The sequence below is a fragment of the Gordonia sp. NPDC127522 genome (genome assembly GCF_042672305.1).
In the GTDB taxonomy this organism is placed as follows: Bacteria; Actinomycetota; Actinomycetes; order Mycobacteriales; family Mycobacteriaceae; genus Gordonia; species Gordonia hongkongensis.
On the sequence record NZ_JBHXVK010000001.1, the window covers coordinates 835,839 to 949,384 of the forward strand.

At 68.2% G+C, this 113,546-nt stretch carries 94 protein-coding genes and 1 tRNA gene; 51 read left to right on the forward strand and 44 right to left on the reverse strand.

The window, feature by feature from the left end; translation table 11 throughout:
* Positions 1-113 precede the first annotated feature (113 nt).
* From ACFVHY_RS03855 to ACFVHY_RS03870, 4 genes are all read left to right on the forward strand, one after another.
* The gene (locus ACFVHY_RS03855) at positions 114-1,064 is read left to right on the forward strand and encodes a carbohydrate kinase (RefSeq protein ID WP_390268548.1); all 951 of its coding nucleotides are present in this window, start codon (positions 114-116) and stop codon (positions 1,062-1,064) included.
* A gap of 61 nt (positions 1,065-1,125) precedes the next feature.
* Entirely contained in the window at positions 1,126-2,448 is a 1,323-nt protein-coding gene (locus tag ACFVHY_RS03860; protein WP_078113443.1) for a citrate synthase, read from the forward strand.
* A 56-nt stretch (positions 2,449-2,504) separates the two neighbouring features.
* On the forward strand, positions 2,505-2,873 hold the full coding sequence (locus ACFVHY_RS03865) for an FKBP-type peptidyl-prolyl cis-trans isomerase (protein WP_058251588.1): 369 nt from the start codon (positions 2,505-2,507) through the stop codon (positions 2,871-2,873).
* 14 nt (positions 2,874-2,887) lie between these two features.
* The gene (locus tag ACFVHY_RS03870) at positions 2,888-4,177 is read left to right on the forward strand and encodes a cryptochrome/photolyase family protein (RefSeq protein ID WP_390268837.1); all 1,290 of its coding nucleotides are present in this window, start codon (positions 2,888-2,890) and stop codon (positions 4,175-4,177) included.
* A 22-nt stretch (positions 4,178-4,199) separates the two neighbouring features.
* Here the strand turns inward: ACFVHY_RS03870 and ACFVHY_RS03875 are convergent, their stop codons facing one another.
* The 6 genes from ACFVHY_RS03875 to ACFVHY_RS03900 all read right to left on the reverse strand — a co-directional run bounded on the left by ACFVHY_RS03875 (position 4,200) and on the right by ACFVHY_RS03900 (position 10,648).
* A complete protein-coding gene (locus tag ACFVHY_RS03875; RefSeq protein ID WP_390268840.1) occupies positions 4,200-5,915 on the reverse strand; it encodes a DUF222 domain-containing protein in 1,716 nt (571 codons plus the stop codon).
* Positions 5,916-6,378: 463 nt separating this feature from the next.
* Positions 6,379-7,608, reverse strand: a complete 1,230-nt coding sequence (locus ACFVHY_RS03880) for an ABC transporter permease (protein ID WP_265968817.1) — start codon at positions 7,606-7,608, stop codon at positions 6,379-6,381.
* The gene (locus tag ACFVHY_RS03885; RefSeq protein ID WP_390268552.1) at positions 7,605-8,501 is read right to left on the reverse strand and encodes an ABC transporter ATP-binding protein; all 897 of its coding nucleotides are present in this window, start codon (positions 8,499-8,501) and stop codon (positions 7,605-7,607) included. The genes ACFVHY_RS03880 and ACFVHY_RS03885 overlap by 4 nt, the downstream gene beginning before the upstream one ends.
* Complete coding sequence (locus ACFVHY_RS03890; RefSeq protein WP_065630774.1) at positions 8,498-9,112, reverse strand: hypothetical protein; 615 nt, start codon at positions 9,110-9,112, stop codon at positions 8,498-8,500. The genes ACFVHY_RS03885 and ACFVHY_RS03890 overlap by 4 nt, the downstream gene beginning before the upstream one ends.
* Positions 9,109-9,432 carry a helix-turn-helix transcriptional regulator gene (locus ACFVHY_RS03895; protein ID WP_065630775.1) on the reverse strand — a complete coding sequence of 108 codons (324 nt, stop codon included), beginning with the start codon at positions 9,430-9,432 and terminating at the stop codon, positions 9,109-9,111. The genes ACFVHY_RS03890 and ACFVHY_RS03895 overlap by 4 nt, the downstream gene beginning before the upstream one ends.
* Before the next feature lie 46 nt (positions 9,433-9,478).
* Positions 9,479-10,648 (reverse strand): NAD(P)-binding domain-containing protein, encoded by a 1,170-nt coding sequence (locus ACFVHY_RS03900; protein WP_390268556.1) that lies wholly within the window; start codon positions 10,646-10,648, stop codon positions 9,479-9,481.
* A gap of 53 nt (positions 10,649-10,701) precedes the next feature.
* Between ACFVHY_RS03900 and ACFVHY_RS03905 the strand changes: the two genes are divergently transcribed.
* The gene (locus ACFVHY_RS03905) at positions 10,702-11,433 is read left to right on the forward strand and encodes an enoyl-CoA hydratase (RefSeq protein ID WP_390268559.1); all 732 of its coding nucleotides are present in this window, start codon (positions 10,702-10,704) and stop codon (positions 11,431-11,433) included.
* Between the two features lie 14 nt (positions 11,434-11,447).
* Here ACFVHY_RS03905 and ACFVHY_RS03910 read toward each other — a convergent pair whose 3' ends face one another.
* The 10 genes from ACFVHY_RS03910 to ACFVHY_RS03955 all read right to left on the reverse strand — a co-directional run bounded on the left by ACFVHY_RS03910 (position 11,448) and on the right by ACFVHY_RS03955 (position 24,311).
* Positions 11,448-12,542: an XdhC family protein gene (locus tag ACFVHY_RS03910; protein WP_390268562.1), complete on the reverse strand. Its 1,095-nt coding sequence runs from the start codon at positions 12,540-12,542 to the stop codon at positions 11,448-11,450.
* A gap of 58 nt (positions 12,543-12,600) precedes the next feature.
* A complete protein-coding gene (locus ACFVHY_RS03915) occupies positions 12,601-13,416 on the reverse strand; it encodes an IclR family transcriptional regulator (RefSeq protein ID WP_068972052.1) in 816 nt (271 codons plus the stop codon).
* Positions 13,417-13,523: 107 nt separating this feature from the next.
* The gene (locus ACFVHY_RS03920; protein ID WP_390268566.1) at positions 13,524-15,980 is read right to left on the reverse strand and encodes an FAD-dependent oxidoreductase; all 2,457 of its coding nucleotides are present in this window, start codon (positions 15,978-15,980) and stop codon (positions 13,524-13,526) included.
* A 41-nt stretch (positions 15,981-16,021) separates the two neighbouring features.
* Positions 16,022-16,870 (reverse strand): formyltetrahydrofolate deformylase, encoded by an 849-nt coding sequence (purU, locus tag ACFVHY_RS03925; RefSeq protein ID WP_390268569.1) that lies wholly within the window; start codon positions 16,868-16,870, stop codon positions 16,022-16,024.
* 9 nt (positions 16,871-16,879) lie between these two features.
* Positions 16,880-17,479, reverse strand: a complete 600-nt coding sequence (locus ACFVHY_RS03930; RefSeq protein ID WP_390268572.1) for a sarcosine oxidase subunit gamma — start codon at positions 17,477-17,479, stop codon at positions 16,880-16,882.
* Positions 17,472-20,309, reverse strand: a complete 2,838-nt coding sequence (locus ACFVHY_RS03935) for an FAD-dependent oxidoreductase (RefSeq protein WP_390268575.1) — start codon at positions 20,307-20,309, stop codon at positions 17,472-17,474. The genes ACFVHY_RS03930 and ACFVHY_RS03935 overlap by 8 nt, the downstream gene beginning before the upstream one ends.
* Positions 20,306-20,614 (reverse strand): sarcosine oxidase subunit delta, encoded by a 309-nt coding sequence (locus tag ACFVHY_RS03940; protein WP_390268578.1) that lies wholly within the window; start codon positions 20,612-20,614, stop codon positions 20,306-20,308. The genes ACFVHY_RS03935 and ACFVHY_RS03940 overlap by 4 nt, the downstream gene beginning before the upstream one ends.
* A gap of 25 nt (positions 20,615-20,639) precedes the next feature.
* Positions 20,640-21,899, reverse strand: coding sequence for a sarcosine oxidase subunit beta family protein (locus tag ACFVHY_RS03945; protein WP_226512729.1), 1,260 nt, complete (start codon positions 21,897-21,899; stop codon positions 20,640-20,642).
* Positions 21,900-21,912: 13 nt separating this feature from the next.
* Complete coding sequence (locus tag ACFVHY_RS03950; RefSeq protein WP_390268581.1) at positions 21,913-22,986, reverse strand: FAD-binding oxidoreductase; 1,074 nt, start codon at positions 22,984-22,986, stop codon at positions 21,913-21,915.
* Positions 22,987-22,994: 8 nt separating this feature from the next.
* A complete protein-coding gene (locus tag ACFVHY_RS03955) occupies positions 22,995-24,311 on the reverse strand; it encodes an aromatic ring-hydroxylating dioxygenase subunit alpha (RefSeq protein ID WP_390268584.1) in 1,317 nt (438 codons plus the stop codon).
* Positions 24,312-24,612: 301 nt separating this feature from the next.
* Between ACFVHY_RS03955 and ACFVHY_RS03960 the strand changes: the two genes are divergently transcribed.
* Entirely contained in the window at positions 24,613-25,995 is a 1,383-nt protein-coding gene (locus tag ACFVHY_RS03960; protein ID WP_390268587.1) for an L-serine ammonia-lyase, read from the forward strand.
* A 9-nt stretch (positions 25,996-26,004) separates the two neighbouring features.
* On the opposite strand, the gene ACFVHY_RS03965 is transcribed toward ACFVHY_RS03960, so the two are convergent.
* From ACFVHY_RS03965 to ACFVHY_RS03975, 3 genes are read right to left on the reverse strand one after another with little or no spacing between them, the layout of a single operon-like run.
* On the reverse strand, positions 26,005-27,336 hold the full coding sequence (locus ACFVHY_RS03965) for a D-arabinono-1,4-lactone oxidase (protein ID WP_390268590.1): 1,332 nt from the start codon (positions 27,334-27,336) through the stop codon (positions 26,005-26,007).
* Positions 27,324-28,610, reverse strand: coding sequence for an alanine racemase (locus tag ACFVHY_RS03970; RefSeq protein WP_390268593.1), 1,287 nt, complete (start codon positions 28,608-28,610; stop codon positions 27,324-27,326). The genes ACFVHY_RS03965 and ACFVHY_RS03970 overlap by 13 nt, the downstream gene beginning before the upstream one ends.
* Positions 28,594-29,217, reverse strand: a complete 624-nt coding sequence (locus ACFVHY_RS03975) for a TetR/AcrR family transcriptional regulator (protein ID WP_065630789.1) — start codon at positions 29,215-29,217, stop codon at positions 28,594-28,596. The genes ACFVHY_RS03970 and ACFVHY_RS03975 overlap by 17 nt, the downstream gene beginning before the upstream one ends.
* Before the next feature lie 195 nt (positions 29,218-29,412).
* On the opposite strand from ACFVHY_RS03975, the gene ACFVHY_RS03980 reads away from it, so the two are divergent.
* Genes ACFVHY_RS03980 through ACFVHY_RS03990 form a run of 3 tightly spaced genes read left to right on the forward strand, consistent with a single transcriptional unit; the run spans position 29,413 to position 33,457 of the window.
* Positions 29,413-30,597 carry an MBL fold metallo-hydrolase gene (locus ACFVHY_RS03980; protein ID WP_390268596.1) on the forward strand — a complete coding sequence of 395 codons (1,185 nt, stop codon included), beginning with the start codon at positions 29,413-29,415 and terminating at the stop codon, positions 30,595-30,597.
* The gene (locus ACFVHY_RS03985; RefSeq protein ID WP_390268599.1) at positions 30,594-33,107 is read left to right on the forward strand and encodes an HAD-IC family P-type ATPase; all 2,514 of its coding nucleotides are present in this window, start codon (positions 30,594-30,596) and stop codon (positions 33,105-33,107) included. Before ACFVHY_RS03980 ends, ACFVHY_RS03985 begins: the two co-directional genes overlap by 4 nt.
* Positions 33,108-33,160: 53 nt before the next feature.
* Positions 33,161-33,457: an antitoxin gene (locus ACFVHY_RS03990; RefSeq protein WP_058251574.1), complete on the forward strand. Its 297-nt coding sequence runs from the start codon at positions 33,161-33,163 to the stop codon at positions 33,455-33,457.
* 12 nt (positions 33,458-33,469) lie between these two features.
* Here ACFVHY_RS03990 and ACFVHY_RS03995 read toward each other — a convergent pair whose 3' ends face one another.
* The gene (locus ACFVHY_RS03995; RefSeq protein ID WP_068972049.1) at positions 33,470-34,090 is read right to left on the reverse strand and encodes a DNA-3-methyladenine glycosylase; all 621 of its coding nucleotides are present in this window, start codon (positions 34,088-34,090) and stop codon (positions 33,470-33,472) included.
* On the opposite strand from ACFVHY_RS03995, the gene ACFVHY_RS04000 reads away from it, so the two are divergent.
* The 6 genes from ACFVHY_RS04000 to ACFVHY_RS04025 all read left to right on the forward strand — a co-directional run bounded on the left by ACFVHY_RS04000 (position 34,068) and on the right by ACFVHY_RS04025 (position 40,015).
* On the forward strand, positions 34,068-34,505 hold the full coding sequence (locus tag ACFVHY_RS04000) for an SRPBCC family protein (protein WP_058251681.1): 438 nt from the start codon (positions 34,068-34,070) through the stop codon (positions 34,503-34,505). The two genes, ACFVHY_RS03995 and ACFVHY_RS04000, sit on opposite strands and share 23 nt — an antisense overlap.
* Positions 34,506-34,618: 113 nt before the next feature.
* A complete protein-coding gene (locus tag ACFVHY_RS04005; protein ID WP_390268603.1) occupies positions 34,619-36,370 on the forward strand; it encodes a substrate-binding domain-containing protein in 1,752 nt (583 codons plus the stop codon).
* A gap of 65 nt (positions 36,371-36,435) precedes the next feature.
* On the forward strand, positions 36,436-37,002 hold the full coding sequence (locus ACFVHY_RS04010; protein WP_390268606.1) for an FMN-binding protein: 567 nt from the start codon (positions 36,436-36,438) through the stop codon (positions 37,000-37,002).
* Positions 37,003-37,040: 38 nt separating this feature from the next.
* Positions 37,041-37,886 (forward strand): FAD:protein FMN transferase, encoded by an 846-nt coding sequence (locus ACFVHY_RS04015; protein ID WP_390268843.1) that lies wholly within the window; start codon positions 37,041-37,043, stop codon positions 37,884-37,886.
* Positions 37,883-39,457 carry a ferredoxin--NADP reductase gene (locus tag ACFVHY_RS04020; RefSeq protein ID WP_390268609.1) on the forward strand — a complete coding sequence of 525 codons (1,575 nt, stop codon included), beginning with the start codon at positions 37,883-37,885 and terminating at the stop codon, positions 39,455-39,457. The genes ACFVHY_RS04015 and ACFVHY_RS04020 overlap by 4 nt, the downstream gene beginning before the upstream one ends.
* 9 nt (positions 39,458-39,466) lie before the next feature.
* Positions 39,467-40,015, forward strand: a complete 549-nt coding sequence (locus ACFVHY_RS04025; RefSeq protein ID WP_390268612.1) for a molybdenum cofactor biosysynthesis protein — start codon at positions 39,467-39,469, stop codon at positions 40,013-40,015.
* 201 nt (positions 40,016-40,216) lie between these two features.
* Here ACFVHY_RS04025 and ACFVHY_RS04030 read toward each other — a convergent pair whose 3' ends face one another.
* The 5 genes from ACFVHY_RS04030 to pruA form a co-directional block, all read right to left on the reverse strand.
* The gene (locus tag ACFVHY_RS04030; RefSeq protein ID WP_390268615.1) at positions 40,217-41,476 is read right to left on the reverse strand and encodes a DUF222 domain-containing protein; all 1,260 of its coding nucleotides are present in this window, start codon (positions 41,474-41,476) and stop codon (positions 40,217-40,219) included.
* Positions 41,477-41,890: 414 nt separating this feature from the next.
* Complete coding sequence (locus ACFVHY_RS04035; RefSeq protein ID WP_390268618.1) at positions 41,891-42,784, reverse strand: IS3 family transposase; 894 nt, start codon at positions 42,782-42,784, stop codon at positions 41,891-41,893.
* Entirely contained in the window at positions 42,781-43,095 is a 315-nt protein-coding gene (locus ACFVHY_RS04040; RefSeq protein WP_390268621.1) for a transposase, read from the reverse strand. The genes ACFVHY_RS04035 and ACFVHY_RS04040 overlap by 4 nt, the downstream gene beginning before the upstream one ends.
* 209 nt (positions 43,096-43,304) lie before the next feature.
* Entirely contained in the window at positions 43,305-44,255 is a 951-nt protein-coding gene (locus ACFVHY_RS04045) for a proline dehydrogenase family protein (RefSeq protein ID WP_390268624.1), read from the reverse strand.
* Positions 44,255-45,901 (reverse strand): L-glutamate gamma-semialdehyde dehydrogenase, encoded by a 1,647-nt coding sequence (gene pruA / locus ACFVHY_RS04050; protein ID WP_390268627.1) that lies wholly within the window; start codon positions 45,899-45,901, stop codon positions 44,255-44,257. The genes ACFVHY_RS04045 and pruA overlap by 1 nt, the downstream gene beginning before the upstream one ends.
* 74 nt (positions 45,902-45,975) lie before the next feature.
* Here pruA and ACFVHY_RS04055 point away from each other — a divergent pair, with 74 nt between their 5' ends.
* Positions 45,976-47,574, forward strand: a complete 1,599-nt coding sequence (locus ACFVHY_RS04055; RefSeq protein ID WP_390268630.1) for a PucR family transcriptional regulator — start codon at positions 45,976-45,978, stop codon at positions 47,572-47,574.
* A gap of 75 nt (positions 47,575-47,649) precedes the next feature.
* Positions 47,650-48,528, forward strand: coding sequence for an SDR family NAD(P)-dependent oxidoreductase (locus ACFVHY_RS04060; RefSeq protein WP_175401126.1), 879 nt, complete (start codon positions 47,650-47,652; stop codon positions 48,526-48,528).
* Between the two features lie 20 nt (positions 48,529-48,548).
* On the opposite strand, the gene ACFVHY_RS04065 is transcribed toward ACFVHY_RS04060, so the two are convergent.
* The 4 genes from ACFVHY_RS04065 to ACFVHY_RS04080 all read right to left on the reverse strand — a co-directional run bounded on the left by ACFVHY_RS04065 (position 48,549) and on the right by ACFVHY_RS04080 (position 55,053).
* The gene (locus ACFVHY_RS04065) at positions 48,549-48,962 is read right to left on the reverse strand and encodes a MerR family transcriptional regulator (protein ID WP_159370312.1); all 414 of its coding nucleotides are present in this window, start codon (positions 48,960-48,962) and stop codon (positions 48,549-48,551) included.
* Between the two features lie 20 nt (positions 48,963-48,982).
* Complete coding sequence (locus tag ACFVHY_RS04070) at positions 48,983-50,482, reverse strand: SulP family inorganic anion transporter (protein ID WP_390268846.1); 1,500 nt, start codon at positions 50,480-50,482, stop codon at positions 48,983-48,985.
* A gap of 236 nt (positions 50,483-50,718) precedes the next feature.
* On the reverse strand, positions 50,719-52,890 hold the full coding sequence (locus tag ACFVHY_RS04075) for a glutamine synthetase III (protein WP_390268633.1): 2,172 nt from the start codon (positions 52,888-52,890) through the stop codon (positions 50,719-50,721).
* Positions 52,891-53,091: 201 nt separating this feature from the next.
* Positions 53,092-55,053: a gamma-glutamyltransferase family protein gene (locus tag ACFVHY_RS04080; protein ID WP_390268636.1), complete on the reverse strand. Its 1,962-nt coding sequence runs from the start codon at positions 55,051-55,053 to the stop codon at positions 53,092-53,094.
* A 137-nt stretch (positions 55,054-55,190) separates the two neighbouring features.
* Here ACFVHY_RS04080 and ACFVHY_RS04085 point away from each other — a divergent pair, with 137 nt between their 5' ends.
* The gene (locus ACFVHY_RS04085; protein ID WP_269552545.1) at positions 55,191-55,628 is read left to right on the forward strand and encodes an SRPBCC family protein; all 438 of its coding nucleotides are present in this window, start codon (positions 55,191-55,193) and stop codon (positions 55,626-55,628) included.
* Here ACFVHY_RS04085 and ACFVHY_RS04090 read toward each other — a convergent pair.
* Positions 55,625-57,271, reverse strand: coding sequence for an MFS transporter (locus tag ACFVHY_RS04090; protein ID WP_390268639.1), 1,647 nt, complete (start codon positions 57,269-57,271; stop codon positions 55,625-55,627). The two genes, ACFVHY_RS04085 and ACFVHY_RS04090, sit on opposite strands and share 4 nt — an antisense overlap.
* A 52-nt stretch (positions 57,272-57,323) precedes the next feature.
* Positions 57,324-57,989 (reverse strand): TetR/AcrR family transcriptional regulator, encoded by a 666-nt coding sequence (locus ACFVHY_RS04095; protein WP_068972455.1) that lies wholly within the window; start codon positions 57,987-57,989, stop codon positions 57,324-57,326.
* Positions 57,990-58,140: 151 nt separating this feature from the next.
* Here ACFVHY_RS04095 and ACFVHY_RS04100 point away from each other — a divergent pair, with 151 nt between their 5' ends.
* A complete protein-coding gene (locus tag ACFVHY_RS04100) occupies positions 58,141-59,364 on the forward strand; it encodes an oxygenase MpaB family protein (RefSeq protein WP_058251559.1) in 1,224 nt (407 codons plus the stop codon).
* On the opposite strand, the gene ACFVHY_RS04105 is transcribed toward ACFVHY_RS04100, so the two are convergent.
* Both ACFVHY_RS04105 and ACFVHY_RS04110 read right to left on the reverse strand, forming a co-directional pair.
* Positions 59,361-60,698: an acyltransferase gene (locus ACFVHY_RS04105; protein ID WP_390268642.1), complete on the reverse strand. Its 1,338-nt coding sequence runs from the start codon at positions 60,696-60,698 to the stop codon at positions 59,361-59,363. The genes ACFVHY_RS04100 and ACFVHY_RS04105 overlap by 4 nt on opposite strands.
* 177 nt (positions 60,699-60,875) lie before the next feature.
* Positions 60,876-63,371: a LuxR C-terminal-related transcriptional regulator gene (locus ACFVHY_RS04110; protein WP_390268645.1), complete on the reverse strand. Its 2,496-nt coding sequence runs from the start codon at positions 63,369-63,371 to the stop codon at positions 60,876-60,878.
* 97 nt (positions 63,372-63,468) lie between these two features.
* On the opposite strand from ACFVHY_RS04110, the gene ACFVHY_RS04115 reads away from it, so the two are divergent.
* The gene (locus ACFVHY_RS04115) at positions 63,469-63,684 is read left to right on the forward strand and encodes a hypothetical protein (RefSeq protein ID WP_288812978.1); all 216 of its coding nucleotides are present in this window, start codon (positions 63,469-63,471) and stop codon (positions 63,682-63,684) included.
* 82 nt (positions 63,685-63,766) lie between these two features.
* A tRNA-Arg gene (locus ACFVHY_RS04120) sits at positions 63,767-63,842 on the forward strand.
* Between the two features lie 45 nt (positions 63,843-63,887).
* Here ACFVHY_RS04120 and ACFVHY_RS04125 read toward each other — a convergent pair.
* Entirely contained in the window at positions 63,888-64,850 is a 963-nt protein-coding gene (locus ACFVHY_RS04125) for a GlxA family transcriptional regulator (protein ID WP_390268649.1), read from the reverse strand.
* Positions 64,851-64,932: 82 nt separating this feature from the next.
* On the opposite strand from ACFVHY_RS04125, the gene ACFVHY_RS04130 reads away from it, so the two are divergent.
* The 3 genes from ACFVHY_RS04130 to cobF are packed head-to-tail and all read left to right on the forward strand — an operon-like array spanning position 64,933 to position 66,761.
* The gene (locus ACFVHY_RS04130; RefSeq protein ID WP_078113410.1) at positions 64,933-65,157 is read left to right on the forward strand and encodes a hypothetical protein; all 225 of its coding nucleotides are present in this window, start codon (positions 64,933-64,935) and stop codon (positions 65,155-65,157) included.
* 30 nt (positions 65,158-65,187) lie between these two features.
* Entirely contained in the window at positions 65,188-65,997 is an 810-nt protein-coding gene (locus ACFVHY_RS04135) for an SDR family oxidoreductase (protein ID WP_068972458.1), read from the forward strand.
* A gap of 2 nt (positions 65,998-65,999) precedes the next feature.
* Positions 66,000-66,761, forward strand: coding sequence for a precorrin-6A synthase (deacetylating) (gene cobF, locus ACFVHY_RS04140; RefSeq protein ID WP_390268653.1), 762 nt, complete (start codon positions 66,000-66,002; stop codon positions 66,759-66,761).
* A gap of 91 nt (positions 66,762-66,852) precedes the next feature.
* On the opposite strand, the gene ACFVHY_RS04145 is transcribed toward cobF, so the two are convergent.
* Both ACFVHY_RS04145 and ACFVHY_RS04150 read right to left on the reverse strand, forming a co-directional pair.
* Positions 66,853-67,602: an ABC transporter permease gene (locus ACFVHY_RS04145; RefSeq protein ID WP_390268656.1), complete on the reverse strand. Its 750-nt coding sequence runs from the start codon at positions 67,600-67,602 to the stop codon at positions 66,853-66,855.
* A gap of 9 nt (positions 67,603-67,611) precedes the next feature.
* The gene (locus tag ACFVHY_RS04150) at positions 67,612-68,352 is read right to left on the reverse strand and encodes a 3'(2'),5'-bisphosphate nucleotidase CysQ (protein ID WP_058251552.1); all 741 of its coding nucleotides are present in this window, start codon (positions 68,350-68,352) and stop codon (positions 67,612-67,614) included.
* A 25-nt stretch (positions 68,353-68,377) separates the two neighbouring features.
* On the opposite strand from ACFVHY_RS04150, the gene ACFVHY_RS04155 reads away from it, so the two are divergent.
* The 4 genes from ACFVHY_RS04155 (at position 68,378) to ACFVHY_RS04170 (ending at position 71,221) form a co-directional block, all read left to right on the forward strand.
* A complete protein-coding gene (locus ACFVHY_RS04155; protein WP_058251551.1) occupies positions 68,378-69,268 on the forward strand; it encodes a DNA-formamidopyrimidine glycosylase family protein in 891 nt (296 codons plus the stop codon).
* Between the two features lie 53 nt (positions 69,269-69,321).
* Positions 69,322-70,065, forward strand: coding sequence for an SDR family oxidoreductase (locus tag ACFVHY_RS04160; protein WP_390268660.1), 744 nt, complete (start codon positions 69,322-69,324; stop codon positions 70,063-70,065).
* A gap of 66 nt (positions 70,066-70,131) precedes the next feature.
* Positions 70,132-70,668 (forward strand): hypothetical protein, encoded by a 537-nt coding sequence (locus ACFVHY_RS04165; protein ID WP_390268664.1) that lies wholly within the window; start codon positions 70,132-70,134, stop codon positions 70,666-70,668.
* 19 nt (positions 70,669-70,687) lie between these two features.
* Complete coding sequence (locus ACFVHY_RS04170) at positions 70,688-71,221, forward strand: hypothetical protein (protein ID WP_390268667.1); 534 nt, start codon at positions 70,688-70,690, stop codon at positions 71,219-71,221.
* Between the two features lie 108 nt (positions 71,222-71,329).
* Here the strand turns inward: ACFVHY_RS04170 and pgi are convergent, their stop codons facing one another.
* Together pgi and ACFVHY_RS04180 are read right to left on the reverse strand one after the other, a co-directional pair.
* The gene (pgi, locus tag ACFVHY_RS04175) at positions 71,330-73,027 is read right to left on the reverse strand and encodes a glucose-6-phosphate isomerase (protein ID WP_390268670.1); all 1,698 of its coding nucleotides are present in this window, start codon (positions 73,025-73,027) and stop codon (positions 71,330-71,332) included.
* Between the two features lie 105 nt (positions 73,028-73,132).
* Positions 73,133-73,492: a chorismate mutase gene (locus tag ACFVHY_RS04180; protein ID WP_033203695.1), complete on the reverse strand. Its 360-nt coding sequence runs from the start codon at positions 73,490-73,492 to the stop codon at positions 73,133-73,135.
* A 98-nt stretch (positions 73,493-73,590) separates the two neighbouring features.
* On the opposite strand from ACFVHY_RS04180, the gene ACFVHY_RS04185 reads away from it, so the two are divergent.
* Positions 73,591-75,432 carry a hypothetical protein gene (locus ACFVHY_RS04185; protein ID WP_390268673.1) on the forward strand — a complete coding sequence of 614 codons (1,842 nt, stop codon included), beginning with the start codon at positions 73,591-73,593 and terminating at the stop codon, positions 75,430-75,432.
* 3 nt (positions 75,433-75,435) lie between these two features.
* On the opposite strand, the gene ACFVHY_RS04190 is transcribed toward ACFVHY_RS04185, so the two are convergent.
* Complete coding sequence (locus ACFVHY_RS04190; protein ID WP_390268676.1) at positions 75,436-76,992, reverse strand: hypothetical protein; 1,557 nt, start codon at positions 76,990-76,992, stop codon at positions 75,436-75,438.
* 217 nt (positions 76,993-77,209) lie between these two features.
* On the opposite strand from ACFVHY_RS04190, the gene ACFVHY_RS04195 reads away from it, so the two are divergent.
* Positions 77,210-79,711, forward strand: a complete 2,502-nt coding sequence (locus ACFVHY_RS04195; protein WP_390268679.1) for a UvrD-helicase domain-containing protein — start codon at positions 77,210-77,212, stop codon at positions 79,709-79,711.
* A 149-nt stretch (positions 79,712-79,860) separates the two neighbouring features.
* Here the strand turns inward: ACFVHY_RS04195 and ACFVHY_RS04200 are convergent, their stop codons facing one another.
* Positions 79,861-81,030, reverse strand: coding sequence for a M23 family metallopeptidase (locus tag ACFVHY_RS04200; RefSeq protein WP_390268682.1), 1,170 nt, complete (start codon positions 81,028-81,030; stop codon positions 79,861-79,863).
* 438 nt (positions 81,031-81,468) lie between these two features.
* Between ACFVHY_RS04200 and sucC the strand changes: the two genes are divergently transcribed.
* From sucC to ACFVHY_RS04220, 4 genes are all read left to right on the forward strand, one after another.
* Positions 81,469-82,632, forward strand: coding sequence for an ADP-forming succinate--CoA ligase subunit beta (sucC, locus tag ACFVHY_RS04205; protein WP_010843609.1), 1,164 nt, complete (start codon positions 81,469-81,471; stop codon positions 82,630-82,632).
* Between the two features lie 14 nt (positions 82,633-82,646).
* On the forward strand, positions 82,647-83,549 hold the full coding sequence (sucD, locus tag ACFVHY_RS04210) for a succinate--CoA ligase subunit alpha (protein WP_058251543.1): 903 nt from the start codon (positions 82,647-82,649) through the stop codon (positions 83,547-83,549).
* 93 nt (positions 83,550-83,642) lie between these two features.
* Complete coding sequence (locus ACFVHY_RS04215; RefSeq protein WP_390268686.1) at positions 83,643-84,353, forward strand: hypothetical protein; 711 nt, start codon at positions 83,643-83,645, stop codon at positions 84,351-84,353.
* The gene (locus ACFVHY_RS04220) at positions 84,350-84,862 is read left to right on the forward strand and encodes an RDD family protein (RefSeq protein ID WP_058251542.1); all 513 of its coding nucleotides are present in this window, start codon (positions 84,350-84,352) and stop codon (positions 84,860-84,862) included. The genes ACFVHY_RS04215 and ACFVHY_RS04220 overlap by 4 nt, the downstream gene beginning before the upstream one ends.
* Here ACFVHY_RS04220 and ACFVHY_RS04225 read toward each other — a convergent pair.
* Positions 84,846-85,310, reverse strand: a complete 465-nt coding sequence (locus tag ACFVHY_RS04225) for an SRPBCC family protein (RefSeq protein ID WP_390268689.1) — start codon at positions 85,308-85,310, stop codon at positions 84,846-84,848. The genes ACFVHY_RS04220 and ACFVHY_RS04225 overlap by 17 nt on opposite strands.
* Positions 85,311-85,468: 158 nt before the next feature.
* Between ACFVHY_RS04225 and ACFVHY_RS04230 the strand changes: the two genes are divergently transcribed.
* From ACFVHY_RS04230 to ACFVHY_RS04240, 3 genes are all read left to right on the forward strand, one after another.
* Complete coding sequence (locus tag ACFVHY_RS04230; protein WP_390268692.1) at positions 85,469-86,941, forward strand: carboxyl transferase domain-containing protein; 1,473 nt, start codon at positions 85,469-85,471, stop codon at positions 86,939-86,941.
* On the forward strand, positions 86,938-87,348 hold the full coding sequence (locus ACFVHY_RS04235) for an NUDIX hydrolase (RefSeq protein ID WP_390268695.1): 411 nt from the start codon (positions 86,938-86,940) through the stop codon (positions 87,346-87,348). Before ACFVHY_RS04230 ends, ACFVHY_RS04235 begins: the two co-directional genes overlap by 4 nt.
* A 73-nt stretch (positions 87,349-87,421) precedes the next feature.
* On the forward strand, positions 87,422-88,042 hold the full coding sequence (locus ACFVHY_RS04240; protein WP_137808939.1) for a nitroreductase family protein: 621 nt from the start codon (positions 87,422-87,424) through the stop codon (positions 88,040-88,042).
* Between the two features lie 15 nt (positions 88,043-88,057).
* On the opposite strand, the gene ACFVHY_RS04245 is transcribed toward ACFVHY_RS04240, so the two are convergent.
* On the reverse strand, positions 88,058-88,711 hold the full coding sequence (locus ACFVHY_RS04245) for a TetR/AcrR family transcriptional regulator (RefSeq protein ID WP_390268698.1): 654 nt from the start codon (positions 88,709-88,711) through the stop codon (positions 88,058-88,060).
* A gap of 227 nt (positions 88,712-88,938) precedes the next feature.
* Here ACFVHY_RS04245 and ACFVHY_RS04250 point away from each other — a divergent pair, with 227 nt between their 5' ends.
* Together ACFVHY_RS04250 and ACFVHY_RS04255 are read left to right on the forward strand one after the other, a co-directional pair.
* Positions 88,939-89,601 (forward strand): DUF5336 domain-containing protein, encoded by a 663-nt coding sequence (locus tag ACFVHY_RS04250; RefSeq protein WP_390268701.1) that lies wholly within the window; start codon positions 88,939-88,941, stop codon positions 89,599-89,601.
* Entirely contained in the window at positions 89,579-90,379 is an 801-nt protein-coding gene (locus tag ACFVHY_RS04255; RefSeq protein WP_390268705.1) for an SAM-dependent methyltransferase, read from the forward strand. The genes ACFVHY_RS04250 and ACFVHY_RS04255 overlap by 23 nt, the downstream gene beginning before the upstream one ends.
* 273 nt (positions 90,380-90,652) lie before the next feature.
* Here the strand turns inward: ACFVHY_RS04255 and ACFVHY_RS04260 are convergent, their stop codons facing one another.
* Positions 90,653-94,225 carry an indolepyruvate ferredoxin oxidoreductase family protein gene (locus ACFVHY_RS04260; RefSeq protein ID WP_390268708.1) on the reverse strand — a complete coding sequence of 1,191 codons (3,573 nt, stop codon included), beginning with the start codon at positions 94,223-94,225 and terminating at the stop codon, positions 90,653-90,655.
* 224 nt (positions 94,226-94,449) lie between these two features.
* Between ACFVHY_RS04260 and ACFVHY_RS04265 the strand changes: the two genes are divergently transcribed.
* The 12 genes from ACFVHY_RS04265 to ACFVHY_RS04320 all read left to right on the forward strand — a co-directional run bounded on the left by ACFVHY_RS04265 (position 94,450) and on the right by ACFVHY_RS04320 (position 110,710).
* Positions 94,450-96,027, forward strand: a complete 1,578-nt coding sequence (locus tag ACFVHY_RS04265; RefSeq protein WP_390268711.1) for a carboxyl transferase domain-containing protein — start codon at positions 94,450-94,452, stop codon at positions 96,025-96,027.
* Between the two features lie 74 nt (positions 96,028-96,101).
* Positions 96,102-98,174 (forward strand): acetyl/propionyl/methylcrotonyl-CoA carboxylase subunit alpha, encoded by a 2,073-nt coding sequence (locus ACFVHY_RS04270; RefSeq protein WP_390268714.1) that lies wholly within the window; start codon positions 96,102-96,104, stop codon positions 98,172-98,174.
* Between the two features lie 117 nt (positions 98,175-98,291).
* On the forward strand, positions 98,292-99,437 hold the full coding sequence (locus ACFVHY_RS04275; RefSeq protein WP_390268717.1) for an acyl-CoA dehydrogenase family protein: 1,146 nt from the start codon (positions 98,292-98,294) through the stop codon (positions 99,435-99,437).
* Positions 99,434-99,928: a MaoC family dehydratase gene (locus ACFVHY_RS04280; RefSeq protein ID WP_390268720.1), complete on the forward strand. Its 495-nt coding sequence runs from the start codon at positions 99,434-99,436 to the stop codon at positions 99,926-99,928. Before ACFVHY_RS04275 ends, ACFVHY_RS04280 begins: the two co-directional genes overlap by 4 nt.
* 5 nt (positions 99,929-99,933) lie before the next feature.
* A complete protein-coding gene (locus tag ACFVHY_RS04285; RefSeq protein ID WP_058251675.1) occupies positions 99,934-100,848 on the forward strand; it encodes a CoA ester lyase in 915 nt (304 codons plus the stop codon).
* Between the two features lie 54 nt (positions 100,849-100,902).
* Positions 100,903-102,546 (forward strand): AMP-binding protein, encoded by a 1,644-nt coding sequence (locus ACFVHY_RS04290; protein ID WP_390268723.1) that lies wholly within the window; start codon positions 100,903-100,905, stop codon positions 102,544-102,546.
* On the forward strand, positions 102,543-104,522 hold the full coding sequence (locus ACFVHY_RS04295) for an acetoacetate--CoA ligase (protein ID WP_390268726.1): 1,980 nt from the start codon (positions 102,543-102,545) through the stop codon (positions 104,520-104,522). Before ACFVHY_RS04290 ends, ACFVHY_RS04295 begins: the two co-directional genes overlap by 4 nt.
* A 171-nt stretch (positions 104,523-104,693) precedes the next feature.
* Positions 104,694-105,893, forward strand: coding sequence for a DUF5336 domain-containing protein (locus ACFVHY_RS04300; protein WP_390268729.1), 1,200 nt, complete (start codon positions 104,694-104,696; stop codon positions 105,891-105,893).
* Positions 105,894-106,085: 192 nt separating this feature from the next.
* Entirely contained in the window at positions 106,086-107,708 is a 1,623-nt protein-coding gene (locus ACFVHY_RS04305) for a DUF6350 family protein (protein ID WP_390268731.1), read from the forward strand.
* Between the two features lie 77 nt (positions 107,709-107,785).
* A complete protein-coding gene (purN, locus tag ACFVHY_RS04310) occupies positions 107,786-108,409 on the forward strand; it encodes a phosphoribosylglycinamide formyltransferase (RefSeq protein ID WP_390268734.1) in 624 nt (207 codons plus the stop codon).
* On the forward strand, positions 108,406-109,980 hold the full coding sequence (gene purH / locus ACFVHY_RS04315; protein WP_390268737.1) for a bifunctional phosphoribosylaminoimidazolecarboxamide formyltransferase/IMP cyclohydrolase: 1,575 nt from the start codon (positions 108,406-108,408) through the stop codon (positions 109,978-109,980). Before purN ends, purH begins: the two co-directional genes overlap by 4 nt.
* Positions 109,967-110,710, forward strand: coding sequence for a sulfite exporter TauE/SafE family protein (locus tag ACFVHY_RS04320; protein ID WP_083229517.1), 744 nt, complete (start codon positions 109,967-109,969; stop codon positions 110,708-110,710). Before purH ends, ACFVHY_RS04320 begins: the two co-directional genes overlap by 14 nt.
* Positions 110,711-111,731: 1,021 nt before the next feature.
* Here ACFVHY_RS04320 and ACFVHY_RS04325 read toward each other — a convergent pair.
* Positions 111,732-112,991: a DUF222 domain-containing protein gene (locus ACFVHY_RS04325; protein WP_390268739.1), complete on the reverse strand. Its 1,260-nt coding sequence runs from the start codon at positions 112,989-112,991 to the stop codon at positions 111,732-111,734.
* Positions 112,992-113,546: the final 555 nt, after the last annotated feature.

The following is a 113,546-nucleotide window of genomic DNA, read 5'->3' on the forward strand; positions in this document are numbered from 1 at the left end:
TACCCCGCGCGACACGGTGTCCCACCGATTGAACTCGGGCGGAGGGGCCTGCGTTCGGTGGCAGACTCGGAGAGGACGGGCGCGGGATGGCCGACGGAACGTGAGGAGAGACAGTGAGAGAGATCGTCGTCTGCGGTGAGGCGCTCGTCGATGTCGTACAGCAGGGCGGTGGCCGGCACGACGCGACCGCCGGCGGTCTCGCGCCGCTCCAGCCGGCACTGGGTGGTGGCCCGTTCAACGTCGCAATCACGCTGGGACGGTTGGGGAGTGCGGTCTCGCTGCTGTCCGCGGTGTCCACCGACACCTACGGCGATGCGGTCCTCGACGCACTCCGGGCCGCCGGCGTGGGAACCACGTTGGTCCAGCGTCGTGACGAGCCCACCTCGTTGGCCCTGGCGACCATCGCCGACGACGGTTCGGCGCACTACTCCTTCTACGTGGAGGGCACTGCAGATCGCGCAGTCGGCGATCCCGGCGCACTGCCGCCGACGGTCGCGGCGGTGACCTTCGGAACCCTCTCGCTGGTCCTGGAACCCGGTGCCACGGTGTACGAGAACCTGATGCGCAGATGCCGGGCCGAGGGCCGAGTCGTGGTGTTGGACCCGAACATCCGGCCCGCGGTCATCGCCGACCCCGAGGCCTATCGACGGCGCTTCCGGAGCTGGATGTCGTCGGTGGACGTGGTCAAACTGTCCGACGAGGACGCGGCCTGGCTCAACAAGGGGTCCGCGGGAAGTTCGACGACAGACTGGCTGGCCGACGGCGTCGCCGCGGTGGTCACCACGGCGGGAGCCTCGGGCATCACCGTCCGGACCGCGGCCGGTGAGGTGAATTCGCCGGCGCCGGCCGTCGACGTCGTCGACACGATCGGTGCCGGGGACAGCGTGCTCGGGGGCCTTGTCAATCACCTGGACCGGCGTGGTCGGCTCACGCCCGGAGCAGTGCGTTCCCTGACCCTCCAGCAGTGGCGGGAAGCGGCTGAATTCGCAGCTCACGTGGCTGCGGTGACGGTGTCGAGGCCCGGCGCCGACCCTCCGTGGGCGGGCGAGCTGAGAAGCGACTAGGTTGTACCTGTGTGTCCTACCCGGTCACTGTAAAAATCTCTGATCTGAATAAGGGGTTCGTGTGTCTGCTGAAACAGTCCCAGCCGACCAGGCGTCCGACACGGCCTCAGCGACCTTCACCTACCCCGGTGGACAGCTGGAGCTCCCGATCCTGAAGGCCACCGAGGGCACCGACTCGGTCGCGCTCGGCAAGTTCCTGGCCGAGACCAATCTGACCACCTTCGACGGTGGCTTCGTGAACACCGCGTCGACCAAATCGGCCATCACCTACATCGACGGTGACGCCGGCATCCTGCGCTACCGCGGAATCCCGATCGACCAGCTGGCCGAGAAGTCGACCTTCATCGAGGTGAGCTACCTGCTCATCTACGGGGAGCTCCCGACACCGTCTCAGCTCGAGGACTTCACCACCAAGATCCAGCGCCACACCCTCCTGCACGAGGATCTCAAGCGCTTCTTCGACGGATTCCCCCGCAACGCGCACCCGATGCCGGTGCTGTCGAGTGCGGTCAACGCGCTGTCGGCCTACTACCAGGACTCGCTCGATCCCAAGGACGACGAGCAGGTCGAGCTGTCGACGATCCGGCTCCTCGCGAAGCTGCCGACCATCGCGGCGTACGCGTACAAGAAGTCGGCGGGACAGCCGTTCCTGTATCCCGACAACTCGTTGAGCCTCGTCGAGAACTTCCTGCGGATGACCTTCGGCTTCCCCGCGGAGCCCTACGAGGTCAACCCCGAGGTCGCCAAGGCCCTCGACATGCTGTTCATCCTGCACGCCGATCACGAGCAGAACTGTTCCACCTCGACCGTCCGCCTCGTGGGTTCGTCGCAGGCCAACCTGTTCACCTCGATCTCCGGCGGCATCAACGCACTCTGGGGCCCGCTGCACGGCGGCGCCAACCAGGCCGTGCTCGAGATGCTCGACGACATCCGCGCCGACGGTGGCGACACCAAGGACTTCATGAAGCGGGTGAAGAACAAGGAAGCCGGCGTCAAGCTCATGGGCTTCGGTCACCGCGTCTACAAGAACTACGACCCGCGCGCCGCCATCGTGAAGAAGACCGCCGACACGATCCTGGAATCGCTTGGCGTGCAGGACGACCTGCTCGACATCGCCAAGGGTCTCGAAGAGGTCGCCCTCAACGACGACTACTTCATCGAGCGCAAGCTGTACCCGAACGTGGATTTCTACACCGGTGTCATCTACCGTGCGATGGGCTTCCCGACGCGCATGTTCACCGTGCTGTTCGCGCTGGGACGCCTGCCGGGATGGATCGCGCACTGGCGCGAGATGCACGAGGACCCGACCACCAAGATCGGCCGTCCGCGTCAGCTCTACACCGGCTACACCGAACGCGACTACGTGCAGATGGGCGATCGCTGAGCGACCGTTCCGACGCACCGCCTGACCGCCGAACACCCGACTCAAAGGAGAGTCCAGTGACCAGCACCGAGAAGCCAGTGGTCGAGTTCCAGGCGGGACCCCCGCCGGCCGACCTCACCATCTCCGACCTCATCGTCGGCGAGGGCGAGGAAGCCGCTCGCGGCGGCATCGTCGACGTCCACTACGTCGGGGTCGACTACGAGACGGGCGAAGAGTTCGATTCGTCGTGGGATCGCGGCCAATCGGCGAACTTCCCGCTGGACCGGTTGATCCCGGGTTGGCAGGAGGGCATCCCCGGGATGAAGGTCGGCGGACGCCGCCAGCTGACGGTTCCGCCCGAGCTCGCCTACGGCTCCGCCGGTGCCGGACACCGTCTCTCGGGACGGACCCTCGTGTTCGTCATCGACCTGCTCGGAGTGGGCTGACGTCCGCCACCGAACTGGTCTGGCTCAGGCGCGATCTACGCCTGAGTGACCTCCCGCCGCTCGCCGCGGCCGCCTCGAGGACCGATTCGTCGGTCCTCGTGTGCTTTGTGGTCGACCCGCGGCTGAAGAAGTCCGCGGGCGAGCGTCGACTCGCGTTCCTGTTCGACTCCCTGCGGGAACTGGACGACAAGCTCGGCGGCAAGCTGCTCGTCGTGCGGGGCCGGCCCGAGGTCGAGATCCCGAAGCTGGCCCGGGCGGTCGACGCCGAACGTGTGCACATCTCCGAGGACTTCGCCCCGTTCGGCCGCCGACGCGACGAGGCCGTCGCCGACGCGCTCGGCAACATCGAGCTCGTGGCGACCGGGTCGCCGTACCTCGTCTCACCCGGTCGCGTCACCAAAGACGACGGCGAGCCGTACAAGGTCTTCACCCCGTACTTCAAGCGGTGGCGTGACCACGGATGGCGTGCACCGGCCGATTCGACGGTGCCTGCGAAGAAGATCGTCGACCCGTCCGAGCTGACGAAGACCGGGCGCATCAAGATACCGAAGTCGCCGACCGGGTTGTCGTTGCCCGCCGGTGAGGACGCGGCGCTCGAGCGGTGGGCCGAGTACGTCGACGACGGTCTCGCCGACTACGACTCCGGCCGCAACGATCCCGCGGGTGACAGCACCAGCCGGATGTCGGCGTATCTCAAGTACGGCAACATCCATCCCCGGACGATGGCCGCCGATCTCGGCAGGGGTAAGGGGCCGCAGGCGTATCTACGCGAACTCGCCTTCCGCGACTTCTACGCCGACGTGCTGTTCCACTGGCCACACAGCTTGTGGCACAACTGGAATCGACAGTTCGACGGCATCGACCTCGACACCGACAAGAAGGCCTACGAGCGTTTCGACGCATGGAAGGCCGGGCGTACCGGTTTTCCGCTCGTCGACGCCGGGATGCGTCAGCTCGCGGAGACCGGGTACATGCACAATCGGGTGCGCATGGTGACCGCGTCCTTCCTCGTCAAGGACCTGCACCTGCCGTGGTGGTGGGGAGCGGAATGGTTCCTCGAGCAGCTCATCGACGGTGACATGGCGTCGAACAACCACGGCTGGCAGTGGGCCGCCGGTACGGGAACCGATGCGGCGCCGTACTTCCGGGTGTTCAACCCCGAGGCGCAGGCAAAGAAGTTCGATCCCGACGGCGAGTACGTCCGACGCTGGGTCGGTGACGTCGACGCCGACGACTATCCCGAGCCGATGGTCGACCACAAAGCCGAGCGTGAGGAAGCGCTCCGCCGTTTCGGCCAGATCTAGCTGACCTCCGAGGACGAGTCCGTCAGAATGGTGGCGGATTCTCGAGGAAGTCGCGACGGTCGGCTTCGAGTTCGGCCTCGCGTCGTTTCTTGTTGCGGGCGCGTTCTTGTCTCCGGCGGGCCAGTTTGGCGTCCAGTCGGCTGTGTGTGCGCTCCGGGTTGTCGACCGGGGCGATGACGCGTGGGGTGGGTGGGGCTTGGGCGGCTTGTTCGAACCGGATGCGCCGCAGGTTGGGGAAGGTGTCTTCGAGCGTTTCGGCGTCGCCGGGCAGGGTGACCCCTTCGGGGGTCTCGTATTCGGTGATCAGGCGGCCGTCGTCGTCGCGGTACTGCACATCGATCCAGTCCCCGTGGGTTTTCAACAAGTGACCGGGACGGCATTTGGCGTTGAGGTTCTCACTCGACGTCGCTCCACCCCGGGCGGGGTCGGTGTGGTCGTATTCGGTGACGTGGTCGAGATCGCAGGCGAACGCTGAACGGGTGCAGCCGGGTTCGGTGCAGTAGCCGTCCCGGACTCGCACGAAATCGGCGCACGACGTGGTGGGCCGGTACCCGTTGCCGGGATGGGTCGCCGGATACACCACCGCTACGCCCGAGGCGAGGCCACCGGTCTCGCCGATATCACCTGGTTGGGCTGCGTCGACATCAGTGCCGTCGTGGACAGTCGACTCGACTGTGTCAGCCGGTGCGGGGCGATGGGCAGTTCGCGGTGCTGCATCGTCGGCGGTATCGGCGGTGTCGGCGACGTAGGTGGGTTGGGTGCGGGCGGGGGTGACCGGGGTGAGGGTGGCGTCGGGGCGGGCGGCGAGGTCACGGACGTGTTCGTCGCTGATGATGCCGTGCTCGTCGAGGAACCCCACCCCGGGCGCCCCGGCCAGGGTCGCGGCATCGGTGACGACATGAATCACGACTTCGGCGCGGACCGCGTCGAGCACGCTCTGTGGGTCGGGGATGTCGGCGGTGCACGGCTGTTCATCGTCGCACTGGCACTCGAATGCCGTGCGGGTCAACAGCGCGAACATCGCATCGGATCGTCGTATCCCCTGGGTGCGGCCATCCCGCTTACAGGCGGAGTCGGCGAGGATGGCGACGGCTTTGGCCGAGATCCGCACGTTCTCCGCCGACATCACGGCGGTGAGTTCGGCGGTGCCGTCGGGCAGTTCGTGGGTCCACACCCCACGCTGGTCCATGGCGTCTTTGCGGCGTTGCCGTACCGCGTCGGGGTCGTGGCGAAAGACGAGGCGGTCGACCATGTCCCGCAGGCGCGCCCGATCCCACACACCCTTACGGCGGCGCACCGTGTCGGCGATCTCGGCATCCAACGCGGGGGTGATGGGGTCGTCGGTGGGGATCAGTTCGGTGCGGGAGATGACCAACCGGATCTGCCACTGCGACAGGACCCCGTCACGCAGCGTGTCCGCTACCTCGGGGAGCCGATCCCGTAGTGCGAGGGCCTCGTCGATGAGGGTTTCGGCGTGCCGGCGGGACACCCCGGCTTGGCGGGCGATGCGGGCGGCGCAGTCGGCGTGGCCGTCCATCACGAACCCCGATGCGCTGGTGGTGATCAGGCGGTCGGTCATCGCCGCGATCGTCTGATAGCGGTGCCAGGCGAGGTAGGACTCGCCGCGTCGGGTGGCGTCGAGGCCGGCCATCAACATCACCATGTCGGTCTCGGCGGCGTGGGCAGGATCGACCCCGGCGACGTACTCGCCCGGTAGATCGGTCCACGCCTTCACCACGCCCCCCGACGCCTGTTCGACCCACCCCTTCTCCGGGGTGTGTTCTGTTACCAACCAATCTAAACCCGACCACCGACAAAACCTGGATGAGTCTCCACAGCAGATGACGTCGTCGTCGACGAAATCGTCTCTGGACGTTGCGGTATGAATCCGTCCGGGTTGGCGGCGGATGAGACCGTCGGGTCGCGAGGTGGTTTCGACACGGCGACTCGCCTAGCGGCTCGTTGCCGGCTCAACCAGCGGAGGGGGGGTGTCGGTTCAACCAGCGGAGGGGGGTGCCGGCTCAACCAGCGGAGGGGGTATCGGCTCAACCAGCGGAGGGCGCGGCGAAGGGTCCTGCCACGCATCGCAACAGGACCCTTCGTGACGCTCACAAGCTCGCTCCTCAGGGATCGGAGGGTGACGCTCACAAGCTCGCTCCTCAGGGATCGGAGGGTGACGCTCGCAAGCTCGCTCCTCAGGCTTAGCGGGCGAGTTTGAGCACCTCGCCCCAGCCGATCCGCGAGCCGGTGCGCAGGATGGACCGCTGGTAGATCCGCGCGGCGATCCAGGTGGCGGCCGCGCACGCGGCGCCCATCAGGCCGAAGGTGACGATGATCTGGACGGCATCGGTGTCGCCGGTCGCGATGCGCATCGGCATGAGTGCCGCGCTGAAAGGTGGTATCCAGCTGAGCACCTCGATCAGCGTCGAATCCATCGCCTGCACACCGAAGATGCCGGAGTACAGCACCGCCACCGCGAGGAATGTCAGCGGCGCGGACGACGAGTTCAGCTCCTCCTGCCGGGAGACGATGGCCCCGGTTGCTGCATAGAGCGAGGAGAAGAACAGGAAGCCGAGGAGGAACCAGGCGATCACCGCCGCGAACATCCCGATGGCGGCGCCCGGAAGGGTGAGGATTCCGGTCGCGGTGCCCGCGATCAGCGCGGTGGCACCGAGTAGTACCACCTGCCCGAGTGCGACCACACCGATGCCGATGATCTTGCCCCACAGCAGATGCAGCGGCTTGATGGTCGCCAGGAGCAGTTCTACGACGCGCGACGTCTTCTCCTCGACGACGCCGACGGCGACCATCGTGCCGCCCATCATGATCGCGGTGACGAGCAGCACCACGCCGACCATCGCGATGAGCAGGCGCTGTCCCTCGTCGGGGTTGTCCGGTTCGGTCTGCGAGACCGAGATGTCCACGGTCGGCAGGGTGGCGGCGTCGACACCGCGTTCGGCCAGTGCCGCAGAGAGATTCGCCTGCGACACCGCGGTGCGGATCGGGCCCTCCACAGCTGGTTCGAGGCTGTCCTTGGTGATGATCACATACGATCCCGGCGTCTCTCCGGGCACCAGCGCGGCCTTCACGTCGCCGCTGTTGACCCGATCGCGTGCCTGTTCGACGGTGTCGGCCGGCTCGGTGGCGATCGTCGTGCCGGAGGCCTCACCGACGGAGACGATGGATTCGGTGACGGCGGCCGGCTGACCCACGACGGCGACCTTCTCGACGTCGTCGCCGCCGGAGAACAGGTTGATGATGATGGAACCGGCGACGATCACGATCATGAGCAGCGCGGTACTGACGACGAAGGACTTCGTCTTGGCGCGCGTGGTGATCTCACGGCCAGCGACGAGCCGGATCGCCTGTGCGGCAGATGCTCTCGGATCAGAACCGGTGGTGGACACCGGGGTGTCGGGTAGCGTGGTCATGCGGAAACCACCTCTCGGAACAGGTCGGTCAGGGACGGGGTCGAGGTCGCGAACCGGTGCACCGGCCCGTTCTGGAGGGCGGTCGCCAGGATCAGCTGATCGTCGGCGATCTCAGGGTCGATCAGCAGGCGGGTCGTCTCGCCGTAGTCGACGCCGCGGACACCGGGCAGGGAGTCGGCCCACGCGACATCGGCACGCGGACCGGTGATCTCGAGGGTGATGCCCTCGCGCGCACGCAGGTCGTCGACCGTGCCGAGGGCGCGCATCTCACCGCGCGCGATGATGCCGACACGGTTGCAGAGTCGCTGCACGAGGTCGAGTTGGTGCGAGGAGAAGATCACCGGGATGCCCTCGGCTGCCTTCTCTTTGAGCACATCGCTCATCACGTCGACGGCGACGGGGTCCAGGCCCGAGAACGGCTCGTCGAGCACCAGGACGCTGGGGTCGTGGACCAGGGCGGCGGCGAGCTGGACCCGCTGCTGGTTGCCGAGGCTCAGGTCGGCGACGTTGTCGTCGTAGCGGGCGCCCACACCGAGGCGGTCGGTCCAGCGTTGTACGGAGTCCTGCGCCTCGGCCGCCGACATTCCATGCAGCCGTGCGAGAAAGGTCAGCTGTTCGCCGACTTTCATCTTGGGGTACAGGCCTCGCTCCTCGGGCATGTACCCGATCCGCCGACGCAGGTCGAGGTCGATCGGCTGGGTGCCGAGGCGAACCTCTCCGGAATCGGCGGCCAGCACGCCGAGGATGATGCGCATGGTGGTGGACTTGCCGGCGCCGTTGCTGCCGACGAACCCGAAGATCTCGCCGGGGTCGACGGCAAAGGTCATGTCGCGCAGCGCGATGAGGTCTCCATAGCGTTTGTGGAGCCCGTCGACGATCAGTGGTGCGGTCATTGCGCACTCTCCTCACTGGGGATGGTGGTCGGGTCGGATGTCGATGACGCGAAGTCCTCGGGATCGGGATCGGCCATCCACCATGCGGTGAGCATGGTGGGCACGCAGATCGCGGCCAGGACGAGCGTGATGAGCAGGATGGCCGATCCGTAGACCGCCTGGCCGGACACCTGGTCGTCGAAACTGAGGACGACCAGCACCGCGTACGGGATGAACATCAGGCTGTACAGAACGGTGAAACCGATGGAACGCGCCGAATTGCGTTGCGCCACCTGGATCTCATCGAGAGCGGTGACCGGCGTGTCGGCGATCGACCCGGTGACGATCCGCGTCAGGTACAGGGTCGTGATGATGCCGGCGAGTCCGATCAGGAAGGGCACCAAAAAGATACCGGTGTCGAAGAACGCGAGAATCGAGCTGAGGATCAGCAGGATGGCGAAGAACGCCTGCACGAGCACGAGTCGCCGATAGGTTCGCCGGGTGCGCCACGAGGTGAGGCGGTGTGCGTTCTTGTCGTTGAACTCCTGGTGCCGGCGGCCCCGCCACTCCTCGTAGCGGCGCCAGAGGGCGGGTGTGGCCTCCTCGGGGATGGCCGAATTGGGGTCGTTCATCGTTCACCTCCGGACTCGTCGGTGTGGGTGGCTGGATGCAGGTCTTGACGTGGCGACGATTCGCGCCGGTACAGCGCCGACGACATCGCCCCGAATTCGTGCCGGCTGAACACCGCTTCCACCGGTAGGTCGAAGACGTCGCAGATGCGGAACGCCAGGTCGAGGCTGGGGTAGTTGTCGCCGCGCTCGAGTGCGCCCACCGATTGGACGTTGATGCCGACGACTGCGGCGAGTTCGGCCCGCGACATCCGACGCTCCGCCCGCAGCACGCCGATGCGGTTGTAGATGGGGAGCTTTTCCCCACGGCGTATTGGACTCACCTGACTCAGTGTTGTGAAAACACAACACCTTGTCAAGTGGTGGCAACTACGCCGTGTTCCCAGAAGAGCGTGAGGGCACCCCGAGCAGCTCGGCCGCGACCCGTGCTGCCTCCCGCCCGGCGCGGTTGGCCCCGATCGTCGAGGCCGACGGGCCGTAGCCGAGCAGTTGGATCCGGGGATCGGCGTCGACGATCGTCGCGAGGCGGCCGGACATCGTGATGCCGCCCCCCGGCGCGCGCAGGCGTAACGGGGCGAGATGGTCGATGGCGCTGCGAAAACCGGTGTTCCAGAAGATGACGTCGACATCCAGGTGCTCCGGGACGTCCGGGTGATCGGGGGAGTCGCTGGATGGTCCGTCGCAGTCCCAGCACACCCCGGTCTCGGTGATGCGGGTGAACATCGGACGCCACGCGAGGATTCCGTCGCGCTGCGCGGCCGCGATCGCGGGGGTGAGTGCCAGCCCGGTCACCGACACCACCGAGGTGGGCGGGAGCCCGGCGCGCACCCGCCGTTCGACGCGGGCGACGGCCTCGCGCCCCTGCTCAGGGGTGAACGGTTCCGGGTTGAAGACGGGCTCGCGCCGGGAACACCAGAACGTCTCGCTGCCGGGCGCCTCCCGGGCGATCTCGATCAGCAATTGGATGGCGGAGATGCCCGCGCCGACGACCAGGACCTGCTTGCCCTCGAACTCCGCGGGCGAGGTGTAGTCGTGCGTGTGCAGCTGCCTGCCGCGGAAATCGGCGACCCCGGGGATATGTGGGATGAACGGACGGTCCCAGGTGCCGGTGGCGTTGACGATGAGTTTCGAGGTGACCGACCCGCCGTCGCCCAGCTCGGCGCGGAAACCGTCGTCCTCCCGGCGTACGGCGCGCACGTGCACGGGTCGATGCACGGTCAGGCCGAACTTCTCCTCGTACCGCCCGAAGTACTCGGGGACGGCGGTGGCCGCCGGGAGCTCGTCACAGTCCAGGCCGAGAGCCTCGACGAGGCCCCACCCCGGCAGGTCGTGGACGCGGTTGGCGGTGGCGAGGGTGAGCGTCGGCCACCGGAACTGCCAGGCGCCGCCGGGCCCGGGGGCGTGGTCGAGCATCTGGTAGCGATCGCCGAGGCCGAACCGCTCGAGAAAATAGGCCGCCGACAGTGCGGCCTGTCCGCCGCCGATGATCAACACATCCGAGTGCGGTGCGGGCGCTGCGCCGGCCGGGGAGATCTGCACGTCCCCACCTTGTCACGACGTGTCGAATGGGTGCGGTGGGTAGGTTGGGGCCCATGATTCACTCCACCACCGACGGGGCGGTCGTCACGATCGAGCTGGACCGGGCCGACAAGCGCAACGCCCTGAACGACGAGATGCTCGCGGGCCTCTCCGATGCGTTCGACGCCGCACTCGGGTCCGGCGCACGCGCCATCGTGGTGACCGGGCGGGGGCCGGTGTTCAGTGCCGGCGCCGACCTGTCCGGTCCCGTGTACGAGAAGGGCTTCCTCGACACCCTCGTCGGGACGCTGAAGAAGATCGAGTCATCCCCGGTGCCCGTGCTCGCGGCGCTGAACGGCTCCGCGATCGGCGCAGGATTGCAGCTGGCGATGGCCGCCGACCTCCGGGTGATGGCACCGGATGCGATCGCGGGCATACCGGCGGCGAAACTCGGTGTCGCCGTTGACGAATGGACCATCCGACGCCTGGTGTCGCTGGTGGGGGCGGGGCAGGCCCGGGGGATGCTGATCGGGTGCGATCCGCTGACCGCCGACCGTGCGCACGCACTCGGGTTCGCCAACCGCATCGGCGACCTCGCCGACGCGCAGCACTGGGCGGACACGATCGCCGGCCTCGCCCCGTTGACGCTGCAGCATTACAAGCTCGTCCTGAACGGCGACGGTGCGCGCGACGCCGCGCCCGAGGATCGGGCGGCGGCGATGATGCGTGCGTGGGAGAGCAACGACCTGCGGGAGGGCCGCGCGGCCCGGGCCGAGAAGCGTCCGCCGCGGTTCACCGGGTCCTGACCCGGAGGTCGACGCTACCGGCGGTGGATCGGTCCGTCGCCGGCGTGCAGCGGTGCGCCGGTGGCGCCGTGCCGCTCGGCGATGAGTTGCGCCGCGATGGCGACTGCGACCTCGCCCGGGGTGTGTCCGCCGAGATCGAGGCCCAGGGGTGAGCGCAGCCGGTCGAGTCGGATGTCGTCGACGCCTGCCTCGCGGAGGCGTTGGTCGCGATCGGCGACCGTCCGCCGCGACCCGAGTGCACCGACGAAGCCGAGTTGCCGGCAGCCGAGTGCCACCTGCAGGGTCGGGACGTCGAACTTCGGGTCGTGCGTCATCACGCAGACCGCGGTCGACGGACCGACCAGGCCGTCCCGGATCTGTTCCTCCAGATAGCGATCCGGCCAGGAGACGACGACCTCGTCGGCGTCGGGGAAGCGTTCGGGGGTGGCGAACACCGGTCGTGCGTCGACGACCGTCACCCGCATGCCGAGACCGGCCCCAAAAGAACTGAGTGCACGCACGAAGTCGTTGGCGCCGACCAGGATCAACCGGGCCGGCGGCCCGAAGGTCTGCACGAAGGTCCGGGGACGTTCGTCGGACGGGGCATCGCAGTCGTCGACGCCGATCAGGCCGGTCCGGCCGGTGGCGAGGAGATCGGCGACGTCGCGGTCGAGGCGGCGCCACGGCTGCTGTGAGGCGGCGGTGGCGAAGTACCAGTCGGTCTCGTCGGTGAGGGTCGTGGCCCACGAGACGGGTTCGCCGGCGTCGATCGCCGCCGCGAGTCGGTCGAGCTGGCCGCGCCGACCGCTGCTCGGTGCGACACGTTCGACGAGAACCTCGATCTGCCCGCCGCAGGTCAGACCCGGCGCGGAACTGTCGGGATCGTCGACGCCGTACTGTTCGACGATCGCGACCCCGTCGGTGAGGACGTCGCGGGCGGTGTGCACGAGAGCTGATTCGACGCAGCCACCGGAGACCGAACCGATCACGGTGTCGTCCTCGGTCACGATCATGGCCGCGCCGAGCTCGCGGGGTGCCGATCCCGACGCGCCGACGACCCGGCAGAGTGCCACCGGACGCGCGTCGTCGCCGTCGAGGAGTTCGGTCAGGGACCGCAGGACGTCGCGCATGTACTCCAGTGGACCAGATCTCCCCGACTGCGGCCACGTGGGCGGCGGCCGGCCGACGTCACGACTTCTCGATGATCCCGGGGGCGCTGGCCGAACCCGCCGCACGGTAGCCGAACATGCGGCTGAGATCGGCGGCCGCAGAGACGACGGTCGCGGTCAGCTCCTCCGTGTCGTCCGGGTCGAGCCGATAGCGCGGGCCGGAGACGCTCAGGGCCCACACGATGGTGCCCGTGTGATCGCGTACCGGTGCGGCAATCGCCACCAGGCCGACCTCGAGTTCCTCCACCGCCATCGCCCAACCCCGGCGCTCGACCTCGCGCAGGTCGGCGACGAGGTCGTCGATGTCGACGACCGTGTGGTCGGTGAACCTGGTCAACCCGCCCGCGAAGGTCTCGCGCACCTCGTCTTCGGACAGACCGGCGAGCAGGACCTTCCCCGAGGACGTCGCGTGAGCGGGGGAGGCCTGGCCCACCCAGGTGCGGAGGGCGACCGCGGACGGTCCTTTGGCCTCGACGACGTTGATGGCCTGCGACTCGGCGAGGACGGCGAGATTGGTGGTCTCACCGGTCTGCGCGGCCAGCGCGTCACAGGTGTCCTGCCCACATCTGGTCATGTCGAGGGTTGCCATCGTCGACCCGGCGAGGCGGACCACCGTGAGGCCGATCCGGTACTTGCGACCGTCCGGTACCTGCTCGACGAAACCGCGTGCCTCGAGTGACGAGACGATTCGGGAGACGGTGGATTTGTGGACGCCGAGCTCGACGGCGAGTTCGGTGATGCCGGCCGACCCGGCGGACCCGATGAGCTCCAACACCTGCAGTGCCCGATCGACCGCGCCCCCCGGACGTTCGGTCTCCGCACTCTGCTCAGTCATCGCAGCGCCCAGGGTACCGGTCGGGGCGGGTGGGACCGGAACCGCGTCGCGAACCGCGGCAAGCCGTCCCGGGCGGGTCACGGGCGTCGGTGGGTACCCGGAACCGCTCATCTCCGGATCCGGGTCATCTGGGGATCGACCACCGGGTCGGTGATGACGACGGCCGTGTGATGGGTGGTTTGGTAGGCGACGTCGACCGAGGTGTCGTCGGGGAGGTCGGCGGGCAACCAGGCGTAGGCCAGGCACGCGCCGACCGTCGCCGACCACCCGGCGCTGGTGACGTAGCCGACGACCCGGCCGCCCACCGATACCGGTTCCTTGCTCAGGACGACCGCCGCCGGATCGGTGAAACGCAGGGTGCGCAGAGTGTTCGGCGCATCACGCTCGGCCAGGGCGGCGCGGCCGAGGAAGTCGTCCGCGGTCTTGCGGATGGCGAAACCGAGCCCGGCAGCAGCGGGCGTGTGCTCGGTGGTCATGTCGGAACCGGCCGCCCGGTAACCCTTCTCGATCCGCAGGCTGTTGAAGGCGATCCGGCCGGCCGCGATGATGCCGTGGGGATCGCCCGCCGCTGCCACCGCGTCCCACAGCGCCGGTCCGTCGGCCGCGGAAGTGTATATCTCCCAACCGAGTTCGCCCACGTACGAGACACGCATCAGGGTCACCGGGATTCCGGCGACGGTGGTGGTGAGCGCACGGAAGTAGCGGAGGCCGTCGTTGGTGAGGTCGGCCGGCGTGAGCGGTGCCAGCACGTCGCGTGCCAGCGGGCCCCAGAGACCGAGACAGCAGGTGGCCGTGGTGATGTCGCGCAGGACGACCGAGCCGTCCGCCGGGAGGTGCCGGCTGATCCAGTCGAAGTCCAGCGGACCGTTGGCGCCCACCTGGAACACGTCGTCGGCGAGCCGGGCGACGGTCAGATCCGAACGGATGCCGCCCTTCTCGTCGAGCATTAGCGTGTAGGTCACCGAACCGACGGACTTGTCCATCTTGTTGGTGGTGAGGTGTTGAAGAAGGGCGAGCGCACCCGGACCCGACAGCTCGAACCGGGTCAGCGGGGTCATGTCGTACATCGCGACGTGGCTGCGGGTATGCGCCGCCTCGGCGACGGAGACAGGCGACCAGTGCCGGGCCGACCAGCTGTCGCGCTCCGGTATGACGAGCCCGTCGGCGAGCTTCTGATCGAGCAGCGGACGGTTGGCCTCGTACCAGGCGGGCCGCTCCCAGAGTCCGCTCTCCCAGAATTCCGCTCCGAGTTCGGCCTCGCGATCGTGGAAGGGGCTGAGACGCACGTTGCGCGGGGCCTTGCGCTGATCGTGCGGGTGGATGATGTCGTAGACCTCCACGAAGGCCTGCGAACTCGTGGTGAGGATGAAGTCGTCGGTGAGTGCGTCGTCTTCGAAGCGGTAAAGGTCGGTCTCGTGGACGTCGATACCGGGAGTGCCGTCGATCATCCACTCCGCCATCGTCTTCGCGACGCCCGCCGAGTGGGTCACCCACACGGCCTCGGCGACCCAGAAACCGGCCAGGTCGCGATGTTCGCCCATGACGGAATGGCCGTCGGGGGTGAACGAGAAGATCCCGTTGAAGCCCTCCTCGACCTTGCCGTTGCCGAGTTCGGGTAGCAGGGCCACCGAGTGCTGCCACGCGTCGTCGAAGTCCTCCGGGGTGAACATGAGCTTGGAGGGCATGTCGGCCAATGTGATCGCGGTGTCGTGGTCCAGGTCGCCCACGTCCGAGGGCATCGGCCGGTGACCGTAATAGCCGATGCCGATCCGGTCGCCGTGTTCGCGGTAGTACAGGTCGCGGTCCTGGTGGCGCAGGATCGGGAGCGTCGCCTCGGCCAGGGCGGAATTGACGCCGCGGCGGGAGTCGACCGGCGTGGTGATCGCGTACTGATGTGCCATCGGGACCAGGGGGATGGTCAGTCCCACCCGGCGGCCGAACTCGCGGCCCCAGAAACCGGTGCAGCACACCACGATGTCGGCGTCGACGACTCCGGTCGTGGTGCGGACCCCACGCACCTCACCGTTGGCCTCGACCACGTCGACCACCTCCTGTCCGCCACGGAACTCGGCGCCGCGCGCCATCGCGCGGCGGGCCTGGGCCTCGACCGCGCGCAACGCTTTCGCGAGGCCGTCGTTCGGCGTGTGCAGCCCGCCGAGGACGGCATCGCGTTCGAGGAGCGGATGCATCGCAGCGCATTCCGCGGGGTCGACGAGTCGGTGTTCGACGCCACGAGCGGCCGCCCACCCGGCCTTGCGATGCAGGTCCTCCCACCGTTCCGGGGTGGTGGCCAGTTCCAGTCCGCCCACCGGGTTGAAGCACCAGCCGTCGGGATGAGCGAGCGCGGAGAACTTCTCGATCGTGTAGGAGGCGAGCGCGGTCATCGTCTTGGACGGATTCGTCGCGAAGACGAGGCCCGGCGCGTGCGAGGTCGACCCGCCGGTGGCGAAGAGCGGGCCGCGGTCGAGGACGGTGACGTCGGTCCAACCGCGCTCGGTGAGCTCGTCGGCGAGTGAGGTACCGACGATGCCGGCGCCGACGATCACGACTTTCGGTGCAGCCATGGGGAACAATCCTTTTCGGGCAGGTGTGGGTCAGGGCTTGGTCAGGTGAAGACCACGGTGCTGGTCCCGTTCATCAGCACCCGGTACTCGCTGTGCCACCGCACGGCACGCGACAGGGCCAGCGCCTCGGCGTCGCTGCCGACAGTGGCGAGGCGGCGGGGATCGTGGGTGTGGTCGATGCGGATGACCTCCTGCTCGATGATCGGGCCCTCGTCGAGGTCGGGGGTCACGTAGTGCGCGGTGGCGCCGACGTATTTGACGCCGCGCTGGTGCGCCTGGTGATAGGGCTTGGCGCCCTTGAACCCCGGCAGGAACGAGTGATGGATGTTGATCGCCCGGCCACGCAGGGCCGAACAGGTCTCGTCGGAGATGATCTGCATGTACCGGGCGAGGACGACCAAATCGACGTCGTAGGACGACACCAGGTCGAGCATCGCGTTCTCGGCCGCCGGCTTGGTCTCCGGGGAGACCGGGAGGTGGTGGAACGGAAGGCCGGCCGATTCGGTCATCGGGGCCAGGTCTGTGTGGTTGGAGGCGACCGCGACGAGCTCGCCGCCGAGAGTGCCCGACCGCCAGCGGAAGATCAGGTCGTTGAGGCAGTGCCCGAGTCGAGAGACCATCACCAGGATCCGCTGCGGTGTCTGGTCGTTGATCGAGAACTCGGCGCCCAGACCGGTGGCGAGATGATCGAAGGCTGCCGACAGCTGCTGCGAGCCGGACTCGTGGGCGGACGCGAATTCGGTTCGCACGAACAGGGTGTGAGTCATCGGGTCGTCGTACTGCTGATGGTCGAGCACCTCGCAACCGTGGCTGTAGAGGAACGAGCTGATCGCGTGCGTGACGCTGCTGCGCGACGGGCATCGCAGGGTGAGGGTGAATCGATGAGACATGGGGTTCCTCTACGGCAGCGGGGAAGGAGCGGGCACGATGGCGTACTCGGTGGCGGCGTCGACGAGCCACGCGGCGAGGTAGTCGGCGTAGGAGCTGCGGACGAGGAGGGCGAATCCGTCCGGAACGCGATGCACGATCACCGCGGCCTGGGCCAGCAGTGTCTGGGCCACGTCGTCGGGCCCGAAGCTCCTCGGAGACAGCTCGATCGCGCAACCGTGGGCGAGGATCGTCTCGGCGTGCGGGCCGCCGACGACGAGGCGGGTGCGCTGGCCGGAGGCATCGGCGACATACGCGCCGCCCTGCGCACGGTCGGCCATCGCCGCGGCGAACTCGTGCGGTGCAATGCCTGCCGCGTAGGCGAGATACTCGTCAGGACCCAGCCAGACGACCGTGGTGTCCCCGTCGCGCGTCATCCGGCAGGCACCGGGCAGGTCGAGCTGCTCCGCCGCGGCGGGTTCAGTCGGTCGGATCACCGTCTGCGCCACCGGTGTCGGGCGCAGCAGTACGGCCGGGGCCAGTTCGGCGAACCTCGCCGACCAGTGCTGCAACGGCGAAACCGGTTCGAGGGCGCCGTTGTCCGGCAGAGAATGCACGGTGGTGTCAGCCATCGCGTCGGGCTCCTTCCGCGTCGACGAAAACGGTTGTGGTGATCTCGACTTCGCACAGCGTGTCGCCGATGGGGACGTCGAGCCGGGTGCCGATGAGGTCGCGACCGCCCTTCACCAGGGCGAGGGCGAACGGGCGGTTCAACTCGGCGCTGCGATAGCTCGACGTCACGTGCCCCAGCATCGGCACCGGCGGCGGTGGCAGGGTGCGGTCGACGCGGTGGGCGATGATCTGCGAACCCTCGGGGAGCCGGGTGCTGCCGTCGACCGGCAGCAGTCCGACGAGGTGCTTGCGGTCGGGCGCCGTCGCGGATTCACGCGCGAATGATCGCTTGCCGATGAAGTCCGGCTTCTTCTTCGAGACCGCCCAGCTCATCCCGAGGTCGTGGGGCGTGACGGTGCCGTCGGTGTCCTGGCCGATGATGGGATAGCCCTTCTCGGCGCGCAGGACGTGCATCGTCTCGGTCCCGTAGGGGGTGATGGCGTGCGGTTCACCGGCGTCGATGAGTGCCTGCCACACCGCCTGGGCATAACCGGCCCCGACGTTCACCTCGTAGGCGAGTTCCCCGGAGAAGCTGATCCGCCCGATCCGCACGGGCACGCCGCGAAAGGTGGTGTCCCGCCACGTCATGAACCCGAACGCATCGTTCGAGACGTCCAGATCGGGGAACACGGTGCCCACCACGTCGCGCGAGCGTGGGCCGACCACCGGGAACGTGGCCACCTGGTCGGTCAGCGAGGTCATCCACACCCGGAGGTCCGGCCACTCGGTCTGATGCCATTCCTCCATCCAGTCGAGGACGGCCGCGGCGTTGCCGGTCGTGGTGTACACGGTGTAGCGGTCGTCGGCGATCCGCATCACGGTGCCGTCGTCGAACACCATGCCGTCCGCGCCGCACATGACGCCGTAGCGGACCTTGCCGACCGCGAGGGTGCTCATCATGTTGGTGTAGAGCAGGTCGAGGAACGCCGGGGCGTCGGGCCCGGCGACATCGATCACACCGAGGGTCGAGCCGTCGAGGATACCCACTCCCGTTCGTACGGAGGCACATTCGCGGAGGACCGCGTCATGCATGTCCTCGCCGCCACGAGGGTAGTACCGCGGCCGTTTCCACTGGCCGACGTCTTCGAAGACGGCGCCGCGCTCGACGTGCCAGTCGTGGATCGGGGTCCGCCGCACCGGGTCGTACCGGTCGCCGCGATCACGTCCGGCGAGCGCGGCGAAGGTCACCGGGGTGTACGGAGGACGGAAGGTGGTGGTGCCGGCGTCGTTCACGGGGATGCCGAGCATCTCCGCGACGATGCCGGAGGTGACGATGCCCGAGGTCTTGCCCTGGTCGTGCCCGGTGCCGATGGTGGTGTAGCGCTTGACGTGTTCCACCGATCGCATCCCGGCACCCAGCGCCCGGGCGATGTCGGCGACGGTCGCGTCGCGCTGGAGGTCGACGAACGAGAGGGTGTCGTCGTCGGGACTGCCGGGCACGTACCAGCAGACGGCCGGCGCGGCCGGAATCCGCTCGGTGACGCGCGGGATGGCGCGCAACTCCGGTGGCGCCATACCGAGTCCGGCGAGAGTCGCCACCGCACCGCGTCGACCGTCGGCCAGGCAGTCGCCCAGGGTGGTCGAACCCGCTGCGGCACCAACGATCTCAGTCTTTGACACGGTTCCCGTGGGCAGGAAGGTCGCGGCTCGGTCGTCGAAGGCGATGGTTCCGCGCAGTTGACTCCAGAGGTGTACCGCCGGATTCCAACCGCCGCTGACCAGGACGGTGTCACAGGCCACCGAGGAGCCGTTGCTCAGGTCGACCCCGGTGACCCCGTCCGTGCCGTGCGCCCGAAGCACGGTCGTGTCCGGCAGGATGGCGATGCCCCGGCGGCCGGCCTCCTCGCGCAGGTCCGCGCTGACCGTCGGGCGGACGTCGACGACGGCGGGAACCGAGACGCCGGCGTCGACGAGTGCGAAGGCCGCGGTGTAGGCGGCGTCGCACGCGGTGAAGACCACGGCCGTCCGGCCGACCCGGACCCCGTGGCGCTTGAGGTAGTCGCCGCCGGCGCCGGCCAGCATCACGCCGGGCAGGTCGTTGCCCGCGAAGACGATCGGCCGCTCGTGCGCGCCGGTCGCGAGCACGAGACGTCGGGCTCGGATGCGGTGCACCCGCTGCCGGGAGATGTATGCGGGCGCATCGGTACCGAGGTGATCGGTGCGGTGTTCGACGGCCAGCACGAAGCCGTCGTCGTAGGCGCCGAACGCGGTGGTGCGGGTCAGACGCGTGACGTTCGGGTGGGCATCGAGCTCGGCGACGGCTTCGGCCACCCATCCGGCGCCGGGAGTGCGGCCGCCGGGTTCGCCGCGCTCGTCGACCAGGAGGACGTGGGCACCGGCGCGGGCACAGCTGATCGCCGCCATCAGCCCTGCGGCGCCGGCACCGACGACGAGCACGTCCGGATGGTGGTGCAGCGAGTCGTACCGGGCGGTGTCGACGGTGCTGCTGAGCTTCCCCCAGCCGGGCACGCCATGGGCGACGAGGCCGGGACACAGGGCGACGGTGGTGGCCGGCACCATCGGTTCCACGAACGGGGCGTCGATGCCGACCTGCGCGGTGGCGTCCTCGGCCCAGGCTCCGGTGACGCCGCGCGGGCGCCCGAGGTTGACGCTGGTGGTGACCACCCGCACCCCGTTGGCGAGCAGGGCCGACGCGAGGGTGTCGCCCGCGTAGCCACGGTAGGTGACCCCGTCGAAGACGAAGTCGATCGGCGTGCTCCGGTCGATTCGCCCGCCCGATCCGGTGCGGAATGGTTGGGCGAGCGGTATGTCGGGGGCGGAGGTGCTCATCGGGTTGCTCCGGGTTCGGCGGGGGAGGACGGCGTGCCGGCGCCGGATCGCGAGGGTGCCGATTCGTCGGTGAACGCGTAGGTGAGGGTGTCGCGCCCGACGGTGAACCACTGGCGGCACCCGGTGGTGTGGCACCACCGTTCGGTCATCGACCCCTTGGGATTGGGCCGGAAGAACAAGTAGTGTGCCCACGCGGTGTCGTCGAGGTCGGCGGGTCGCTCGGGATAGGCGACACCGGCCGCGGCACCGTAGTGGAACTCGGTTTCCTCACGGGGCCCGCAGTGCGGGCAGCGGATCATCTGCATCGTGGTGTCCTCGGCGGTGGCGGGTTCAGTGGGCGACGGCGGCCGCGCCGTGCTCGTCGATGAGGCGGCCGGTGACGAACCGGTCGAGAGTGAACGGTGCGTTGACGGCGTGCGGGCTGCCGGTGGCGATCGTGTGCGCCAGCGCCCAACCGACGCCCGGGGTCGCCTTGAATCCGCCGGTGCCCCAACCACAGTTGAGGTAGAGGTTCTCGTACGGGGTGGCACCGACGATGGGTGAGGCGTCGGGGGTGACGTCGACGATCCCGCCCCATGTCCGCAGGAGGCGGGCCCGCCCGAACACCGGGAACAGCTCCACCGCGGCAGCCATCTGACGCTCGATGATGTGGAAGGCGCCGCGCTGCCCGTATCCGTTGTAGGAGTCGACCCCGGCGCCCATCACCAGCTCACCCTTGTGGGCTTGGGACACGTAGACGTGCACCGCGTTCGACATCACCACGGTCGGGTGGATGGGCTCGAGGAGTTCGGACACCAGGGCCTGCAGCGGATGACTCTGGATCGGAACCCGGAAACCGAGCTGGTCGGTGAGCGTCGAGGTGTGTCCGGCGGCGCACAGCGCGACGGTGCCCGCAGCGATGCGGCCCCGGGTGGTCTCGACGCCGACCACCCGGTCGCCGTCGGTGACGAACCCGGTGACCTCGCAGTTCTGGATGATGTCGACGCCCGCATCGCTGGCGCTGCGGGCGAAACCCCAGGCGACGTAGTCGTGTTTGGCGATGCCGCCACGGGGTTGAAAGGTCGCGCCCAGCACCGGATAACGGATGTCGGAGGAGGTGTTGACGATCGGGCACACCTCCGCGACCTGCTTGGGATCCAGCCATTCGGCATCGATGCCGTTCAGCCGATTGGCCTCCACCCGCCGGATGCTGTCGCGCACATCCTGTTCGGTGTGGGCGAGGTTGAGTACGCCGCGCTGGCTGAAGAGGATGGGGTATCCGAGCTCGTCCTCGAGACCCTCCCACAGCTTCAGCGAGTGCTCGTAGATCCCGGCGCTCTCGTCCCAGAGGTAGTTGGATCGGATCAGGGTGGTGTTGCGCGCCATGTTGCCGCCGGCCAGCCAACCCCGTTCCAGGACGGCGACATCGGTGATGCCGTGGACGCGGGCGAGGTAGTGGGCCGTGGCGAGACCGTGACCGCCGCCTCCCACGATGACGACATCGTAGGAGGACTTGGGTTCGGGTGCGCGCCAGAGGAACTCGGGGTGGTGGGGGAGGTGGGCGCCCGGGGGCGCCGTGCCCGCGGGACGCGGTGTCTTCTGGCTTGTCATCGTCGGGTCTCCCTCAGAAATCGATCACGACCGGGGACAGGGGTTCGGCGCAGCAGAGCAGGATCTTGCCCTGCGCGATCTCTCGTGGGCGGATACCGCCCTGGTGGTTCATGACCACGTCGCCGGAGATCTTGCGGACCTTGCAGGAACCGCACAGGCCCACACCACACGTCGATGGCAGGGTGACGCCCGCTTTGGCGGCGGCGGCGAGGATCGTGGTGCCGGGACTCACGGTGACCCGCCGGGCGCGTCGGGAGAAAGCGACGACCACGCCGGTGTCGGACTCCGACTCGTCATCGGTGGGCAGGCTGAACCCGAAGCTCTCCTCGTGGATCCGAGCGAGAGCCGAGCCGGCCGACACCAGTGCGCCGCGCACCTCGCTGCGAAAACGCCCGGGGCCGCAGAGAAACACCTCGCGGTCACCGAGGTCGGGGCAGACCCGTTCGAGCATCGCGCGGTCGATGCGCCCGCGGTGTCCGGTCCAGTCGGGGAAGTCGCCGGCGGCCATGCGCGTCGCCGCGAACGCCAGTGTCACGTTCGGATGCCGACGGGCGAGTTCCTCGAGTTCGTCCCGGAATGGGATGTCGTCGACATTGCGCGCACTGTGCACGAAGGCGATGTCGAGCGGGGACTCGCTGTCGGTGACCGATCGGAGCATGGACATCACCGGCGTGATGCCACTCCCGGCCGAGACGAACAGGTACTTCTCGGCCGGACGAGCGGTGTAGGTGAATCGACCCAGCGGTCCGGAGGCGGTGATCATCATGCCTTCGACCATGTTGTCGTGCAACCAGTTCGAGACATGGCCCCCGGTCACGCGCTTCACCGAGATCGACAGGCCCCCCGGCCGGGTCGGGGGTGAGGAGATGCTGTAGCAGCGCTGGACGGGCCGGCCGTCGATCTCCACGGTCATCGCCAGGAACTGACCGGGGGCGAAGACGAAGGTCCGGTGGTCGTCCGGGTCGCTGGCCGGGTCCCCGGCAGCGGAGCGCGACGGCGACCCGCCCGCGACCCGGAAGGTGAACGTCGCCATGTCCCGGGTGGTGTCGGTGCGGGACACGCACTGCAGGAAGATGTTGTCGGCCATGGTCGCTCTCAGGCTCCCGCCGCGCCGGAAGAGCCGTCGGCGGCCGGGATGTCGAGCCGGTGGCGCAGCATTGTGACGTACCAGTTGACGAAGGCCTCGACCTGGATCTCCGACGTACTGTAAGGGCCGGGAACGTAAGCGGGATCGCTGATGCCGCTGTGCGCGAGCGCAACGAGGTCGGCGTCCTGCTGATTCGTCGTCTCCCACACCCCGGTGAGCTGGTCGAGGTCATAGTCGACGCCCTCCACGGCGTCACGATGGACGAGCCAGGTGGTGCGCACCAGGGTCTGATCGGCGGAGACCGGGATGACCGCGAAGAGCACGGCGTGGTCGCTCGTCACGTGCAGCCACATGTTGGGCTGCAGGTGCATCGACAGCCGGCCGAGTCGCGCGTCGGGGATGTCGGTGAGGAGGCGGCCGCAGGCCGCGGAGCCGTCGAGGGTGAACGACTCGCCGGCGAGGTCGAGTGCGTCGCGCTCGATGTGGAATCCGGTTGCGCGCGTGTCGAGTTGGACGACCCGGGTGTGGGGTAGGCCATGGCGGTCCCAGATCTCGGTCTGTTCCGCGGTGGCGCGGTGGAACCGGTCGAACGCCGGCGCCAGCCGGCTGGGGATGGCGTCGGTGTCGCTGTATCCCCAGGTCGGGAAGAACACGTTGAGGAGTTCCGGATGGCCACCGCAGTGGTAGCACTCGCGGTTGTTCTCCATCGTCAGTTTCCAGTTGCCGTCTTCGACGATGTCGACCTGTTTGGCCACCTTGGCCTCGGCGAGACGGTGCGGCGTCAGATAGGGCTCGACGACGGCGGCGACCTCGTCGATGTCGGCCGGCGGGTCGTCGGCCAGGCAGATGAACACCAGGCCGCCGATCGTGCGGACGTGTACCGAGCGCAGCGAGTAACAGGACTTGTCGAAGCCGGGCGCCTGGTCATCGGCGAACTCGAGGCGCCCGTCCATCCCGTAGGTCCACGAGTGGTAGGTGCACACCAGGGTCCCGGTCGAACCGCTGGGCTCGGTGAGCAGGCGGGCCCCTCGATGCCGGCACACGTTGTGGTGGGCCCGGACCCGGCCGTCGTCGTCTCGGACGACGATGACCGACCGGGTCGAGAAGGTTATGGTGACGTAGTCGCCGGGCTCGGCGATCTCGGCTTCGGTGGCCACGAAAAGCCATGACCGAGAGAAGATTTCGTCGACATCGAGGTCGAAGAACTCCCGGCTCACATAGAACGCGGCCGGCAGGCTCTCGCCTGCGCGGCGGTCGGCGATCAGAGCGCGGGTGCCGGTTTCCGGTGCCCTGGTGGCGGCATGCGCGACGAATGGTGCAGTCATCAGCAGTGCGGGCCTCTCTGCACGGTCGGTGACGGATCTGTCGGGATGGCGGTTACATCGAGATCAACTGCATTGCAGTCGATCTCGAGACAGTCGGACGGCACGTGGATTCGGCCGGGCCAAGCTGGGGGAGTGTTGATTTGTTGCGTCATACGCAACGACGCGCATGCTATGCAACAAGTGTGCGTCTCGGGTCTTGCGGTGTCAAGCGGGACGTGCGACCGTTTCTCCACGAGCCACACAGGCGTCGAGGGACCGTCGCGAGCCAGGCTCGGCCGCTCTACCCGACAGGGGTCGCATCATGACCGTCAGCGTCTTCGAACTGTTCTCCGTCGGCGTCGGACGGTCGAGTTCGCACACCGTCGGGCCGATGCGTGCCGCCCAGCGATTCGTGGCCGGCCTCGCGCGGACGGGAGACCTCCTCGAGGTGACGCGTCTCGAGGTCGACCTCTACGGATCACTGGCCGCCACCGGAGCGGGACACGGCACGCTGACCGCGGTGCTGCTGGGTCTGGAGGGCCACGAGCCCGAGAGCATCAGCTCCGAGACGAAGGCGGCGCGGATCGCCGACATGGAACGCACCGGGCGAATTCGACTCGGCGGGCTGGTCGAGTTGCCGTTCAGCGCGAACGACATCGGTTGCCATCCGCGGGTCATCCGTCCGCGGCACCCGAACGCGATGGAACTACGGGCATCCACCCGGGGCGGTGCGCGACTGCCTGCTGAACGGTATTACTCGGTCGGCGGCGGTTTCGTCGTGACCGACGACGAGTCCGACAATCCGTCGGTTGGTACGGACATACCATTCGGCTACGGCTCGGCGGCGGAGTTGCTGGCAGTATGTGCGGACGTCGACGCCTCGATTTCCGACGTCGTGCTGATGAACGAACCAGCCACCCGGACGACCGAAGATGTGCGCGCCGGATTGTTGCGCATCTGGTCGGTGATGGAGTCCTGTGTCCGGCACGGTGTCACCACAGACGGTGAGCTGCCCGGCGGCCTGCGCGTCCGTCGTAGGGCCAAGCAGTGGCGCGACGACCTGATGGCCGAGGACCCGTTGCGGTCGATGGCCCACGCCGAAGACTGGGTCAACCTGGTCGCCCTTGCGGTGAACGAGGAGAACGCCGCCGGTGGACGAGTGGTGACCGCACCCACCAACGGGGCCGCCGGGATCGTCCCCGCCGTTCTACACTATGCCCGCCGGTACACGCCTGCCGGGCGGGCGAATCCCGACGACGTGACCGTCCGGTTCCTGTTGACCGCGGGTGCGATCGGCGGGCTCATCAAATCGGGGGCGTCGATCTCGGGTGCCGACGTGGGTTGCCAGGGCGAGGTGGGTTCCGCGGCGGCGATGGCCGCCGGTGCGCTGGCCGAGATCCTGGGCGGAGCGCCCGCGCAGGTGGAGAACGCCGCCGAGATCGCGATGGAACACAGCCTCGGGCTGACCTGCGACCCGATCGGCGGTCTCGTGCAGATCCCGTGTATCGAGCGCAACGCCATCTCGGCCGGTAAGGCGATCAACGCCGCACGCATGGCCCTGCGCGGCAACGGCACTCACTACGTGAGTCTCGACCAGGTGATCGCCACGATGAAATCGACCGGCCGCGACATGAACGCCAAGTACAAGGAGACGGCGACGGGTGGGCTGGCCGTCCACGTGCCGCTCAGCGTGGTGGAGTGCTGAAGCCGGACGCTAGTCGCCCAGCACCCGCCGCAGGTAGTCGTTGGCGAACACGCGGGACGGGTCGTATCGGTCCCGGACGGAACGGAATTCGTCGAACCGTGGATAGACGCCGCGTAGATACTCGGCGTCTCGGGTGTGCATCTTGCCCCAGTGGGGCCGGCCGCCGAGACCGGTGAGGATGGCTTCGACGTCGGCGAAGTAGGCATCGGAGTCGGCGGGATCGTCGCGGTGATAACGGTGTACGGCGATGTAACCGCTGGTGCGTCCGGAGGCGGTGGAGAGCATGAGGTCATCGGCCGCGGCGGCGCGGACCTCGATGGGGAAGCTGACGAGGTGGTCGCGCCGGTCGAGGAGGGCGCGGATCTCGCGCAGCGCCTCCGGCACGGCATCGAGGTCGACGGCGTACTCCATCTCGCGGAACCGGACGTCGCGGTCGGAGACGAAGACCCCGGTGGAGGAGTCGGTGAACTCTCGTGCGGAGAGCGCGCGACCGGTGACCCCGTTGATCGTCGGCACCAAACGCGGCGCGCGCGCACCGATCTCGCACAGCAGACGAAGGGCCTTGTTGCTCAACAGTTCGTCGTCGATGTAGCGCTTGACGCGCGACGGCCCGGTGACCGGGGCGTCGGGACCGACCCGCGTGTTCGTCTTCACCAGAGCGCAATTGGTGTGCGGGAACAGGTAGAACTCGTGGTGGTCGGTGGTCGCGACGCGCTCGTGGAAGGCGGCGATCGCCGCATCGGCCGTCTCGGGACCCTCGACCGCGTGCAGCCGGAACTCGTCGACACAGTCGATGGTCAGTTCCACAACGACCCCGAGCGCGCCGAGGCCGAGTGCGACGGCCTGCATGTCGGCGTCGTCGGCGGTCACGGTGACTATCTCGCCGGAGCCGGTGACGATGGTCGCGCCGACGATCTGGGTGCTGATGCCGCCGAAGGCGAGCCCGGTGCCGTGGGTTCCGGTCGAGGTGGCGCCGGCGATCGTCTGACGATCGATGTCGCCGAGATTGGTCATCGCGAGTCCGAAAGGTGCCAGGATCCCCGGGATCTCGTGCAGGTGTGTGCCGGCGCGCACGGTCACTCGGTGGCCGTCGACCGCGACCAGACCACGCAGGCGCGACAGGTCGAGTTGCACGTCGTCGGCCACGGCGATGGGGGAGAAGCTGTGTCCCGCGCCGACGGTCTTCACCGTGCCGCCGCGAGCGGCCGTCTCCCGGACGATGTCGGCGATCTCGGCGGCACTCGCCGGGTGCAGCACCTGGTTCGGCGTGCAGGCCGCGGTGCCGCCCCAGTTCCGCCAGCCGGGCGCCGAACGCGCAGCGGTCCTGCTCACAGGAAGCACCTGCCCTCTCCTCGGTAGGTCGGTACGACCTCATCGACCACCGCGTGCCCGGCGTCGTCGCGGCCGATGATCGCGACCTCGCGCGCTCGTTCGCACACCTCGCCGGACTTGGTGTGCCGGAACCACACCCGACTCCCGACGGCGATCTCGTCCGCGACCGTACCTCGCAGTGGGGTCTGCACCTCGCCGGCGGCCTCGGTACCGACGTAGGTGAGTCCGTGCGGCCACACGGGTTTGGGCAACCGGTCGGCAGCGGGCGGGCCGGACGCGATCCAACCGCCGCCCGCGCAGGTCACGACGCCGGGCGCCGGGCGGCGGACGACGTCGAGACCGAAGGACAGCGCGGGGGCGGGACGGAACCGCGCGTACCCGTCGAACAGATGGCCGCCGAACAGACCGCTGCCCGCGGCGATGTCGGTGACCGAGCGGTCGCGCGCGGTCTCCTCCAGGGAACCGGTGCCGCCTCCGTTGACGAACTCCAGGTCGGCGATCCGGCGCACGTCGTCGATCACCTTGCCGCGGCGACGGCGCAACTCGGCCATCGAACGTCGCTGCATCGCGCGAATCGCCCGGTTGGCCAACGCCTTACCGGGCGCCGCATCGGCCACCCCGGCCACCTGCGCCTCGTAGGACATGACCCCGACGAGATCGAAGCCGGGACGTGCCACGATGATTTGTGCCAGCTCCAGTGCGTCACGACGGGAGTGCACCGGCGAGCGGCGAACCCCGATGTGCACCCGCCCGCCCAGTAGGCGGTACGACGCGTCGAGGTCGATCGCGACGCGGATCGGCGGCCGGGCGGACGGAGGCACGACGGCGTCGATGAGGTCGAGTTGGTCGACGGAATCGACGAGCACGCTCACCCGACGGGTCGCGACCTCGTCGGCGGCCAAGGCCGCCAGCGCATCCCGCCGCACACTGGGGTATCCCATCAGCACGTCGTCGATCCCCGAGGTCGTGGCGAGCCAGTGTGCCTCGGCCACGTCGTAGGCGAGCACCCCCGCGAAACCGGCGCGCGCGGTGATGTCGTCGATGACCGAGCGGACACGGACGGATTTCGTGGCCAGGCGGATCGGGACACCCGCCGACCGACGGGTGAGATCGGCGACGTTGTGCTCCAGGGCGGCCCGGTCGAGTGCGAGGACCGGTGCGTCGAGTCCCGCATCGGCGACCGCTTGATCAATTGCCGCCCAATAGGATTCGGGATCACTCAGCCACGGCGCGGGCGTCGGCGTCACCGGTGCCGCTTCGGGCGCTTCACCCGAAGCTGACATGGGTCATGAGCTGATCGGTGATCGAGCGGATGATCGCGTCGACGACCTTGTCGTCGGCGGTGCTGAGGTAGACGAGTGTGATCGAGTTCGTCGCCGCGATGATCAGCGGACCGAGGTCCTCGACCGGCGTGGTCCACTCCATGGGCGTCAGGTCGGCCATCGACCGCAGCCCGGCCGAGGCCACCCGGTAGAGCTGCTCGTACATGTGCTTGCCGACCTGCTGCAGCTCCGGGTGATTGTGCGCATAGATGCCGAGCGCGATGGTCGCCTGCATCCGGCCGGGATCGGCTTTGAGCAGGTCGTAGAACGCGTGGAACTGGCTCACCATGCTCGACCGCATCGTCTCCACGCCCGGCTCGGGTCCGTAGTCGGCGGCGGGCAGCACCGCGTGCAGCATGCGCTCGATGTCGGTGGGGACCGCCGTCTCCATGACCGCGCACAACAGTGCGGTGCGACTCTCGAAGGCATAGTGGAAACTTGCGAGCGGCATGCCGGCGTGGGCGCAGATGCGACGCGTGGTCGCGCCCTCGACCCCATGGTCGGCGATCACACGGTACGCCGATTCGAGAAGCGCGCTTCGACGTTGGTCGACGGACATCCGTGCCACTGCGGTATCTTCCTGACCACATGCGCCGGCGCATGCTCGGGTGGACAATCTCGCCGCAGCCTATCAGTGCCGGTGAGGCGCACAATGCCGTTCACCCGGAAGAAATCGCAGATCACACCGGGGACACTCGGGAGGCGTGCACCGCACGGCGCGACCGCCGTCTGCCCGGGGTGACGCCACCGAACGCACTACTGTGTGAACGTGACCTCCACGACCGGTAGAAAAGGCACCAACGACCTGCGCCGCGACGTCCTCGCGCGTGCGGGTTCGGCGGGAGTGGCGGTGGCCGACGCCGTCGTGGCGCGGCTCGCCGCCGAGGGACTCGGTCCCGCCCGCGCGCTGGGCGCCTCCCGCGACCAGATAGCGCCGCACGTGCGGCGGAGCCCGCATCTGCGGAACGGCGCCTTCGTCAACCCGGAACCCCCGTCGATCGCCGATCCGAGCCTGCAGGTCCTCACCGACATGGCCCGGCGGCCCGGCCGGCCGCGCCGACCGGTCATGGTGACGGTCCCACGCTTCGATGCCCCCGGCGACCTCGCCGTCACCTGGCTCGGCCACGCCACCGCCGTCGTCGACATCGACGGCGCGCGGGTCATCACCGATCCGGTCCTCAGCCGCCGCTGCTCGCCCAGCCAACTCGTCGGGCCCGGACGCATGCACTCCGCCCCACTGGCGCCGTCACAGTTGCCGCCACTCGACGTCGTCCTGATCAGTCACGACCACTACGACCATCTCGACATGGACACCGTCGTCACGATCGCCGACACCCAGCCCGACGCGGTGTTCGTCACGACGATCGGGGTCGGCGCGCACCTGGCCTCCTGGGGGATCGCGGAAGATCGCATCCGGCAGGCGGATTGGTGGGATGAGGTGGTGGTGCCGACCGGCGCGGGCGAGCTGCGGTTCACCTGCGGTCCGGCGCGGCACTTCTCGGGCCGGTGGCTGGAGCGGAACCTCACCCAGTGGGGCAGCTGGGCGATCACCGGACGGGAGCACAAGGTCTTCTTCTCCGGGGACACCGGCCACAGCGAGCGCTTCGCCGATGTCGGCGACCGACTCGGCCCGTTCGACCTCACCCTCATCGCCGTCGGAGCCTACGACGTGATGTGGCCGGACATCCACGTGAACCCCGAGGAGGCCCTGTCGATCCACCGGATGGTCTCGCCCGGTACGGGATCCGACTCGGTCTTCATCCCGATCCACTGGGGCACGTTCAACCTCGCGCGCCATCCCTGGGGGGAGCCCATCGCGCGGCTACAGGCGGACGCCGGGCCGGACAAGCCGACGATCCTGGTGCCGCAACCGGGCGGTTCGATCGACCTGATGACGCGGACCGGCAGCGGTGTGGCACAACCCAATTGGTGGGAGGCTTCGGCGTGAGCTCGCCGACGGAGATCGCGGACGCCGGCCTGACCGCGGCCGAGGTGGCGCAGCGGGTCGCGGCCGGCCAGGTCAACGCGCTGCCCGACCGGTCCGGCCGCAGTGTGGCCGACATCGTCCGCGCGAATGTCTTCACCCGGATCAACGCGATCCTCGGGGTGCTGTTCGCGATCGTCGTGTTCACCGGATCGCTCATCAACGGTCTGTTCGGACTGCTGATCATCGCCAATTCCGGGATCGGCATCATCCAGGAGGTCCGGGCCAAGCGGACGCTCGACAAGCTCGCGATCGTCGGCCAGACCCGACCCCGGGTCCGGCGCGATGGCGAGGTCACCGAGGTACCGCCGGACGAGGTGGTGCTCGACGACATCATCGAGATCGGTACCGGCGATCAGATCGTCGTCGACGGCGAGGTCGTCGAGGCCATCGCGCTCGACGTCGACGAGTCACTGCTCACCGGCGAGGCCGACCCGATCGACAAGGACCCGGGAGACGCGGTGCTGTCGGGCAGCTTCGTGGTCGCCGGCGGTGGCGCGTACCGCGCCACCAAGGTCGGCGCCGATGCCTACGCGGCCCAGCTCGCGGCCGAGGCGTCGAAGTTCACGCTGGTCTCCTCCGAGTTGCGCTCCGGCATCGATCAGATCCTGCGGGTGATCACCTGGTTGCTGATCCCGGCCGGTGTCCTGACCATCGTCAACCAACTCTTCGTCAGCGACAACGGGTTGCGGCGGTCCCTGCTCGGCATGGTCGCCGCGCTTGTGCCGATGGTGCCCGAGGGGCTCGTCCTGATGACCTCGATCGCTTTCGCGGTGGGTGTGGTGCGGCTAGGTCAGCGGCAGTGTCTGGTGAACGAACTCCCGGCCATCGAAGGGCTCGCGCGCGTCAATGTGGTCTGTGCGGACAAGACCGGCACCCTGACCGAGAACGGGATGCGGCTGGCCGAGGTGCGTTCCCTCGGGACGGTGCCCGCCGAGACCGCGGGACAGGTGCTGGCCGCGCTCGCCGCCCACGATCCGCGGCCCAACGCCAGTATGATCGCGATCGCCGAGGCACATCCGATCCCACCCGACTGGTCGGTGGCGGCCATCAAACCGTTCACCTCGGCGACCAAGTGGAGCGGGATGTCGTTCCGCGGGAGCGGGTCCGGCCCGACCGCCGGCATCGACGACGGTCACTGGCTCATCGGTGCGCCCGACGTCCTGCTGGACCCGGAGGGCGAGACAGCCCGCCTCGCCTCCGACATCGGCGCCACCGGACTCCGCGTGCTGCTGCTGGCCTGCACCGACGTGCCCGTGGACACCGAACCCGCGCCGGGTCAGGTCGCTCCGGGAACCGTCTCCCCGGTCGCACTCGTGGTGCTCGAACAGCGGGTCCGGCCCGATGCGCGCGACACGATCGACTACTTCGGACAGCAACATGTCGCGGTGAAGGTCATCTCCGGGGACAACGCCCGGTCGGTGGGGGCGGTCGCCGCGTCGCTGGGCCTCGGATCGGCCGAGTCCTCGGTCGACGCGCGCGAGTTGCCCGCCGAGACAGGCGAACTCGCCGACGTCGTCGAACGCGGCGTCACCTTCGGGCGCGTGCGGCCCGACCAGAAGCGCGCGATGGTGAAGGCACTGCAGTCGCGGGACAACACGGTCGCGATGACCGGTGACGGCGTCAACGACGTCCTCGCGCTCAAGGACGCCGACATCGGCGTGGCGATGGGCTCGGGCAGCTCCGCCGCCCGGTCGGTGGCGCAGATCGTGTTGCTGGACAACAAGTTCGCCACCCTTCCCTATGTGGTCGGCGAGGGCCGGCGCGTCATCGGCAACATCGAGCGCGTCTCCAACCTGTTCCTCACCAAGACCGTGTATGCGGTGCTGCTCGCGCTGTTCGTCGGCCTCGGCGGTCTCCTCGGGGCGATGTTCGGGTCCGATCCGCTCAGCTATCCGTTCCAGCCGATCCACGTGACGATCTCGGCCTGGTTCACCATCGGCATCCCGGCGTTCGTCCTGTCGCTGGCCCCCAACAACGAGCGCGCACGCCGCGGTTTCGTGCGCCGGGTGCTGCTCAGCGCGGTGCCCAACGGCATCATCGTCGGCCTGTGCACCTTCGTGACCTACCTGATCGTCAACCCCGGGGGCGCCGGCGTCGAGGTGGGTGGTGACGCCGTCGAACTCTCGCAGCCTCAGACGCAGGCCGCCACCGCGGCGTTGATGACGCTGATCGCGATCGCGGTCTACGTCCTCGCCGTGGTCGCCCGTCCGTACAACTGGTGGAAGGTCGTCCTGCTCGCCGTCTCGGCCGGGGCGTACGTGCTGATCTTCGCGTGGCCGTTCACCCAGGACCTGTTCCGGCTCGACTCGTCGAACTGGGGGATGAACACGGTGGCCCTGCTCTCGGCGGCGGTCGGCATCGCCTGCGTCGAGGTCGTCTCGCGGGTGGCTCCCCGATGGATTGCCGCGCATGACAACGACCAGCACGCGGACGAAGCGCAGGTCAGCGGGGCGCTCATGTCGGACCGATAGAATCTGCGGCAAGTGGCCGGAAGGTGTCCGGCACGTCGATCAGAGGAGACGTCATGGATCTCAAGGGACTCGTCAACAAGGCCAGGGCCACGCTGCAGAAGAACCCGAGCCTGATCGAGAAGGGCGGCGACGCCATCGACAAGGTCACCAAGAACAAGTACTCGGGTCAGGTGGACAAGGCGCAGGATGCCGTGCGCAAGGCCGTCGGCGCGCCGGGACAGGGAAACCCGGGGCAGACTCCGCCGACCAATCCCACCAATCCCGGGGAGCCGCTACCGGGTCAGCAGAGCCCGCAGCCCCAGAATCCCCGGCCGCAGAACCCCCAGCAGCCGCAGCACCCGCAGCGGTAGTCCGAGTAGTTCTCAGAGCTGCGCCCGCGGATGTCGGCGATACGCCGACACCGTGGGTTCGGCGTCGATCCAGAACCGCCACGCCAGGTCGGCAGCGCGGCGGACCCCGACCCGAGGCCCCGCGACGACGCGTTCCCCCGGAAGCGGTGCCCCGGGGTCGAGGGTGACCGGGGTCGACGGGTCGGCGAGATCGGTGTCGAGGTCGGCCATCGTGATCCCGAGGGCGCGGCACAGGTTGCCCGGCCCGCTGGCGAGCTTGGCGTCGGGGACCGGCCCCGAGCGCGTCGCACCGCGCCGGGCGCGTGCGAGGTCGACGCCGTCGACCACCGCGCCCGCGCGCAGCAACACCGCCGCAGCGGGTCCCGGCCCGGCGACGACGACGTTCGCGCAATGGTGGCCGTGGATGCGATAGACGTACAACCGTCCCGGGGGCCCGTACATGATCTCCGAGCGGGCGGTTCGGGTGTAGGCATGCGACGCCGGGTCGTCGGGACCGGCGTACGCCTCGACCTCGGTCAGCCGGATCGTCACCCCGTGCCCGGTCACCCGCGAGCCCAGCAGCGAACGTGCCTGTTCGGCGGCGGAGGCGGGGGCACTACTCTCTTGGGTCATGGCGAAGACGAGTGACTCCATCGGCGTTGATCTGTCACCGGAAGATACCTGGGCCGCGGCATCGGATCTCTCGCGGTACAGCGAATGGCTGGTGATCCACGAGACGTGGCGCAGCCCGATCCCAGCGTCCGCCGACCTTCGCAAGGGCACCGAGGTCTCCTCGATCGTGCGGGTCAAAGGCACCCGCGTCCGCTTCGACTGGGTGGTCGAGAAGTTCGAGCCGGTCTCGCACGTCCGCCTCAAGGGCAACGGCAAAGGCGGGGTCAAGGCGAAGCTGGATCTGGGCATCGCTCCCACTTCCAGCGGATCGGAAGTAACCTTCACTGTTGATCTGGGTGGGCTGCCGCTGATCGGGCCCGTGGGTAAGACCGCGGCCATGGCAGTGTCGGGGGATCTGCGTAAGTCGCTGCTGAAATTCCGCGAGGTGTTCGGCTGAGCCACGCGTGAACACGCGGGCCGCGACCGCCGATGCGTCGATGTGTCGTGCGGCGACCACGCGAGAGGCGGGTCTGCAGACCGCCGCCGTACGAGGGGAACGGGAAAAGAACAATGGGGCGTCACAGCTCCGGCGCCGATCGCGCCGGAAACGAGTGGAACGGGAACGACCGGTCGGGTGGGGCGGTTCCGCCACGCGCCCAGACTTCATCGGACAGAGGCAGGTCGAACGATGCCCGGTCGGGAAGCGATGACGACTTCGGCTTCGAGCACCGCAACACCGATGGGGGCCGCCGCGGCGGATGGCTGTGGGCGGGTGCGGTCCTGCTGGTCGTCGTAGCCCTGGTCACCGGCGTCATCATCTGGCAGACGGGTGCGGGTGGCTGCGGGGACCGGACCCGGGTCGCCGTCGCGTCGGACTCGGCGATGACCGGTCCGCTGCGCGAGGTGGCGCGGCAGGCGTCCGCGGACTCGTGTTTCGACTACGACGTGCAGACGGCCGCGGGTGCGGATGTGCCCGGCCTGCTCACCCAGGGTGCAGCGGCTCCGGACCTCTGGGTCGCGGACTCGCAGGTGCAGGCCCGCCGGGTGACGACCCAGGTGCGTCGTGACCTCGATATGGTGTCGCCGTCGATCGCGTCGACCCCGACCGTCGTCGCCGGCACCGACGTACCCGAGCTGGGCACCTGGGTCGAGGTCATGAAGTTGCCCGATCTGCGAACCGGCAGCCCGGTGGACACCAGCACCGGCGACGCCCCGATCATCGGTGCTCTCGCCGCGGTCGACTCCGGCGAGCTCGCCGACGAGGACTTCACCGAGGCGATGACCATCCTCGCCATCCAGCAGAACAATGCGCGCCTGGCCAACGACAACGAGGGCACGCGTCTGAACCTGGCCAACACCTCGGGCGTCCCGGTGGTCACCACCGAGCAACAGTTCGATCTGTTCATGCGCACGCACCAGGGTTCGCAGTTGACGTCGACGATCCCCGCGGCGGGCACGGTCATGCTCGACTATCCGCTGGTCAACACGGCTCCCGCGGCGCGCCAGCAGGCGGCCGCCGACGCCGGGGCGGCCCTCGTCACCGCGCTGAACACCGATGCCGGGCGCGCAGCGCTGGCCGACTCGGGATACCGCGACGCCGACGGAAACGGCGTCGGTCAGCCGGTCAAGGAACTGGAGCTGCGCGACCCGTCGTCCGTCGACAAGGCATTGCGGCAGTGGCAGGTACTGGGTGTGCCGATCCGCTCGCTGGTCGTCCAGGACACCTCCGGCTCGATGGAGACACCGGCCGGCGGCACCACCCGGGCGGGCCTGCTCATCGACGCCTCCCAGACCGGACTCAAGCTCTTCCCCAACAACACGATGATCGGCGGCTGGGCGTTCAGCGTGAACAAGGGCGGGCCCGGACAGGACTGGGAGGAGCTCGCCCCGATCCGCCGCCTCGATGCCCGCTCGGGGAGCGGTACGCATCGGGACGCGCTCGGCCGGGCCGTCGAAGAGGGGTTGTCGGACCTCGGGGGCGGGACGGGTCTCTACGACACGACCCTCGCGGCATTCAAGAAGGTGCAGGACACCTACGACCCGAACTACTCCAACAGTGTCATCATCATGACCGACGGTCAGAACGAGGACCCGGACAGCATCACCCTCGACAATCTGCTCGCCGAACTGAAGCGCCTGGAGGATCCGGCACGACCGGTGCTGGTGCTGACGATCGGTATCTCCGACGACGCCGACTCCGATGCGTTGAAGCAGATCGCCGAGGCCACGGGTGGCACCACCTACGTCGCGGAGAACGCGGCCGACATCCGCACCGTCTTCGTCGACGCCATCCAGGCGAGGGTCGCAGCCGCGGGACGCTGAGACCGTTCGGAACGCGCCGCGGCCGTCGCCGGGACTAATGGCCGCGCAATCGGCACAATTGGTGCATGACGCACACCCCAGAGCCAACCGAGACCCTCGACCCGAGCACGAACGCCGAACCCGGCCCCCGTTCTCCGCGCCCGTCCCGCAGCCCGCGGGGATCGTCCGTCCTCGCCCGCACCGGCGGGGTGGTCGCGGCGATGGCGGTGGTCGGACTCGTGGCTGGCGCATGCTCGTCCGAGGATTCCGGGTCGGACGACTCGGCCACCGGCACGACGACCGGCGCCGCGACGGGCAGCTCCGCTGCCACCGAGGCCGCCGACGCGGGCTCCGGCGAGTACGAGGACGGCGAGTACACGGCCCGCGGTGAGTACATCTCGCCGGGTGGTCCGCAGAGCGTCGGGGTCACCGTCACGTTGTCGAACTCGGTCATCACCGCCGTGTCGGTGGACACCAGCCAGACCAAGGGCCCGTCGCTCGAGTACCAGGGCAAGTTCGCCGGCGGCATCTCCGACGTCGTGGTGGGCAAGAACATCGACGAGATCGAGGTCGACAAGGTGTCCGGCTCGTCGCCCACCTCCGGCGGTTTCAACGAGGCGATCGAACAGATCAAACAGGAGGCGCAGGCCTGACCTCCGTCGGCACCGCGCACCACTGGGCGTTCGATGCGATCGGCACCCGGTGGACGATCAGCACCCCGGAACCACTTCCCGCCGATGTCGTCGACGCGGTGAACACCGAGATCGACCGGATCGACCGGGCCTGGTCACGGTTCCGGGACGATTCGACGGTCGCGCAGATGGCCAGGGAGGCGGGGCGATACCCGATCGCCGACTCCGACCAGCCGCTGGTCGACTGGTACCGCCGTCTGTACGGCCTCACCGGCGGCGCGGTGTCGCCGTTGGTGGGGCGCACGCTCGCCGAGGCCGGTTACGACGCGGCGTACACGCTCCGCGCGTCGGCGCCGGTTCCGACGGCGCCGGCCTGGGAGGCGGTGATCGGTGAGCACGTCGGTGCGCTGGAGATTCGCGAACCGGCTCTGCTCGACGTGGGTGCGGCCGGAAAGGGATTCGCGGTCGACCGGGTGGCGGAGATCGTCGGCGGCCACGTCGACGACTTCGTGGTCGACGCAGGTGGGGACATGGCGATATCGCCGCGTTCCCGCGGACTGCGGGTGGCGCTGGAGCATCCGCTGGACACGACGAAGGCGATCGGCGTCGTGTCCGTTGCCGGCGGCGCGATCTGCGCCTCGGCGAGCAATCGGCGGGTGTGGGCCGACTGGCACCACATCGTCGATCCGCGTACCGCCTCGCCCGCGCGGGAGGTGCTGGCGACCTGGGTGATCGCGCCGTCGGCGATGGAGGCCGACGGCTTGGCGACGGCGCTGTTCTTCACGCCCGCGGCGTTCCTGCGCGGCGATTTCGACCATCACCGTGAGGGCTTTCATCACGTGACCATCCGACGCAACGGGAGTGTCGAACACACCGCCATCCCCGGATTGGAGTTGTTCCTGTGACAACGCTTCTGCCGCAGCTGCTCTCGCCGATCGACGCGGCCCGGCGGCACCTGACCCCGTATCGGGCGGTGCTCTGCGGGCTGGTGGTGCTGGCCGCAGTCGCTTTCGTCGTCTCGGCGACCGATGCCGACTTCGGTTACGGTCCGGACGAATTGGCGGTGTGGCTGGTCGTCGCGGTCGGGGTCAGCGGGGTCGTGAGCTACGTCTGCGCCGGCGTGCTGCGGGTGCCGCCGAACTCGGATTCGTGGCTGATCACGGGACTGATCCTGTTCTTCGTCCTGCCCGGCGGCTCGGAGGACACCGCCGTCGCCACCGTCGCGGTGGGCGCCGCCATCGCCGCGGCGTCGAAATATGTTCTCGCATGGCGTCGTCGGCTGATCGTCAACCCCGCGGTCGCGGGTGCGATCGGCTGTTACGCGCTGGCATACGCCGGTGTCGAGGGCATCAGCTTCCCGTTCTGGTGGGTGGCCGCCGATCCGCTGTTCGTCCCGATGGTCGTGATCGGTGCGGTGGTCGTGACGTTGATCCGCGAGTGGCGACTGGCCCTGGTGTTCATCGGCGCCTCCCTTGTCACGATCGGGGTCGTCGAACTGGTACGCGGCGGCCAGGATCTGTCCACATGGGTGGTGTCGAGTCCGATGCTGTTCGTGGCGGCGATCATGCTGCCCGAGCCGCTGACGTCGCCGGCCACCGAGCTGCACCGACTGGTGTATGCGGCGTTGGTCGGTGTGCTCATGCACTGCCAGTACACGATTGCGATCACCGACGCGTACACGTTGGCGTTCGTGCCCGAGGTGGCGTTGCTCGTCGGATGCCTGTACGCGTTCCTCGTCCGACTGGTGTCGGGCACTGCGCGCCGGGTGCCGCTCGACGTCGTCACCGTCCCGGTGGCCGACCGAACCTACGCGGTGCGCGGTGAACCGGTCGGTGGCGCAGCGGTGTTCCGGGCGGGGCAGTGGTCGAGTGTCAGTGTGCCGCGGTGGTCGGCGCCGGTGTGGTCGGGTTCGCGGCGGGTCTTCTCGTTCGTGTCCGCGTCCCGGCAGCAACCGGTGGAGTTCGGCTTCACCGTCGCCGCGACGCCGTCGGCCTACAAGGCAGCACTGGTCGACGGCAGCGTACGTCGGGTCTACGTCGACGAGATCGGTGGGGACTTCGTGCTGCCGCGGTCGTTTCCGGCGACCGGATCGGTGGTGTTGATCGCCTCCGGGATCGGGATCACTCCGTTCGTGTCGATGGTGCGGGAGCTGGTGCAGTCGGGCCACGATCTCTCCGGCCTGATCATCGTGCACGTGCTGCGAGATCAGGGGCGTGCCGTATACGCCGATGACCTGGAGAGCGCCCGGGCCGCGAACGCGCGCATTGCGACCGTCGAGGCGCCGGAACTCGCCGACGGCCTCGACGATCCCGCCCTGCTGGCCGAACTCATCGGTCCCAGCGCTGCCGGCGCCCACTACTACGTGTCGGGTACGCCTGCGTTCGTCGAACGGACGTCGGCGGCGATCCGCCGCCTCGACGGTTCGACGCGCTCCCGGCCGTGGCGTGTCCACACCGACTCGTTCTCCGGATACTGAACGCGCCTGATGGAGTTCGAATACCGCTGCGAGATAGTCACATTCGTCGTCTCGCCCAAGCATGCCTACTTCGGTAGGCCGAAAGACGGCCCGGCCGACGAGGTCGAGACCCGCACCCCCGAATCGGTGGAGATCTTCGCCGACAAGGGGATTCGTGGTGATCGCTTCTACGGAATCCGGGCCCACACCGAGGCGGCCGTGACGTTTCTGGCGCTCGAAGCATGGATGGCGGCAGCGGCCGACGCCGATCCTGTTCTGGCCCGCCGCAACGTCGTCGTGCGTGGTGTCGAGCTCGATCCGTTGCGGGGACGAGAGTTCGAGCTGGACACCGGGTCGGGTCCGATCCGGTTCCGCGGCGGACGCCCTGCTCATCCGTGTTCGTGGATGGACACCGTTGCCGGGGACGGTGTGCGCAAAGCCCTGATCGGACGAGGTGGACTTCGGACGCAACCGCTGACGTCGGGGACGCTGAGCGTCGGCCCCGCGGTCCTGCGCACCGACGTCGAACTCGACGCCGCCCGCGCCGCCGACCAGGTGCGGCGGGCGCAACCGTTGTAGCGGGTGTTCGCGCTGTCGCCGCTTGACTTGGTGACCGGACGAGCCGAGGTCAACGGACACGGCTGTCAGGGTGCGCTGGAAGAACTCGAGCGGAGTACAGGTCGGTTCGCTGTGGAGTTGTCAAGGGACTGATGCGGTCCCGGGTGTGGCCCGGGTGCGGAAGGTGCTGCGCGAAAGTGTGGTGGTCTGTGGCGGTAGCGGTCAGGCGGCGTCGTCGAGTCGCATGGTGCGTCTGTTGTAGGCGGGTAGTGGTCGGCGGTGTGGGTCGATATTGGCGGGTGGGACGAGCCAGGGGTGGCGGTCGAAGCCCATGACGATGTCCCAGCCGTGGTGGTGGACCTGGGTGTGACAGCGCTGGCAGAGCAGGCAGCCGTTGTCGAGGTCGGTGGGTCCGCCGTCGGCCCACGACTTGATGTGATGCACCTGCGTATGAGAGGGCGGTGCACCGCATTTGATGCAGCAGGCGTCGCGGACGATGGTTGCCTTGCGGAGGTGTGACGGATACAACCGACGGGTGTGGCCCATCTGTAGCGGTACGCCCTCACTGTCGAGGATGATCTCGGTCAGCGATCCGTCGCACGACGCCTGTTTCGCGGTGACATGGCTGACGGTTCCGGTCCACGGGAGTGTTGCGAGGTCTCCGGTCGCGGGAATGGTCAGCATCAGTTGCGTGCGTGGGCTTCCGACGGTGTCGATGGTCGCGCCGATCGCGGCTTGGTCGAGGATCAGTTCGAAGGCGTCAGCGCGACGCTGCTCGGCGGTGCGACGATCCTCGGCGCCGTCGGGTTCGGGCCGCGGACACGATCGTTCGTCGATCATGGCCAGGAACTTCTCGCCGACGATCTGGGTGAGGTCGGCTCGGATTTCGACGCGGCCGTCGTCGGTGGTGTGGGCGTTGACCGTGTTCAGCGATGTGTCGTCGGCGGCGGGGAGGCCGGCCTCGGTGTCATCGACCAATGTGTTGCCGATGGCCCGCGCATGCTTGCGCACGTCTGTCGGCGTCGCACCCGAGAGCGCTTGGGCAATCAGTTCGAACTCATATCGGGAACGTTCACCCTCGGAAAGAGATTCACCACATCGTTTCTCGATTTCATTCATGCCTCGCACGATGGCATCGACGATCTCGCTGGACAGCCGCCCATCGGCGGCGTGGCGGGCGAGGACGGGCAGGGCGGGTAGGGCGTCAACACTTCGCATGGTGCGAAGAGCGGCGGCAGGTGCATGTCCTGACTCGAGCAGCAGCTTTTTGGTGGTGTTGCCGGTTTTCTGTGCGACGCCGAGGTCATCGAGTTGTGCTGCGTGGGTGATGATCTGGTGGTCTGCGAGGTTGCGGATCAGGCGCCACGTGTCGAGGGCGTCGAATGTTGCTTTGCCGGTGAGGTCGTCGGCGGGTGGTTTGGTGTCGATGAGTTGATCGAGGAGAGTGGTGAGCTCTGGCATGACTCCAAGATACAGGAACATGTGTTCGATTTCGAGAGAATTCCACAAGCCGAGAACCGCGAATTCATCGACTGTGCAGCCTTTTTCGTTGACTGTGCGTCGATTCGCGTTGACTGTGCAGTGATCGTTGACAGTAATGAACTACAGTCGCATCCGTTTCGGAAGCTGGCTCACTGTCGATCCGTTGAGTCCGAGGTGATTCGGCTTAGACTTGTTGTTGCGCTATTGGATACTTGCGCAACCGATCCGAGGTAAAGGGCTGTCGCGCGCCGGCGGTGAGGCGCTGCCAAGGAGCGCAGCGGATCTCAGCCGGAGGGACTGTCTCGCGTATCTGCCCCGAGGTGTGACCGACAGACTTCAACTCGACTGCCAGACCTCGATCGAAGTCTGCCGGTCGAGTTGAAGTCTGAGGTTCCCCTGGAAAAGTGGACACGGTTAGCTTGATTGCTGACGTGTGTGTGATCTGATCTCGAAGTCGATGGGTGAGATCATCCCTAGCGAGCTGTGCCTCCTGTCATGGTTGTAGAATCGGATGTAATTGTCAAGTCCAGCAGTAAGATTCGCGTAGCTGCTGTACGCGTGGCGCTTGTAGTTCTCGTGTTTGACCGTAGACCACAACGACTCGGCGCCGGCGTTGTCCCAACAGATGCCGGTCGCGCCCATCGAGCGTTGCAAACCATGTCGACGGCATGCTGAAGCCATGTCGTAGCTGGTGTACTGACTGCCTCGGTCGCTGTGCAGGATGGTGCCGGCCACCGAACCGCCGCGAGTGAGCACCGCAGCATCCACCGCGTCCTCGACGAGCTCGGTGCGCATGTGATCTGCCAGCGACCAGCCCAGCACTCGACGCGAGTGCTCGTCTCGGATCGCGCACAGGTAGGCATCCCCTTCACCGCAGGTCAGATAGGTGATATCGGAGGTCCAGACCAGGTTGATGCCGCCGCGATCGAAATCGCGGCCGACCCGGTCCGGCGGGAACGATGCGGCTTCGTCGACCCGGGTGGTCCTGACCTTGAACGTGCGTGGACTGATGCCCTCGATGCCCATCTCGGCCATGATCTTGGCGACGGTGTTCTCCGAGACCGCCACCCCCTCAGCGTGCAAATCGGCGGTGATGCGCGGTGAACCGTAGATGCGTCGCGAGGCCTGCCAGTGCGCCAGAATCTTCACCTCCAGATCGCGGCGCCGCTGCTGCCGTGGCGTCAACTCGACACGACGCTGCCGATCCGCCCACGCATAGAATCCAGACCGCGACACACCCAGAAGCGCAACGAGTTTCGTCACGTCGTGGTCGGCGCACTCCGCGGCGATGAGTTCGAAGCGACTCACCGATGATGCTGCGCCGCAAAGTACGCCGATACTTTTTTCAGGAACGCGATATCACGGTCTTTCTCGGCGAGTTCGGCACGCAGCCTGGTCAATTCCGCGCGTTCAGTCGCCGACAGATCTTGGTCGGGCGGCACCTTGCGGACCTCATCGACGACGCCGTCTCGAAGCCGCTCGGCTCGGACCCATTTGCCCAGCAGATTCTCATGCACATTGAGTTCCCGGGCCACCTCGGTGATCGGCCGGCCACCATCGATCACCCGACGAGCAGCCTGCGCCTTGTACTCCGGCGTGAACGACCGCCTCCTGGACATGTCGACATCCTTCCAGCAGGACCCCTGGCCCCACTATCTCGGTGTCCACTCAAACTGGGGAGGCTCAGTCTGGCGGTCGCCGGCCCACCGCTCTCAATAGTTGCCTGCTCGACCCGCGGGGCGGCTTTCCGCACTCCGGCAACCGCAGATCCAGCGGTTCGGAACAGGAAGCAGTGGCCCACTGCCGCACAGTCGACGGGTCGAGCTCCTCACCCGGCCAGCGCGCGCAGAAAGAACCCCAGGTTCGCCGGACGTTCGGCCAGGCGTCGGACCAGGTACCCGTACCACTGCTCGCCGTAGGGGATGTAGACCCGGACGCGTGCGCCCGCGGCTGCCAACCGGCGCTGCTCGTCGGCCCGTATTCCGTACAGCATCTGGTGTTCCCAGCTGTCCGGCGCGCGACCGAATTCGTCGGCGAGGATTCTCGCGGCGTCGATCATCGTGGGGTCGTGGCTGGCGACCATCGGATAACCGGAGCCCTTCATCAGTATCCGGAGGCACCGCAGATAGCTGTCGTCGACCTGGCGGCGGTCGGTGAACGCGACCGCGGCCGGCTCGGCGTAGGCGCCCTTGCACAACCGGATTCGGGCGCCCGACGCCGCGAATTCGTCGCAGTCGTCCTCGGTGCGGCGCAGGCGGGCCTGCAGCACGGTACCGGTCTCCGGGAACTCGGAGCGCAACGACCGCACGATCGCCAGCCGCTGGTCGACGGTCGTGTGATCCTCGGCGTCCACGGTGACCACGACGTCCAGGCCATCGGCCGTTTCGACGATCGTGCGCGCGTTCTCCTCGGCGATCTTCGCGCCGTGCTCCGGCAGTGCGAGACCGAGCGCGGTCAGCTTCAGCGACACCTCCAACGACCCGGCAGGTGCCGGACGGCGTCCCGACAGAGACTCGAGCAGAGCCAGATACGCGGTCACCGTGGCGTCCGCCTGGGATTCGTCGAGGGTGTCCTCGCCCAGGAAGTCGACCGAGACGGAGAGTCCGTCGGCGAGTTCGGCCCCGACGGCGGTCATGGCGGCGTCGAGCGTTTCACCCGGCACGAATCGGCGGACCACTCGTTCGGTGGCCGGCCACCGCTGGGACGCGTCCTTGATCCGTTCGCTGCGCGATGCCGCGACGATCGCGGGCCGCAGCACGGTGTCGAAGACGGACCCCATCACAGCGCCGTCCAGTCGGCGACCATGTGCGGGTACGACGAGGTGGTGGGCGGTGAGAACGTCTCCTTGATCGTGCGGGTCGAGGTCCAGCGCATCAGGTTCTGCTTCGACCCGGCTTTGTCGTTGGTCCCCGACGCCCGGCCGCCGCCGAAGGGTTGCTGCCCGACCACCGCGCCGGTGGGCTTGTCATTGACATAGAAGTTGCCCGCCGCGTTCCGCAGCCGGTCGGAGGCAAGGGCCACCGCGGCGACATCGGTCGCCATGACCGACCCCGTGAGTGCGTACCGCGCCGTCGAATCGACCAGGCCGAGAACGTTCTCGTAGTCGGCGTCGTCGTAGACGTGAACCGCGAGGATCGGACCGAAGTACTCCGTGGCGAACGCCTCGTCGGTCGGGTCGTCGGACACTAGTACCGTGGGTCGGACGAAGTACCCCTCGGTGTCATCGCAGACGCCGCCGACCGCGACGGTCAGCGACGCCGACGACTTGGCCCGGTCGATGGCCGCGACCTGCTTGTCGAACGCGCGCCGATCGATCATCGCGCCACCGAAGTTCGTCAGATCTCGGACGTCGCCATAGGTGAGTTCGTCGGCCTCGCCGAGGAACTCGTCACCCATCCGCTCCCACACCGACCTGGCGACATACGCGCGCGACGCCGCCGAACACTTCTGTCCCTGATACTCGAAAGCGCCGCGCGTCAACGCCGTTCGCAACGCATGAGGTTCGGCCGAGGCGTGCGCGATAATGAAGTCCTTGCCGCCGGTCTCGCCGACGAGGCGCGGGTAGTTCCGGTAGTGCTCGATGTTGGCACCGACTTCACGCCACAGATGACGGAACGTCCTCGTCGACCCGGTGAAATGGATCCCGGCCAGATCCTCATCGGCGAGAACGACATCCGAGACCGCGGCACCGTCGCCGTGGACGAGGTTGATCACCCCGGGCGGCAACCCGGCGGCCTCGAGCAGCGCCATGGTCAGCTGCGCCGAGTACGCCTGGGTGGGGGAGGGCTTCCAGACGACGGTGTTGCCCATCAACACCGGGGCGGTGGGCAGATTGGCGGCGATGGCGGTGAAGTTGAACGGGGTCACGGCGTAGACGAACCCGTCCAGCGGACGATGGTCGAGCCGGTTCCACACCCCGGGCGACGACTCCGGTTGCTCGGCGAGGATCTCACGGGCGAAGGCCACGTTGAACCGCCAGAAGTCGACGAGCTCGCATGGGGCGTCGATCTCGGCCTGCTGCACCGACTTCGACTGACCGAGCATCGTCGCCGCCGCGATGCGCTCGCGCCACGGTCCGGCCAGGAGCTCGGCGGCGCGCAGGATCACGGCCGCGCGGTCGTCGAAGCTCGTGTGGGCCCAGTCGGCGGCGGCAGCGCGGGCGGCGTCCACCGCGGTGCGGGCGTCGTCGTGGGTGGCATTGGTGATGAAGCCGAGTACCTCGCGGTGTGCGTGGGGCTGGACGACGTCGATCTCCTCACCCGCCCCGAGGCTCAGGTGTCCGCCGATGATGTGCGGGAACTCGCGGCGGCCGGCATGCGACTGTCGCGCCAGCTCGTCGACGATGCGCGCACGCTCGGGCGAGCCGGGGGCATAGCTGTGGACGGGTTCGTTCGACGGTCGAGGGGGAGTGGTGATGGCATCCATGACCTCAGTCCACCGTCCCTTTCGACGTCGCGATATGGCCGATCGGCCGAGGTGGGTCTCGTAGTCTTGTCCGTATGGACAAGACGGCCGGTATCGCGCTCGGGCGGTTGGTCCTCGCCCTCGATCAGACCGTTGCGACCCTGGTCTCGTCGCCCCGCGGTCTCGACACGCCGGTGTCGACGATGGCGATGGTCGACGCCGACGACGTGCACTACGGGCTCGGGCATGCCGCCCGATCGGCCGACCTGTTCCTCCTGGTCGGGCTCGCCGACGACGTCGTCGTGAAGTGGCTCGGCGGCCTCGGCGCGCACCGCCCGGTCGCCGTACTGGCCAAGAACCCCGCACAGACCCTGGTCGGCCTCGCCGATCGACTGGGCATCGCGGTCATCGCCATCGATCCGCACGCCCGCTGGGAACGCATCTACAACCTCGTCACCCGGGTGCTCGACGCCGCACGCGGCGCGGTCGGGAGCGGCGAGTCCATGGAGTCGGGAAGCACCGGCGACCTGTTCGAGCTCGCCGCGGAGGTCGCCCGCCGGACCGGTGGTCTGGTGAGCATCGAGGACGAGCACGCGCACGTCCTCGCCTACAGCTCGGCCGGCGAGGAGGCCGACGAGTTGCGCAGACTGTCGATCCTGGGCCGCGAGGGGCCGCCGGAGATGCTGGCCTGGTTGCGGGAGTGGGGCGTGATGGACGCGGTCCGGAAGTCGTCCGGAGTCGTGATGGTCGATGCACGCACCGATCTCGGACTTCGGCCGCGTCGCGCGGTCGCCATCCGTCCAGCGTCGGGCCCACACAGCGATCGCTCCGACGTCCTGCTGGGGGTCGTCTGGCTGCAGGAGGGGTCGCGCCCGCCGGCCCGCGACACCGACGAGGTACTCGTCGGCGCCGCGGCTGTTGCGGCCCGGGTGATCTCGCGACGGCGTTCGGCAGGCTCCGACCACGATCAGCGGGTCCGGCGACTCCTCGGTGTCGGCGGAGTCCCGGTCGACACAGACCACCTCGCCGCCCAGCTCGGCATCGCGCCGACCGCCACGGTGACGGTCGTGGGGTTCACGGCCCCCGACGGCATCCGCGCCGGGCAGGTCTCGGCGCTCATGCTGCACGCCAGCGCTTTCAGTCCGCTGTCGGTCACGGTCACCATCGGTGACCGCGCATACGTCGTGCTCCCCGGCGTCCCGCTCGACGACGCCGTCACGTGGGCGCGAATCTCCGTCGATGCCGCCGACCGCCAGTTCGCCGTGTCGGCACGCGCGGTCGTCGCCGGTCCCGACACCATCGCTGCCGCAACCGATCTGCGTTCTGCGATCGATCGTGTCCTCGACGCCGCCGGTCGCGACGCCGACCTGATCGACGACGTCACCACCGTCGAGCGATCCCGAACCGGGGTGCTGCTCGCCGAGATCATCGGATTGCTCTCGGAGAACCCCGATCTCGTCGACAGCCGGGTCGCCGGGCTCGCGGATCTCGACACTCGCAGCGGCAGCGAGTTCACCGCGTCGTTGCGCGCCTACCTCGACCATTTCGGTGACGTCCGCGCGGCGGCGGCGGCGCTGCACGTCCATCCGAACACCTTGCGTTACCGCATCCGTCGAGTGCAGACCCTGACCGGGATGGATCTCGACGACCCGGCGACGCGTCTCGTCGTGGCGCTGTCCCTGCGCGTTCGGTGAGAGTCGCTGCGCCCCCGAGTCCCACCCCGGCCGAGTGCCACCCCGCCCGGCCGGCCGGTGGGTACCGTGGCGCCCATGCCCTCATCGTCGAAGTCCCTGTCCGACCTGACCGGCTCGCGGGTCGTCGTCACCGGTGCGACGAACGGTATCGGGATGGCCACCGCCCGCGCGCTCGCCCGGGCCGGTGTGCAGGTGGTCCTGGCCGTCCGCGACACCGATCTCGGCGCCCGGCGCGCACGGGAATTCGGCGGTGACTGCGAGGTGATCCGGCTCGATCTCGCCGACCTCGCCTCGGTGCGGACCTTCGTCGAGGAACTCGACGGCCCGATCGATGTGCTGGTCAACAACGCCGGCATGTTCCCGCATCAGCATCGGACGACGCGGGACGGATTCGAACTCGGGATGGGCACCAATTTCCTCGGGCCATTCGCCCTCACCAATCTGCTCCTGCCGCGCATCAGGCGGCAGATCGTGTCGGTGGGCTCGGAGGGGCATCGCCGCGCCCGCATCGACCCCGCTGACCTGGACCTCCGACGCGCCCGATGGTCGTCGCCGCGGGCCTACACCGGGTCGAAACTCGCGGTGATGCTGTGGGGTCTCGAACTCGACCGACGGTTGCGCGACGTCGGGTCGCCGGTGACCTCGATGCTCACCGATCCCGGCTGGGCCGCGTCGAACATCTCGAACAAGCCGGGCCTGGGCGTCCTGCACCGCGCGGCGCAGGGCCTGGCGGGTGTCGTCGGCAACGATCTCGACGCCGGCGCGGCGCCCACCCTGCACTGCCTGACCGAGCCGATCCCGCCGGGCAGCTACGTGGGGGTCGACGGACCGTGGGGACTGCGCGGCCGACCGGTGCTGTCGGGCCGGTCGCTCACGGCGTGCGACTACGAGCTGGCCGGTCGACTGTGGACCGAGGCCGAGGCCCGCACCGGCACCCGGTGGCCGCTGGGGTAGGGCCCACGTGCCCGGCCGTATCACGCCGGATCGGTCAGTCGATCCGACAGCTGAGCGGTGAGTTCGTGCGCATATTCCAGTTGCCGCTCGAGCTTCTCGCACGCCAGTCGTGCGCGCTGCCGGAACTCCGCGACCGCCTCGAGCGCCGCCCGCCGGTCCGCCGGCGCCGCGTCGGAGTCGTCGAGGACACTCTCGGCGTGCAGGAGTGCGCGCATGTCGTCGAGAGTGAAACCGAGAGGCTTCATCCGCCGGATCACGAACAGCCGATCGATGTCGGCCCGGGTGTACAGCCGGAAGCCCCCGGCCGAGCGGGCGGACGGGACGACCAGGCCGACCTCGTCGTAGTGGCGGATCGTCTTGATGGACAACCCGGTTTCCGTTGCCACCGCGCCGATCTGCAGGTGCTCGGCGGTGTCGGTCCCGTCGTCGGTCACGACCTGTCCTCTCTACCCGGTCAGCCCTCGCCGCCGAACTGTCCGCTGAGGCGTCGATGACGTTCGGCGCTGTTGTCGTCGAGGCCGACGATGGTGGCCGTCTTGCCCTTGGCTGCGTACTTGGTGGTGACGGCATCGAGCGTAGCGACCGTCGACGCGTCCCAGATGTGTGCGCCGCTCATGTCGATGACGACGTCGTCCGGGTCGCCGACATAGTCGAACTGGTACACGAGGTCGTTGCTGGACGCGAAGAACAACTCGCCCCGCACCGCGTAGACGCGGGTTCCGGGTTCGGGATCGGCGACATCGACCACCTTCGTGAAGTGGGCGACCCGGCGCGCGAACAGGACCATCGCCGTGAGGACGCCCACGATCACCCCGTACGCGAGATTGTGGGTGGCCACGGTGACGACGACGGTCGCGAGCATCACGGCCGTCTCGCTCTTCGGCATGCGCCGCAACGTCTTCGGGTTGACGCTGTGCCAATCCAGGGTGCCGACCGACACCATGATCATGACGGCGACGAGCGCGGCCATCGGGATCAGCGCGACGATGTCGCCGAGCCCGACGACCAGGATGAGCAGGAACACGCCGGCCAGAAACGTCGAGATGCGGGTGCGGGCCCGGGACTCCTTGACGTTGATCATGGTCTGGCCGATCATCGCGCACCCGCCCATGCCGCCGAAGAGACCGGTGACGATGTTGGCGATCCCCTGACCGGTGGCCTCACGTGTCTTGTCGGAATGGGTGTCGGTGAGATCGTCGACGAACTTCGCCGTCATCAGGGACTCGAGCAGCCCGACGAGCGCCATCGTGAATGCGTAGGGTGCGATGACCGTCAGGGTGTCCCAGGTGAACGGGACATCGGGTATGACCAGGCTGGGCAGGCTGTCCGGCAGGTCGCCCTCGTCGCCGACGTCGGGGACGGAGAACCCGACAGCAAGCGTGACCGCGGTGAGTACCACGATCGCCACCAGGGGCGACGGGATGACCGTCGTGAGTTTCGGTAGCAGGACGATCATCGCTATCCCGGCTGCGACGAGGGGATACACCAGCCACGGCACCCCCAGAAGGTGGGGGAGTTGAGCCGTGAAGATCAGGATGGCCAGTGCGTTGACGAATCCGACCATCACGCTGCGCGGGATGAACCGCATCAGTCGGGCGACACCCAGTGCGCCGAGGACGATCTGGATGACGCCGGCGAGGAGCACCGCGGCGATCAGGTGATCCAGGCCGTGACTGGCGACCAGGGGCGCCACCACCAGCGCCACCGCCCCGGTAGCGGCGGAGATCATCGCCGGACGGCCGCCGACGATGGCGATCGTCACCGCCATCGTGAACGAGGCGAACAGGCCCACCCGCGGGTCGACCCCGGCGATGATCGAGAACGAGATGGCCTCGGGGATGAGCGCGAGCGCGACCACGAGACCGGCGAGAACCTCGGTACGCAGGCGCCGCGGGGAGCGCAGGGTCGCCAGCACCGACTGTTGTCGGGCAGGAGTCAGCACCTCGGCCGTCATCGGCGTCTCGACTTTCGTGAGGTAACGGAAATGTCTGTCGCGGAAGGGGTCACCCGCCTCGTGGGCGTCGGCGATTCCGACGGCCGATGCCGTTCCGTGGGGACGCGCCAACTCTACCCTTACGGGAGGGTAGAGATGCAAATGCTCGTCACGGATGTGCGTCACGCCACACAACTCCAGGCGCGCAGCAACACGCCCCCTGCGCGATGCGCAAGGGGCGTGTCGACGATGCGGGATCAGAGAATCGTGAGCATCTCGTTGTAGGTCGGCAGCGGCCACAGATCGTCGGCGACGATGGACTCGAGGGTGTCGGCGACCTCGCGGACCGCGGCCATGGCCGGGACCAGTTTTTCCAGCGCGTACTTCGACTCCTCGAAGGTGGACTCGCCGTGCATGCCGGCGATACCGGCATCGAGGGCCGTCAACCCGTCGTGCAACGTGCTGATCAGTCCGGTCAGTTCCTCGAGCAGCGGTGTGGGAGCCTCGATTCCGGCCATCTTGAGCGACGCCGCGGTCCCGGCGAGCTCACCCTGGTACCGGATCGCGGCCGGCATGATCATCGTCTTGGCGATCTCCGCGGTCTCCTTGGCCTCGACGAGGAGGGTGAGCGCGTAGTACTCGAAGATGACGTCCTCGCGGGCCTCGAGCTCGCGGGCCGACAGCACGCCGTACTTCTCGAAGATCTCGAGGACCTCCGGCGAGGTGTACTCCGTCACCGCGTCGACCGTCGTCCGCAGGTTCTTCAGTCCGCGGGCGGCGGCCTCTTCCTGCCATTCGTCGGAGTAGCCGTTGCCGTTGAAGATGACCGAGCCGTGGGCATTGACGATCTCCTGCAACACCTTCTGGACGGCGTCCGCGAGTTCGAGACCGTCGGCGAGGAGCTTCTCGAGGTCCGAGGCGATGAAGTCGATGGAGTCGGCGAGGATCGTGTTGATGGCGACCATGGGATCCGAGATCGACTGATTGGAACCCGGTGCGCGGTACTCGAACCGGTTGCCGGTGAACGCGAAGGGGCTGGTGCGGTTGCGATCCCCCGGATCGGCTTTGAGCGGCGGCAGGGTGTCGACCCCGAGTTCGATGACCCCCGCGGCCTTGGAACCGGTGGCGCCGCCCTTGGCGATCTGCTCGAAGACGTCCATCAGCTGGTCGCCGAGGAAGATCGAGATGATCGCCGGCGGAGCCTCATTGGCGCCGAGACGATGATCGTTCGACGCCGAGGCGACCGCCGCGCGCAGGAGCCCGCCGTAGAGGTGTACCGAGCGGATGATCGCGCCGCAGAAGGTCAGGAACTGCATGTTCTCGTGCGGGGTGTCGCCGGGATTGAGCAGGTTGCCCTGATTGGCGTTGCCGAGCGAGAAGTTGACGTGCTTTCCCGAGCCGTTGACGCCGGAGAACGGCTTCTCGTGCAGCAGGCATTTCATGCCGTACTTCTCGGCGACGGCCTTCATCGTGGTCATCATCAGCTGCTGATGGTCGTGGGCGAGGACCGACCGCTCGAAGACCGGTGCGATCTCGAACTGGCCGGGCGCGACCTCGTTGTGCCGGGTCTTCGCCGGGATCCCCTGCTTGAACAGCTCGCGGTCGAGTTCGATCATGAACGACAGCACTCGTTCCGGGATGGCACCGAAGTAGTGGTCGTCGAACTCCTGGCCCTTCGACGGCGGTGCGCCGAACAGGGTTCGGTTGCAGGTCATGAGATCTGGTCGCGCATAGAAGAAGTGCTCGTCGATCAGGAAGTACTCCTGCTCGGCGCCGGCGTAGGAGACGACGGTGTCGACGTCATCGTGGCCGAAGAGGCGGAGCAACCGCATGGCCTGCTTGCTCATGGCCTGTTGGCTGCGCAGGAGCGGGGTCTTCTTGTCGAGGGCCTCGCCGGTCCACGAGATGAAGATCGTCGGGATGCAGAGGGTGTTGCCGTTCGGGTTCTCCAGGATGTACGCCGGGCTGGTGACGTCCCAGCCCGTGTAGCCGCGGGCTTCGAAGGTGCCGCGCAGACCGCCGTTGGGAAAGCTCGACGCATCGGGCTCGCCCTGCAACAGCGTCTTGCCCGCGAACTCGGCGAGCGATGCACCGGTGGAATCGGGTTCGAGGAACGAGTCGTGTTTCTCGGCGGTGAAACCCGTGAGTGGGTAGAAGACGTGGGCGTAATGGGTGGCGCCTTTTTCGATGGCCCAGTCCTTCATCGCCACCGCGACGTAGTCGGCGAGGGTGGGGTCGAGCGCGCAGCCGGTGTCGACGGTCGCGGCGACCGCCTTGAAGACGTGCTTCGGCAGCCGCTTCTTCATGACCGACAGGCTGAACACATTGCGCCCGAACGTGTCTGCCAGGGGTTCGGTGAACCCCGGCGCCGACACGTCGTAGGTCGTCACGGCCTCGATCGCCTGTCGGCGGGACATGCTGCCACTCATGGATACTCCTGGATGATCTGGGCCCCCATGTGCGCGGGGGCGCACGACGACGTCGCTACGCCGGTTGTCGCAATTGCGAGCGCTTCGACGCTATGAGCTGGGTGTATGCGCCCGATTGCCCCTGTGTGACGCCGAGGAAAACTAGTGCCCCTCGGAACCGATCGAGGCAACGCCGTTTCCGAAAACCCGTGGCGCGACGGCCTACCGCAGCGTCGCGTTGTCGCCCATCACCGCGCCCTCGCGACGCGGATCGGCGCCGCCGATCCAGCCGCCGCCGTGTCGCAGCAGCGCGCTGAGTCCGCTCGACTGCTCGTCGACCGACACCTCGGCTCCGCGTTCCCGGAGGCCGCGGACCAACGGATCGTGTGCGCCGTCGTCCGTGGTGTCGACGAGCGGGTGTTCGCCGCCCACATTCGAGGTCGGGGTGTTGGCCGAGCCGAAGTCGATCATCGACACGGCCTGCTGGGGATCGAGGCCCCAGTCCAGCATTGCGACGATCGTCTTGATGACGAACTGGATGATCACCGACCCGCCGGGGGAACCCAGGGCCGCGACCACCTCGGCGGGCGCTCCGTCGGCGCCGGGCTGCAGAACGAGTGTGGGCGCCATCGACGAGCGCGGCCGCTTGCCCGGCGAGACCCGGTTGGCGAGCAGCGTCCCGTCGTCGTCGCGGGGTTCGGCGGAGAAGTCGGTCAACTCGTTGTTGAGTAGGAACCCGTCGACCATGTGGTAACTGCCGAAGGCGGATTCGATGGTCGTCGTCATCGTGGCGACGTTGCCGTACCGGTCGGCGACGGTGATGTGACTGGTTCCGTGTTCGGTGCCCGGGTGCGACCCCAGGGGCACCGGTCCGAGGTCACCCGCCGGCGCCTCGCCGAGCGAGGAGTCGGGTGAGATGAGCGCTGCCCGGGACCGCAGATAGGCCGGATCGAGGATGGTCGCGACCCCGCGCCCGGGCAGCGGGACGAAGTCCGGGTCGGCCACGTACTTGTCGCGATCGGCGTAGGCGAGGCGTTCGGCCTCGGTGACGAGGTGCACGGCGGCCGGGTCGGGATGCCCGCCGTCGGCGTCGAGATCGGACGGCGGCATCGACGGCAGATCGAAGTTCGCCAGGATGCCGAGCGCCGACGCGACGGCGATCCCGCCGGACGACGGCCCGGGCATGGCCACGATCTGTCGCCCCCGATAGGTGGTGACCACCGGCTCCCGGGCGATGGCACGGTAGTCGCGTAGATCCTGCTCGGTCATCAGGCTCGGTGTCATGCCGCCCGCGGTGCTGCCGGCCTCGGCGACGATGGCTCGGGCGAGCGGCCCGTCGTACATCGCGCCCGCGCCGTCGGCGGCCACGGTGGCGAGCGTCTTGGCATACGCCGGGTTGACGAGTCGGGTGCCGGCCGGCTTCGCGTCGCCGTCACTCGCGAGGAAGTAGGAGCGGGCCTCGTCGTCGGCACCGAGTTCGGCCGCCGACGCGGCGATCGCGGTCGCCAGCCGCGGGCTGATGTCGAACCCGTTGTCGGCCAATTCGATCGCCGGATCGAACAGATCTCGCCACGGTTGTCCGCCGAAGTCGGCGTGGACCATCTCGAGCATGCGCAGCACGCCCGGCACGCCGATGGACCGTCCCGAGGCGCGGGCACTCGGCACGGGTGGGGTGGGATCGTCGGGGGCGATCCGGGTCAGGTAGGTCTCGGTGGCCGCCGCCGGCGCCGTCTCGCGACCGTCGAAGGCCCGCACGCTCTTCGACCCCGCGTCGTAGTAGAGCGCGAAGGCGCCTCCGCCGATGCCGGAGGACTGCGGCTCGACGAGTCCCAGCACCATCTGCGCGGTGACCAGGGCGTCGGCGGCCGTCCCGCCGTCGCGCAGCACCGCGCAGGCCGCGAGCGTCGCGAGCGGATTGGCGGTTGCCGCTGCGTAGGTGTCGGTGACGACCGGTCTCATCCCCGTTCGGAAGCCGGACGCGACTTCCGGTCTGGTGGCGATGTCGGTGGGTGCGGCCGTCATTGGCTGGTCGTCGATCATCTCCCCGTTGGGGATTTCGGCGCAGGTGACCGGACTCGCCTGCGGCTCGGCCGGATCCGAGCCGCAGGCAGTCGCGAGGAGCGCGGTGGCCGTCGCGACGACGAGGACACGTACCACTCGAGAGACTCCGGACCCGGCCGTCATCGGCCAAGCGTACTGACCGAGTGGCCGTTCGCGACGCGAACTGGGTCGAATGTTCAGGACAGCGGCCGTGACCGCATAGGGTCGAGGCGGAGGGCCGCACCGATATGGTCGGCCGGACGAGACGAACGGGGAGAATCGTGGGAGTGGTACGGCATCAGGCGAAGATCGACAGGCCGCGCGAGCGGGTCTTCGACTACATCGACGGTTACCAGAACGTCCCGGAGTACCTACTCGGGGTCACCCGGTTCGAGCCGACGACGGAGAAGACCAGCGGACTCGGAGCGAAGTTCGCGGTCTCGATGGACGTCGGACCGAAGACACTGAAGTCGGTGGTCGAGTGCACCGAGTACGTCGAGAACGAGCTCATCGAGTTGAAGGCCGTCGAGGGTTTCGACGCGAACACGACGTGGCGGTTCGCCGACGCGGACGGTGGATCGGGCACCGAACTCGACGTCGAGATCAACTACAACCTCCCCGGCGGTATGGCGGGCAAACTCCTCGGCAAGGTCGTGGGACCGTTCGCCGCTCAGGCGGTGCGGCACACGGAAGCGACGATCAGGAAGAAGATCGACTAGGAGCCGGATTTCGGCTCGGGCTCGGCCGACTGCCGTTCGAGCGCCGGGCCGGGTTCCGGTATCCGGTTGGGCAGGTGCCGCGAGAACAGCAACGCCAGCACGAGCAGGCCGAAGACGACGAACAGCGACTGCTGCAGGGCCGCGATCTGCGAATCCGAATAGGCCTGTGACACCGCCTGTGCGGACTCCTCCGAGCCGCCCGCATCGAGGACGAGGGTGCGCGCCTCGTCGGCGGAGATGATCGGCACTCCCTGCTCGTCGACGGCGGCGATGATGCGTTGTTGGTCGGTGGGGGAGAGGTTCTCGGCGTCGTTGACCGCCGACACGAAGCCCGACGACAGCATGAGCAGGAAGACCGATCCCGCGACCGCGGTGCCGAACGACGACCCCAGGTTCTGGAAGGTGCCCTGCAGGCCGCCGACCTCCGAGGTGTCCTTTTCCTCGACAGCGGACATGTTGACATTGCCGAGTTGAGAAGCGAGCAGACCGAAGCCGGCGCCGACCACGAACATGCCCGCGGCGAAGGCGGCGTTGCGCAGATCGATTCCCACCGAGGCGATGACGAGGAGTGTCCCCAGCGCCATCGTGATCTGTCCGCCGCGGGCGATGAACCGTGCGGAACGCCGTGCGGTGAGCCAGGATCCGAGGATCGAGAACAGGACGAGCCCGACCGAGAGCGGCAGGATCTTCACCCCGGTCTGCAGTGCGTCGCGTCCGAGCATCGTCTGCAGGTAGACGGGGACCACGAAGAACAGGGCGGCGATCGCGAAGTACTGGGCGAGGAAACCGCCGAGTCCGCTTCGGAGAGCAGCGATGCGGAAGAGTTCGACACGCAGCAGCGGTTGGCGGCCGGACTTCGCCAGGGTGCGCTGCCGCAGGACGAACAACCAGAGTACGACGACCCCGGCGAGCAACAGGTATGCCACGGGGGAGACGCCCAGCGGGGCGATCTCGTCCCCGCCGATCTCCGGCGGATGCTGCGGCTTCAGCCAACCCCACGTCTTCGACTGCAGGACGCCGTAGACGATCAGCGACAGGCCGCCGGCGGATGCCACGACGCTGAGCGGGTCGATGCGTACCTCCGGGTCGCGGGGTACGTCACGAATCAGCTTGGCCGCGAACAGGACCGCCACCATCACGACGGTCTCGGCGACGAACACGTAGCGCCACGACAGGTAGGTGGTCATCACGCCACCGAGCAGCGGGCCGACAGCGGCGGCCAGCCCGGTGACCGCGCCCAGGATCGAGAATGCGGTGACCCGGGCCTTGCCCGTGTAGTTGATGGCGGCCAGCGATGCGATCGCGGGGATGACGAGCACCGCGCCCAGCCCCTCCACGAGTGACCAGCCGATGAGCAGGACGGTCAGGTTGGGACTCAGCGCCGTGGTCAGCGAGCCGATGCCGTAGATGACCGCACCGATCTTGAATGCTCTTGCGCGCCCCATCAAGTCGCCGAGCTTGCCTCCGGTCAGCATGAAGGCGGCCATCGTCAGCGCATAGAAGGTGATCGCGGCCTGCATGCCGGTGATCGAGGTCCCGAGGTCGTCGGCCACGACCGAGATGGACACGTTCATCACGGTGCTGTCGAGCACCATCACGAACTGTGAGACGGCCAGGATGATGATCACAGACCAAGAGCGCATCGTCAGTCTCCTCAGATGTGGTGAGCGCTCTGATCTTTACAGGTTCGGCGGTTTACTGCGCGGGATTGAGCATCGGTACGAGGAACTGGCGCGCCACCGTGGCGAGCTGCGCGTCGTCGGTGATGTCGACGACGCGGCTGGGCACGGTGAGGAACGACGCGGAGATGCGGACCATCATCTCGGCCACGAGATCGACGTCGAGTTCGTCGGAGATGTTGCCCGCCAGCTGTTCCCGGCGCAGCTGGGCGGCGACGAAGTGCTGGACCGTCGCGAGCAGCATGCCGTCGCCACCGATCATCGATTCGATCAGCATGCTGGGCTCGGCGTCGCTGATCTCACCGATCAGCGGGTTGCCGGAGATCGCCCGCAGCGAACCGACGAACCCGACGACGACGCGGTCGGCCACGGTGTCGGCGCGGGGGATCTCCGCGCGGAACCGGTCGAAGTACCGGCGGAACTCGCGGAGCACCACCTGGTCGACCAGGGCGTCCTTGGTGGCGAACTTTCGATACAGGGTGACCCTCGTGACGCCGGCGCTCTTCGCCACCTTCTCCATCGGCGTTCGTTGCACACCCAGTCGGCAGAAGAGTTCGAAGGCCGCGTCGAGCAGACGTTCGGCGGTGGGATCGGCGGCCTCGTCGGATTGAGCCGCGGATTCGAGAAACGCCCGCTGGAGAAGCGAGCTGGACAGCGAAGCGCCGGACGGCTGCGTGGTCACTCGCCTCACCCCCTTCCTCACATCATGACCGCATGAGCTTCCATGATCGCAAAATTCGCGAAAGAGGTGTGTTCTGGACCACGCGGTGGTAACAATGATACAAGGATACGTTGTTTGTCACATTGATACATGAAAGTGGTGGGACGGGGTCATGGAAGATCTGAACAGGCGGAACCTGATACGCGCGGGCGGCGTCGTCGGCGCAGCGGGTGCGGTCGCGGCGCTCTCGCAGACGACGCCGTGGACGTGGTCGCCGGCGAACTCGGTGCCCGGCCGTGGTCGCGGCGCGGACCCGCGGCAGCTGTGGGACGACGAGGCCGACCCGGTGATCGCCAAGGTCATCGACAGCGGGCAGGTGCGCAACGTCAATCGCCTGCTGCGCACGTGGCATCGCAACTCGCAGCCGCTGCCCGCCGGGCTGCCCTCGGAACTGCGCGACTTCATGGAGCACGCTCGTCAGCTGCCCGCGTGGGCCGACCAGGCCAAGCTGGCCGACGCGGTCCGATTCAACCAGAAGCGCGGAACCTACCTCGGCGTCCTGTACGGCTTCGCCAGCGGCATGATGAGCACCGTCATCCCGCGCGAGGCCCGGTCGGTCTACTACTCCAAGGGCGGATGGGACCTCAAGGACCGCATCACCAAGACCGCGAAGCTCGGATACGACATCGGATCGCTCAACGCCTATCAGCCCGGCGGCGAGATGATCGTGACCTGCGTGAAGACCCGTATGGCGCACGCCGGCGTGCGCCACCTCCTGCCGCAGTCGCCGCACTGGGTGCACGGCGCGACGGAGAAGAAGCCGATCAGTCAGGCCGACATCATGGTCACCTGGCACAGCCTGCCGACGACCGTCATGCGCAACTTCGACAAGTGGAACGTCCCGATCGCGGCCGACGAATCCGCCGGATTCCTGCATTCGTGGCAGATCACCGCTCGCCTGCTGGGTGTCCAGGACGAGTACATCCCCGCCTCCTGGGCCGCCGCCGACTCGCAGGCGCAGCAGGTCCTCGACCCGATCCTGGCGCCGACCCCCGAGGGTCGCAAGCTCGCCGACATGCTGCTCGACCTCGGCATGAACCTCGACCTCTCGCTGATCTCGCGCGGCGTCCTGGGGGCGCTCACGCGATTCGTGCTCGGTGACAAGGTCGCCAACTGGTATCAGATCCCGCGGGAGCCCGTGTGGAGCCCGTTGCTCGAGACGGCGTGGGGTCCGTACGTACAGATCCGCGAGGGCCTGCTCAACGTCGGCATGCCGCGTGAGGCGTACTGGCTGTTCGACGAGTTCCTCCGCCAGTTCGTGCTCTTCTACATGTCCGAACTGCGGATGCCGATCAACATCGAGATCCCGGTGATCAACAACCCGAAGTACAACTAGCCCACCCGATCAGCGGACTCCTTCTCAGCCCCCGCCGATTCACCGACTTCCACCGCCCGGTCCTGCTTCTTCTTCTTCTTCCGCTTCGGCAACAGGGGGATGCGGGGCCGGGCGGTGAGCCATTTGCTGAACGGTAGGCGTAGGAGGACGTCGACGAGCGCCAGCGACGCCGTCAGTACCAGCACGACCAAGATGATCGAGCGCAGGATCGCCGAATGCGGGAACCAGTCGAAGAGGCCGCTGAGGAATCCGACGCGACCGAGGACGTCCAGGATCAGCGGGTGTACCGCGAAGACCCCGAAAGCGCGCAGGGTCGCCTGGGACACCAGTTTTCCGCCGGCAGGCCGGCCGGCGGCGCGTCGGTCATCCCAGACGAGGCCGATCAGCCACAGCAGGACGAAGCCGCCGACGTACCAGGGGAGCGACACCGGGTTCCAGGCCGTGTTGGCCTTCCACGGCACGTTGCCCGGCGATGTCGCCAGCAGGTATCCGGCAACGGTGAAGGCCGCGCAGCCCGCCGCGACCAGGACGACTGTTGCCATGTGGTCGCGGAGCCAACGGTCTACCGCCTCGCGATGCTGCGCGGCCAGCACGCCCATGGTGATGAAGAGCGCGTACATCGGCAGCGTCTTCCACAGGTGCTGGTAGGCGACGTCCCACGCATGACCCGACGGTCGGGGTAGGTACTGGTAGATGACGAACACCAGGAGTTGGATCGCGGTCCCGCCGGCCAGCATCAGCCAAGGTCGGCTGCGGCCCCGCTCGAACAGCCACGAGATCAGCGGGAAGAACAGGTAGATCTGCATCGAGATCAGCAGGAAGTACAGCTGGTACTTGCCCTCGCCGACGAGGAGGTCGTGCGCGAGGCGCGGCGCCATCTCACTGATCGGCGGGAACGGATTGTCGGCGATGATGATGTGGTCGGTGATCGTGTAGATCAGCGTCCATGCCAGGTAGGGGCCGACGACGAGCCCGAAACGACGCCGCCAGAACTGCCAGGGCGACATCTCCCGACCCTGCATGCTCAGCACGAGGACGTAGAGGGTCACCGCCACGAAGCCGTATCGGGTCAGGTGGCACAGGGTGCCGACGAGATTCGCGCCCCTGATCTCGTCGGCACCGCCGTTGATGGCGTTGATGCTGTGCGCGACGACCACGAAGGTGAACAGGACGACCCGGACGAAGTCGGCGGTGTGCGCCCGACCGCGGGGCTTGGTCGTGGGCGCGGGAGGGGCCGACTCGGCGGGACGGGGTGCCGCGGAGTCCGCAGACCCTTTCGCGCTGGTCGTGGTCTCGTCGTCGGCGGTGGGTGCCGATCCTGATGCCGCGTGCACCAACGAAAAGACCTCCCCGGGTGAAACGGTAGAACGTATGCGGTAGGCAGTGTACGGACACAAGCTGGCAGGAACCTCAACGCCGGGGTGTCCTCAGTGGTGACGATCACAGCCGGAAATGTCCGGTTCGCGGCCCCGGGGTCGATCGTACCGGCGCTCGCAATACGACGCCGGGCGTCACACATCGTCGGGGATGTCCCGCCGGCTCCCGATGCCGAGCTTGCGGAAGCTCCGGGCGACGTGGTTGCGCACCGTCGTCGTGGCGAGCCCGAGTTCGGCGCCGATCTCGTCGGCGGTGAGTCGTCTCGCATACATACGCAGCACCTCGCGTTCACGACCGGTCAGGCCGGCGAGCCGGGGGTCCGAGGATCTGCGATCGCGGAGCTGCCGCAAGATCCGCGCACGTGCCGTCGTGGCGGTGGCGGTGTGGAACGCGGCGAGGTGGCCCGGCGGCGCCACCAGTCCGGCGACCACCCACAGCGACACCGGATCGGCGATCCCGTGCCGTGCCGCCCGGTCGTAACCGGTGGCGACCCATTCGGCAGCCGTTCGGGGTCGGCCGCGGTCCCATTCGATCAGAGCGCGGGCCGCGTCGCCGTGGTGGTCGCCGATGACCGCGGCAGCGGGCAACCGTTCGGCATCGGCGAGCGCGACCTCGGCATCGTCGAGGGCGCCGGAAGCCGCCAGGGTCAGCGCGAGCCAGTGCCGGGCGATGCGTTCGTCGCTGCGGTGTCCGCTCCTGGCGAGAAGACCGGCGGCACGGCCGGCCTGAGTCGCGGCGGCGGGGAAGTCCGCGTCCTCGAAGTGCAGCTCGGAGCGGATGGTCGCGAGCCACGCGCGCATGCGGAGGTCGCCGAGTGATGTCGTCGACGCGGCGAGCGCGAGTTGCCGCCTCGCCGGGTCCGGGTCGCCGCTCGAGAGCAGGGCGCGGGCGCGCATCGCGTGGAGCTGCGCGTCCGCCAGCCCTTCCGCGGCGATTCGCCCGGAGTCCGGCAGCCGGGTGGTGAGGTGCGGGTCCCCGGCCAGATCGGACGCGAGAAACCACGCGGCCCACGCGGCGCCGCGCGCGACCGGGTCGGCGCTCTCCCGCAGTACGTGCCAAGGAGTCTCGGGGTCGGGCCGGCCCGTGTAGGTGTCCACCAGGGCTTCGGCCACCTGGGCGAGCGGGTGGTTCTGTCCGCGGATCGTCCGCAGTTGTCGTCTCGCACCGTCCGGATCCGCATCTTTCAGAAAGGTCGAGACTGCGGCGGCGACGGCGATCGTGGGCGTATCGAGCGGAGAGGTCGCGCGTATCCCGGCGAGTCGGGACCGGATCTCGTGGCCGGGCCGAGTGCCGAGCGCGAGTGCGTGCGCCCACGCGAACCCGGTGTCGGGGTTCGGTGCCGATGCCCATGCGGAGCCGGCGAATCGTTCGGCCGCGTCGGGATCGCCCGATCGGAGGTGAAAAGCGCTGGCGGCCAGAAGGTCTGCGGAGGACACCGGTTCGCCGACGTCGAGGCCCCAGGTGGCACGCATGACGGGTGTCGTGGCGGCCGCATGAAGACGTTCGGCGAATCGCCGACGGCGTGCGGGCGTCACCGACCGCTCGACCGCGCCGGCGACGAGCGCGGACACCGGGCGGGCGCCCGTCGCATCGGTGGCGACGAACTCGTGGTCCTCGAGGAGGGTGATCGATTCCAGTGCGTCGAGACGGGCGATGCACTCCCAGTCCAGCAGACCTTCGAGGACGACGAGCGCCAGGGTGTCGGCGCAGTCCCGAGGGAGAGCGGACAACCGGCGGCGAACGGCATCGACGACACCGCGTCCGGGCTCGTTCTCGCGCGCCAGGGCGCAGATCAGCTCGGGGTTCCCCGCCGCGGCAGCGACGTCCGATCGGGCGCCGATCATGCGTCCCAGGACGGCCGACGCCGAACCGTCCAACGGCCCCAGCGCGAGGTTCGCCCATCGGCTGGTCCGCAGATGTCTCGTGATCGATTCGGGCACGGCATCTTCGGTGGGCGCCGCAGCGAGGAGTCGTACCGGGCCCAGATCGGTCAGCGCCATCAGGAACTCGAGGACGGTGGGGTCGGCGCGGTGGATGTCGTCGGCGATTACGAGGGTCGGCAGCTGTTCCCCGGCGATCAGGTCCCGCCGTAGCGCCTCGACGGGATCATCTGCGCCAGAACGAGCGTGGAGCGCGTGGAGTGACGTCGGTACGGTCACGATCTCGCGGCGCCACGGCTGCCTGCCCTCGCGAGATGACAACTCCGCGAGGAGCCGGGATTTGCCGACGCCGAACGATCCGGTGACGAGCACCGCATCGTGTGCGTCGAGCAGACGGGTCAGCTCGTGGATTTCCGCGTCGCGCCCGACGAACGGCGGCGGAACCAGACCGGGGCCGGCCAGCCCGGCGAGGCGGATGCGACCGTCGGTCTGGTGCAGGCAGTCCGCGGGAAGGCGTTCGCGGAGGCGACTGAGGACGGTCCGTAAAGCGGCGTCGGGATGTTGCGGCCTCGTCCCGGGCCAGATCCCGGCAACCAGGTCCTTGCGGGTGATGCCGGTATGCCGGTGCCGGAGCAGCAGGACGAGCGCTCGATGTGCGGCAGGGCGTAGCGGAACCGGCCGGCCGTCGGCGTCGAGCAGCGCCACGACCGGCGTCGTGCTGAACGCGACGGCTCGGCGATCGGCGGTCATGGGTGTCCGTACTCCTCGAAGGCGTTTCCGGTTCGGGCTTCTGGTTGATCAACAATTGATCATGACACCCGTTCCGCCGTCCAGCAGGGTGACCGTCATGAAGAAGATGATGATTCTCATGGTGTGTGCCGGACTCTGCGCGATCGGTTGCATCGTCGGCGCGGGACTGGCCCTCACCTGGAACAGCGGGCAGTCGGCGTTGATCGCCGGGGTCGGTGCGCTGGCGGCGGGCGGGCTCGCGGTCGTGTTCGTTGGTCGGGTGCGTGCCGAGAACCGGCGCCAGGGGACGAACTACACGATCTTCACCATCTGAGGTGTGTTGTGTGGCCGGGTGAGGTCGCTCGCGTAGACTCCCGCTGTCGGGGAGCCGCGCCACCGCGGGCTCTTCGCGGTCCGCCTTCGTAGCTCAGGGGATAGAGCAACCCTCTCCTAAAGGGTAGGTCGTAGGTTCGAATCCTACCGAGGGCACCAGCCTGGCCGTTCCACTGCGCGGGTCCCGTCTGGCGGGGTTTCGGTCTAGGAACTCGCGCCGGATTTCGCGAACCGCCGACGGTAGACGAGCGGTGAGACGCCGACACTCGCGGCGAAATGGTGTCGCAGCAGCGTCGCCGACGTGAAGCCGACCTGGCGTGCCACCTCGTCGACACTTGCGCTTGTCGTCTCGAGCAGGTTCTTCGCCGACAGCACTCGCTGTTCGGTCAGCCAGCGGCGAGGCGGGATGCCGACCTCGTCGACGAAGCGGCGCGCGAAGGTGCGTCCGGACATGTGCATCCGGGACGCCAAGTCGTCGATGCTGATGTCGCGGTCGAGGTTGGCCGTCATCCAGGCCAGGAGCGATCCGAAGCCCTCGTCGGTGCACGCCGGCATCGGGGCCTCGACGAACTGGCGTTGTCCGCCGTCGCGGTGCGGCGGCACGACCATGCGCCGCGCGATGCGGTTGGCGACGGCCGGTCCCCAGGATTCGCGGACCAGGTGCAACGACGCGTCGATCCCGGCAGCTGTGCCGGCGCTCGTGGTCACGGGTCCGTCGTCGACGAAGAGGACGTCGGTGTCGACCTGCGCCTGGGGGAACATGCGCGCGAGATGGTCGCCGTAGCGCCAGTGGGTGGTGCACCGACGGCCGTCGAGGAGTCCGGCCGCACCGGCGACGAACGCGCCCGAGCAGACGGTGAGGACACGTCCGCCGTTGTCGACGACCGCACGGATGGTGTCCAGGATCTCGACGGGGTAGTCGCCGCTGACCCTTCCGCCGGGGATGACGACGAGATCGACGTCGCGGCACTCGTCCAGGGTGTGCGACACCTGGATCGACACCCCGTTGCCGACGGCCAGCGCGGTATCGGGGTCCGGTGTGGCGACCCGGAAGTCGAAGGCGGGGACGTCGTCGTCGGTGCGGTCGAGGCCGAACACCTCGTGCACGACACCGAATTCGAAGAGCGCGACGTGTCCGTACAGGAGGACACCAACGGAGTGCAGCACCTGACCAGTATGGCAGATAATTTGCGAACATTGGCCCTGCTGCCACTGGTGGCGGAATCGATGTGGGCGAAGGGTAACTGCCATGACACTTCTCTTCGTTCTCGCCCTTGTCGTGGTCGCCTCGGTTGCCGGCGCAGCCGGACTGCTGAGTCTCACCGCTCGACGTACCCCCGTCGGCCAGCGGACGCCGGGCCAGCGGATTGCCGACTGGTTCACCCGGAATCCGAGGCGCCCCTACGGTCCCGACACCGAACGGGTCGCCGCGGAACTCAGCATCCTCACCCGCCGGTACGACAAGCTCATCTGACCCACCGGCCGCTGCGCTACCGTTGCGGTCGTGAGTTCACAGACTGTCCTCGTGACCGGCGCGACCAGTGGCATCGGGGCCGAGGTCGCCCGCCAGTTCGTCGCGAGGGGACACCGGGTCTACGGCACCACCCGCAATCCGGATTCGGTGCGCAACCCGATTCAGGGCGTCACCTACGTCCGGCTCGACAACGCCGACTACGAATCCGCCGAGTCCTGCGCGGCCCTCGTCGGCGACGTGGACATCCTGATCAACAACGCCGGCGAGTCCCAGGCCGGTGCGCTCGAGGACACCTCGATGGCGGCCGTCGAAGATCTGTTCCGAGTCAACGTCTTCGGGCCGATCGCGCTGACCAAGGCGGTGTTGCCCGGCATGCGTCTCCGGCGCCGGGGCACGGTCGTGATGGTCGGGTCGATGTTGTCCAGCTTCCCGGTCGCCTTCCGGTCCAATTACGCCGCGACCAAGTCGGCGCTGAAGGCTTTCGCGCTCGCGTCGCGACGCGAGTTGGCGCCGTACGGGATACGGATGATCAGTGTCGAACCCGGCACGATCGCCACCGGCATCGGTGATCGCCGCAGCATTCACATCGGCGACGACTCGCCCTATCGCGCCGAGTACGAGACGCTCGCCGCCGCCACCCGGCGCAACGAGGACGCGGGCATCAGTGCGGCGAGCATGGCCACCCAGATTGTCGACGCCGCGCTGGCCGAGCATCCGAAGCCGTTCTACGCCAAGGGCAATCAGGCGGGAGTGGTCTTCCTGCTCCGGCGTCTCGCGCCGCGACAGCTGATCCTGGACATGACCGCGCGCAAGCACGGACTCCCGAAGGTGAAGATCTGACCGTGCGACTCACCTTGCGAGTCATCGGGATCGGGCCCGGCGGTCCGCGTCAGATCACGCTGCAGGCGATCGACGCGATGGCCGACGTCGATGCCTTCCTCGCGCTGGAGAAGGGCGCGGCGAAGAGCGGCCTCCTCGACGCACGCCGCGCCATCCTCGACGAGCATGCGCGACAAGGGCATTCGCTGGTGGAGATCCCCGATCCGCCACGCGACCGGGAACCGGCCGACTACGACGCCGAGGTCCGGCGCTGGCACGCCGCGCGCGCCGAGCTGATCGCCGGTGCGCTGCGCGACGAGGTCGGCGACGGAGGAGTGGCTGCTTTCCTCGTCTGGGGCGACCCCGCCCTGTACGACAGCACGCTGCGGATCGTCGACGATCTCGCCGCCCGCGACGACCTCGAACTCGCTGTCGAGGTCATCCCCGGCGTGACCAGCGCGAGCGCGCTCACGGCGGCCCACGGCGTCGTCGCCAATCGCGTCGGCGAACCGATTTACACGACCACGGGCCGACGCCTCGCGGAGACGCCCGCGGGCGCCGACGCGAATCAGATCGTGATGCTCGACGCAGACCTCACCTTCCGGCACACCGCCGACCCGGACGATCACATCTGGTGGGGCGCCTACGTCGGCACCGAGGACGAGATCCTGATCAGCGGCAAGGTCGGTGAGGTGACGGACCGGATCGTCGAAGCGCGCGCCGAGGCCCGGGACCGGATCGGCTGGATCATGGACATCTATCTGCTGCGCAAGACTCGCCGCTAGCTGGACCCTTCGTGACGCGCCCTCCGCAAGCTCCGGGCGCTCCTCAGGGAGCAGGGGCAGGGCGTTCTTTCGAATTAGGAGCGGGGTGGTGTCACAGGTGCTCGCGCGCCACCAGTTCCACCGTCACGAGCATCGCGATGGAACTCACTGCGAGCAAGGCGATCAGCACGAACATCTGCATCGCCGCGGCCGCCCATACCGAGGCCCCGCCGAGGACCATGCCGACGAACGCGCCGGGGATCGTGACGAGTCCCACCGACTTCGTCTGATCGAGGCCGGGGACGAGCGCGGTCGCCGAGGGCGGGCCGGCGATCTCCATCCGTGCGTCCCGCGGGTCGAAGCCGAGCGACAGCGCGGCTTCCACCTCGCCGCGGCGGACCGACAGCTCGTCATGCGCCCGGCGTCCGGCGAGCGAGGCGGTGACCATCGCGCCGCCGAGCATGATGCCGGCAGTGGGGATCACGGCGATGCCGCGGGCAGGAAGCACACCGACTGCCACCAGAGCGGTGACGATCGCGATCGTCGGCGCCGCCACCGGCCCGGCACACCACGCGGTTCCCGCCAGGCGGGGACCCCCCGGTCGCACGCGTCGGGCGGAGGTCCAGGACGCGGCGGTCGCCATCACCGCGACGAACAGCGCCGAGGCCCAGAGGTGCGGGATGACGGCGGCGAGCACGGCAGCAAGCGCCGCGAGTTGCGCGCCGGCCCGGAGCGTGGCGACGACGGTCTCCCGGGCCAGTCCGCTCCGACGGTTCACCAGCACGGCGACCACGGCCAGCAGTACGACGGCCACCACCAGTGCGGGCCCGGTGCGCACCACCGCGTCGCCGATGCCGTTCACCGGTTCAGTTCACCAGATCTGACGCAGCGCGCCGAGCATCTCCTCGCGGATCTCGCTGCGGCAGATGACGAAGTCCGGCATGTACGGATGCCGGTTGTTGTACACGATCTCCGACCCGTCGAGGCGACTGCAGTGCAGTCCGGCCGCCAGGGCGACCCCCACCGGCGCCGCGTTGTCCCACTCGTACTGACCGCCGGCGTGGACATAGGCATCGGCATCGCCGCGGACGACGGCCATCGCTTTCGCGCCGGCCGAACCGACCGGCACCATCTGCAGACCCAGTCGGTTCGCCACGTAACTGGTCTCATACGAGCCGCCCCACCGGGAGGTGACGAGACGCCGGGTCAGTTCGCCGGTGGTCTCCGCGACGGTGTCGGAACGGAACAGTTCACCCGTCGCGGGCAGCGACACCGACGCCTCGGTGACGATCCCGCTCTCGGTCAGGGCGACGTGTACGGCCCAGTCCGACGAGCCGCCGGCGAATTCCCTTGTGCCGTCCAGGGGGTCGATTATCCACACGCGCGACGCGGTGGCCCGGTCGCCGACGTCGGCGGCTTCCTCGGACAGCACCGCATCGCGTGGCCGGTGTTTACGGAGCACCGTCGAGATCCACGCCTGCGCAAGCGCATCGCCCACATCGCCGAGCATCGCGCCGCCGAGCAGGTCGCCCGAACGGATTCCGAGGAGTACTTCGCCGGCTCCCTGCGCGATCCGGGCGGCCAGCTCGGCGTCGGAAAGTCGGGAGTTCATCCCACAACTAGAGCACACTGGTGGCATGCCTGAGCTCCCAGAGGTGGCCGCCATCGCCGACTACGTCGACGGCCGTGCGGCCGGACTCCCGATCCGCCGGGTCGACGTCGCGTCGTTGTCGGTGCTGAAGACCGCGGACCCGCCCTACACGGCGCTGATGGACCGGATCGTCGAATCCGTCGGCCGGGTGGGGAAGTACCTGGTCATCCGTACCATTCCCGGTTCGGCGGCCACTGCGTCAGAGCCGTTGCTGCAGCTGGTCATCCATCTGTCGCGGGCGGGCTGGGTGCGGTGGAGCGAGGACCTGTCGCCCAAACCCCTGCGGCCGGGCGGGAAGAGCCCGATCGCCCTGCGCGTGCACTGCGGCCTACCCGGTGAGGGGTTCGACGTCACCGAGGCCGGGACGCAGAAGCGACTCGCGGTGTGGCTGGTCCGCGACCTCGCCGACGTCGAACGGATCGCCGGTCTGGGACCCGACGCGCTCGAGCTGACGTCCGAACAGTTCGCCGAGATCCTCGCCGGCACCACCGGCCGGATCAAGAACGTGCTCACCGACCAGCACACCATCGCCGGGATCGGCAACGCCTACTCCGACGAGATCCTGCACACCGCACGCCTGTCGCCGTTCGCGTCGTCGAAAACACTGAAGGCCGACCAGGTCGCGACACTCTACGACGCCATGCGCGGCGTGCTCACCGACGCGACCGGGCGTCTGGAGGGGCAGGCCGTCGCGCGGCTGAAGTCCGAGAAGCGCACGGGTTTGCGCGTGCACGCCCGCACCGGCCTGCCGTGTCCGGTGTGCGGCGACATCGTCCGCGAGGTGTCGTTCGCGGATCGGTCCTTCCAGTACTGCGCCACGTGCCAGACGGGCGGGAAGGTGCTGGCGGACCGTCGGATGTCGCGGTTGCTGAAGTAGGTCGCGCCGCGCGGCCGGGAAGGCAGAACTTACCGGCCGGTAGCCTGGTCCTCGTGACGACACGGCAGAGGATTCTCATCACGGGTGCGAGTTCGGGGCTCGGGGAAGGCATGGCCCGACGCTTCGCCGCCCAGGGACGTTCGCTCGCCCTCGCGGCGCGCCGCCGCGAGAAGCTGGACGCGCTGGCCGGCGAACTGCGGCCCACCGCCGGACAGGTCGAGGTCGCGACGCTCGACGTCACCGACGTGGACGCCGTCCCCGAGGTCTTCGGGAGGCTGGCCGACGGTCTGGGCGGGCTCGACCGGGTCATCGTCAACGCCGGACTCGGCAAGGGCGCGCCCCTCGGCACCGGCAAGGCCGCCGCGAACATCGAGACGGTGCAGACCAATCTCGTCGGCGCGCTGGCCCAGGCCGAGGCGGCGCTGGAGATCTTCCGTGCGCAGAACGCCGGGCACCTCGTGCTGATCAGCTCCATCTCGGGTGTTCGCGGCATGCCCAAGGCGCAGGCCGCCTATTCGGCGTCGAAAGCCGGGCTGACGGCGCTGGGGCAGGGACTCCAGGCCGAGTTCGCGTCGTCGCCGATCACGGTGTCGGTGGTCGCGCCGGGCTACATCGAGACCGATATCAACCGAGGCGTGAAGACGTCCCTGATGGTCGAGACCGACAAGGGTGTCGATGCGCTGGTCAAGGCGATCGAGGCGGAGAAGGACTGGGCTCCGGTGCCCGCGTGGCCGTGGACGCCGATCGCCGCGGCGCTGAAACATCTGCCGGCGTCGGTCAGCCGCCGACTGGTCTGACCTGTGTAGTTCGTTCAGACAGTGGATGTTCCGCGTTCACCCCCGGCGACGGGCTACCGTCACGGAATGCGTGTTCACCGGTTTGCGCAGCTGGCGGCCGTTCTCGCCGCGTGCGCCGCGGCGTCCGGCGGTCTCGCGGGATGTGCGCCGGCGGCACCGCTCGATCGCGATCCGATCCTCTCGCCGCCGGCCTCGTCGTCGGCGACGCCGCCCCTGACGAAGGTTGTGACCGCCGGACCGCAGCGCGACGAGCGACCGGTGGTCAGACGGTTCCCGATCCTGCTGGGATCGGTGGTCGAGGGCTGGGCGGCCGGCACTCTCGGGGACGACTCATCGGACAGAGTTCCTGGACCATCCACCTACTGGTTCGACGCGGTCGTGCACGTTGGTACCGAGCGCGCAGCAGCGTGGGCGGGGCAGTACGACGCCGATCCGGTGGCCCCGCCCGAGTCGGTGGCGGGCGCGATGCGCGACCTGGTGCCGCCCGGCGGCTACGTCGGCGGGCCCGCCCTCGACCGTGCGTTCTCCACATCACAGTGGCGGGCGACCGTGTACCTGTCGCTGACGACGGGGCGCGTGGTCGTCCTCGGTGTCGACGACTGACCTGCGTAAGGTGGCCGTCGTGGCGAACAAGCAGGGACAAGTGGTGGCCTCGGGCGCGTTTCAGGTGTTCGGTGCTCGACAGCGGGATCAGGTCGGCGAACTGCTCGGCGAGATCTTCGAACGCCCCGACATCGAAGCGCTGGGTTCGGATTGGCGAGGCGTCGTCTACTTCACCCTCACCGACGACGAGGCGTCCTCCGCCGACACGGTCTTCGGCTTCGACCCGTCGAGCGGGATGTCGGGTGGACTGGCCACCGTCGACGAGGTCGCCGAGGCCATCCGGACCGGTGAGGTCGCCGAGGCCGTCGACGTGGCGAGCTTCGACGCCTGGCGCGAGGCCACCGGAACCCGCGCGCTCGACATGGGGGCCTGTGTGCCACCGACCCTGTATGAATTCCTTGGCGGCGATCCCGCCGAACGTGACGTGGAGCCAACAGATCTCGTGACCTTCGTGGCGACCGCCGCCGCGATCATGGGCCGCATCCAGGCTCTGGGCGTGGAGCCCGGTGACGAGATCCCCGACGAGGTCTTCGACGACGAGTACTGGAAGTGATTTTGCCGGTTGAGTCGCCCTTCCACCGGTTGAGTCGCCCTTCTGCCGGTTGAGTCGCCCTTCTGCCGGTTGAGTCGCCCTCCTGCCGGTTGAGCTTGTCGAAACCCCTCAGACCGCCCGTCCGCGCCGTTCCCGGTACCACGCGACGAGTGCGTCGGTCGACGAATCGTCGTGCGTGTCAGGCGCTTCGGGTCGGGTGATGGTGCCGAGCAGTTCCTTGGCCTGGGTCTTGCCGAGTTCGACGCCCCACTGGTCGAAGGGGTTGATGCCCCAGATGGCGCCTTCGACGAAGACCTGGTGCTCGTAGAGCGCCACGAGCTGGCCGATCACCGACGGGGTGAGCTGGGGGGCGAGGATCGAGGTGGTGGGGCGGTTGCCCGGCATCACCTTGTGGGCCACGACATGTGCGGGCACGCCCTCGGCGGCGATCTCGTCGGCGGTCTTGCCGAAGGCGAGCACCTTGGTCTGGGCGAAGTAGTTGCTCATCAGCAGGTCGTGCATGGAACCGGAACCGTCGGGGGCGGTCGGCAGGTCGTCGGTGGGTTCGGCGAAGCCGATGAAGTCCGCGGGCACCATCCGTGTGCCCTGGTGTAGCAGTTGGTAGAAGGCGTGCTGGCCGTTGGTTCCCGGTTCGCCCCAGAAGATCTCGCCGGTGTCGGTGGTGACGTGGTGGCCGCCGGCGGTGACCGACTTGCCGTTGGACTCCATCGTCAGCTGCTGCAGGTAGGCGGCGAAGCGGGCCATGTCGTTGCTGTACGGCAGGACCGCGCGGACACCGACATCCCAGAAGTTGTTGTACCAGAGGCCGATCAGGCCGAGGATGACCGGCGCATTGCGTTCGAGGGGCTGGGTGCGGAAATGCTCGTCGACCAGGTGGAAGCCGTCGAGGAACTCCGCGAAGCGTTCCTTGCCGATCGCCGCCATCACCGACAGTCCGATCGCGGAGTCCACCGAGTACCGGCCGCCGACCCAGTCCCAGAAGCCGAACATGTTGTCGGTGTCGATGCCGAACTCCGCCACTTCGGCGGCGTTGGTGCTGACGGCGACGAAATGCTTTGCCACGGCGTCGGAGTCGGCGTCGAGTGCCTGCAGGAGCCAGGTGCGTGCGGCGGCGGCGTTGGTGAGTGTCTCGAGAGTGGTGAAGGTCTTCGAGGCGATGATGAACAGTGTCGTCTCGGCGTCGAGGTCGGCGAGGGTGCCGACCATGTCCGCGGGGTCGACGTTGGAGACGAAGTGGCAGCGGATCCCGGCGTCGACGTAGTGGCGCAGCGCCTGATAGACCATCACCGGACCGAGGTCGGAGCCGCCGATGCCGATGTTGACGACGTCGGTGATGGGTTTTCCGGTGTGTCCCTTCCACTCTCCGCTGCGGAGGCGGTCGGTGAACTCGCCCATCCGGGTGAGGACCTCGTGCACGTCGGCGACGACGTCCTGGCCGTCGACGGTCAGTGTCGCATCGGCCGGCAGGCGCAGCGCGGTGTGCAGGACGGCGCGGTCCTCGGAGGTGTTGATGTGGGCGCCGGCGAACATGTCGTCGCGGATCTCCTCGAGGCCGACCTCGCGGGCCAGGCTCATCAGGAGTTCGAGGGTCTCGCGCAGCACCCGGTGCTTGGAGTAGTCGATGTGCAGATCGCCGACGTCGACGGTGAGTTCGCGCCCGCGCGTGGGATCGATCGCGAACACTTCACGCAGGTGCATGGCGTACACATGCGGCTGATGAGCCGCGAGCGCCTGCCAGGACTGCGTCGCGGTGATGTCGCCGTGGTCGGTGCCGGTGAAGTCGCTGCCAGGTGCCTGGGTGCTCATGACCACCCACCTTATGTGCTCGGCGTCGTGCCCGCGACGGTCGTCACACGTGGCGCGCAGGCCTTACCGGATCACCGCGTCGACGGTGTCCCACGGGCCGGCAGGTCAGCGGCCCAGTGGTCCGCGCCCCAGACGCAGCAGCAGCATCGCGAGGGTGTGCCCCTCCTGGCCGAGATCCTGGAAGCGCTCGAGCACCTTCACCTCGCGGCTGTGGACCAGACGAGGGCCGCCGGAGGCCATGCGTGCGGCACCGATCTTCTTCGACACCGCCGACCTGCGCTTGATCGCGGCGAGGATCACGGCATCGAGCCGGTCGATCTCGAGCCGCAGCTGGTCGATGTCGTCGGGCAGGTCGCCGACCTCGGACGAGAGCTCGTACTTGTCGAGGTCGATCGAGTGCTCGAACGACGTGCCGCCGGACGGGCGGGGGTCCTGAGCGCCGGGGCTGGGGCTGCGGTCGGTCACGCGCCCGATTTTGCCACGACGCCCCGCGACGACCCGCACGCGGCCGAGTCACCCGACCCGACCACGACGCCGCTCGCGGCACATGGAAACTGGAGCGCATGCCCAATGCTCGGATGGTGTCCCTCGTCGCCCTGTCCCTGATCGTGGGTCAGCTGATCATCCGGGGCTGGCTCGTCGCGACGGGCAACTTCTACTGGGACGATCTGGTCCTCGTGGCACGCGCGTCGTCGAACCCGATCGTGTCCTGGGAGTATCTGGGCCACAGTCACGACGGGCACTTCATGCCGGCGGCGTTCCTGCTCGCCGGGGTGGCCACGTGGCTGGCGCCGCTGAACTGGGCGCTGCCGGCGCTGATGCTCGTGGTGATGCAGGCGATCGCGTCGGTGGCGGTGTGGCGGATGGTGCGGGTCATCGCGCCGCGCGCCCGCATCGGTGCACTCGTCGCGCTCGCGTTCTATCTGTTCAGTCCGATGACGGTGCCCGCCTTCGCCTGGTGGGCGGCCGGCCTCAACACCCTGCCCCTACAGGCGGCGATGGCGTGGATCGTCGCCGACGCGGTCCGCCTCGCGCGCGGTGACGTCGACGACGCGCGACGCCGGCTGGTGTGGGTCCGCTCGACGATCGTCTTCCTGATCGCGCTGGCGTTCTTCGAGAAGTCGTTGTTCATCCTCCCGGTGGCGCTGGTGGCCGCGGTCCTCGCGAACGGCGGTCCCCGCGCGACGACGGCGACGCTGCGGGCCGCCCGGGAGTTGTGGCTGGCGCTGACCGTCGTCGCCGCGTCGTGGGTGGCGGTGTACTTCATCATTACCGACCCGACGTCGGGTGAGCATTCGGTGGCGCAGACCGCGCGCCTGGTCTGGCGGTCGGTGACCGATGCGATCGTGCCGTCGCTCGTCGGCGGGCCGTGGGAATGGGAGCGGTGGACGCCGAGTCCGCCGACCGGCTTCCCACAGATGTGGATGATCGTCGGCGGCTGGCTGGTGCTGGCCGCGGTGACCTGGTGGGCGGTGGCCCGCAAGCGCGGCGGCGCAGCGATCGTCGTGTGCGCGTTGATCTACGCCGTGGCCGCCCAGATCCCGGTGATGTGGAACCGGTCGAGCCCGCAGACGGCGATCGAACTCGCCCAGCACATGCGCTATCTCCCGGACACGGCGCTGGTGTTCACCATCGCTCTGGCCCTGCTGTGCGCGGCGCCGGCCCGGACCACCGACGTGGGCGGACGGCATGCGCGCACGTCCGACGCCGAGGCCGGGCGCGATGAGGAGCGGTCGGCCGCGCTGCCCGCGTTCGCGTCCGTCGTCGGTGCGCTCGTCGTGGTGTCCGCACTGGTGTCGCTGGTCTCGTTCTCTTCGTCGTGGCGGGACAACCCGACCGGCGACTACCTCGAGACCGCGACCGCATCGCTACACGACGCGGCGACGCAGGGGCCGGGCGGCGTGACCATGCTCGACCAGTCCGTGCCCCTGGAGATCCTGCAACCCTTCGTCTACCCCGACAACCAGGTCAGCCGCATCTTCGGCCGCGTGGAACCCCGGCCCGACTTCGGGGTGGCCACCGACCGGTTGTTCGTGCTCGACACCGCGGGAAATCTCGTGCCCGGCGGCGTGACGCAGCGTCGCAGCATCTACGCGGGGGCGGGGACCTGCCGGACCCCGGAGGTCGACGGACCCACCCGACTGCGACTCGACGGTCCGCTCTTCTCCTGGCCCTGGACGATCGCGCTCAGCTACTGCGCGACCCGGGACGGCGAGATCGAGATCGCGCTCGCGGACGGGGAAGCGGTCCGGGCACCGGTCCGGGCGGGCCTGGGGTCGGTGTATGTCCGGATCAACGGTGGCGGCGACCACGTCGATCTGCGGCCCCTGACGCCGGGGCTGCGGCTGCACACCGGCGCCGGCCGGGTGGGCGAGGCCGCCGAGGCGCGCTTCGCGGGCGGCTGAGTTCTAGTCGTAGTAGAACGCGGAGATGTTGTCGCTCTGGTTCTCCGCGGCGATGAGGGCCCGCAGCGCCGACGCGGTCTCCTCCTCGGCGACGAAGTAGACGACCTGCGCGTCGCCCGCCGCAGCGACCTGCTGCTCCATCTGCTTGCGGAGCACCTCGGTGCCTTCCCAGGACGGATCGAAGGTGCCGCCGACGATGTGGTCCTGATACCCCTCACCGAAGGTGATGTGCATGTTGCCGTCGGTGCCGATGCCGTCGAAGACGTAGTCGCCGCGCTTGATCGCGTAGTAGCTCGGCAGGCCGGTCACACCCGAGCCGAACCGGGCCTGTGCCGGTTCCTTGTTCCCGGTGCGGACGTAGACGATCTCGGTGTTGGTCTGCTTCTCGTTGTTGTCGATGAGATCGTTCAGTTCGTCTGTGGTCGCGTCGATGAAGGCGAGATAGGTGAAGGTGTACCGCGACGCGATGTTGGTGTCCGGCGGGAGGTTGGTCGCCGCGCAGCGGGTGGTTCCGTTGCGTCCGAAGTCGACGCGCAGGACCACCTTGCACTCACCGCCGACGGCGCCGGGCGGGCGGTTGCCGACCGCGAAGTTCAGCGTCAGGCCGTAGTTGAAGTGGCCGCGGACGTCGTCGGCGTACGGGCTGCCCTGCACGGTGTAGTCGAAGGCGCAGGACGAGGTGGTGCATGCACCCGTCTGGCGCGAGGACACCACCGGCTGCTCCATCCAGAGGCCGGGGGCGGGCACCGACAGCAGATCCGAGACGAGTGCACGCTGGTTCGCGAACACCTTCTGGGCCTGGTCGGCCGGCTGCAGGCTGACCGCGGCGTCGATGTCGTAGGTGACCGGGCCCTGCACGCTCTGACCCTTGACGTTCGTGACGTTCTTCGTCTCCGGGTCGAAGGTGACCTCCCACGCTCCGATCTTCACCTTGTCGTCGCCGACGAACTCGATCGGCGGGTCGGTGGTGGGCCAGCGCCGGGCGTCGGGGGTGCCCTTGTTGGGCGCCGGGAGCTCGGCCCCGAGCTGCGGCGCGTCGCCGTTCTCGATGTTGCCGATGTCGCCGGCGAGGTTGTCCGGGCCGAGGATCGTGCCCAGGCGCGGCAGGCTGGTGAAGCGGGTGGAGGCCCACTTGTTGTCGAGCGGGGCGGCGTCGAGATTCGTCTTCTCGGCGTCGACGAGGAGTTCGTCCCACAGGGCGCCGGGGGCGCTGAGGAACGGGCTGTTGCCGATCTGCCGGTACTCGCCCTGCTGTGAGCCCAGGGTGATCGTGCCCTCGGCGGTGTTCGACGTGGTGACGATCAGGTCGTCGAATTCGACCGTCCCTTCGCCGCGCTCGTCGTCGTATTTGTAGGTGACCTTGCCGGTGAACTTCGCCGCCGGGCTGGTCGCCATCTTGAACAGCACCTCGTCGAGGCTCTTCTGCGCACGGAAGGCGGGGGTGGGCTCCACGGTGCCGGCGCTGCTGAACGGGACGAACGACAGGACGAGCGCGATGACGAGGGCCAGTGCTCCGACACCGAGGGCGATGGCGGCGGGGACGATGGACGGTCTTTTCATGGCGCCTCTTCCTGCTCGCCGGGGCGTCGTCGCCGCGTGCGAGTTGTTCGCAGACAGGGCACCCCGAGCCGGTGATACCGCGTCATATTAGCCGCGGGACACGGCGATCGGGGCCTCAACCCACGGGGCCGGTCGGCTGTTCGGTCGACCACGTGCCGGGGTGGAGCGGACCGGCCGACGGGGGTCTGTCGGCGGTGGCGGGTAACCTGGACAACCGATGAACAGCTCTTCTTCTGCCCCTCTTCTCGCCGGTCGCGCGGGCGCCGCTCCCTCGGGTGCGGCCGCCGACGACCGGGTCGCGCGCCTGCTCGACGGTCTCAACCCGCAACAGCGCGCCGCGGTGCTCCACGCCGGCGCGCCGTTGCTGATCGTGGCGGGCGCGGGCTCGGGCAAGACGGCGGTGCTGACCCGCCGGATCGCCTACCTGCTCGCCGCGCGGGACGTCACGCCCGGGCAGATCCTGGCCATCACCTTCACCAACAAGGCCGCCGCGGAGATGCGCGAGCGGGTCATCGACCTCGTCGGCCCCCGCGCCGCCTACATGTGGGTCTCGACCTTCCACTCCACATGCGTGCGCATCCTCCGGGCGCAGTCGGGGTTGCTGGAGAAGATGAACTCCAACTTCTCCATCTACGACGCCGACGACTCGAAGCGGTTGTTCGGCATGGTCATCCGTGACCTCGACCTCGACCCCAAGAAGTTCAGCCCGCGCGGCGTTTCGGTGGCCGTGTCGAACTTCAAGAACGAACTCATCTCGCCCGACGAGGCGCTGGCCGCGGCGCCCGAGGACGACCCGACGTCGACGACGATCGCGCAGATCTACGCCGAGTACCAGCGCCGTCTGCGCGCCGCAAACGCCTTCGACTTCGACGATCTGATCGGGGAGACCGTCGCTCTGCTACATCGGCATCCCCAGGTCGCGGAGTATTACCGGCGCCGGTTCCGTCACGTCCTCGTCGACGAGTACCAGGACACCAACCACGCGCAGTACGTGCTCATCCGCGAACTGGTGGGGGAGCAGACCACCGCGAGTGGTCTCGAGCCGTCGGAGCTGTGCGTCGTCGGCGACGCCGACCAGTCCATCTACGCCTTCCGCGGCGCCACCATTCGCAACATCGAGGAGTTCGAACGCGACTTCCCGTCCGCCGAAACCGTTCTGCTCGAACAGAACTACCGGTCGACGCAAACGATCCTGTCGGCGGCCAACGCCGTCATCGCGCGCAACTCCAACCGGCGCGAGAAGAAGTTGTGGACCGACTCCGGTGACGGCGAACTCATCGTCGGCTACGTCGCCGACTCCGACCGCGACGAGTCGACGTTCATCGCCAAGGAGATCGAGGAACTCACCGACTACTCGATCGGCGGGTCGTCGAGTCACAAATACTCCGACATCGCGGTGTTCTACCGCACCAACACCGGTTCGCGTGCGATCGAGGAGGTGTTCGTCCGGCACGGGATTCCGTACAAGGTCGTCGGCGGCACCAAGTTCTACGAGCGCAAAGAAGTGCGGGATGTGGTGGCCTACCTGCGGGTGGTCGCCAACCCCGACGACTCGGTCAGCCTGCGCCGGATTCTCAACACGCCTCGGCGCGGCATCGGTGATCGCGCGGAAGCCTGCGTCGCCGTGCATTCGGAGAACACCGGACGGAGCTTCTACGAGTCGCTGATGGACGCGGCCGAGGGCAAGGTCGCATTGCTCAACACACGGGCGGTCAAGCAGATCGGCGGGTTCGTCGAACTCATCGAAGGGCTGCGGTCGGACTTCCTGACCCACTTCGGCGAGGCCGGCACGGAGGACGCGGATGTGGCCTTCCTCGATGCCACCGAGGAGTCGGCCGACATCGGTGAACTCGTCGACGCGATCGTCGAGCGCACCGGCTACCGCGCCGAACTCGAGGCGTCCAACGATCCGCAGGACGGCGCACGCCTCGACAACATCAACGAACTCGTCGCCGTGGCACGGGAATTCAGCGCCGACGCCGCGCAGGTCGACGCCGATGCCGACGACCCCGAGGACGAGGTGGACCGCGAGGGCGAGCCCGAACCCGGTTCGCTCGCAGCGTTTCTCGAGCGGGTCTCACTCGTCGCCGACGCCGACCAGGTGCCCGATGAGGGTGAGGGCGTGGTCACGATGATGACCCTGCACACCGCCAAGGGCCTCGAGTTCCCGGTCGTCTTCGTCACCGGTTGGGAGGACGGCCATTTCCCGCACATGCGTGCGCTCGGCGACCCGGCCGAGCTGAGCGAGGAACGGCGCCTGGCCTACGTCGGGATCACCCGCGCCAAGCAGCGTCTGTACCTCACCCGGTCGGTCACCCGCGCTTCCTGGGGGCAACCGGTGTCGAACCCGGAATCCCGTTTCCTGCAAGAGATCCCGCAACATCTCGTCGACTGGCGCCGAACCGAACCCAAGCGCTCGATGCGCGGCTTCGGCGGATCGTCGGGCGGCGTGTTCGGCCGCGACGGGGCATTCTCCGGTTCGGGTGGTTCGTCGATGGGCCGTGGCCGGTCGTCGTACTCGTCGGATCCGGCACGCGGACGCAACAAGCAGGTTCAGCTCGACATCGGCGACCGACACAACCATCCGAAGTACGGCATGGGCAAGGTCGTGGCCAAGGAGGGCAGTGGCGCCACCGAACGCGTCACCATCGACTACGGCGGCAGCGCGGGACGCGTCACACTTCTCACCGCGGGCGGGATTCCCGGGGACAAGCTCTAGGGGCGCGCGCGGCGGGCCCTTCGTGGCTCGTCGCTATCGCTCCTCACACCTCAGGGAGCAATGGGGTCGCTTCCATCGGATGAGGGAGCAGAGAATCTTGGGCGCTCCGCGGGGAGCGGACGCTCGCGGAGCGAATGGTCGGGCTGCGATTAGCCGGTGTAACCAGAGAGCTTTACGCCCTTGGCGGCGAGCCAGGGCACGGGGTCGATCTTGGTGTTGCCGTTCTTCCACACCTCGAAGTGCAGGTGCGGGCCGAACGAGAAGCCCTCGTTGCCCACCAGGGCGATGACGTCGCCGGCGGTGACGCGCTGGCCTTCGGTGACCAGGACGCCCGAGGAGGCCATGTGGCCATACATGGTGATCGTGCCGTCGGCCGCTTCGATCTGAACCCAGTGGCCGTATCCCGACGCGGGCTCGGCCTTGATCACGACACCGTCGGTGGCGGCGTGGATCGGGGTGCCGAGGGGAGCGGCCATGTCGATGCCGCCGTGCATGGTGCCCCAGCGCATCGCAAAGGCGGAGGTGAAGTCGTAGCTGCCGAGCGGGATCGGCGAGGTGAAGAGCGGGCGCCGGGCCAGGGCCTCGCGACGATCCTGGTCCGCCGCCATCTTGGCGCCCACACCCAGCTGGTTGGTGAAGACGTTCATCTGGTCGGTCTGTGCGGTCGCAGCAGCGACACCGGGGCCCAGTTCCACGGGTGCGGCGCCCGGGGCGGTGGCGTCGTTGACGGCCGCGGCGTTCACGGGTGCGGGCGCCTCGTCGTTCGTGCCGACCTGAGCGACCGCGGCGACGGCCGCGCCGGCGGCCATGGCGATGAGAGCTGCGCGTCCGCCCTTGAGGGCGTTCGGCGGCGCCGCGATGCGGTGCTTGCCGCCACGTCGGACCCGTTGTCCGGCCGGATTCGTCCGGAAGGGGCGATGCTCGGTGTCGTCATCGAGATCGTCGTCGTCGAGCGAACGGAGTTCGCCCCCGTCGAAGCTGTCGAGCTCGGCGCCCTCGACGTCGAACGGCTCGTCGTGCTCGTACTGATCGAACTCGTGCTCGGGGATCAGGATGTCCTGAGTGATCTCCGAACGGGTGGGACGGTAGTAGCCCTGCCACGACGACGGCGTCCAGCCGGCGTCGGAGTGCTCGCGAGTGGAGGAATCGGAGTCTGCGAAGTCGAACTCGTAGTCGGTGAGGTCGTACCCGGCCGCATCGTCGGTGTCGACAATGGGGATGATCGTGGTCATCTCTTCCGCTGTGACGTCATCGATCAACCCGCCCGATCGGACGCGGCCCGATCCGCGTGAGACACCGAGTCCCGCCAAATCGTCCACCTCATCTCTTCGCTACCGCATCTCGTCGCCGGCGGATCGAAGTCACCGTCCGTAATACTTCTGTGACCACCGCTGAGAGCCGACGGTAACGAAATGATTGCGGCAAGTCCAACCGTAGAAAGCGACAAACCGGCATATTGTGAGCTGAGTCACATGACTGGTCGCCAAGTATGGAAATTGCCGGATTTTCTGTTCACTACAGCAAATTCAACCTGTGAAGACCGCGCGCCGATGGATTCTGCGGTCGTCGCAGTTCATGGGGTCGGACCGACGCTGTGGACCTCACGTCACGACGTCAATAATGTGAGAACCGACCGAGCGAGTGATCTGTCGCACAAGCGCAGGGTGCGCGCGGGGTGGCGATTCCCGACAGGTTTAAAGTCCGATATGGCCCGCATTACACCCTTGCGCGGGCAAATCTACGAGATGGTGAGCTGAATGGATCTCTTCGAATACCAGGCGAAGGAACTGTTCGCCAAGCACGGGGTTCCCACCACACCCGGTCGGGTGACCGATGATGCCGCCGATGCGCGGGCGATCGCCGAGGAAATCGGCAAGCCCGTGATGATCAAGGCGCAGGTCAAGACCGGCGGGCGTGGCAAGGCAGGCGGCGTCAAGTACGCCGCGACCCCGGACGACGCGCAGTCCCACGCTTCCAACATCCTTGGCCTCGACATCAAGGGCCACGTCGTCAAGAAGCTGCTGGTCGCCGAGGCCAGCGACATCGCGGAGGAGTACTACATCTCCTTCCTGCTCGATCGCACCAACCGCTCCTACCTGGCCATGTGCTCGGTCGAGGGCGGTATGGAGATCGAAGAGGTCGCGGCGACCAAGCCCGAGCGCCTCGCGCGGGTCGCCGTCGATGCCGTGAAAGGTGTCGATCTGGAAACCGCGCGCTCGATCGCCGAGCAGGGCCATCTGCCTGCCGAGGTGCTCGACGCCGCAGCGGTCACCATCGCGAAGCTCTGGGAGGTCTTCGTCAAGGAGGACGCCACCCTGGTCGAGGTCAACCCGCTCGTCCGCACTCCGGACGATCAGATCCTCGCCCTCGACGGCAAGGTCACCCTCGATGCCAACGCCGACTTCCGTCAGCCCGGCCACGAGGAGTTCGAGGATCGCGACGCCACCGATCCCCTGGAGCTCAAGGCCAAGGAGAACGACCTCAACTACGTCAAGCTCGACGGCGAGGTCGGCATCATCGGCAACGGCGCGGGCCTGGTCATGTCGACCCTCGACGTGGTCGCCTACGCCGGTGAGAAGCACAACAACGTGAAGCCCGCGAACTTCCTCGACATCGGCGGCGGCGCCTCGGCCGAGGTCATGGCTGCCGGCCTCGACGTCATCCTCGGCGACGAGCAGGTCAAGAGCGTCTTCGTCAACGTCTTCGGTGGCATCACCGCATGTGACGCCGTCGCCAACGGCATCGTCGGTGCTCTCGAGAAGCTGGGGTCCGACGCCAACAAGCCGCTGGTCGTCCGCCTCGACGGCAACAAGGTCGACGAAGGCCGCAAGATCCTGGCCGATGCGAACCACCCGTTGGTCACGCTCGCCGAAACCATGGACTCGGGCGCCGACAAGGCCGCCGAGCTGGCGAGCAAGTAAGGGAGCCACGGAATATGTCGATCTTTCTGAACAAAGACAACAAGGTCATCGTCCAGGGCATCACCGGCGGTGAGGGCACCAAGCACACCGCTCTGATGCTCAAGGCCGGCACCAACATCGTCGGCGGTGTCAACGCGCGCAAGGCCGGCACCACCGTGTCGCACGTCGACGCCGACGGCAACAACGTCGAGCTGCCGGTGTTCGCATCGGTCGCCGAGGCCATGAAGGAGACCGGGGCCGACACCTCGATCGCCTTCGTGCCGCCGAAGTTCTCCAAGGACGCCATCATCGAGGCCATCGACGCGGAGATCCCGCTGCTCGTGGTCATCACCGAGGGCATCCCGGTGCAGGACTCCGCCTACGCGTGGGCCTACAACGTGGAGAAGGGCGAGAAGACCCGCATCATCGGCCCCAACTGTCCCGGCATCATCACCCCGGGTGAGGCGCTGGTGGGCATCACGCCGAACAACATCACCGGCAAGGGTCCGATCGGTCTGGTCTCCAAGTCGGGCACCCTGACCTACCAGATGATGTACGAGCTGCGCGATCTCGGCTTCTCGACCGCCATCGGCATCGGCGGCGACCCGGTCATCGGCACCACCCACATCGACGCCATCGAGGCGTTCGAGAAGGATCCCGAGACCAAGCTGATCGTGATGATCGGTGAGATCGGCGGCGACGCCGAGGAGAAGGCCGGCGAATACATCAAGGCCAACGTGACCAAGCCGGTCGTCGGCTATGTCGCGGGCTTCACCGCCCCCGAGGGCAAGACCATGGGCCATGCCGGCGCCATCGTCTCCGGCGGTGCGGGCACCGCGCAGGGCAAGAAGGAAGCCCTCGAGGCTGCGGGCGTCAAGGTCGGCAAGACGCCGTCCGAGACCGCCGCGCTGGCGCGGGAGCTCTACGAGGCACTGTAAGAAGCCGCGAGAACCGAAGAACCCGAGCGGGTCTGCCCGCTCGGGTTTTTTCGTGGGCCGACCGACCGGATCGGCGCGTGCGATAATTCGTCGGTGAACTCCCCGGCGCGACGCGGCGCGATCTCCCAGCTGGCAGGGGAGTCGATGCGGTTCGCCGGGGTGGTGGTCGACGTCGCGGAACGTCTACCCCTCGCGGGCGGGGTCATCGGGTCCGTCCGTGCGCGGCTGGCCGAGGCCGCCGACACCGCTGTCACCGTGGTGGTCTCGACGACGCGAGTCGTTCTGGGAGTCGTCATCCGTGAGGTCGTCGACGCATTGGTCGAGGAGGTCGACCTCACCGACCTCGTCCTCACCCACGTCGACCTGAAACGCCTCATCGGCGAGGTCCTCGCACTCATCGACATCGACGAGGTGATCACCACGGTCGATCTCGATCGGGCTGTCGCACAAGTGGATCTGATGGCGGCGATCGATCTGGTGGACCTCGACACGGTGATCGGCAAGGTCGATCTCGACTCCGTCGCCACCGGAATCGACATCGACGCGATCGCCGCGCGGATCGACATCGACGCCATCCTCGGGCGGGTCGATCTGATCGGGCTCGCCGAGGAGATCATCGACGGCGTCGATCTCCCCGACATCATCCGGGAGGCGAGCACCTCGGTGACCGCCGATGTGATGACCGACGTGCGCAGCACCAGCGAACGTGCCGATGACGCGGTGGCCAACGCGGTCAATCGATTTCTGCGTCGCCGCGGTGCCGCGGCCATCGAGGCAGCTCCCGATGAGGAGGGGCCACGATGACCGCGGAACCGAAACCGACAGAGCCGCTGCAGAACTCGTCCCCGACGACGCCCGGTCTGCCGCCCGTGCACAAGGCCCATGCGGTGCAGGACCGGGACAAGAACGCGGGCATCGTGAGCCGGGGTGTCGCCTCGTTCCTCGACCTCCTCGTCGTGTGGACGATCCTCGGTGCCGCCTATGCGGGCCTGTCCCTGATGAAGTTCGTGCTCTCGGTCAGCGAATTCTCGTTGCCGGAGGTCAATCTGGTCTTCACCACGACCGGCTTCGTGCTGGTGGCGGTGCTCTACCTCGCGACGTGCTGGGAGGTCTCCGGACGCACCCTCGGGTCGGTCGTGATGGGCCTGCGGGTGGTCAACTCGGAGGGTGCACGCATCCGGCCGACCATCGCGGTGCTGCGCGCCCTGCTCTGTACGTTCTTCGCGATCGGTCTGGTGTGGGTGGTCGTCGACCGGCGTCGTCGGTCCGTGGCCGACGTCCTCCTGCGCACCCGGGTCATCTACTCTCGCTGACCGCCTTGAGCTGAGTCAGTCCCTTCTCGAAGTCCTTGCCCAGCATCTTGTCGAAGATGCCGAAGAACCCTGCCACGCGGCTGAACAACGTCTGTGCGCCGACCATCGTCCAGGACACCCGCGTCGCCTGTCCCTCCGGCGCGAGTTCGAAGGTGACGGTGTTGGTGGCCTTCATCGGCTTCTCGAAGGCCAGGTGCACCTCGACCTCGCGCGGCTCGTCGACGCGCGTGATCTTCATGGCGCCGCGACCGGCCTTCTTGTTGCCCGACCATGCGTACTTCGCCCCGACACCGGATTCCGCACCGGAGTAGTCGCGCGTCATGTCGGGGTCGACTCCTTCCCACGGCGACCAGTGCACCCACTGGTGGAAGTCGATCAGGTACGGCAGCACCGCAGTAGGTGGTGCGTCGACGATGGTGGATCGGGTGATGCGGAAGGTGTCGGACATGCGGGCCCCCGGAAGAGATCGGTCGGTGGTACGGAACGGGTGTCGGGCTGACGAGAGTATGACACCGGGCGCCGACGGAAATCATCGCGTCGGGGCGTCGCGGAGGGTGTCGACGTCAGGCCGGAGCCGCCCGGCCGCGGCGGGATACGGTGTGAGGCATGGGTGAGCGGGCACGGCTGACGGCGACAGACCTGCGCGTGATGATCGTCGACGACGATATGTGGGAATCGTGGGATGCGCCGGTCGGTGAGCCGGCCACGACGTCCGATGGTGCGGACGACACCTATGCCATCGAGCTCGACCGGGCACGCCGAAAGAGCGGTTCGGACGAATCGGTCACCACCGGCGCCGGCGCGATCGGCGGCCGGCGAGTGGCGATCGTGCTGGGGGAATTCGAGTTCCTCGGCGGGTCGATCGGGCGCGATGCGGGGGCCCGGATCGTCGCAGCGGTCCGACGCGCGACACGCGAACGACTTCCGCTGCTGGCGTTTCCCGCCTCCGGAGGCACCCGGATGCAGGAGGGAACCGCGGCGTTCCTGCAGATGGTTGCCATCACGGGTGCCGTGACCGACCACAAGGCCGCCGGCCTGCCCTACCTGGTGTACCTGCGTCATCCGACCACGGGTGGCGTGTTCGCGTCGTGGGGTTCGCTCGGCCACATCACCTGGGCGGAACCCGGAGCGCTCATCGGTTTTCTCGGGCCGCGCGTCTACGAAGGCCTGTACGGGGAGCCCTTTCCGGCCGATGTCCAGACCGCGGAGAATCTGGTCCGCACAACGGTTGTCGACGACGTGGTCGATCCCGTCGATCTGCCGGCCCGGCTGGCCGCGGTGCTGCGACTGCTCGACGCGCGTGACCGGCCGTCGTCGGACGACTCGGTGACGGTAGGTCCGCAGCGCACGCAGTCGGGGGAGCCGGAGGACACCTGGGCCTGTGTGCTCGCCACCCGCGAGGCCGGACGCGCGGGCCTGGTCGAGTTCCTGGCCGGCGGGGATTCGGCGCCACTGTCGGATGCCGGGCCACTGCGCTTCTCGCTCAGCGACTTCGACGGTCGGGTCGCGTTGGTCGTCGGCTACGACCGGACGTCACAGGCGGCGGGCGACCTCCCGGGGCCGCGACATCTGCGCGAGGCGCGGCGGGCGATCATGGCGGCCGGCGACCTCGGACTCCCGGTGGTCACCGTGATCGACACCCCGGGCGCGGAACTGTCGGTCGTCGCCGAGGAGGGTGGCCTCGCGGCGCAGATAGCGCGCTGCACAGTCGAATTGCTCAGTGTGCGCGTGCCGACGGTCTCGGTCCTCCTCGGGCAGGGTGCGGGCGGCGCCGCGCTCGCGCTGTTCCCCGCCGACGTGCGGGTCGCGCGCGCCGACGCCTGGCTCTCGCCGTTGCCGCCCGAGGGAGCGAGTCTCATCGTGCACCGTGATCTCGACCATGCCGGTGAGATGGCCTCGCGGCAGGGCATTCTCGCCGGGCGCATGGCCGAGCAGGGCATGATCGACCACGTCGTCGACGCCGGATCGGACGACGAAGCGCTGTCGGCGATCCGCGACTGGATCGGCCGGTACCTCGCGGGATCGCCGGTTCCGGACGACGAGGCACGAACGCGCGTGCCGACGAAAGACGCGCGATGAGCGCGCGCGTCGTCGCCGTCGGGGCGCTCATCACCGACGAGTCGGGGCGGATCCTGTTGATCCTGAGGCGGAACGAGCCGTCGGCCGGGCACTGGAGCCTCCCCGGCGGCCGGGTGGAGCCCGGGGAGTCGCTGGAGCAGGCGGTGATCCGCGAGGTCGAGGAGGAAACCGGTTTGCGGGTGACGGTCGGCGAACCGGCCATCCAACTCGAGATCCCGGTCGGCGACGGACGGGTGTATGAGGTCCACGACTTCCGTGCCGAGATCCGTTCCGGGGAACTACGTCCAGGTGACGACGCCGCGGACGCGGCGTACTTCACACCGGCCGAGGTCCGTCGGGCGAAGGTCACGAACCGCTTGGTGGAGTACCTGGAGCAGGCCGGTGTGTTGCCGCCGGAGTCGCCCTGACGGCTCACCGCCGACGCTCCCGGCCCAGCGGGCCGACGTGGTGCACGGACATGGTTTTGTGCAGGATGGAGGGATGACCGATCTACTGCCCCTGGACCCTGACCAACTCCTCACCACCACCCGCTCGGTGCGCAAGCGTCTCGACTTCGAGCGTCCCGTGCCGCTCGACGTGGTCAAGGAGGCGCTCGAGGTCGCGTTGCAGGCACCGACCGGCAGCAACAGCCAGACCTGGCACTGGATCGTGCTCACCGATCCCGAGCTGAAGCAGAAGGTCGCGGATTACTACGCACAGTCGTTCGCCAAGTACTACACCGGCCAGGCTCCACGGGACGAGACCGGCAAGCGCGTCGCGTCCAGTGCCCAGTACCTCGCCGACACGATGGGTCAGGTCCCGGTGCTCGTCATCGGCGCAATCTACACCGGCGGCGACCTGCCGGCGGGTAACCAGGCCGGCGTCTGGGGCTCGTTGCTGCCGGGTGCCTGGAGCCTGCAGTTGGCGTTGCGTGCCCGCGGCCTCGGATCGGCGTGGACGACTCTCCACCTGAACTACGAGAAGGAGGTCGCCGAACTCCTCGGCATCCCGGCCAACATCCATCAGGGCGTGTTGCTGCCGGTGGCCTACAGCAAGGGCACCGATTTCAAGCCCGCGCCGCGCAAACCTCTCGACTCGGTCCTCCACATCGACGGCTGGTGAGGGCGGGGTGCCGGGTCACGTCTGATCCGGCACCTCACACCGGAGTGCCGCCAGCGCCATCGCGGTGAGGAGGCGGCGCAGTCCGTGCTGGTCGAACGCGGGCAGGCGAGGCGACGAGTTGAGCAACCCGAACATCGCGTGGACCCGCACGCGGGCTTCCGCGCGGTCGAGTGTGCCCCCGTTCTCGTCGATCACCGCGAGGAGGACGTCCACCCACCGTTCCACGTAACGGCGCTGCAGCAGCCGGACCCGGTGATTGGCGTCCGGGGTCATCGACGGCAGGTCCCGATCCTGCACCGTGATGAGGTCGGGACGGGTGACGAGGACGTCGATGTGAAAGCCGATGAGCGCGACCAGGGTTTCCGACGGCGAGCCGCCGCGGTCGGCGACCTCGCTGCCGCCGTCGTGCAGTCGCTGACTGATGTCGATGAGCATCTCGTCGAGAAGCTCGGTCTTGGAGGAGAAGTGGCGGTACATGGCCGGGCCGCTCACCCCGACGGCTCGTCCGATGTCCTCCAGTCGCACGCCGGCGAATCCGCGCTCGGCCATCTGGTGGGCGGCGGCGGACAGCAATTCGGCACGACGGGCCGCCTTGGCCTGGGTTCGGCGCGTCGGCGGACGATTCGTGATCTCCGATTCGTCCTCGCGCGGTTCATGCGTCGCGGACATCGATCCCGAACTCTACGCGTTCGCGCGTGCGGACGAGATGCAGCGTGCCCCACGTCGGCGCGCGGATCACGGGGGTGGTTGACCCGGTCGAATGAAAACTGCGCCGGCCGGTGCTCACGAGGCCGGGAAGGGCTTAGTCTTGCGCATGATCGCGCGCCGGACGGCGGGCGCAGAACAGTCCGAAAGGGCGGCGGGCCGAGTCCCGCAGCAGCGACGAGGAGCGGATCGTGAATCCAGGCGAACCCCAGCACCCCGGCGGTCAGTGGTCAGGCGTTCCGCAGGGCCCACCGCAGACCAGGGGCTTCGCCGGCAACCAGGATCAGACGGCCCACGTCCAGCACCCCGGCACCGGGAGTCTTCCGCCTCAGCAGTGGAACACCGGCGCGCCGTACCCGCCTCCCGGTTGGGGACAGCCGGCCCGCGGGCCGCGTGCCGACCTGTCGGTGATCTTCGCGCTGGCCTCCGCGGTGGCGGGGGTGGTCACGTACTTCATGGGCTTCCTCGGGTGGATCTCGGTCGGGGTCGGCGCCGAGGAGGAACTCAACCGCTGGGGAACGGATTTCGAGGAAGGGCAGGGCGGTATACCCGCGTACTTCTCCTACGAGATCGTCCTGAACCCCGGCAAGTTCTTCATCCTGCTCGGGGTCGTCGGCATCGCGGCGACGTTCGTGCTGGTTCCGAGCTACCGCAAGGCGCTGCCGTTCCTCGCGGTCGTCGGAGTCGCCGCATGGCTGGCCCTGTTCGCCGCAGCACTGATCACGCCGCCGTTCCTCGACCTCGGCGCCGGTGCGATCGTCGGGCTGATCCTGGGATTCTTGCAGGTGGCGCTGCTCATCGCGGCGGCCTTCTTGTACGGTCTGAAGAAGGATGACTCGCCCAACCGGGGATGACGGCCCCGACGATCCGATCGTCGGCCTACTACGTCGTGCTGGATGTGTCTTCGCCGAAGAAGAAGCCGCGCTGCTTCGCGAACACATTACCGACGCAACCGAACTCGACGCGCTGTGTGCCCGACGCGTGGCCGGCGATCCGATCGAGCATCTGGTGGGTTGGGTGCGGTTCGGTGACCTACGGCTGGCGGTCGGCCGCGGCGTCTTCGTGCCGCGTCAGCGCTCCCTGTTGTTGGCGCGCACCGCGATCGCCGCAGCAGATGCGTGCCGGTCGCCGACCATAGTCGAGGCGTTCTGTGGTGTCGCACCCATCGCCGCGAGTGTTGCGGCCGCGGTGCCCGGCGTCGAACTGCATGTCGTCGATGCCGACGACACCGCGCTCGGCTTCGCGCGCCGAAACCTGCCGGGCGGGACCGGGATTCACCTCGGTGCCGGGCTCGTCCCGCTGCCGGCAGCACTACGCGGCCGTCTGGACGTGATCGCCGCAGTACCTCCCTACGTGCCCGACTCGGCGCTCGGACTGCTGGCGCCGGAGGCGCGGGATCACGAACCGCACCGGGCACTGCTCGGTGGCCCGGACGGCCTCGACCACATCACGGCCTTGATCGCCGACGCCCGGAGATGGCTCGCCGTCGGTGGCGAGTTGCTGATCGAGATGAACACCGCCCAGTACGACCTGGTCGCCGTCGCCCCGACGGCCAGAGCGCATTACGAGTGCGAGGTCGTCCCGGGCGACGACGGCCAGACCGCTGTGGCGCGTCTTCGGCGGGCACGCTGAGGACGGATGGTATGAGCGAAGCGCTCCTACCTGCCTCTGAGGTGCGAGCGAAACGCTCCTAACTGCTCCCTGAGGTGCGAGCGAAGCGCTCCTAACTGCTCCCTGAGGTGCGAGCGAAGCGAGCCACGAAGGGCCTCGCAAGGTATCTCACCAAGCCCTTCGAGGCTCGTCGCTATCGCTCCTCGCACCTCAGGGGGCAGTGGTTTGGCGGTTCGTTCAGATTGGGGAACAGTTGTTCTCAGGTTGTGTCGGATCACGGACCGGTGCTCAGCCTCAGATCCCCAGCATTTCCCGCTGCCGTGCGACCGCTTCCCGGTAGCGCGCGACGTTGGCCATCTTGATCCCCTCGTAACCCCGGACCATGTCCGGTAGTTCCGCGAGGTCGACGACCGCGGGTACCTGGTCCGCGCCGATGCGCCCACCCGCGAGCGCATCGAGCGCGGCGTCGACGAGTTCCCGGTACTCGACGATCAGCGCGCGTTCGGTACGCCGGATCTCGCTGCGGCCGAACGGGTCCAGTCGGGTTCCCCGGAGGCGCTTCATCTTCGCGAGCGCGCTCAGCGGGGTGTCGGCCCACGATCCGAGCGTCAGCTTCTCGCGCATCCCCATACTCCGCAGCGTCGGCGGGTGGAGGCGTACCGCGATCTCGGCGTCGGCGCCGAACTCGTCGGCGATGCGCGCGGCGAACGACGGGTCCTGGGTGAGCCGGGCGACCTCGTATTCGTCCTTGTAGGCCATCAGCTTGAACAGGTTCCGGGCGACGGCGGCGGTGAGCGAGGGGTCGGATGCGACGCGTCGTACGCGGTCGACCGTGTCGAGGTAGGTTCGCGCGTATTTCTCGTCGGAGTGGGCGGTCAGCTCGTCGTACCGGATCGCGATGGTGCGCCGGAGGTCGGCGTCGATATCCCCGAGCGCGCTGACCACCGCGAGGGTGTGGCGGCTCGGTTCGATCTCGGCGACCCCGCGACCGTGCAGTCCGTCGATGGTGCGAGACACGGAGTCGGGATCGGACACGACCTGCCGGCCGCGCCGGAACGCCTGGACGTTCGCGTCCACGGCCACGCCGTTGAGCTCGATCGCCCGCTCGATGGATTCCGCCGAGATGGCCAGCGCCCCGGCTTGATACGCAGCACCGACCATCAGCATGTTGGCGTACTGCTCGTCGCCGAACAGGGCTGTCGACACCGCTCCCGAATCGAGGTACACGGTCCGCGCGACCCGGGAGTCGATCGCGGAGTGGACGGCGGAGTCCGCCGGGAACCCGACCGAGGTGTCGATGACCATCAACCCGGTCGGCACCTGGGTGGTCGAGACGATCGCGACCGTCTTCTCGGGAGCGGTGACCTTGAGGTTGACCGGGTCGGTGCCGACCAGCGGATCGCACACGAGGTACAGGTCGCAGTCCTCGGACGCCACCTTCGCCGCCTGCTCCAGCGGATGCGGGGCCACCTTGATGTCGCTGACCACGGCGCCGCCCTTCTGCGCGAGCCCGGTCATGTCGACGGTCCGGGCCGAGCGGCCGTCGAGGACGGCTGCGGTGGCCAGGACCTGGGACACGGTGACCACGCCGGTACCGCCGACACCTGTGATGCGCAGGGAGAAGGTGTCGCGGATGGCGGGGATCGCGGGCATCGGCAACACGGTGTCCGCCAGATCGGCTGCGCGCGTGCGGATGCGGTCGGCGCCCGGGGTGACCGTGACGAACGACGGGCAGTCGCCCTTGAGACAGGAGAGGTCGAGGTTGCACGAACTCTGGTCGATGCGCGTCTTGCGTCCGAACTCGGTCTGGACCGGGTGCACCGAGAGGCAGTTCGACTTCTCGCCGCAGTCGCCGCACCCCTCGCAGATGCGTTCGTTGATCACGACGCGACGAGTGGGGGTGGGCATGGCGCCGCGCTTGCGCTTGCGGCGCTTCTCGGCGGCGCAGTGCTGATCGTGGACGAGCACCGTGACGCCCGCGACTCCCGCGAGTTCGGTCTGTACCTCGAGCAGGTCATCGCGGTGGCGAACCTCGACGGTGTCGGGGAGACCCAGCGTACGAACGCGTTTCGGGTCGTCGGAGGTGACCACGACCCGACTGACGCCCTCGTCGAGCAGCAGTGACGTCAACCGCGGCAGGGACATCCCGCCCACCGGATCCTGTCCGCCGGTCATCGCGACGGTGCCGTTGTAGAGCAGCTTGTAGGTTATGTTCGCGCCCGACGCCACGGCCGCCCGCAACGCCAGCGACCCCGAATGCGAGAAGGTGCCGTCGCCGATGTTCTGCACGAAGTGGTCCGCGGACACGAACGGGGCCATGCCGATCCACTGCGCGCCCTCGCCGCCCATCTGGGTGACCCCGGCGATGTCGCCGACCTGCCGGGGATCCATCAGCAACACCATCGCGTGACAACCGATGCCGGCGCCGACCAGGGTGTTCTCGGTGACCTTCGTCGAACTGTTGTGGGGGCAGCCGGAGCAGAAGTACGGCGTGCGCACCGCCAGCGGGAGTTCGATGCGGGTGCGGCGAGCGGCTTTGCGGTCGAGCCAGATCCGCGCGGCGTCGACCCCGTGGCGGGCGAGACGGTCGGCGAGTCCTCGGGTCACCGCGTCGACGTCGAGTTCGCCGAAGCGGGAGAACAAGGTTGATCCGTCTTCGTGCACCTTCCCCACGATGCGCGGGGCCCGCGGGTGGCGGAACAGGATGTCGCGCATCATCGTCTCGATGAAGTCGCGCTTCTCCTCGACCACGATGACCTCGTCGAGATCGCCGGTGGCGGTGTCGAACATGAAGCGATTCAGGATCTCTCGCTCGATCGGGTAGACCATGCCGAGCTTGAGGATGCGGATTCCGAGCCGGCGCAGATCCTCGTCGTCGATCCGCATCAGTCGCAATGCTTCCCGGAGATCGAGGTAGGTCTTTCCCGCGGCGACGATGCCGATGCGGTCGTCGGGACTCGAGACCACGATCCGGTTGAGGCCGTTGAGCCGTGCGTACTCCTGCGCACGCGGGAGCCGGGTGGTCAGCTGATTCTGTTCGAGTTCCATGAGATGGGCGCCGAGCAGTCGTCCGCTGGGCACGTGGGGGCTCGTCCCGAGGTCGCCGTAGACGGGCACTATGCGGTCCGGGTCGACGCGTGCGGTCGACGCGCCGTCCGCGACGTGCGCGGAGATCTTGAGCGAGGTCCAGACCCCGCTGGTGCGACTCATGAGCGCCGCATGGACACCGAGATCCAAGATGTCCTGGGAATCGGCCGGATAGAGGATCGGGATGTAGAGGTCGGCCAGCGCCATCTCCGACGCGCACGGGACCGTCGAGGATTTCGCACCCGGGTCGTCACCGACGAGCGCGACCGCGCCGCCGGCGGAATGGGTTCCGATGAGGTTCGCGTGCCGCAGGGCGTCCGTCGCGCGATCGAGACCGGGTGCCTTGCCGTACCAGTATCCGACGACGCCGTCGCGGGGGAGCCCGTCCGCGGACGGCGTCAATTCGGCACCGCCGATGACCTGTGCGGCGAGCTGTGAACCCATCACCGAGGTCGCGGCGAGCTCTTCGTTGAGACCGGGCCGGTGGATGACGTCGTACGGGGCGAGATGCGCGCGCCGTCGGGCGAGTTCGAGATCGTAACCGGCGAGGGGCGAGCCCTCGTAGCCGGAGATGAACGAGGCCGTCCGGAGGCCGGAACGGCGGTCGACGCGAGCGCGGTCGCGGACCATGCGTACCAGGGCCTGGATGCCGGTGAGGTAGATGTCGCCGGACTCGCGGGTGTAGCGGTCGTCGAGCGAGAACCCGGTGGCTGCCGTCTCGGGCGGCGTGCCGGGGGTCGGGACGTGCTCGGAGCGAGCGCGGTCGTCTGCGAGGGTCATGGGGTCACCTGGCCTTCTATGTGCGGTGGCCGGTCCGGGGTTCCGGGGTGTCGGCGCATCGGTTGTGTCGGCCCGGGGGTGGTGGGCCTGCCACAACAGTACGAGAAGACGTGATGCGCGTCACGTAGGTCATGTCGACGCGGTGGATGAACCGGGACGTGACATGGGCCACTTCATCGCGTACGATCACTTTCAGTTAATAGCCACTAACTGAAGGGTCGACGGTGACCAGCACGCTCGACGGCTTCCGGGCCGCACACCAGCGCAATCTCGACCTGCTCGACGAACGCCTGCGAGAGGTGTCCGCCGGCGGCGGCGCGAAGGCTCGTGATCGCCACGTCGCTCGCGGAAAGTTGCTCCCGCGGGACCGGGTCGACGGGCTGCTCGACGTCGGGTCGCCGTTCATCGAGGTGGCCCCGCTCGCGGCCTTCAAGATGTACGGCGGCAAGGTGCCCGCCGCCGGGGTCATCGCCGGCGTGGGGCGCGTCGCGGGTCGAGAGTGCATGATCGTCGCCAACGACGCCACGGTCTCCGGCGGCACGTACTACCCGGTCACGGTCAAGAAGCATCTGCGTGCGCAGGAGATCGCGGCGGCCAACCGGCTCCCGTGCATCTACCTCGTCGACTCGGGCGGCGCGATGTTGCTCCAGCAGGACGAGGTGTTCCCCGACCGGGATCACTTCGGACGGATCTTCTTCAATCAGGCGACCATGAGCGCCGCCGGCATCCCGCAGATCGCCGCGGTGCTCGGGTCGTCGACCGCCGGCGGGGCCTACGTCCCGGCGATGAGCGACGAGACGGTGATCGTGCGCAATCAGGGCACCATCTTCCTCGCGGGCCCGCCACTGGTGAAGGCGGCGACCGGAGAAGATGTCTCCGCCGAGGACCTGGGCGGTGGTGCGATGCACTCATCGGTCTCCGGTGTCACCGACCACCTCGTCGACAACGACCAGCAGGCGCTCGCCAAGGTCCGCGAGATCGTCGCGACCCTCGGGCCCCGCGAGGCGCCACAGTGGGAGACGATCCCGGTCCGCGAGCCGGTGCGGCCGCAGACCGACATCTACGACGTGGTGCCCACCGACCCGCGAACTCCGTACGACGTCCGGTCGGTCATCGAAATCCTGTGCGACGGAGGAGAATACAACGAGTTCAAGGCGAACTACGGCACCAGTCTGGTGACGGCGTTCGCGCACCTGCACGGTCACCCGGTGGGGATCGTCGCCAACAACGGTGTCCTGTTCAGCGAATCCGCCCTGAAGGGAGCTCATTTCATCGAACTGTGCGACCAGCGCCGCATCCCGTTGCTGTTCCTGCAGAACATCACCGGGTTCATGGTCGGCAAGGCCTACGAGCAGGGCGGCATCGCCAAGAACGGGGCCAAGATGGTCAACGCCGTGGCGTGCGCACGCGTGCCCAAGTTCACCGTCATGGTCGGCGGCTCCTTCGGAGCGGGCAACTACTCGATGTGCGGACGCGCCTACTCGCCCAGATTCCTCTGGATGTGGCCCAACGCCCGCATCTCGGTCATGGGCGGACCGCAGGCCGCCGACACCCTCGGAACGGTGCGACGCAACCAGATCGAGCGATCCGGCGCGGAATGGTCCACCGAGGACGAGGAAGCGTTCAAGGCCCCGATCCGCGAACAGTTCGAACAACAGTCGGATGCCTACTACTCGACGGCCCGGCTGTGGGACGACGGCATCGTCGACCCCGCGCAGACCCGGACACTGCTCGGCCTCGCTCTCGAGACCGCCCGCTACGCACCGCTCGCCGATCCGCGCTACGGCGTCTTCCGGATGTGACCGCCGATGCCGACGTCGCCGAGTCCGAACCCGATCTACACCGCCCCGTCCCGCCGACCCCGAGGACCACGACCGTGAGTACCAGACCCATCCGGCCCGCTCGCTGCGCTCCCGGCGCCAGACCCATCCGCAGTGTCCTGGTGGCCAACCGTGGTGAGATCGCCTGCCGGGTGATCGACACCCTGCGCCACATGGGAATCCGCAGTATCGCCGTCTATTCCGACGCCGACGCGCAGGCACGCCACGTCCGGGAGGCCGACGTCGCCGTGCACATCGGCCCGGCCGCCGCCACCCAGAGCTACCTCGACATCGCAAAAGTGGTCGACGCGGCACGCAAGACCGGTGCCGACGCCGTCCACCCGGGCTACGGATTCCTCTCGGAGAACCAGAAGTTCGCGGCCGCTCTGGCGGAGGCGGGCATCGTCTTCATCGGGCCGCCCGCGGAGGCGATCGCGACGATGGGAGACAAGATCACGGCCCGGGCCGCCGTCACCGCTCGCGACGTGCCGGTGGTGCCGGGTCTGTCGCGCCCCGGCCTGACCGACGACGACCTCATCGCCGCGGCCCCCGACATCGGGTTCCCGGTTCTCATCAAGCCCAGTGCGGGTGGCGGTGGAAAGGGCATGCACCGGGTGGCCGAGGCGTCGGAACTGCCGGCCGCGCTGGAGCGGGCCCGCCGTGAGGCCGCCGCCGCGTTCGGTGACGACGCGCTGTTCCTCGAGCATTTCGTCGACACCCCGCGCCACATCGAGGTGCAGGTCCTCGCCGATCAGCACGGGAACGTCATCCACCTCGGCGAGCGCGAGTGCTCATTGCAGCGGCGGCACCAGAAGGTGATCGAGGAGGCGCCGTCGGCGCTGCTCGACGCCGAGACCCGTGCCCGCATCGGTGAGGCCGCGTGCGATGCCGCGCGCAGTGTCGGCTACACCGGGGCGGGCACGGTCGAGTTCATCGTGTCGGCGCACCGGCCCGACGAGTTCTTCTTCATGGAGATGAACACCCGCCTGCAGGTCGAGCACCCGGTGACCGAGCTCGTCACCGGAGTCGACCTCGTGGAACAACAGATCCGCGTCGCCCGCGGAGAAGTCCTGGGTCTGACGCAGGACACGATCACCCTCAGCGGCCACGCGATCGAGGCACGCGTGTACGCCGAGGACCCGGCCCGCGGTTTCCTGCCGACCGGCGGCACGATCGAGCATCTCGTCCATCCCGACACCTCGGCCGGTGGCGGCATCCGCGTCGACTCGGCCATGCTCGACGGATTGCGCGTCGGCAGTGACTACGACCCGATGCTCGCGAAGATCATCGCGTACGGTGCCGACCGGGAGGAGGCGCTCGAACGTCTCGACCAGGCACTGGCCCACACCCGCGTGCTGGGCGTGGTCACCAACATCGACTTCTGCCGCTTCGTCCTGCGTCAGCAGGCGGTCGTGGACGCCGACCTCGACACCGAGCTGTTGGACCGCCTCGTCACCGATTACGCTGCGCCGGAGCCCATTCCCGAGGCACAGGTGCTCGTGGGTCTGGCGCGGATCGGCGCTCGCGATGCCGACGACATCTGGTCCTCGGCGGTCGGATGGCGGGTCGGTCGATCCGCTCCGGTCCGCACCCGCCTCGTCGCCGGCGGACGGCATTCGACGGTGGCCATTCAGGTCGATGCCGCCGACGAATGGTCCCTCTCGGGAACCGCCACCGTCACCTTCGACGACGACGCCGAGGCGTCGTGGACCGGTCACGTGGTCTACCAGCCGGCGCAGCCCGGCGACGGTCGCGGCTCGGACCGCCTGGTCGTCGACGGGGTGACGCAGTCGTGGTCGAGTGTTCGCGTCGGAGAGAGCTGGTGGGTGGGAGGGCCGTCGGGCACCTGGGTCCTCGAACTCGCGAAGCCCCTGCTCGACGAGGCCGCCGACGAGCACGCCGGCGAGATCACCAGCCCGATGCCGGGCACCGTGGTCGCTGTCGCCGCCGAGATCGGGGCCGACGTCTCCGCCGGCCAGTCGGTCGTCGTCGTCGAGGCGATGAAGATGGAACATGCACTCACCGCGCCGGTGGACGGCACCGTCGACATCTCCGTGAAGGTGGGGGACAAGGTCGACGCGGGACAGATCCTCGCTGTCGTCACCGCCGGCGATCCCCTTGATCCCTGAGGTGCGAGGAGCGAAAGCGACGAGCCTTTACTGATCCCTGAGGTGCGAGGAGCGAAAGCGACGAGCCACGAAGGGCCCTGAACCACCCGTCGACAACCTTCCCAGGAGAACACTCACATGGAACTCACCCAGGAGTACACCGACCTCATCGCGACGGTCCGCGACTTCGCGCAGACCGTGGTGGCGCCGGTGGCCGCGAAACACGATGCCGAGCACAGCTTTCCGTATGACGTCGTCGCCCAGATGGGCAAGATGGGACTGTTCGGGCTTCCCTTCGACGAGAAGTACGGCGGCATGGGCGGCGACTACTTCGCCCTGTCACTCGCGCTGGAGGAACTCGGCAAGGTCGACCAGTCCGTCGCCATCACCCTCGAAGCCGGGGTGAGTCTGGGCGCCATGCCCATCTACCGATTCGGCAGCGAGGAGCAGAAAAAGCAGTACCTCCCCGAACTCACCGCGGGCACGGCGCTCGCCGGCTTCGGGTTGACCGAACCCGGGGCGGGTTCGGATGCCGGGGCCACCGCGACCACGGCCCGGGACGACGGCAACTCCTGGATCATCAACGGCGGCAAGCAGTTCATCACCAACTCGGGGACCGACATCACCTCACTGGTGACGGTGACCGCGGTGACCGGGGTGAAGGAGAACGGCAAGAAGGAGATCTCCACCATCATCGTGCCGTCCGGCACCCCGGGTTTCACCGCCGAGCCGGCGTACAACAAGGTCGGGTGGAATGCCTCGGACACCCATCCGCTGACCTTCACCGACGTACGCGTTCCCAAGGAGAACCTGCTCGGTGTCCGCGGCCGCGGATACGCCAACTTCCTGTCCATCCTCGACGAGGGGCGGATCGCCATCGCAGCCCTCGCCACCGGCGTCGCCCAGGGCTGCGTCGACGAGAGCGTGAAGTACGCCAAGGAGCGACAGTCCTTCGGCAAGGCGATCGGTGAGTACCAGTCGGTGTCCTTCGCGATCGCCCGGATGGAGGCGCGCGCCCACGTCGCGCGGACCGCCTACTACGACGCGGCAGCGAAGATGTTGGCGGGCAAGCCCTTCAAGAAGGAGGCGTCGATCGCCAAGATGATCGCCAGTGAGGCGGCGATGGACAACGCCCGGATGGCCACGCAGATCCACGGCGGGTACGGCTTCATGAACGAATATCCCGTCGCCCGGCACTACCGCGATTCGAAGATCCTCGAGATCGGTGAGGGCACGACCGAGGTGCAGCTCATGCTGATCGCGCGCGAGCTCGGGTTCGCATGAGCGACACCACCGGCGGGCGTCGAATCGTGCAGCGCGGGTTGTGGTTCGAGGAGTTCGCGGAGGGCACGATCTACGCACACCGGCCCGGACGCACTGTCACCGAGGCCGACAACGTGCTGTTCACGACGCTGACCATGAACACACAGGCGCTGCACCTCGACGCCGCCTGGTCGGCCGAGCAGCCGGGTTTCGGCGGGCAACGCCTGATCAACTCCATGTTCACCCTGTCGACGATCGTGGGATTGTCGGTCTCCCAACTCACCCAGGGCACCCTGGTGGCGAACCTGGGCTTCAGCGAGGTCGCCTTCCCGGCGCCGTTGTTCGCCGGCGACACCCTGTACGCGGAGACCGAGTGCACCGGTAAACGCGAATCGCGGTCGCGTCCGGGTGAGGGCGTGGTGAACTTGACCCACATCGGACGCAACCAGCACGGCGAGGTCGTCGCCCGCGCCGCACGAGCAACGCTGGTGCGCAGGCAACGGACGGAGTGACGACGATGTTCTTCGAGGACCCACCCGGCGGCCCGGTCGCGGGTTCCGGACTGTCGGGGCAGCTCACCAACGCGTGGCTGCCGCCCGGGCCGGCGATGTTGTTCTGCCCGGCGGACCGTCCCGAGCGATACCAGAAGGCCCTCGACCGGGCCGACGTCGTCATCCTCGACCTCGAGGACGCGGTGTCGCCGACGAACCGCGCCGCAGCCCGGGAGGCTCTCGTCGCCAATCCGGTCGATCCGGACCGCACCATCGTGCGGATCAACCCGGCCGGTACCGGCGACTACCGGCGCGATCTCGCCGCCGTCTCGGAGACGAACTACCGGGTGGTCATGCAGGCCAAGGCCGAGGACGTGTCCTCGATCCTGGACACCGCGTTCCAGACGATCGCACTGATCGAGACGCCGCTCGGCGCGACCCGCGCCCGCGACATCGCCGCCACCTCCAACTGCATCGGACTGATGTGGGGGGCAGAGGATCTCGTCGCGGGCCTCGGCGGCACGTCGAGCCGGTTCGGTCCGGGTGAAGCCCGGCCGGGTGAGTACCGGGACGTCGCGAGTTGGGTCCGGTCGATGGTCCGCATCGCGGCCGCCGCGTACGGGAAGTTCGCCGTCGACTCGGTGCACCTCGACATCTCCGACGTCGACGGACTCGTCGCCGAGGTCCGCGACGCGGTGGCCCTGGGTTACACCGCGACCGCATGCATCCATCCGTCCCAGGTCGATCACATCCGGAACGGTTACCGCCCGTCGGACGAGGCGGTCGAGTGGGCGCGCAAGGTCCTCGACGGTGCGGCCGAACACGCGGGCGGGGTGTTCAGCCTCGACGGTCAGATGATCGACGGGCCGGTCCTGCGCCAGGCGGAGGTCGTCCTGTCCCGTGTGAGCGGTACGCGTACCGATCCCGCCCCCGAGAACTGACGAAGCCCCCGACCATCCGGGCATCCACCCCCCGAGAACAGACCGGAGCAGAACATGAGCACCGAGGCTCACCCGAAGCCTGCACACACGCGCGGTGAGGAGACACCGGCACTGCTCACCGAGACCATCGGAGCCACCCTGGCCCGAACCGTCGCGGACCACGGCGAGCGAACCGCGTTGATCGACGCCGCCGCACGGCGGGAATGGCGATACACCGAGTTCCACCGTGACGTACGCGCGCTCGCGGCCGGACTGCTACGACTCGGCGCGTCGGTCGGCGACCGCGTCGGGCTGTGGTCGCCGAACCGGTTCGAATGGGTGTTGACCCAGTACGCCGCGGCCGAGATCGGCGCCGTGCTGGTCAATCTCAATCCCGCGTACCGGCAGAACGAGATCGAGTACGCGCTGCAGCAGTCCGGGACGAGCGTCGTCCTGGCCGCCGAGAGCTTCAAGGACTCGGCCTATTCGACGATGCTCGAACAGGCCCGGCCACAGTGCCCGGAGCTGCGCGAAGTGGTCCTGTTCGAATCCCCCGGCTGGGATGCGCTGTGTGTCGAGCCGAGCGCCGACGAGCTCACACGCGTCGACGAGATCGCTGCGTCGCTCTCACCCGACGACCCGATCAACATCCAGTACACCTCGGGTACAACGGGTTTCCCGAAGGGTGCGACGCTGTCGCACCGGAACATCGGGAACAACGGGTACCTCGTCGGCGAACTGCTGAACTACACCGCCGACGACCGGATCTGCCTACCCGTGCCCTTCTACCACTGCTTCGGCATGGTGATGGGTAACCTCGCGGCGACGAGTCACGGTGCGGCGATGGTGATTCCGGCGCCGGCCTTCGACCCGCGGGCCACCCTCGAGGCGGTCGCGGAGTACCGCTGCACCAGCCTCTACGGCGTGCCCACCATGTTCATCGCCGAACTCGGCTTGCTCGACGACGGGCTCGACATCGACCTGTCGAGCCTGCGTACCGGCATCATGGCGGGGTCGCCGTGCCCCGAGTACGTCATGCGGCAGGTCGTCGACCGCATGCACATGCGTGAGGTGTCGATCTGTTACGGCATGACCGAGACGTCGCCGGTGTCGACGCAGACGCGGGTCGACGATCCCCTCGAGTTGCGTGTGACCACCGTCGGGCGGGTCGGCCCGCACCTGGAGATCAAGGTCGTCGATCCCGGAACCGGGGAGACCTCGGCGCGTGGCGAGACGGGCGAGTTGTGTACGCGCGGTTACTCGGTGATGACCGGATACTGGAACGACCCGGAGAAGACGGCCGAGGCCATCGACGCCGACGGCTGGATGCACACCGGCGACCTCGCCGACATGGACGAGAACGGTTATGTCCGGATCACCGGGCGCATCAAGGACATGGTGATCCGCGGCGGGGAGAACATCTACCCGCGCGAGATCGAGGAGTTCCTCTACACCCATCCCGACATCCTCGACGCCCAGGTGATCGGGGTGCCCGACGTGAAATACGGCGAGGAGCTGATGGCCTGGGTCCGGTTGCGCGACACCGCAACCGAATTCACCGCCGACGACCTGCGCGAGTTCGCGACCGGCAAGATCGCGCGACACAAGATCCCGCGGTACGTCCATGTGGTCGAGGAGTTCCCGATGACCGTCACCGGGAAGGTCCGCAAGGTGGCGATGCGCGACGAGGCGGTCTCGATCCTCGAGCAGTTGCGATGACCACGTCGAGGACTGCGGAGCAGGTCACGAGCACCCAGATGGACCGGTTCGGCCGCTTCGTCGCCGAGCGTTTCGAGTTCGGCTCAGACGAATACGGCTATCTGTGGTCGTGGTCGGTGGAACACCCGGCCCGGTTCTGGCGTGCCGTATGGGAATTCTTCGACCTCGACGCCCTCGCCGCGGAACCGCTCGGGCCCGGGGACGAGGCGGTGCTCGCCGACGACCGGATGCCCGGTGCGGTCTGGTTCCCCGGGATGCGGTTGAACTACGTCGATCAGATCCTCCGGCACGCCGCCCTGCCCGGTGCCGCGATCGTGGGCATCGACGAGGCCGGTGACCGTTCCGAGATCGCGTGGGCGGAACTGCCGGCGCAGGTCGCGGGCCTGGCCGCGACCCTGCGTGCGCGCGGAGTGGGGTCGGGGGACGTGGTGGCCGCCTACCTCCCCGACATCCCGGAGGCCGTCATCGCCTTCCTGGCCACCGCATCCCTGGGCGCGATCTGGTCCGGATGTGGACAGGACTATGCCCCGCAGGGGGCAGCCGATCGACTAGGCCAACTCGCACCCAAGGTCCTGTTCACCGCCGCCGGATATCGCTACAACGGCAAGGTCGTCGACAAGCGCGCCGACAGCGCCGAGCTCGCCGGGCTACTGCCGGACCTGGTCGCGCACATCACGATCGGCGCGACCGAGGAGTCCTCGTCGGCCCTCGACTATGCCGACGCCGTCACCAGCGACCCCGGCGACTTCCACCCCGTCAAGGTGCCCTTCGATCATCCGCTCTGGGTGCTGTTCAGTTCCGGCACCACCGGACGCCCCAAGGGCATCGTGCACGGACACGGGGGAGTCCTGCTGGAGCACCTGAAAGCCGGTGCGCTGCACGGCGACCTGTCGGCAGACGACGTTTTCTTCTGGCAGACGGCCCTCAGCTGGATGATGTGGAACTATCAGGTCGCCGGACTTCTCTGCGGTTCGCGGATCGTCTGTTACAGCGGTTCGCCCCTGTACCCGGACGCCGACCGCCTGTGGCAGGTCGTCGACGACGAGCACGTCACCTACTTCGGCACGAGTCCCGGTCAGCTGCAGGCCTCGCGGAAGGCGGGTCTGGAACCGGGTCGCCGGCACGACCTCGGTCGGTTGCGCACTCTCGGGAGTACCGGATCATCGCTCGCCGCAGATCTTTTCACCTGGGTCGACGACCACGTCGGGTCCGGGTTGCCCATCTCGTCGATCAGCGGCGGCACCGACATCGTGTCCGCATTCGCCGGCGGCTCCACCGGTGTACCGGTCGTCCCGGGGGAGCTGTCGGTGCGCTACCTCGGTGTGGCACTGGAGAGTTGGTCGCCCGACGCACGCCCGCTGGTGGGGGAGGTGGGTGAACTCGTCGTCACCGCGCCGATGCCGTCGATGCCCGTGAGCTTCTGGGACGATCCCGACGGTGCGCGCTACCGCGCGGCCTATTTCGCCCACGAATGGGAGGGCGGTGCGTCGAATCCGGACAAGCCGGTCTGGCGGCACGGCGACTGGGTGACCGTGACCGAACGCGGGTCGCTCGTGATCCACGGCCGCAGCGACGCGACGTTGAACCGCCACGGGATCCGGATGGGATCGGCCGACATCTACGAGGTCGTCGAAGCGCTCGACGAGATCGCCGAGGCCTTCGTGCTCGGTGTCGACGGACCGGACGGCGCCTACTGGATGCCGCTGTTCGTCACCCTGGTCCCCGGCGCGACGCTCGACGACGCGCTGATCGGCCGGATCGCGGGCGCGGTCCGCGACCGCCTCTCCAAACGCCATGTGCCCGACGAGGTCATCGAGGCCCCCGGGATTCCGCACACCCGGACCGGAAAGAAGCTCGAGGTTCCGGTCACCGCGATTCTGGCGGGCCGTTCCGAGGTCAACATCGACCCCAAGGCGGTCGACGACTACGCGCTGATCAACTGGTACGCCGAGCAAGGGCGCGCGCATCGCTGGTGAGCGGGATTCGTGGCCCGGCGGGGCGACCCTGATGTGCAAGGGTCATGGGACCCGGCGGGCATCTGTACTAGCGTGGTCGTTAGTTCTGCGCTCGTGGGGGGCGACGGCCGGACGCCGTCACCTCGACGCGACCCGCTGATCCTGACCGACCGACCCGACCAGGAGATCGTCATGACCTACCCACCCGGCGGCTACGGGCAGCAGCAGCCCGAGTCCGGCCAGTCCTACGGCCAGTACGGCAATCAATCCGGATATCCCCAGTCCGGCGCGCACAACACGGGTCCGCAGGCGAGCCCCGCGCCCGGCTCGGACCAGTACGGTCAGGCCCAGCAGTACGGGGGTCAGCAGTACGGGGGTCAGCAGTACGGTCAGAGCGGACAGTCCTACGGCCAGGGGCAGCCGGGTTACGGCCAGAGCCCCGCGCCGGGATATGGCCAGCAGGGATACGGCCAGCAGGGGTACGGCCAACCCGGATACGGCCAGGACCAGCAGGGCCAGCAGGGCTACGGTCAGTACGGATACTCCCCGCAGCCGACCAAGGCGCCGAGTCAGGGACTGCCGGCCATCACCCCGGTTCTCCTCGCCGCCGCGATCGGCGCCTTCGGCCTCATCGTCCTCTTCAGCGGGTTCCTGTCCGCTGCCGAGACCTATGACTTCGCGCTCAAGCTGTTCCAGACCCAGTACAACGCGCCGTACACGCTGATCAGCGTTGCCGGAATCCTGGCGCTCATCTCGCTGATCCCGGGCATCAAGGTGCCTGCGGCGCCGATCGTGGCGTCGCTGGCGATCACCTCGTTCCTGATCACGCTGTTCCAGTTCCTCAACATCGACGACAACGGTGCCGGGGCGATCGTGCTGCTGATCTTCACCCTCCTGTCCGCGGTCCTCGCGGTCGTGTGGTTGCTCGTCGACGCCGGCGTCATCAAGGTGGCGCCCGCGGTGGGCTCGGCAACCGCAGCGGTGGCCCCCGGCTCGTCGGCCGCGCAGTCCGACACCGGCGCTCACCAGCAGACCGGTGGCTACGGCGACGCGCAGACCACCGCCTACGGCACCGGCAGCGCGCAGGCTCAGTACGGCCAGCAGTCGTCGGCGAACTACGACCCGTCGGCCTACTCGCAGTCGTCGGGCGCGTCGACCGCCGGTCAGAGCGGTTACTCCGGCGGTGCGAGCGAATCGTCGGCATCGGCCTCCGGTCACGGCGAGTCGGGCTACGGGGACTACCGTCCCGGCCAGTACGCGGCCGGCGCCTCGGGCGCATCCCCGGCCGCGCCCGGTGGATCCGCTAGCCCCTCGGGCACCGACACCCCGGCCGGAGACCACTCGACCACGGTCTTCCAGAAGCCGGAACCGCCCACCGGCAGCGGCAACTGACAGAACCCACAGTGCCCCGTCGACATCGGTCGACGGGGCACTGTGTTTCGCCGTCGGCCAAGCCGGCCCCCGCTGGTTGAGCCGGTGAGGAGCGCAGCGACGAGCCGAGTCGAAGCCACACGGTGAGCTGACTCCCTTTCGCAGCCCGCTCGGCGCGTCTACGACGGCGTCGGCCGGGACCGTGTCAGGCTCATGACGATGCCCTCCCTCAAGTCGGACCCGACCACGGACAATCTGGCGTCGCAGCTGCGTAACCTGCGGCGATCACGTCGTGCGCAGCGCACGGCGGCCGAGGGCTCGGCCCGGCAGCTCGCGGTTGTCGCGTTCACCGTTCCCGCGATAGCGCTGGTGACGCTGATCGTCGTGATGCTCTCGGTGCTGCTGCTGGCCGGCAGCGGCCTGACCGGACTACCGAGTGCGATCGCCTCGGGCTGGCTGGCCGTCCACCAGGTGCCGGTCACGATCAGCGGGGTCACCATAGGTGTGCTGCCGCTGCTGCCGACGCTGGCGGTCGCCGCCGGCACTGCCTGGCTGACGGCCCGGGCCGTCGCCGGTGGCACGAACTCGAACGAACGGGACCGGCACGACCTGTTCGACCTCGGCGCCGTCGTGTTCTCGGCGGTGATCGGTCCCGTTCTCATCACCGCGATGTCCCTGGCGGTCGTCATGGACGGCGGGTCGGTCCTGCCGGTGCAGACGCCCAACGCGCTGCTCGCGTTCCTCTACACCCTCGGCGTACACGGCGGTGCAGCGGTCGCCGGTGTCGTGTGGAGCCGACGACGCGACTTCGCCGTCCGCGGGGGCGTGACCCACGCCGATCGTCGCGGTTTCCGGTACGGGCTGGTGGCGGCTCTGCTGCTACTGGTGGCCGGAGCCGTGCTGGTGTGTCTGCGCATGTTGATGAGGCACGGGCAGATCGGTGAACTGATCGAGACCGGTTACGACTTCGACGGGTTCCTGGGACTCACCCTGCTGTCGATGCTCTACCTCCCGAACGTGATGGTCGCCGCGATGGCGGTGCTCGTGGGTTCCGACGTCCAGATCGGTGCGACGACCGTCGACCTGTTCACGGTCCGCGGTGACGCCGTCCCGCCCGTCCCGGTTCTCGCGGTCCTTCCCGACGGGCCGGGTGCCGGGGCGTGGGGGTTCGTCGGACTGCTCGTGCCGGCCGGTGTCGCCGCGTTCGTCGGCTGGCGATGCCGCGACCTCGATCCCATGGCCCACGTGCGTTCGGTGGGTGTGGCCGCGGCGGTCGCGGCCTCGGTGGTCGCCGTTCTCACCGTCTCGGCGGGTGGAACGCTGGGGGAGTTCGGCGAGGTCGTCGTGACGGTGTCGGCGGCCGGGGTCTTCACACTGGGTTGGATCGCGGTCGTCGGCCTGCTCATCGTGCTCGTCTACGCCTTCCTGCCGTCGACCCGAGCGGCACGTCTCGCTGTCGGCGATGAGTACTTCGAGGATCCACTCGACCTCGGTTACGAGGACGAATACGTCATCGTCACCGATCTGGACGAGGACGACGAGTACGCCGAGTACTCCGAGGTCGAGGACGGCGAATTCGAGGACGGCGAGTACGAGGATTCGGAGTACGACGACGGCGAGTTCGACGACGGTGAATTCGGGGACGCCGACCTCGCGGACGACGACGCGGAGTACGTCGCCGGGTCGGACCCGGACGACTCTGATCTCGACACCGCATCCGGGCGCGCGCCGGTGAAGAACCGCGTGTACGACGACGATCTCGACGTGGCGGATCTCGCGGTCGATGTGGATCACGACCTCCATCCCGGTTCGCACGGGGCCTCACGGCAACGCTGACAGCGCGCTTCCCGGGCGTGCCCCGGCGGCGCCACCCGGCGCGGGCGGCCCAACGTGCGGCGATTAGTCTCGACGACGTGACATCCCCGACGGCATCTGGTCGCACCCCGCTGGTGGTGATGGCGTCGGGCACCGGTTCGCTGCTGGAATCGCTGATCGCGCGCGCCGGTGACGAGGATGCCCCGTTCCGTGTCGCGGCGATCGTGGTCGACCGCACGTGCCGGGCGCAAGAGGTCGCGCAGCGCCACGACATCCCGCTCATCACCTGCCGTGTCGCCGACCACGCCGACCGCGCGACGTGGGATCGTGCGCTGACCGACGAGGTCGCCGCGATCGAGCCGGAGTGGGTGGTGACCGCCGGTTTCATGAAGATCCTCGGCCCGGCTTTTCTCGGCCGGTTCGGCGGTCGCGTCGTCAACAGTCATCCAGCGCTGCTACCCGCGTTTCCGGGCGCCCACGGGGTCGCCGAGGCGCTCGACTACGGCGTCAAGGTCACCGGCGCGACGGTCCATCTTGTCGACGAGGGCGTGGACACCGGCCCGATTCTGGCGCAACAGGTGGTCAGCGTCGTCGACAACGACACCGCCGACACCCTGCACGAGCGAATCAAGACGGTCGAGCGCGTGTTGCTCGCCGACGTGGTGACCGCACTGGTCACCAGAGGAGTAGTCATCGATGGACGAAAGGCCCGCATCCCGTGAACGCACCCAGCTCTGACAGCTCTCGTCGACCGATTCGGCGCGCGCTGGTGAGTGTCTACGACAAGAGCGGTCTCGCCGACCTCGCGACGGCACTACACGCGGCCGGAGTGGAGATCGTGTCCACCGGGTCCACCGCGAAGACCATCGCCGGCGCGGGCGTGCCGGTCGTGGAGGTGTCCACGCTGACGGGCTTCCCCGAGTGCCTCGACGGCCGCGTCAAGACCCTGCACCCCAAGGTGCACGCGGGCATCCTCGCCGATACCCGTAAGTCCGATCATGTGGCTCAGCTCGACGGACTGGGCGTCGCCGCATTCGATCTCGTCGTCGTCAATCTCTATCCGTTCACCGAGACGGTGGCGTCCGGTGCGACTCCGGACGAGTGCATCGAGCAAATCGACATCGGCGGCCCGTCGATGGTGCGTGGGGCCGCGAAGAACCACCCGTCGGTCGCCGTCGTGGTCGATCCCGATGACTACTCGCTGGTGACCGAGGCCCTCGCGGCCGACGGGTTCTCGCTCGTCGACCGGAAGAAGCTCGCGGCCAAGGCTTTCCGGCACACTGCGGACTATGACGTCGCGGTCGCGTCGTGGATGTCGAGTGTGGTTGCGCCCGAGGACGAGTCGCAGTTCCCGGCGTGGGCCGGTGCGACCTGGACCCGCTCCGCGGTGCTGCGTTACGGCGAGAACCCGCACCAGCCGGCCGCACTGTATGTCGGTAACGCCGGGGCCGGCGGGGTTGCGACCGCCGAGCAGCTCCACGGCAAGGAGATGAGCTACAACAACTACACCGACGCCGACGCCGCGTGGCGCGCCGCCTACGACTTCGATGCCCCGGCGGTCGCGATCATCAAGCACGCCAACCCGTGTGGCATCGCCATCGGCGCCGACATCGCGGAGGCACATCGCAAGGCGCACGCGTGCGATCCCGTCAGCGCCTACGGCGGTGTCATAGCCGCCAATCGTGAGATCACCGTGGCGATGGCCGAGCAGGTCGCCGAGATCTTCACCGAGGTCATCGTCGCGCCCGGCTTCGCCGACGGTGCGCTCTCGGTGCTGACCCGCAAGAAGAACATCCGCGTCCTGGTGGCCACCCCGCCGGCGGCGACCGGGATCGAGACGAAGCCGGTGTCGGGTGGACTGCTGATGCAGCAGCGCGACGTCCTCGACGCCGACGGCGACAATCCGGCCAACTGGAACCTCGTGGCGGGTCCGCCGGCCGACAACCAGACCCTTGCCGACCTCGAGTTCGCCTGGCGTGCGTGCCGTTCGGTCAAGTCCAACGCCATCCTGCTGGCGTCCGACGGTGCGTCGGTCGGCGTCGGCATGGGCCAGGTCAATCGCGTCGACTCCGCGCACCTGGCCGTGCAACGCGCCGGCGACCGGGCGGCGGGGAGCGTCGGGGCGTCGGACGCGTTCTTCCCCTTCCCGGACGGACTGCAGGTACTGCTGTCGGCCGGGGTGAAAGCCGTTGCGCAGCCGGGCGGTTCGATTCGCGACAACGAGGTGATCGCGGCGGCCGACGAGGCGGGCGTGACGCTCTACCTCACCGGGGCGCGTCATTTCGCTCACTGAGCTTGCTCTACTGGTCGTCGCCGGGTTCGGCGCCGGCCTGATCGGCTACATCACCGGGCTGGCGTCGATCGTCAGCTATCCCGCACTGCTCGCGGTCGGACTCAGTCCGATCGCGGCCAATGTCACGAACACGGTCGCGCTGGTCGCCGTCGGGGTGGGCAGTACCGCACAGTCGGGACGCTCCCTCCTCGACGGTGACCGCAGGCGGCTGATAATCGGCGCGATCGCCTCGCTCATCGGCGGCACGGTCGGGGCGGTGCTGTTGCTGTCGACGCCGGCCGAGGCGTTCGAGGCCGTCGTGCCGTTCCTGGTGGCGATCGCCGCGATCGCCCTGCTGGCGCAACCGGTTCTGCGGCGGTGGGCCACCTCGCACGTCGAGCGCCCCTGGGTGTTCATCCTGGGCCTGACGCTGATCTCGGTGTACGGCGGGTACTTCGGGGCCGGCGCCGGCATCATGATTCTTGCGCTGATGCTCGTGGTGACCAGCGAACCACTGTGGCGCGCAGCGTTGTCCAAGTCGTTGTTCCTCGGCATCGCCAACACGATTGCCGCCATCGGCTTCATGATCTGGGGTCCCGTCGACTGGTGGGCGGCGCTCGCCATGGCCGTCGGCTGTCTTGCCGGCGGGTGGTGCGGCCCGCCTGTCGTGAAACGGCTGCCGCCCGGGCCGCTCCGGATCGTGGTCGGGGTGTGCGGGCTCGGACTCGCAGCGTGGCTCGCGGTCAGCTGACGTCGGCGTGATGAGCAGGCGGTTGTCGTCGGCGTGCCCGCGTCAGTCCCTGCTCCCTGAGGTGCGTCCGGGGCTTGCGGAGGGCGCGTCACCCCTTGCTCCTTTAGGTGCGTCCGGGGCTTGCGGAGGGCGCGTCACCCCTTGCTCCTTTAGGTGCGTCCGGGGCTTGCGGAGGGCGCGTCACCCCTTGCTCCTTTAGGTGCGTCCGGGGCTTGCGGAGGGCGCGCCAGCCCCTGCTCCCTGAGGAGCGTCCGGGGCTTGCGGAGGGCGCGTCAGCCCTTGCTCCCTGAGGAGCGTCCGGGGCTTGCGGAGGGCGCGCCAGCCCCTGCTCCCTGAGGAGCGTCCGGAGCTTGCGGAGGGCGCGCCAGCCCCTGCTCCCTGAGGAGCGTCCGGAGCTTGCGGAGGGCGCGTCACGAAGGGTCCGGCGACTGGCAGACTTCAACTCGACCGGCAGACTTCGATCGAGGTCAGGGAGTCGAGTTGAAGTCTGCCGGTTCACAAATCGGCGCAGGTACGCGAGAGAGTCCCGCCGGCCGAGGTCGAGTGCGCTCCTCGGTAGGGCCTTGCGGCCGGGGGTGAGGCAGCCGCGCTTCCTCGGATCGGTTGCGCATGTAGTCAGTAGCGCACGTTCGGCCGAAGGAGCGCGTCAATGTCGGGGCATGGGCATACAGCGATGCCGGTCTTTCGTGGTCCATTGGGCGCAGTTGTCCAAGAGGAACTTCGGCCTGCAGGTGAAGCTGCCCAACAGGGTGCGCTACCTGACATCGATTTGCCGTAGTCGGAAGTATCGCGGCCCACTGACGGGGCGGCAGCCCATTTGGCAGTTCACGGCGGCCGTCAGCCCGCAGGTGGTCCAGGTGCAAGGGCGGAGTAGCGGCGAGGGTTTCGCAGTACGGCCCCGTTCCCGGTCCACGATCTGACCGGGAACGGAGCCGACTGCAGTGTCACTGTGGAGTTGTCAAGGGACGGATGCGGTCCCGGCTATCAACCGGGTGCGGAAGGGTCCTGCGCGAAGGTGTGGTCAGGCGGCGTCGTCGAGTCGCATGGTGCGTCTGTTGTAGGCGGGTAGTGGTCGGCGGTGCGGGTCGATACTGGCGGGTGGGACGAGCCAGGGGTGGCGGTCGAAGCCCATCACGATGTTCCAGCCGTGGTGGTGGACCTGGGTGTGGCAGCGTTGGCAGAGCAGGCAGCCGTTGTCGAGGTCGGTGGTACCGCCGTCGGACCAGTGGGCGACGTGGTGGACTTGGGTGTGTGACGGTGGCGCACCGCATTTGATGCAGCATTGGTCGCGGACGATCATCGCTTTGCGAAGGTGTGGCGGGAACAGTCGGTGGGTGTGGCCCATCTGTAGCGGTACGCCCTCACCGTCGAGGATGATCTCGGTCAGCGATCCGTCGCACGACGCCTGTTTCGCGGTGACATGGCTGACGGTTCCGGTCCACGGGAGTGTTGCGAGGTCTCCGGTCGCGGGGATCGTCAGCATCAGTTGCGTGCGTGGGCTTCCGACGGTGTCGATGCTCGCGCCGATCGCGGCTTGGTCGAGGATCAGTTCGAAGGCGTCGGCGCGGCGTTGCTCGGCGGTACGTCGATCCTCCGCTCCGTCGGGTTCGGGCCGTGGGCAGGACCGTTCGTCGATCATGGCCAAGAACTTCTCGCCCACGACCTGGGTGAGGTCGGCGCGGACTTCGACGCGGCCGTCGTCGGTGGTGTGGGCGTTGACCGTGTTCAGAGATGGGTCGTCGGCGGCCGGGACTCCGGTGTCGGAGGCATCGGCAAAAGTGTTGGCTATGGCTCGGGCATGCTTGAGTACTTCTGTTGGTGTCGCACCGGAGAGTGCTTGGGCGATGAGTTCGATCTCGTACCGGGAGCGTTCATCGTCGGAAAGACCCTCGGGACAACGCTTCTCGATCTGCTTCATTCCGCGGGCGACGGCGTCGACGATCTCGCTCGATAGTCTTCCGTCGGCGGCATGTCGGGCCAGAGCTGGAAGGGAGGCCATAGCGTCGACACCCCGCATGGTGCGAAGAGCAGCGGCTGGTGCATGTCCTGACTCGATCAGCAGCTTCTTGGTGGTGCTGCCGGCCTTCTGTGCGACACCGAGGGCGTCGAGTTGCGCTGTGTGGGTGACGATCTGGTGGTCGGCAAGGTTGCGGATAAGGCGCCACGTGTCGAGGGCGTCGAATGTCGCACTACCGGTGGTGTCGTCGGCGGGTGGTGTGGTTTCGATGAGTTGATCGAGGAGAGTGGCGAGCTCTGGCATGACTCCAAGGTACTGGAACATTTGTTCGATTTCGAGGAAATTCCACAAGCCGAGAACCGCGAATTCATCGACTGTGCAGTTTTTTTCGTTGACCGTGCGTCGATGCGCGTTGATTGGGCGTGGATTGTTGACAGAGGTGTACTCCAGTCACTCTCGTCCCGCATTTCGGTTCGCGTTCGATCGGATTGATTGTGGATTGCCCTCCAGTAGCACCCACGGATACGCAGATTCTTGGACAGCCGGCAGCGCCCTTTGTCAGCCGTTGTCGGGAAGTTCGGGGTGTCGTGGGTCTGTTTGAAATCGCGGCGAACCCTTCGAGGCTCGTCGCTTGCGCTCCTCGCACCTCAGGGGGCGGAGGGAGGTTGTTGCTTGCGCTCCTCGTGCCTTAGTACCTATGACCTGCGGTCGTCGCGGATTACGACAGCACACAGCTCCCTAGATAGCGATCTTCCAAGCGGCACGGAGGGTTTCGTAGCCTCCGTCGCCAGGACCCTAATGGGGATGGATCGGCTTCCTTTTGGGGGATGCTGGTCGTGTGAGCCTTCCCGGTCGGTGACCACTGCTGGACCCTGAAAC

Coding starts and splice junctions, on each gene's coding strand:
- ACFVHY_RS04220 (WP_058251542.1), top strand. CDS start 84,350: ATGACCGCGGAACCGAAACCGACAGAGCCGCTGCAGAACTCGTCCCCG.
- ACFVHY_RS04055 (WP_390268630.1), top strand. CDS start 45,976: ATGGACAAGACGGCCGGTATCGCGCTCGGGCGGTTGGTCCTCGCCCTC.
- ACFVHY_RS04150 (WP_058251552.1), bottom strand. CDS start 68,352: ATGAACTCCCGACTTTCCGACGCCGAGCTGGCCGCCCGGATCGCGCAG.
- ACFVHY_RS03940 (WP_390268578.1), bottom strand. CDS start 20,614: ATGCAGATGATCCGCTGCCCGCACTGCGGGCCCCGTGAGGAAACCGAG.
- ACFVHY_RS04305 (WP_390268731.1), top strand. CDS start 106,086: ATGACGATGCCCTCCCTCAAGTCGGACCCGACCACGGACAATCTGGCG.
- ACFVHY_RS04195 (WP_390268679.1), top strand. CDS start 77,210: ATGAACAGCTCTTCTTCTGCCCCTCTTCTCGCCGGTCGCGCGGGCGCC.
- ACFVHY_RS04075 (WP_390268633.1), bottom strand. CDS start 52,890: ATGAGTGGCAGCATGTCCCGCCGACAGGCGATCGAGGCCGTGACGACC.
- ACFVHY_RS04285 (WP_058251675.1), top strand. CDS start 99,934: ATGTTCTTCGAGGACCCACCCGGCGGCCCGGTCGCGGGTTCCGGACTG.
- ACFVHY_RS04165 (WP_390268664.1), top strand. CDS start 70,132: ATGCGTGTTCACCGGTTTGCGCAGCTGGCGGCCGTTCTCGCCGCGTGC.
- ACFVHY_RS04010 (WP_390268606.1), top strand. CDS start 36,436: ATGACGCACACCCCAGAGCCAACCGAGACCCTCGACCCGAGCACGAAC.
- ACFVHY_RS04300 (WP_390268729.1), top strand. CDS start 104,694: ATGACCTACCCACCCGGCGGCTACGGGCAGCAGCAGCCCGAGTCCGGC.
- pruA (WP_390268627.1), bottom strand. CDS start 45,901: ATGGATGCCATCACCACTCCCCCTCGACCGTCGAACGAACCCGTCCAC.
- ACFVHY_RS04190 (WP_390268676.1), bottom strand. CDS start 76,992: ATGAAAAGACCGTCCATCGTCCCCGCCGCCATCGCCCTCGGTGTCGGA.
- ACFVHY_RS03885 (WP_390268552.1), bottom strand. CDS start 8,501: ATGACCGCACCACTGATCGTCGACGGGCTCCACAAACGCTATGGAGAC.
- ACFVHY_RS04275 (WP_390268717.1), top strand. CDS start 98,292: ATGGAACTCACCCAGGAGTACACCGACCTCATCGCGACGGTCCGCGAC.
- ACFVHY_RS04115 (WP_288812978.1), top strand. CDS start 63,469: ATGAAGAAGATGATGATTCTCATGGTGTGTGCCGGACTCTGCGCGATC.
- ACFVHY_RS04325 (WP_390268739.1), bottom strand. CDS start 112,991: ATGTTCCAGTACCTTGGAGTCATGCCAGAGCTCGCCACTCTCCTCGAT.
- purU (WP_390268569.1), bottom strand. CDS start 16,870: ATGTCTCATCGATTCACCCTCACCCTGCGATGCCCGTCGCGCAGCAGC.
- ACFVHY_RS03920 (WP_390268566.1), bottom strand. CDS start 15,980: ATGGCTGCACCGAAAGTCGTGATCGTCGGCGCCGGCATCGTCGGTACC.
- ACFVHY_RS04070 (WP_390268846.1), bottom strand. CDS start 50,482: ATGACGGCCGAGGTGCTGACTCCTGCCCGACAACAGTCGGTGCTGGCG.
- ACFVHY_RS03955 (WP_390268584.1), bottom strand. CDS start 24,311: ATGACTGCACCATTCGTCGCGCATGCCGCCACCAGGGCACCGGAAACC.
- ACFVHY_RS03890 (WP_065630774.1), bottom strand. CDS start 9,112: ATGAACGACCCCAATTCGGCCATCCCCGAGGAGGCCACACCCGCCCTC.
- ACFVHY_RS04295 (WP_390268726.1), top strand. CDS start 102,543: ATGACCACGTCGAGGACTGCGGAGCAGGTCACGAGCACCCAGATGGAC.
- ACFVHY_RS04090 (WP_390268639.1), bottom strand. CDS start 57,271: ATGCGCTCTTGGTCTGTGATCATCATCCTGGCCGTCTCACAGTTCGTG.
- ACFVHY_RS04240 (WP_137808939.1), top strand. CDS start 87,422: ATGACCGATCTACTGCCCCTGGACCCTGACCAACTCCTCACCACCACC.
- ACFVHY_RS03970 (WP_390268593.1), bottom strand. CDS start 28,610: ATGTCAGCTTCGGGTGAAGCGCCCGAAGCGGCACCGGTGACGCCGACG.
- ACFVHY_RS03910 (WP_390268562.1), bottom strand. CDS start 12,542: ATGCGCGACGTCCTGCGGTCCCTGACCGAACTCCTCGACGGCGACGAC.
- ACFVHY_RS04255 (WP_390268705.1), top strand. CDS start 89,579: ATGACTCGCCCAACCGGGGATGACGGCCCCGACGATCCGATCGTCGGC.
- ACFVHY_RS03960 (WP_390268587.1), top strand. CDS start 24,613: ATGACCGTCAGCGTCTTCGAACTGTTCTCCGTCGGCGTCGGACGGTCG.
- ACFVHY_RS03915 (WP_068972052.1), bottom strand. CDS start 13,416: ATGACTGAGCAGAGTGCGGAGACCGAACGTCCGGGGGGCGCGGTCGAT.
- ACFVHY_RS04030 (WP_390268615.1), bottom strand. CDS start 41,476: ATGTTCCTGTATCTTGGAGTCATGCCAGAGCTCACCACTCTCCTCGAT.
- ACFVHY_RS04000 (WP_058251681.1), top strand. CDS start 34,068: ATGGCGAAGACGAGTGACTCCATCGGCGTTGATCTGTCACCGGAAGAT.
- ACFVHY_RS03945 (WP_226512729.1), bottom strand. CDS start 21,899: ATGACAAGCCAGAAGACACCGCGTCCCGCGGGCACGGCGCCCCCGGGC.
- ACFVHY_RS04280 (WP_390268720.1), top strand. CDS start 99,434: ATGAGCGACACCACCGGCGGGCGTCGAATCGTGCAGCGCGGGTTGTGG.
- ACFVHY_RS04185 (WP_390268673.1), top strand. CDS start 73,591: ATGCCCAATGCTCGGATGGTGTCCCTCGTCGCCCTGTCCCTGATCGTG.
- ACFVHY_RS03995 (WP_068972049.1), bottom strand. CDS start 34,090: ATGGAGTCACTCGTCTTCGCCATGACCCAAGAGAGTAGTGCCCCCGCC.
- ACFVHY_RS04100 (WP_058251559.1), top strand. CDS start 58,141: ATGGAAGATCTGAACAGGCGGAACCTGATACGCGCGGGCGGCGTCGTC.
- ACFVHY_RS04155 (WP_058251551.1), top strand. CDS start 68,378: ATGCCTGAGCTCCCAGAGGTGGCCGCCATCGCCGACTACGTCGACGGC.
- ACFVHY_RS04110 (WP_390268645.1), bottom strand. CDS start 63,371: ATGACCGCCGATCGCCGAGCCGTCGCGTTCAGCACGACGCCGGTCGTG.
- ACFVHY_RS04290 (WP_390268723.1), top strand. CDS start 100,903: ATGAGCACCGAGGCTCACCCGAAGCCTGCACACACGCGCGGTGAGGAG.
- ACFVHY_RS04235 (WP_390268695.1), top strand. CDS start 86,938: ATGAGCGCGCGCGTCGTCGCCGTCGGGGCGCTCATCACCGACGAGTCG.
- ACFVHY_RS04005 (WP_390268603.1), top strand. CDS start 34,619: ATGGGGCGTCACAGCTCCGGCGCCGATCGCGCCGGAAACGAGTGGAAC.
- pgi (WP_390268670.1), bottom strand. CDS start 73,027: ATGAGCACCCAGGCACCTGGCAGCGACTTCACCGGCACCGACCACGGC.
- ACFVHY_RS04040 (WP_390268621.1), bottom strand. CDS start 43,095: ATGTCCAGGAGGCGGTCGTTCACGCCGGAGTACAAGGCGCAGGCTGCT.
- ACFVHY_RS04025 (WP_390268612.1), top strand. CDS start 39,467: ATGGAGTTCGAATACCGCTGCGAGATAGTCACATTCGTCGTCTCGCCC.
- ACFVHY_RS03930 (WP_390268572.1), bottom strand. CDS start 17,479: ATGGCTGACACCACCGTGCATTCTCTGCCGGACAACGGCGCCCTCGAA.
- ACFVHY_RS03905 (WP_390268559.1), top strand. CDS start 10,702: ATGATTCACTCCACCACCGACGGGGCGGTCGTCACGATCGAGCTGGAC.
- ACFVHY_RS04225 (WP_390268689.1), bottom strand. CDS start 85,310: ATGTCCGACACCTTCCGCATCACCCGATCCACCATCGTCGACGCACCA.
- ACFVHY_RS03935 (WP_390268575.1), bottom strand. CDS start 20,309: ATGAGCACCTCCGCCCCCGACATACCGCTCGCCCAACCATTCCGCACC.
- ACFVHY_RS03880 (WP_265968817.1), bottom strand. CDS start 7,608: ATGACCACGCTACCCGACACCCCGGTGTCCACCACCGGTTCTGATCCG.
- ACFVHY_RS04080 (WP_390268636.1), bottom strand. CDS start 55,053: ATGACGGCCGGGTCCGGAGTCTCTCGAGTGGTACGTGTCCTCGTCGTC.
- ACFVHY_RS03950 (WP_390268581.1), bottom strand. CDS start 22,986: ATGGCCGACAACATCTTCCTGCAGTGCGTGTCCCGCACCGACACCACC.
- ACFVHY_RS04230 (WP_390268692.1), top strand. CDS start 85,469: ATGGGTGAGCGGGCACGGCTGACGGCGACAGACCTGCGCGTGATGATC.
- ACFVHY_RS04045 (WP_390268624.1), bottom strand. CDS start 44,255: ATGGGGTCCGTCTTCGACACCGTGCTGCGGCCCGCGATCGTCGCGGCA.
- sucD (WP_058251543.1), top strand. CDS start 82,647: ATGTCGATCTTTCTGAACAAAGACAACAAGGTCATCGTCCAGGGCATC.
- ACFVHY_RS03990 (WP_058251574.1), top strand. CDS start 33,161: ATGGATCTCAAGGGACTCGTCAACAAGGCCAGGGCCACGCTGCAGAAG.
- ACFVHY_RS04245 (WP_390268698.1), bottom strand. CDS start 88,711: ATGTCCGCGACGCATGAACCGCGCGAGGACGAATCGGAGATCACGAAT.
- ACFVHY_RS04130 (WP_078113410.1), top strand. CDS start 64,933: ATGACACTTCTCTTCGTTCTCGCCCTTGTCGTGGTCGCCTCGGTTGCC.
- ACFVHY_RS04060 (WP_175401126.1), top strand. CDS start 47,650: ATGCCCTCATCGTCGAAGTCCCTGTCCGACCTGACCGGCTCGCGGGTC.
- sucC (WP_010843609.1), top strand. CDS start 81,469: ATGGATCTCTTCGAATACCAGGCGAAGGAACTGTTCGCCAAGCACGGG.
- ACFVHY_RS04260 (WP_390268708.1), bottom strand. CDS start 94,225: ATGACCCTCGCAGACGACCGCGCTCGCTCCGAGCACGTCCCGACCCCC.